This is a genomic window from Kribbella hippodromi (assembly GCF_039531045.1).
In the GTDB taxonomy this organism is placed as follows: domain Bacteria; phylum Actinomycetota; class Actinomycetes; order Propionibacteriales; family Kribbellaceae; genus Kribbella; species Kribbella hippodromi.
In genome coordinates this window covers 1-114080 of sequence record NZ_BAAAPH010000009.1, presented here as the reverse complement: position 1 = coordinate 114080, position 114080 = coordinate 1, and the positions used below count along the sequence as shown (strand labels likewise).

Annotated in this window: 103 protein-coding genes (1 of these 103 running past the window's edge); 59 read left to right on the top strand and 44 right to left on the bottom strand. The window is 68.2% G+C overall.

Going from position 1 to position 114080, the window contains the following annotated elements:
- The 5 genes in view from ABD260_RS15960 to ABD260_RS15940 are tightly spaced (at most 52 nt apart) and all read right to left on the bottom strand, a layout consistent with a single transcriptional unit that may run on beyond the window.
- A protein-coding gene (locus ABD260_RS15960) for an esterase-like activity of phytase family protein (RefSeq protein WP_344234309.1) crosses the window boundary here: on the bottom strand, positions 1 to 1001 show its 5' portion. The gene continues 112 nt to the left of window position 1, outside the view; 1001 of the gene's 1113 nt are visible here — the first part of the coding sequence; it begins with the start codon at positions 999 to 1001; its stop codon lies beyond the left edge, outside the window.
- 14 nt (positions 1002 to 1015) lie between these two features.
- Positions 1016 to 1840 carry a M55 family metallopeptidase gene (locus ABD260_RS15955; RefSeq protein ID WP_344234308.1) on the bottom strand — a complete coding sequence of 275 codons (825 nt, stop codon included), beginning with the start codon at positions 1838 to 1840 and terminating at the stop codon, positions 1016 to 1018.
- Positions 1841 to 3160: an enolase C-terminal domain-like protein gene (locus ABD260_RS15950; protein WP_344234307.1), complete on the bottom strand. Its 1320-nt coding sequence runs from the start codon at positions 3158 to 3160 to the stop codon at positions 1841 to 1843.
- Entirely contained in the window at positions 3157 to 4143 is a 987-nt protein-coding gene (gene kdgD, locus ABD260_RS15945; RefSeq protein WP_344234306.1) for a 5-dehydro-4-deoxyglucarate dehydratase, read from the bottom strand. Before kdgD ends, ABD260_RS15950 begins: the two co-directional genes overlap by 4 nt.
- A 52-nt stretch (positions 4144 to 4195) precedes the next feature.
- Complete coding sequence (locus ABD260_RS15940; protein WP_344234305.1) at positions 4196 to 5074, bottom strand: LysR family transcriptional regulator; 879 nt, start codon at positions 5072 to 5074, stop codon at positions 4196 to 4198.
- A gap of 120 nt (positions 5075 to 5194) precedes the next feature.
- Here ABD260_RS15940 and ABD260_RS15935 point away from each other — a divergent pair, with 120 nt between their 5' ends.
- The 4 genes from ABD260_RS15935 to ABD260_RS15920 are packed head-to-tail and all read left to right on the top strand — an operon-like array spanning position 5195 to position 9442.
- The gene (locus ABD260_RS15935) at positions 5195 to 6196 is read left to right on the top strand and encodes a Bug family tripartite tricarboxylate transporter substrate binding protein (protein WP_344234304.1); all 1002 of its coding nucleotides are present in this window, start codon (positions 5195 to 5197) and stop codon (positions 6194 to 6196) included.
- Positions 6193 to 6705: a tripartite tricarboxylate transporter TctB family protein gene (locus ABD260_RS15930; protein WP_344234303.1), complete on the top strand. Its 513-nt coding sequence runs from the start codon at positions 6193 to 6195 to the stop codon at positions 6703 to 6705. The genes ABD260_RS15935 and ABD260_RS15930 overlap by 4 nt, the downstream gene beginning before the upstream one ends.
- Positions 6705 to 8195: a tripartite tricarboxylate transporter permease gene (locus ABD260_RS15925; RefSeq protein ID WP_344234302.1), complete on the top strand. Its 1491-nt coding sequence runs from the start codon at positions 6705 to 6707 to the stop codon at positions 8193 to 8195. The genes ABD260_RS15930 and ABD260_RS15925 overlap by 1 nt, the downstream gene beginning before the upstream one ends.
- The gene (locus tag ABD260_RS15920; RefSeq protein ID WP_344234301.1) at positions 8192 to 9442 is read left to right on the top strand and encodes a glucarate dehydratase family protein; all 1251 of its coding nucleotides are present in this window, start codon (positions 8192 to 8194) and stop codon (positions 9440 to 9442) included. Before ABD260_RS15925 ends, ABD260_RS15920 begins: the two co-directional genes overlap by 4 nt.
- A gap of 9 nt (positions 9443 to 9451) precedes the next feature.
- On the opposite strand, the gene ABD260_RS15915 is transcribed toward ABD260_RS15920, so the two are convergent.
- Positions 9452 to 10126 carry a FadR/GntR family transcriptional regulator gene (locus ABD260_RS15915; protein WP_344234300.1) on the bottom strand — a complete coding sequence of 225 codons (675 nt, stop codon included), beginning with the start codon at positions 10124 to 10126 and terminating at the stop codon, positions 9452 to 9454.
- Positions 10123 to 11238: an L-talarate/galactarate dehydratase gene (locus tag ABD260_RS15910; RefSeq protein WP_344234299.1), complete on the bottom strand. Its 1116-nt coding sequence runs from the start codon at positions 11236 to 11238 to the stop codon at positions 10123 to 10125. Before ABD260_RS15910 ends, ABD260_RS15915 begins: the two co-directional genes overlap by 4 nt.
- Positions 11239 to 11372: 134 nt before the next feature.
- Here ABD260_RS15910 and glsA point away from each other — a divergent pair, with 134 nt between their 5' ends.
- Positions 11373 to 12863: a glutaminase A gene (gene glsA, locus ABD260_RS15905; RefSeq protein WP_344234298.1), complete on the top strand. Its 1491-nt coding sequence runs from the start codon at positions 11373 to 11375 to the stop codon at positions 12861 to 12863.
- A gap of 95 nt (positions 12864 to 12958) precedes the next feature.
- On the opposite strand, the gene glmS is transcribed toward glsA, so the two are convergent.
- From glmS to nucS, 3 genes are all read right to left on the bottom strand, one after another.
- Positions 12959 to 14779, bottom strand: a complete 1821-nt coding sequence (gene glmS / locus ABD260_RS15900; protein WP_344234297.1) for a glutamine--fructose-6-phosphate transaminase (isomerizing) — start codon at positions 14777 to 14779, stop codon at positions 12959 to 12961.
- A gap of 30 nt (positions 14780 to 14809) precedes the next feature.
- A complete protein-coding gene (locus ABD260_RS15895; RefSeq protein WP_425553346.1) occupies positions 14810 to 15094 on the bottom strand; it encodes a hypothetical protein in 285 nt (94 codons plus the stop codon).
- Between the two features lie 91 nt (positions 15095 to 15185).
- Positions 15186 to 15845 carry an endonuclease NucS gene (gene nucS / locus ABD260_RS15890; protein ID WP_344234296.1) on the bottom strand — a complete coding sequence of 220 codons (660 nt, stop codon included), beginning with the start codon at positions 15843 to 15845 and terminating at the stop codon, positions 15186 to 15188.
- Between the two features lie 133 nt (positions 15846 to 15978).
- Here nucS and ABD260_RS15885 point away from each other — a divergent pair, with 133 nt between their 5' ends.
- The 5 genes from ABD260_RS15885 (at position 15979) to ABD260_RS15865 (ending at position 20826) form a co-directional block, all read left to right on the top strand.
- Positions 15979 to 16869: a class I SAM-dependent methyltransferase gene (locus ABD260_RS15885; protein ID WP_344234295.1), complete on the top strand. Its 891-nt coding sequence runs from the start codon at positions 15979 to 15981 to the stop codon at positions 16867 to 16869.
- Between the two features lie 94 nt (positions 16870 to 16963).
- A complete protein-coding gene (locus ABD260_RS15880; protein WP_344234294.1) occupies positions 16964 to 18739 on the top strand; it encodes a 3-hydroxyacyl-CoA dehydrogenase family protein in 1776 nt (591 codons plus the stop codon).
- 40 nt (positions 18740 to 18779) lie between these two features.
- Positions 18780 to 19079, top strand: coding sequence for a hypothetical protein (locus ABD260_RS15875; RefSeq protein WP_344234293.1), 300 nt, complete (start codon positions 18780 to 18782; stop codon positions 19077 to 19079).
- Positions 19076 to 20128 (top strand): zeta toxin family protein, encoded by a 1053-nt coding sequence (locus ABD260_RS15870; RefSeq protein ID WP_344234292.1) that lies wholly within the window; start codon positions 19076 to 19078, stop codon positions 20126 to 20128. Before ABD260_RS15875 ends, ABD260_RS15870 begins: the two co-directional genes overlap by 4 nt.
- A complete protein-coding gene (locus ABD260_RS15865) occupies positions 20125 to 20826 on the top strand; it encodes an ROK family protein (RefSeq protein WP_344234291.1) in 702 nt (233 codons plus the stop codon). The genes ABD260_RS15870 and ABD260_RS15865 overlap by 4 nt, the downstream gene beginning before the upstream one ends.
- Here ABD260_RS15865 and ABD260_RS15860 read toward each other — a convergent pair.
- The gene (locus tag ABD260_RS15860; RefSeq protein ID WP_344234290.1) at positions 20805 to 21587 is read right to left on the bottom strand and encodes a phytanoyl-CoA dioxygenase family protein; all 783 of its coding nucleotides are present in this window, start codon (positions 21585 to 21587) and stop codon (positions 20805 to 20807) included. The two genes, ABD260_RS15865 and ABD260_RS15860, sit on opposite strands and share 22 nt — an antisense overlap.
- 49 nt (positions 21588 to 21636) lie before the next feature.
- On the opposite strand from ABD260_RS15860, the gene ABD260_RS15855 reads away from it, so the two are divergent.
- From ABD260_RS15855 to ABD260_RS15840, 4 genes are read left to right on the top strand one after another with little or no spacing between them, the layout of a single operon-like run.
- Positions 21637 to 22434, top strand: a complete 798-nt coding sequence (locus ABD260_RS15855; RefSeq protein WP_344234289.1) for a helix-turn-helix domain-containing protein — start codon at positions 21637 to 21639, stop codon at positions 22432 to 22434.
- A 10-nt stretch (positions 22435 to 22444) separates the two neighbouring features.
- Positions 22445 to 23302: an ABC transporter substrate-binding protein gene (locus ABD260_RS15850; RefSeq protein ID WP_344234288.1), complete on the top strand. Its 858-nt coding sequence runs from the start codon at positions 22445 to 22447 to the stop codon at positions 23300 to 23302.
- A complete protein-coding gene (locus ABD260_RS15845; protein ID WP_344234287.1) occupies positions 23299 to 24150 on the top strand; it encodes an amino acid ABC transporter permease in 852 nt (283 codons plus the stop codon). The genes ABD260_RS15850 and ABD260_RS15845 overlap by 4 nt, the downstream gene beginning before the upstream one ends.
- On the top strand, positions 24147 to 24905 hold the full coding sequence (locus ABD260_RS15840; protein WP_344234286.1) for an amino acid ABC transporter ATP-binding protein: 759 nt from the start codon (positions 24147 to 24149) through the stop codon (positions 24903 to 24905). Before ABD260_RS15845 ends, ABD260_RS15840 begins: the two co-directional genes overlap by 4 nt.
- Here ABD260_RS15840 and ABD260_RS15835 read toward each other — a convergent pair.
- Together ABD260_RS15835 and ABD260_RS15830 are read right to left on the bottom strand one after the other, a co-directional pair.
- Positions 24887 to 25534, bottom strand: a complete 648-nt coding sequence (locus ABD260_RS15835) for a LuxR C-terminal-related transcriptional regulator (RefSeq protein WP_344234285.1) — start codon at positions 25532 to 25534, stop codon at positions 24887 to 24889. The genes ABD260_RS15840 and ABD260_RS15835 overlap by 19 nt on opposite strands.
- Positions 25486 to 26784: a sensor histidine kinase gene (locus ABD260_RS15830; protein ID WP_344234284.1), complete on the bottom strand. Its 1299-nt coding sequence runs from the start codon at positions 26782 to 26784 to the stop codon at positions 25486 to 25488. The genes ABD260_RS15835 and ABD260_RS15830 overlap by 49 nt, the downstream gene beginning before the upstream one ends.
- 189 nt (positions 26785 to 26973) lie before the next feature.
- Here ABD260_RS15830 and ABD260_RS15825 point away from each other — a divergent pair, with 189 nt between their 5' ends.
- The 10 genes from ABD260_RS15825 to ABD260_RS15780 all read left to right on the top strand — a co-directional run bounded on the left by ABD260_RS15825 (position 26974) and on the right by ABD260_RS15780 (position 36731).
- A complete protein-coding gene (locus ABD260_RS15825; RefSeq protein WP_344234283.1) occupies positions 26974 to 27999 on the top strand; it encodes a fatty acid desaturase family protein in 1026 nt (341 codons plus the stop codon).
- Between the two features lie 109 nt (positions 28000 to 28108).
- Positions 28109 to 29503, top strand: a complete 1395-nt coding sequence (locus ABD260_RS15820; protein WP_344234282.1) for a M28 family peptidase — start codon at positions 28109 to 28111, stop codon at positions 29501 to 29503.
- A 30-nt stretch (positions 29504 to 29533) separates the two neighbouring features.
- Complete coding sequence (locus ABD260_RS15815) at positions 29534 to 29827, top strand: hypothetical protein (protein ID WP_344234280.1); 294 nt, start codon at positions 29534 to 29536, stop codon at positions 29825 to 29827.
- 58 nt (positions 29828 to 29885) lie between these two features.
- Positions 29886 to 30677 (top strand): alpha/beta fold hydrolase, encoded by a 792-nt coding sequence (locus tag ABD260_RS15810; protein ID WP_344234279.1) that lies wholly within the window; start codon positions 29886 to 29888, stop codon positions 30675 to 30677.
- A 107-nt stretch (positions 30678 to 30784) separates the two neighbouring features.
- Complete coding sequence (locus tag ABD260_RS15805) at positions 30785 to 31888, top strand: exo-beta-N-acetylmuramidase NamZ family protein (RefSeq protein ID WP_344234278.1); 1104 nt, start codon at positions 30785 to 30787, stop codon at positions 31886 to 31888.
- The gene (locus tag ABD260_RS15800) at positions 31888 to 32853 is read left to right on the top strand and encodes a GNAT family N-acetyltransferase (RefSeq protein WP_344234277.1); all 966 of its coding nucleotides are present in this window, start codon (positions 31888 to 31890) and stop codon (positions 32851 to 32853) included. The genes ABD260_RS15805 and ABD260_RS15800 overlap by 1 nt, the downstream gene beginning before the upstream one ends.
- Position 32854: 1 nt before the next feature.
- On the top strand, positions 32855 to 34141 hold the full coding sequence (locus tag ABD260_RS15795; RefSeq protein ID WP_344234276.1) for an ABC transporter substrate-binding protein: 1287 nt from the start codon (positions 32855 to 32857) through the stop codon (positions 34139 to 34141).
- Positions 34138 to 35085: a carbohydrate ABC transporter permease gene (locus ABD260_RS15790; RefSeq protein ID WP_344234275.1), complete on the top strand. Its 948-nt coding sequence runs from the start codon at positions 34138 to 34140 to the stop codon at positions 35083 to 35085. Before ABD260_RS15795 ends, ABD260_RS15790 begins: the two co-directional genes overlap by 4 nt.
- Positions 35082 to 35960: a carbohydrate ABC transporter permease gene (locus ABD260_RS15785; RefSeq protein WP_344234274.1), complete on the top strand. Its 879-nt coding sequence runs from the start codon at positions 35082 to 35084 to the stop codon at positions 35958 to 35960. Before ABD260_RS15790 ends, ABD260_RS15785 begins: the two co-directional genes overlap by 4 nt.
- Positions 35961 to 35984: 24 nt before the next feature.
- A complete protein-coding gene (locus tag ABD260_RS15780; protein ID WP_344234273.1) occupies positions 35985 to 36731 on the top strand; it encodes a PIG-L deacetylase family protein in 747 nt (248 codons plus the stop codon).
- Positions 36732 to 36965: 234 nt separating this feature from the next.
- Here the strand turns inward: ABD260_RS15780 and ABD260_RS15775 are convergent, their stop codons facing one another.
- Positions 36966 to 37580, bottom strand: coding sequence for a helix-turn-helix domain-containing protein (locus ABD260_RS15775; RefSeq protein WP_344234271.1), 615 nt, complete (start codon positions 37578 to 37580; stop codon positions 36966 to 36968).
- A gap of 80 nt (positions 37581 to 37660) precedes the next feature.
- On the opposite strand from ABD260_RS15775, the gene ABD260_RS15770 reads away from it, so the two are divergent.
- A complete protein-coding gene (locus tag ABD260_RS15770; protein ID WP_344234270.1) occupies positions 37661 to 38422 on the top strand; it encodes a phytanoyl-CoA dioxygenase family protein in 762 nt (253 codons plus the stop codon).
- Positions 38423 to 39553: 1131 nt separating this feature from the next.
- Here the strand turns inward: ABD260_RS15770 and ABD260_RS15765 are convergent.
- Positions 39554 to 41554, bottom strand: coding sequence for a DUF222 domain-containing protein (locus tag ABD260_RS15765; protein ID WP_344234269.1), 2001 nt, complete (start codon positions 41552 to 41554; stop codon positions 39554 to 39556).
- A gap of 210 nt (positions 41555 to 41764) precedes the next feature.
- Between ABD260_RS15765 and ABD260_RS15760 the strand changes: the two genes are divergently transcribed.
- Entirely contained in the window at positions 41765 to 42433 is a 669-nt protein-coding gene (locus tag ABD260_RS15760; RefSeq protein WP_344234268.1) for a hypothetical protein, read from the top strand.
- 178 nt (positions 42434 to 42611) lie between these two features.
- On the opposite strand, the gene ABD260_RS15755 is transcribed toward ABD260_RS15760, so the two are convergent.
- The 5 genes from ABD260_RS15755 to mce all read right to left on the bottom strand — a co-directional run bounded on the left by ABD260_RS15755 (position 42612) and on the right by mce (position 48971).
- A complete protein-coding gene (locus ABD260_RS15755) occupies positions 42612 to 44027 on the bottom strand; it encodes an AI-2E family transporter (protein ID WP_344234267.1) in 1416 nt (471 codons plus the stop codon).
- Complete coding sequence (locus ABD260_RS15750) at positions 44024 to 45994, bottom strand: coiled-coil domain-containing protein (protein ID WP_344234266.1); 1971 nt, start codon at positions 45992 to 45994, stop codon at positions 44024 to 44026. The genes ABD260_RS15755 and ABD260_RS15750 overlap by 4 nt, the downstream gene beginning before the upstream one ends.
- A 96-nt stretch (positions 45995 to 46090) precedes the next feature.
- Positions 46091 to 47422, bottom strand: a complete 1332-nt coding sequence (gene ccrA / locus ABD260_RS15745) for a crotonyl-CoA carboxylase/reductase (protein WP_344234265.1) — start codon at positions 47420 to 47422, stop codon at positions 46091 to 46093.
- 165 nt (positions 47423 to 47587) lie between these two features.
- Positions 47588 to 48487, bottom strand: coding sequence for an anti-sigma factor RsbA family regulatory protein (locus ABD260_RS15740; RefSeq protein WP_344234264.1), 900 nt, complete (start codon positions 48485 to 48487; stop codon positions 47588 to 47590).
- Between the two features lie 52 nt (positions 48488 to 48539).
- Positions 48540 to 48971, bottom strand: coding sequence for a methylmalonyl-CoA epimerase (gene mce, locus ABD260_RS15735; protein WP_344234263.1), 432 nt, complete (start codon positions 48969 to 48971; stop codon positions 48540 to 48542).
- 136 nt (positions 48972 to 49107) lie between these two features.
- Here mce and ABD260_RS15730 point away from each other — a divergent pair, with 136 nt between their 5' ends.
- From ABD260_RS15730 to ABD260_RS15715, 4 genes are all read left to right on the top strand, one after another.
- Complete coding sequence (locus tag ABD260_RS15730) at positions 49108 to 50310, top strand: acetyl-CoA C-acetyltransferase (RefSeq protein ID WP_344234262.1); 1203 nt, start codon at positions 49108 to 49110, stop codon at positions 50308 to 50310.
- A complete protein-coding gene (gene meaB, locus ABD260_RS15725; RefSeq protein WP_344234261.1) occupies positions 50310 to 51275 on the top strand; it encodes a methylmalonyl Co-A mutase-associated GTPase MeaB in 966 nt (321 codons plus the stop codon). Before ABD260_RS15730 ends, meaB begins: the two co-directional genes overlap by 1 nt.
- Positions 51276 to 51604: 329 nt before the next feature.
- Positions 51605 to 51763: a hypothetical protein gene (locus ABD260_RS15720; protein WP_344234260.1), complete on the top strand. Its 159-nt coding sequence runs from the start codon at positions 51605 to 51607 to the stop codon at positions 51761 to 51763.
- A gap of 86 nt (positions 51764 to 51849) precedes the next feature.
- Positions 51850 to 52563 carry a PH domain-containing protein gene (locus ABD260_RS15715; RefSeq protein WP_344234259.1) on the top strand — a complete coding sequence of 238 codons (714 nt, stop codon included), beginning with the start codon at positions 51850 to 51852 and terminating at the stop codon, positions 52561 to 52563.
- A 23-nt stretch (positions 52564 to 52586) separates the two neighbouring features.
- Here the strand turns inward: ABD260_RS15715 and ABD260_RS15710 are convergent, their stop codons facing one another.
- The 3 genes from ABD260_RS15710 to ABD260_RS15700 form a co-directional block, all read right to left on the bottom strand.
- Positions 52587 to 53894 carry an RNA polymerase sigma factor gene (locus ABD260_RS15710; RefSeq protein ID WP_344234258.1) on the bottom strand — a complete coding sequence of 436 codons (1308 nt, stop codon included), beginning with the start codon at positions 53892 to 53894 and terminating at the stop codon, positions 52587 to 52589.
- 7 nt (positions 53895 to 53901) lie between these two features.
- A complete protein-coding gene (locus tag ABD260_RS15705; RefSeq protein WP_184830517.1) occupies positions 53902 to 54249 on the bottom strand; it encodes a YciI family protein in 348 nt (115 codons plus the stop codon).
- A gap of 76 nt (positions 54250 to 54325) precedes the next feature.
- Positions 54326 to 55096, bottom strand: a complete 771-nt coding sequence (locus ABD260_RS15700; RefSeq protein WP_344234257.1) for a maleylpyruvate isomerase family mycothiol-dependent enzyme — start codon at positions 55094 to 55096, stop codon at positions 54326 to 54328.
- Positions 55097 to 55169: 73 nt separating this feature from the next.
- Between ABD260_RS15700 and ABD260_RS15695 the strand changes: the two genes are divergently transcribed.
- From ABD260_RS15695 to ABD260_RS15635, 13 genes are all read left to right on the top strand, one after another.
- Positions 55170 to 55673, top strand: coding sequence for a MarR family winged helix-turn-helix transcriptional regulator (locus ABD260_RS15695; protein WP_344234256.1), 504 nt, complete (start codon positions 55170 to 55172; stop codon positions 55671 to 55673).
- 176 nt (positions 55674 to 55849) lie between these two features.
- Entirely contained in the window at positions 55850 to 57436 is a 1587-nt protein-coding gene (locus ABD260_RS15690; protein WP_344234255.1) for a peptide ABC transporter substrate-binding protein, read from the top strand.
- Complete coding sequence (locus tag ABD260_RS15685; protein ID WP_344234253.1) at positions 57436 to 58815, top strand: M14 family zinc carboxypeptidase; 1380 nt, start codon at positions 57436 to 57438, stop codon at positions 58813 to 58815. Before ABD260_RS15690 ends, ABD260_RS15685 begins: the two co-directional genes overlap by 1 nt.
- Complete coding sequence (locus tag ABD260_RS15680; RefSeq protein WP_344234252.1) at positions 58815 to 59741, top strand: ABC transporter permease; 927 nt, start codon at positions 58815 to 58817, stop codon at positions 59739 to 59741. The genes ABD260_RS15685 and ABD260_RS15680 overlap by 1 nt, the downstream gene beginning before the upstream one ends.
- Positions 59734 to 60615, top strand: a complete 882-nt coding sequence (locus ABD260_RS15675) for an ABC transporter permease (protein WP_344234251.1) — start codon at positions 59734 to 59736, stop codon at positions 60613 to 60615. Before ABD260_RS15680 ends, ABD260_RS15675 begins: the two co-directional genes overlap by 8 nt.
- A 39-nt stretch (positions 60616 to 60654) precedes the next feature.
- Complete coding sequence (locus tag ABD260_RS15670; RefSeq protein WP_344234250.1) at positions 60655 to 62100, top strand: serine hydrolase domain-containing protein; 1446 nt, start codon at positions 60655 to 60657, stop codon at positions 62098 to 62100.
- Complete coding sequence (locus ABD260_RS15665; protein WP_344234248.1) at positions 62100 to 62618, top strand: GbsR/MarR family transcriptional regulator; 519 nt, start codon at positions 62100 to 62102, stop codon at positions 62616 to 62618. Before ABD260_RS15670 ends, ABD260_RS15665 begins: the two co-directional genes overlap by 1 nt.
- The gene (locus ABD260_RS15660) at positions 62615 to 64243 is read left to right on the top strand and encodes a dipeptide ABC transporter ATP-binding protein (RefSeq protein ID WP_344234247.1); all 1629 of its coding nucleotides are present in this window, start codon (positions 62615 to 62617) and stop codon (positions 64241 to 64243) included. Before ABD260_RS15665 ends, ABD260_RS15660 begins: the two co-directional genes overlap by 4 nt.
- A 58-nt stretch (positions 64244 to 64301) precedes the next feature.
- Positions 64302 to 65975 carry a coenzyme B12-dependent isobutyryl-CoA mutase large subunit gene (icmA, locus tag ABD260_RS15655; RefSeq protein WP_344234246.1) on the top strand — a complete coding sequence of 558 codons (1674 nt, stop codon included), beginning with the start codon at positions 64302 to 64304 and terminating at the stop codon, positions 65973 to 65975.
- Positions 65896 to 67674, top strand: a complete 1779-nt coding sequence (locus ABD260_RS15650) for an NAD-binding protein (protein WP_344234245.1) — start codon at positions 65896 to 65898, stop codon at positions 67672 to 67674. The genes icmA and ABD260_RS15650 overlap by 80 nt, the downstream gene beginning before the upstream one ends.
- A gap of 49 nt (positions 67675 to 67723) precedes the next feature.
- Positions 67724 to 68668 (top strand): tetratricopeptide repeat protein, encoded by a 945-nt coding sequence (locus ABD260_RS15645; RefSeq protein ID WP_344234243.1) that lies wholly within the window; start codon positions 67724 to 67726, stop codon positions 68666 to 68668.
- Positions 68669 to 68757: 89 nt separating this feature from the next.
- On the top strand, positions 68758 to 69639 hold the full coding sequence (locus ABD260_RS15640; protein WP_344234242.1) for a MurR/RpiR family transcriptional regulator: 882 nt from the start codon (positions 68758 to 68760) through the stop codon (positions 69637 to 69639).
- A 246-nt stretch (positions 69640 to 69885) separates the two neighbouring features.
- Positions 69886 to 71070: a hypothetical protein gene (locus ABD260_RS15635; RefSeq protein WP_344234241.1), complete on the top strand. Its 1185-nt coding sequence runs from the start codon at positions 69886 to 69888 to the stop codon at positions 71068 to 71070.
- Here ABD260_RS15635 and ABD260_RS15630 read toward each other — a convergent pair.
- On the bottom strand, positions 71051 to 72226 hold the full coding sequence (locus ABD260_RS15630) for a citrate synthase (RefSeq protein WP_344234239.1): 1176 nt from the start codon (positions 72224 to 72226) through the stop codon (positions 71051 to 71053). The genes ABD260_RS15635 and ABD260_RS15630 overlap by 20 nt on opposite strands.
- Positions 72227 to 72300: 74 nt before the next feature.
- Between ABD260_RS15630 and ABD260_RS15625 the strand changes: the two genes are divergently transcribed.
- On the top strand, positions 72301 to 73443 hold the full coding sequence (locus ABD260_RS15625) for a citrate/2-methylcitrate synthase (protein WP_344234238.1): 1143 nt from the start codon (positions 72301 to 72303) through the stop codon (positions 73441 to 73443).
- A gap of 82 nt (positions 73444 to 73525) precedes the next feature.
- On the opposite strand, the gene ABD260_RS15620 is transcribed toward ABD260_RS15625, so the two are convergent.
- Complete coding sequence (locus ABD260_RS15620; RefSeq protein WP_344234237.1) at positions 73526 to 74968, bottom strand: flavin-containing monooxygenase; 1443 nt, start codon at positions 74966 to 74968, stop codon at positions 73526 to 73528.
- A 103-nt stretch (positions 74969 to 75071) separates the two neighbouring features.
- On the opposite strand from ABD260_RS15620, the gene ABD260_RS15615 reads away from it, so the two are divergent.
- Positions 75072 to 75434: a YciI family protein gene (locus ABD260_RS15615; protein ID WP_344234236.1), complete on the top strand. Its 363-nt coding sequence runs from the start codon at positions 75072 to 75074 to the stop codon at positions 75432 to 75434.
- Positions 75418 to 76722, top strand: a complete 1305-nt coding sequence (locus ABD260_RS15610) for an RNA polymerase sigma factor (protein WP_344234235.1) — start codon at positions 75418 to 75420, stop codon at positions 76720 to 76722. Before ABD260_RS15615 ends, ABD260_RS15610 begins: the two co-directional genes overlap by 17 nt.
- Here the strand turns inward: ABD260_RS15610 and ABD260_RS15605 are convergent.
- Positions 76698 to 77114, bottom strand: a complete 417-nt coding sequence (locus ABD260_RS15605) for a MerR family transcriptional regulator (protein ID WP_344234234.1) — start codon at positions 77112 to 77114, stop codon at positions 76698 to 76700. The genes ABD260_RS15610 and ABD260_RS15605 overlap by 25 nt on opposite strands.
- Before the next feature lie 24 nt (positions 77115 to 77138).
- On the opposite strand from ABD260_RS15605, the gene ABD260_RS15600 reads away from it, so the two are divergent.
- Entirely contained in the window at positions 77139 to 78566 is a 1428-nt protein-coding gene (locus ABD260_RS15600; RefSeq protein WP_344234233.1) for an MFS transporter, read from the top strand.
- Here ABD260_RS15600 and ABD260_RS15595 read toward each other — a convergent pair.
- Both ABD260_RS15595 and ABD260_RS15590 read right to left on the bottom strand, forming a co-directional pair.
- Positions 78535 to 79482, bottom strand: coding sequence for an RNA polymerase subunit sigma-70 (locus ABD260_RS15595; RefSeq protein ID WP_344234232.1), 948 nt, complete (start codon positions 79480 to 79482; stop codon positions 78535 to 78537). The two genes, ABD260_RS15600 and ABD260_RS15595, sit on opposite strands and share 32 nt — an antisense overlap.
- The gene (locus tag ABD260_RS15590; RefSeq protein WP_344234231.1) at positions 79479 to 80375 is read right to left on the bottom strand and encodes an alpha/beta hydrolase; all 897 of its coding nucleotides are present in this window, start codon (positions 80373 to 80375) and stop codon (positions 79479 to 79481) included. The genes ABD260_RS15595 and ABD260_RS15590 overlap by 4 nt, the downstream gene beginning before the upstream one ends.
- A 65-nt stretch (positions 80376 to 80440) precedes the next feature.
- Here ABD260_RS15590 and ABD260_RS15585 point away from each other — a divergent pair, with 65 nt between their 5' ends.
- Together ABD260_RS15585 and ABD260_RS15580 are read left to right on the top strand one after the other, a co-directional pair.
- A complete protein-coding gene (locus tag ABD260_RS15585; protein ID WP_344234230.1) occupies positions 80441 to 80845 on the top strand; it encodes a DUF4870 domain-containing protein in 405 nt (134 codons plus the stop codon).
- 11 nt (positions 80846 to 80856) lie between these two features.
- Positions 80857 to 81672, top strand: a complete 816-nt coding sequence (locus tag ABD260_RS15580) for a phosphotransferase (protein ID WP_344234229.1) — start codon at positions 80857 to 80859, stop codon at positions 81670 to 81672.
- Here ABD260_RS15580 and ABD260_RS15575 read toward each other — a convergent pair.
- The 9 genes from ABD260_RS15575 to arfA form a co-directional block, all read right to left on the bottom strand.
- Positions 81662 to 82540 (bottom strand): NUDIX hydrolase, encoded by an 879-nt coding sequence (locus tag ABD260_RS15575; RefSeq protein ID WP_344234228.1) that lies wholly within the window; start codon positions 82538 to 82540, stop codon positions 81662 to 81664. The genes ABD260_RS15580 and ABD260_RS15575 overlap by 11 nt on opposite strands.
- 10 nt (positions 82541 to 82550) lie before the next feature.
- Positions 82551 to 84779: a 1,4-alpha-glucan branching protein GlgB gene (gene glgB / locus ABD260_RS15570; protein WP_344234227.1), complete on the bottom strand. Its 2229-nt coding sequence runs from the start codon at positions 84777 to 84779 to the stop codon at positions 82551 to 82553.
- Positions 84780 to 84793: 14 nt separating this feature from the next.
- Entirely contained in the window at positions 84794 to 86206 is a 1413-nt protein-coding gene (locus tag ABD260_RS15565) for a maltokinase N-terminal cap-like domain-containing protein (RefSeq protein WP_344234226.1), read from the bottom strand.
- Positions 86207 to 87928 carry a maltose alpha-D-glucosyltransferase gene (gene treS / locus ABD260_RS15560; protein WP_425553345.1) on the bottom strand — a complete coding sequence of 574 codons (1722 nt, stop codon included), beginning with the start codon at positions 87926 to 87928 and terminating at the stop codon, positions 86207 to 86209.
- A gap of 259 nt (positions 87929 to 88187) precedes the next feature.
- Entirely contained in the window at positions 88188 to 88433 is a 246-nt protein-coding gene (locus ABD260_RS15555) for a hypothetical protein (RefSeq protein ID WP_344234225.1), read from the bottom strand.
- 2 nt (positions 88434 to 88435) lie between these two features.
- Positions 88436 to 88645, bottom strand: a complete 210-nt coding sequence (locus ABD260_RS15550; RefSeq protein ID WP_344234224.1) for a hypothetical protein — start codon at positions 88643 to 88645, stop codon at positions 88436 to 88438.
- A gap of 90 nt (positions 88646 to 88735) precedes the next feature.
- Positions 88736 to 89269 (bottom strand): sunset domain-containing protein, encoded by a 534-nt coding sequence (locus ABD260_RS37585; RefSeq protein ID WP_425553344.1) that lies wholly within the window; start codon positions 89267 to 89269, stop codon positions 88736 to 88738.
- On the bottom strand, positions 89269 to 89391 hold the full coding sequence (locus ABD260_RS15540) for a hypothetical protein (protein ID WP_344234223.1): 123 nt from the start codon (positions 89389 to 89391) through the stop codon (positions 89269 to 89271). Before ABD260_RS15540 ends, ABD260_RS37585 begins: the two co-directional genes overlap by 1 nt.
- On the bottom strand, positions 89392 to 90486 hold the full coding sequence (gene arfA, locus ABD260_RS15535; protein ID WP_344234222.1) for a channel-forming protein ArfA/OmpATb: 1095 nt from the start codon (positions 90484 to 90486) through the stop codon (positions 89392 to 89394).
- A 263-nt stretch (positions 90487 to 90749) separates the two neighbouring features.
- Here arfA and ABD260_RS15530 point away from each other — a divergent pair, with 263 nt between their 5' ends.
- Entirely contained in the window at positions 90750 to 91289 is a 540-nt protein-coding gene (locus ABD260_RS15530; protein WP_344234221.1) for a winged helix-turn-helix domain-containing protein, read from the top strand.
- A 57-nt stretch (positions 91290 to 91346) separates the two neighbouring features.
- Here the strand turns inward: ABD260_RS15530 and ABD260_RS15525 are convergent, their stop codons facing one another.
- Entirely contained in the window at positions 91347 to 95759 is a 4413-nt protein-coding gene (locus ABD260_RS15525) for a S8 family serine peptidase (RefSeq protein WP_344234220.1), read from the bottom strand.
- A gap of 280 nt (positions 95760 to 96039) precedes the next feature.
- Between ABD260_RS15525 and ABD260_RS15520 the strand changes: the two genes are divergently transcribed.
- Positions 96040 to 96645 carry a winged helix-turn-helix domain-containing protein gene (locus ABD260_RS15520; protein ID WP_344234219.1) on the top strand — a complete coding sequence of 202 codons (606 nt, stop codon included), beginning with the start codon at positions 96040 to 96042 and terminating at the stop codon, positions 96643 to 96645.
- Between the two features lie 402 nt (positions 96646 to 97047).
- Here ABD260_RS15520 and ABD260_RS15515 read toward each other — a convergent pair whose 3' ends face one another.
- Positions 97048 to 99036: an alpha-1,4-glucan--maltose-1-phosphate maltosyltransferase gene (locus tag ABD260_RS15515; protein ID WP_344234218.1), complete on the bottom strand. Its 1989-nt coding sequence runs from the start codon at positions 99034 to 99036 to the stop codon at positions 97048 to 97050.
- A 194-nt stretch (positions 99037 to 99230) separates the two neighbouring features.
- On the opposite strand from ABD260_RS15515, the gene glgP reads away from it, so the two are divergent.
- Both glgP and ABD260_RS15505 read left to right on the top strand, forming a co-directional pair.
- Positions 99231 to 101822, top strand: a complete 2592-nt coding sequence (gene glgP, locus ABD260_RS15510; protein WP_344234217.1) for an alpha-glucan family phosphorylase — start codon at positions 99231 to 99233, stop codon at positions 101820 to 101822.
- A 91-nt stretch (positions 101823 to 101913) separates the two neighbouring features.
- Positions 101914 to 102555, top strand: coding sequence for a hypothetical protein (locus tag ABD260_RS15505; protein WP_344234216.1), 642 nt, complete (start codon positions 101914 to 101916; stop codon positions 102553 to 102555).
- Here the strand turns inward: ABD260_RS15505 and ABD260_RS15500 are convergent, their stop codons facing one another.
- The 4 genes from ABD260_RS15500 to glgX form a co-directional block, all read right to left on the bottom strand.
- Positions 102556 to 103446 (bottom strand): transglutaminase-like domain-containing protein, encoded by an 891-nt coding sequence (locus ABD260_RS15500; RefSeq protein ID WP_344234215.1) that lies wholly within the window; start codon positions 103444 to 103446, stop codon positions 102556 to 102558.
- A 3-nt stretch (positions 103447 to 103449) separates the two neighbouring features.
- Positions 103450 to 104274, bottom strand: coding sequence for a MerR family transcriptional regulator (locus ABD260_RS15495; protein WP_344234214.1), 825 nt, complete (start codon positions 104272 to 104274; stop codon positions 103450 to 103452).
- Positions 104275 to 104339: 65 nt separating this feature from the next.
- On the bottom strand, positions 104340 to 105080 hold the full coding sequence (locus ABD260_RS15490) for an SGNH/GDSL hydrolase family protein (RefSeq protein WP_344234213.1): 741 nt from the start codon (positions 105078 to 105080) through the stop codon (positions 104340 to 104342).
- Positions 105081 to 105155: 75 nt separating this feature from the next.
- Positions 105156 to 107216 carry a glycogen debranching protein GlgX gene (glgX, locus tag ABD260_RS15485; RefSeq protein ID WP_425553350.1) on the bottom strand — a complete coding sequence of 687 codons (2061 nt, stop codon included), beginning with the start codon at positions 107214 to 107216 and terminating at the stop codon, positions 105156 to 105158.
- A gap of 167 nt (positions 107217 to 107383) precedes the next feature.
- Between glgX and ABD260_RS15480 the strand changes: the two genes are divergently transcribed.
- The 6 genes from ABD260_RS15480 (at position 107384) to ABD260_RS15455 (ending at position 113174) form a co-directional block, all read left to right on the top strand.
- The gene (locus tag ABD260_RS15480) at positions 107384 to 108406 is read left to right on the top strand and encodes a Gfo/Idh/MocA family protein (protein WP_344234212.1); all 1023 of its coding nucleotides are present in this window, start codon (positions 107384 to 107386) and stop codon (positions 108404 to 108406) included.
- On the top strand, positions 108403 to 109446 hold the full coding sequence (locus ABD260_RS15475) for a Gfo/Idh/MocA family protein (protein ID WP_344234210.1): 1044 nt from the start codon (positions 108403 to 108405) through the stop codon (positions 109444 to 109446). The genes ABD260_RS15480 and ABD260_RS15475 overlap by 4 nt, the downstream gene beginning before the upstream one ends.
- Positions 109447 to 109570: 124 nt before the next feature.
- Positions 109571 to 110350, top strand: coding sequence for an enoyl-CoA hydratase/isomerase family protein (locus tag ABD260_RS15470; RefSeq protein WP_344234209.1), 780 nt, complete (start codon positions 109571 to 109573; stop codon positions 110348 to 110350).
- A 14-nt stretch (positions 110351 to 110364) separates the two neighbouring features.
- A complete protein-coding gene (locus ABD260_RS15465; RefSeq protein ID WP_344234208.1) occupies positions 110365 to 111318 on the top strand; it encodes a methyltransferase domain-containing protein in 954 nt (317 codons plus the stop codon).
- Between the two features lie 9 nt (positions 111319 to 111327).
- Positions 111328 to 112194, top strand: a complete 867-nt coding sequence (locus ABD260_RS15460) for an acyltransferase (RefSeq protein ID WP_344234207.1) — start codon at positions 111328 to 111330, stop codon at positions 112192 to 112194.
- On the top strand, positions 112191 to 113174 hold the full coding sequence (locus ABD260_RS15455) for a hypothetical protein (protein WP_344234206.1): 984 nt from the start codon (positions 112191 to 112193) through the stop codon (positions 113172 to 113174). The genes ABD260_RS15460 and ABD260_RS15455 overlap by 4 nt, the downstream gene beginning before the upstream one ends.
- On the opposite strand, the gene ABD260_RS15450 is transcribed toward ABD260_RS15455, so the two are convergent.
- The gene (locus ABD260_RS15450) at positions 113161 to 113895 is read right to left on the bottom strand and encodes a class I SAM-dependent methyltransferase (RefSeq protein ID WP_344234205.1); all 735 of its coding nucleotides are present in this window, start codon (positions 113893 to 113895) and stop codon (positions 113161 to 113163) included. The genes ABD260_RS15455 and ABD260_RS15450 overlap by 14 nt on opposite strands.
- Positions 113896 to 114080: the final 185 nt, after the last annotated feature.

The window sequence follows — 114080 nt, the reverse complement described above, 5'->3', positions numbered from 1 at the left end:
GCAAGGGCTTCGACGTTGTCGAGGAGGGGGTTCGGCTGGGGTTGCTTGGCGACGGCGCCGGATGGTGGGCAGTTGACGAGGTCGAACAGCAGTTGCTTCCGCAGGAAGACCTGCTCAGGTACGTCGGCCAGCGACCGCACTGTGCTCACGTCCTTCGCACGATGCAGCGAGACCGTGAACACGCGGATCGTGTTACCGACGCCCGGAGTGAACGTGCGCTCCATCGACACCAGCTGGGTCGGGCCGGCCCAAGCGAGCTCGACCAGCGCGAGACCAGGATCCGGCTTGTACGCGTACTGCGCGACCGGGCGGTAGTCACGCCCAGGCAGACCGAAATACCGGATGATGCGGTTCCGCGTACGGTTGCCGGCGTCCGTACCGTCCGAGGCGAGCGGACCTTCCATGCCGGCGTACAACGAGAGGCCGTCGTGGCTGACTGCCAATGACTCGAAGGTCGCGTTGTTGGACGCCTCGCCGGCCGGTGCGACTTGGAAGCGGGACGGTACTGGCAACTGGCCGATCTGCTTGCCGTCCGACAACCGGAAGCGGCGGATCGACGGCTCGCGTTCTGAGGTGGCGAGGATGGTGCGGTTGCCGCGCTCGACGACGAGGCCTTCGCCGTCGAAGTCGCCGCCGTTGAATGGAATACCATCCGGGCGGCGCAGGATCGTCATCCCGTCGACGCTGACCGAGGCCGGTTTGCCGGTCAGGCTCAGGTCGAAGACGCGCGCCGGGGTGGTGCCGACGTTGTCCACCAGGGCGATCGCGCTGTTCGGGCCGGTGAGGTTCAGCGCGGAGAGCCCGGCGACCGGCTGACCGGCGTACGTGGTCTTGTCGAGCGCATCGCTGAAGCCGAGGAAGGCCGCCTTCGGGGAGCAGGCACCGCCAGCGTTTGGTATACCACCCTTCGCAGCCCCGGTGGTGCCGGTCGCGGCGGCGGTCAGGGTGGTGGTGAGGGCGGTCAGGGCGACTGCTGTGGCGAGCGGTTTCTGCCAACGCATTCCAGGCTCCTCGGTTATTCGCTCACGCCGCGGCTCAGCAGTACCAGGGCGATGAAGGTTTGGTATACCACCAGCGGATCATCATTGCGCAGGGCAACGACCTTCTCTTCGCGGCGTTCGACCCCGCGGAGCGCGCAAGCCAGTTCGGCGTACGCGCCGTTGTGGAACCGGATCGTCAGCTCGGCCGGGAGCGCGATGCTCGGCAGCCGGATGTCGGTCAGCCGGCCCAGTGCGCGCCGGGCGGCGTCGTGGATCAGTTCGCGGGCGCGCTCCGGGTGTACGGCCAGTGCCGCGTTATGGGATACCGAATCTTTGATCACGACCGACTCGAGGTCCGGGCAGAACGCCTGCGCCTCGTCGATCGTGACGCGATCACCGGAGATCAGCGCGACCGGCACCTCGTACGCGAGCGCCGCCAACGCGTTGATGCCGGCCTCGCCGGTGATCGCGCCGTTCAGCCGCACCTCCGCGATCGCCCGCGGGTTGTACGTGTGGTGCAGCACCGACGACGTCGACCCGGCCGAACCGTGGTACGACACGAAGAACACCGCGTCGTACGAGGCGTCGAGGCCCTGCATCATGTACATCGGCTTGTGCTTGCCGGACAGGTAACTCGCGCGGCCGTGGAGTTCGTCCGGGCGCAGGTTCTGCATCGTCGAGTGCGAGTCGTTGACCAGGAACTCGGTCCCGCCGGCCGCGAGTGCGCCGTCGATCGCCGCGTTCACCTCGGCCTGCAGCTGACCGCGGTAGTACTCGTACTCGGCGCCCGGCCCGCGACATTGACTCCAGTCGACGACGCCCGCCGTACCTTCCATGTCGGTGGACAAGAAGACCTTCATTCACCGCACCATACAAGGCCGCTTCGGGTCGAACTCCCAGTCCTCGATCAGGTACCGCATCGCGATCGCGTCGTTCCGCGCGCCGAGCCCGTGCTCCAGATAGAGCTCGTGCGCCGCGGCCAGCGCGTCCCGGTCCAGCTCGATGCCGAGGCCGGGCCGGTCCGGTACGGCGATCGCACCGCCGGCGATCCGGAGCGGCTCCTTGGTCAGCGCCTGCCCGTCCTGCCAGATCCAATGTGTGTCGAGGGCAGTGATCTCACCCGGCGCGGCCGCGCCGACCTGCGTGAACATCGCCAGCGAGATGTCGAAGTGGTTGTTCGAATGCGAACCCCAGGTCAGCCCGAAGTCGTGGCACAACTGCGCGACCCGGACCGAACCGGCCATCGTCCAGAAATGCGGATCGGCGAGCGGAATGTCGACCGCGTTCGAACGGATCGCGTGCGCCAGCTCGCGCCAGTCGGTCGCGATCATGTTCGTCGCTGTCCGCAAGCCGGTATACCGTTTGAACTCGGCCATCGTCTCGCGCCCGGAGAAACCCGACTCGGCACCACACGGATCCTCGACGTACGCCAGTACATCGTCCAGGCCCGTGCAGACCGCGATGGCTTCCCGTACCAGCCAGGCGCCGTTCGGATCGACCGTGATGCGCGCGGACGGGAACCGCTCGTGCAAGGCCCGCACCGCGTCGATCTCCACGTGCGGGTCGAAAACGCCGCCCTTGAGCTTGAAATCCGCGAACCCGTACCGTTCCTGCGCCGCCTCGGCCAGCGCGACAACCGCCTCAGCGGTCAGCGCGGGTTTCCGCCGGAGCTGCGACCACCTGTTGTCGCCGGCATCCGTCGCGTACGGCAGGTCCGTCCGCGCCGGATCGCCCACATAGAAGAGATAACCGAGTACGGGAACCGCGGCCCGTTGTTGCCCTTCACCCAGCAACTCGGCGACTGGTATACCAAAGTGCTGGCCGAGCAGATCGAGCAGCGCCGACTCGAGTCCGGTGACGGCATGCACCGTCGTCCGCAGATCGAAAGTCTGCAGACCACGCCCACCGGCGTCCCGCCCTTCGAACCGGGTGGCGATCGCGCGGAGCAGACTTCGGTACCGGCTGAGCGGCTGACCGATGAGGAGCGGCGCGGCGTCGCGGATGGTCGCCGCGATCTTCTCGCCGCCAGGGACTTCGCCGAGGCCGGTATTGCCCGCGCTGTCGGTCACGATCACGACGTTGCGGGTGAAGAACGGCCCGTGCGCGCCGCTCAGGTTGAGCAGCATGCTGTCGTACCCGGCGACCGGCACGACCTCAACGGACTCGACGGTCGGCGTCACCGGACCATCCCGGCCTTCCCGGCTTCCCCGACCTGCCTGGCCTCCCCGACCTGCCCGGCCTTCTCGATCAGCCCGGCCTTCTCGATCAGTGCGGTGAGCTCGGCCCGCTCGTCGTCGGTGAGGTCCTGCAACGGCGGCCGTACCGGGCCGGCGTCGCGTCCGATCGCGGTCACCCCGGCCTTCACGATCGACACGGCATACCCCTTCACCCGGTCGCGAATGTCCAGGTACGGCAGCACGAACTCGTTCAGCTTTTGGTATACTACCGCCCGGTCCTGGGCGAGCACGTCCGCGTAGAACCCGAGCGCGAAGTCCGGAACGAAGTTGAAGATCGCCGACGAGTACGTGCTGTACCCGAGCTGCAGCAGCGGCAGCGCGAACGTCTCCGCGGTCGGCAGCCCGCCGATGTACGTGAGCCGGTCGCCGACCCGGGCGTACGTCCGGGTCATCATCTCGACGTTGCCGACACCGTCCTTGAGGCAGACCAGGTTCGGGTTCCGGTCGGCCACCTCGGCGACCGTCGTGTCGGTCAGGATCGCGTTCGCGCGGCTGTACACGGTCACGCCGAGGCTCGTGCTTTGGCATACCAACGAGATGTGCTCGGCCAGCCCGCGCTGGCCGGCCTCGGTCAGGTACGGCGGCAGCAGCAGGATTCCGTCCGCGCCGGCGGCCTCGGCCGCCTGCGCGCCGGCGATCGCCGAAGCGGTGCCGCCGGTGGCCGGCGCGATCACCGGGACGCGCCCGTTCACCTCGCCGACGGCCGCCCGGACCACGGTGTCGATCTCGGCCGGGGTGAGCGAGAACCCCTCGCCAGTACCGCCCGCCGCGAACAGGCCGGCCACGTCGTACTCACTGAGCCAGGACAGGTGCTCGCGGTACCCCGCCTCGTTGAAGCTGAGGTCCGGGTAGAAATGCGTGACGGGGAACGAGAGCAGTCCGGTCTTGAGGTGCGCGGCCAGCTCGGTGGGGGAGTAGTGGGTCACGCCGGTCAGCGTAAGAACGCCGGTGGATACCTGTCCAAGATCGTTTTTGGATCTAGTGATGCTCTGGGAGCATCGTGAGCACGCGCTGCAGGACTGGGCTGGTCGTGTCCCGGCGCCAGATCGCGTGCAGTTCGACCGGTTCGCCGGTGCCTGCGAGCTCGCAGTACGTCACACCGTCGACGCCGAAGCCGCGCGCCGACGCCGGCACCAAGGCGACGCCGCGGCCGGCCGCGACCAGCAGAATCACGGTCAGGATCTGCTGCACCCGTTGCTCGATCCGCGGATGCGCGTCGGCCAGGAACCGGACGGTCAACTCATGGAAGTACCGGGCCTGGGTGGGGGAGTAGCTGATCACCGGTTCGCCGGCGAAGTCGGACGCGCGCAGTGCGCGATCGAGGGTGCTGAGCCGATGGTTGCTGGGGACAACGGCACACAACGGCTCTTGGTATACCACTCGGGATTCGAGTGCGGTGGTGTCGAAGGGCGGCCGGCCAAGACCCAGATCCAGTTCGCCGCGGAGCAGTCCGTCGATCTGCGCTGGAGTGACGCGCTCGTGCAGGATCACGTCGACGTCGGGCAGTTCGGCGGCCAGTCGCTGGAGCAGTGGGCCGAGGGTGCGGATTGCCGAGGTCGCCGTGAAGCCGAGGCGCAGCGTGCCGGCGGCGCCTTGGTCGACCCGGCGGGCGAGATCGCCGGCGGTTTCGACCAGTGCGAGCAGGCGGCGCGCCTCGGTGAGGAAAGCCCGCCCGGCCTCGGTCAGCTCGACCTTGCGGTTGTCGCGGTCGAGCAGCCGCGCGCCGACGGCCCGTTCGAGCTTCTGCACTTGGCGGCTCAGCGGCGGCTGGGTCATGTTCAGCCGCTCGGCGGCGCGGCCGAAGTGCAGTTCCTCGGCGACCGCGACGAACGCGCTCAACTGATCGAGCGAAAACATGATTCCCGAAAGGTATCACTCAATGCCTTATCGGGCTTGGACAGGCATGATCACACCTCCCTACGCTCACGCAATCGAGCGGACCGAGCACTCCCAGCACTCCCCGCAAGGAGGATTCCGATGCTGTTCAGCAAGCTCAACCGCCGCGTCCTGGTGACGGCGGTCAGTGCTTCCGTCCTGCTGGCCGGATGCGGCGGGGTGAAGACGACTTCCACCGGCGGCAAGGGCGACTACCCGACCGGGAACATCCAGATGACCGTCGGCGCGTCACCCGGCGGCAGCACCGACCTGATCACCCGGGCGATCGCGCAGGGCGTCGGCAAGGAGCTCGGTGTCTCGCTGCCGGTGATCAACAAACCCGGTGCGAACGGGGCGCTGAACGCCAAGGAACTGCAGGCCGCCAAGCCCGACGGGTACAAGATCGCGGTCCAGAACGCGTCGCTGTTCACCATCACCCCGCTCGCGGTCCCGGCCGGCGAGGCGGTGCGGCTCGACGACTTCGACCTGCTCGGCGGCATCTCGCAGGACGACTACGTGCTGATCGCGCCGGTCGGCTCGGGATACAAGTCGATCGCGGATCTGAAGCAGGCCGGCAAGAACGTCAAGTACGGCACCACTGGAGTCGGGACCGGCGCGCAGCTCGCGTCCGCGCTGACCTTCAAGCAGGCTGGTATACCAGCGACCGATGTGCCGTTCGACGGTGGTGCGCCGGCGCTGACCGCGCTGCTGGGCAGTCAGGTCGACGTGGCAACGATCCAGGTCGGTGACGGGATCGAGCAGGTCAAGGCCAAGAAGGTGGTTCCGCTCGCGGTGTTCTCGGCCGAGCGGATCAAGTTCCTGCCCGGCGTACCGACCGCGAAGGAGCAGGGGTACGACGTCGTGGTCTCGCAGTACCGCTTCCTGACTGCGCCGAAAGGTATACCAAACGACGTGAAGACCAAGCTGGCCGACGCGGCGAAGAAGACGTACGCCACCGATGCGTACCAGAAGTTCAACGACGCGCATTGCCTGACGCCGATCGAGGTGTCGCCGGACGAGGTGCGGAAGATCCTCGACGGGTACGCGACGAAGTACAAGGCGCAGCTCGATCAGTACGGGATCTCGCTGGCGGCGAAGAAGTGAGTGCGGACCAGGAGGCCCTGCGGGCGGATCAGGAGGCCCTGCGCGCCGAGCAGGCCGAGGACCGGCCGCCGCACGCCGGGCCGTGGTCCCAGCTGGGCGCCGCGATCGTCGCCGGTCTGATCGGAGCCGGTGGGCTGGCCGGGTCGCTGGCCCTCGGGTTGGGGCAGTTGACCCAGCCGGGTCCGGGCCTGTGGCCGTTCGTCGTGAGCGTGGTCGTGACGGTGCTGTCGGTGGTGCTCGCGCTGACCGGACGCCACGGGACCGACACCGAGAAGTTCTCGCGCGCAAGCGTGCTGACCGCGGTCGCCGTCGTTTCGCTGGTGCTGTTTGCGGTGTTGCTGCCGGTCATCGGGTTCGAGATTCCGTCGCTGCTGCTGGCGTTCGTGTGGCTGCGGTTCCTCGGCAAGGAATCGTGGCTCTCGTCGGTCGTGATCAGCGTGGGTACGGTCGCCGCGTTCTACGCGCTGTTCGTCCTGCTGCTGCAGATCCCGTTGCCCAGGCTGATCTGATGGACCTGAGCCCGGTGATCGACGGTTTCGGCGTCGTACTCCAGCCGGCGAACCTGCTGTACTGCCTGATCGGCGTCGTGATCGGCATGCTCATCGGCGTGCTGCCCGGTCTCGGCCCGGCCGCGACGATCGCGATCCTGTTGCCGATCACGTACGGCGTCGAGCCGGTGTCCGCGATCATCATGCTGGCCGGCATCTTCTACGGCGCGCAGTACGGCGGGACGATCACGTCCGTGCTGTTGCGGCTGCCCGGCGAGGCGTCGTCGGTGGTGACGGTGTTCGACGGGTTCGCACTGGCCAGACAAGGACGAGCCGGTACGGCGCTCGGCGTCGCGGCGATCGGTTCGTTCATCGGCGGCACGGTGTCGATCATCGGCCTGACCTTGCTGGCACCACTGGTCGCCCGGGTCGCGCTGGACTTCGGTCCACCGGAGTACGCCGCGTTGTCACTGTTCGGCGTCCTGCTGGTGGCGACGGTGGGCAACGGCGGCCGGCTGAAGGCAGTCGTTGCCGCTGGCATCGGGTTGCTGTTGGCAACGGTTGGCCGGGATACCTTCACCGGTGCGAGCCGATTCACGTTCGACAGCCTGAACCTTGCCGACGGCATCGACTTCGTGCCGATCGCGATGGGACTGTTCGGGCTCGGCGAGATCCTCTACAACCTGGAGGAGCGGCACCACAAGCAGCAGCAACCGGTCGCGGTCACGAACGCCTGGCCGTCGCGGGCCGACCTGCGTCAGTCGAGCGGCGCGATCGGCCGCGGCTCGGTGATCGGATTCGTGCTCGGCGTGCTGCCAGGTGGCGGCGCGACGCTGTCATCGCTGGTCGCGTACGCGCTGGAGAAGCGGCGGGCCAAGCAGCCGGAGCGGTTCGGCCGTGGCGCGGTCGAGGGCGTGGCGGCACCGGAGACAGCGAACAACGCGGCCGCGACCTCGTCGTTCATCCCACTGCTCACGCTTGGTATACCAGCGAACGCGACGATGGCGCTGATGTTCGGAGCGCTGCTGATTCAAGGTATACCGCCCGGTCCGCAGCTCGTCTCGGAGCACCCGGAGCTGTTCTGGGGTGTGGTCAACTCGATGTACCTCGGCAACATCCTGCTGCTGATCATGAGCATCCCGCTGGTCGGGCTGTTCGTGAAGATCCTCAAGGTACGGCCGACGGTACTGGCGCCGATCACGGTACTGATCACGCTGCTCGGCGTGTACACCGTCGCGAACCAGGTGTTCGACATCTTCCTGGTGATCGTGTTCGGCGTCCTCGGCTACCTGATGAAGAAGTTCGGCTTCGAGCCGGGCCCGCTGGTGCTGGCGTTCGTCCTGGGCAGTGTGATGGAGACGGCGGTCCGGCAGTCGCTGCTGATCTTCGGCGGCAACCCGGCCGGGTTCTTCACCCGGCCGATCTCCGGGACGGTGCTCGCGGTGCTGATTGTCGTCCTCGCGCTGCCCGCGGTACGACTGATGACCCGGCGACGGAAGGAACTCGGATGACCAGGATCTCCCGCATCGAACTGACGCCGGTGGCGTTCGCGGATCCTCCACTGCTCAATGTGGTCGGTGTCCACGAACCGTTCGCGCTGCGCACGATCGTCCAGGTCCACACCGACGACGGGCTGGTCGGGCTGGGGGAGACGTACGCGGCCGACGATCACCTGGCGCGCTTGGCCGCGGTCGCGGAGGTGCTGCCCGGTCTGGACGTGTTCGATCTGAACGGCCTGCGTCGCCGGGTCCATGACGCGCTCGCTTCGGGTGGCGCGACACAGGTCGGTGGCATGCTCAACCTGCAAGATCCAGTCGACGTGGTGATGTCGCCGTACGAGGTTGCGTTGCTCGATCTTCAGGGCAAACAGCTCGATCGGCCGGTGGTCGACCTGCTCGGTGGGGCCGTACGCGACGAGGTGCCCTTCAGCGCGTACCTGTTCTACAAGTGGGCGGCGCATCCGGGAGGCGAACCGGGCGCGTGGGGTGCGGCGCTCGACCCGGACGGGATCGTGCGGCAGGCGCGGACGATGATCGACCAGTACGGCTTCACGGCGATCAAGTTGAAGGGCGGGGTGTTCGAGCCGGCGCAAGAGGTGGAGGTCGTACGCGCGCTCGCCGCCGCGTTCCCGGAGCACAAACTGCGGATCGATCCGAACTGCGCGTGGACCGTGGAGACGTCGGTACGGGTGGCGCGCGAGCTTGAAGGCGTCATCGAGTACCTGGAGGATCCGACGCCGGGGATCGAGGGGATGGCGGAGGTCGCGCGGTATACCAAAATCCCGTTGGCCACGAACATGTGCGTCATCGCGTTCGCCCAGCTGAAACCGGCCGTGCTCGCGGACGCCGTTCAGGTGGTGCTGTCGGACCATCACTACTGGGGTGGGCTCCGGCGGTCGCAGCTGCTGGGCGGGATCTGCGACACGTTCGGGATGGGGCTGTCGATGCACTCCAACTCGCATCTCGGGATCAGTCTGGCGGCGATGACACACCTGGCCGCGGCGACCCCGAATCTCACCTATGCCTGCGATACCCACTACCCGTGGAAGACCGAGGACGTGATCAAGCCTGGCGTGCTGCCATTCGAGCGCGGGAGCGTACGGGTGCCGCGCGGGCCCGGGCTCGGCGTGGAGCTCGACGAGGACGCACTGGGCAAGCTGCACGAGCAGTACCTGGCCGGTGGCATCCGGAAGCGCGACGACACGGGGTACATGCGCACGGTCGACCCGGAGTTCACGCCGAACACCGCGCGCTGGTAGCGGCGAGAGTCAGCCGTTGGTCAGGCGGCGGCGGGTGTTGGACAGGTGTACGCGGGTGGCCGCGCGGGCTGCTTCGGGGTCGGAGCGGGCGATGGCGGCGTGGATGTTCTCGTGTTCGTGGACGACGCGGGTGAGGTGGTCCGGGTCGTCCATTTGGTATACCGGGTTCAGCCGGGTCCGCGGCAGCATGATCATCATCGGGCCCAGGTCGTTGATCAGGTCACTGTAGAAACGGTTGCCCGAGGCAACGGCGACCTTGAGGTGGAAGCTGAAATCGGCCTCGACCGAACGTGCCGGATCGTCGCCGACCCGGCGGAAGTCGTCGAGCGCCCGCTCGATCCCCTTCAGTTGATGGGCGGTACGCCGGCTCGCGGCCAGGCCGGCCGCCTCGCTCTCCACACCGATCCGGAAGTCCATTAGCTCCAGTACGTCCCGATGCGAGCGCACTTCGCGCAGTCCGGACGTACGCTCCGGGAGCTCGAGGACGTACGAGCCACGGCCCTGGAACGTCTCCACCAGTCCGGCAGCCTGCAATTGGGATACCGCTTCGCGGACGACGGTCCGGCTGACCCCGAACTCCTCGACCAGGCTGTACTCGGTCGGCAGTTTTGCGCCCGGCGAGATCGCACCGCTGAGGATTCGTTGCTTCAGCTCCTCCACAATTTGGTATGCCAAACCGCTCATCGGAACTCGCAGCGGTCGACGGTCCACCGCGTGCACTGCTCGCTGGTGGTGAAGCCAAGGCCGGGGCGATCCGGCACGAGCATCCGCCCATCGACCGTTTCCAGTCGCTCGTTGAACAGCGGGTTCAGCCATTCGAAGTGCTCGACCCACGGCTCACGCGGGTACGCCGCGGCCAGGTGCAGGTGGATCTCCATCGCGAAGTGCGGTGCCAACTGCAGACCGTTGTGGTCGGCAAGCGTCGCCAGCTTCAAGAACGGCGTGATGCCGCCGATCCGCGGTGCGTCCGGCTGGATGATGTCGGCCGCTCGCGCGTCGATCAGCCGTACGTGCTCGCCGACGCTGGACAGCATCTCGCCAGTCGCGATCGGGGTGTCAAGCGCTGCTGCTAGTTGGGCATGGCCCTCGGCGTCGTACGCGTCCAGTGGTTCCTCGATCCAGACCAGGTCGAACTGTTCGAGCACTCGGCCGAAGCGGAGTGCGGTCGGTCGGTCCCATTGCTGGTTCGCGTCGACCATGAGGGGTACGTCGGGGCCGAGGTGGTCGCGGACGGCTTGTACGCGGGCCAGGTCGATGCGGGTGTCCGGCTGGCCGACCTTGATCTTGATGCCGCCGATGCCGGCCGCGAGGGACTTCGAGGCGCGTTCCTTGACCTCCTCGATCGGCGCGTGCAGGAACCCGCCGGAGGTGTTGTACGCGCGCACCGAATCGCGGTGTGCGCCGAGGAGTTTGGCCAAGGGGAGGCCGGCGCGTTTGGCCTTCAGGTCCCACAGGGCGATGTCGATCGCCGCGATCGCCTGGGTCGCGACACCGGAGCGGCCGACGGAGGCGCCGGCCCAGAGGAGCTTGTCGTAGAGCTTCGCGATGTCGGACGGGTCCGCGCCAAGAAGGTTCGCGGCGACTTCCTTCGCGTGCGCGTACTGCGCTGGTCCGCCGGCGCGCTTCGAATAGCTGAAGCCGATGCCGTGCTGATCCTGCGAGGTGTCGATCTCGGCGAACAGAAACACGATCTCGGTCATCGGCCGCTGCCGGCCGGTCAGCACTTTGGCATCGCTGATGGGCTGATCAAGCGGCAGAACCACAGAAGAAAGCTGCACACGGCGGATGCGATCCATGCCAGGTGATCGTACAAGTGGATGAGTTGTCTAACAATGGGCCCGGCGGTTGACGTTGACGTAACAAGGGGGAACGGGCGTGGAAACACGGGTCTGGGAAACTGCAGCCGCCAGATCTGGGGAAAGGGAAATCGTTGACGGAATTGGCGGAGTTGGCAGCAGCGCGGTTGCGGTTGTTCACGGAGTGGGACAAGGACGGTGATGGGCGAGTTTGGATGTGGGACGTGCTCAGCCGGCTGGGTCAGGCGGGGATCGATCCGCTCGAGCCACGGGTGCGTGCGGCGCTGGCCGGTGCCCGGGATGCCGACGGCCGGCCGTTGGAGGTGGGCATTGACAAGCAACCGGCACAGATCGACTTTCCAGAGTTCGCCAAGATCGCGGAGCACGGCGACGGGGTGATCGGGCGGGCATTGGGCGATGAGCTGGCGGTCTCACACGCTGAGTTCGCCGAGCTCAGGCAGAGCATGGAGAGGATCTACACCGATCTGCTGCCCAACGAGGAGGGCGCCGTCGCGGACTACATTCCGACGTTGCGGGATGCCGATCCGGACAAGTTCGGGATCGCGATCTGTACGGCCGACGGGCAGGTGTTCTCGATCGGGGACGCGGACGCCGGGTTCAGCGTGCAGTCGACGTCGAAGCCGTTCAGTTACGCGATGGCGCTCGAGCAGCACGGCGCCGAGGAGGTGCATCGGTGGGTCGGTCAGGAGCAGAGCGGCGGTACGTTCAACGACCCGCGGCTCTCGCTCGATCATGACGGCAAGCCGAAGAACCCGATGATCAACGCCGGCGCGATCGCAACGCTCGCGCTGGTTGAGCCGGGGCTGGCTGAGACAGCCCGGTTCACCGAGGTCAAGAAGACTTGGGAGCGGATGATGGGTGCGGAGCCGGGGTCCGACACCCCGACCTTTCTTGCTGAGCGGGACACCGGGCACGGGAACCGTGGGCTGGCCAATCTGATGGCCTCCCGGGACATGCTGCGGGTCGACCCGCGGGACCGCGATGCGCCGGACAAGGCGGCCGAGTTCTACTTCCAAGTGTGCTCGCTGCAGGTCGACGCGAAGCGGCTCGCTGCCGCCGGCGCGACGCTGGTGAACGGGGGCGTCGGGCCGTACTCCGGGGAGCGGGTGTTCTCGCAGGCGACGTCGGGGCAGGTGCTGGCGGTGATGGCGCACAGCGGGATGTACGACGGTTCTGGGCAGTTCTTCGGCCAGGTCGGGCTGCCCGCGAAGAGTGGCGTGTCCGGGAACGTGATGATGGTGGTGCCGTCGAAGCGGCTCGCTGTCGTGGTGTTCTCGCCGCGGCTGGACGAGGCCGGGAACTCGGTGCGCGGTGTGGAGGTGTGCCGGCGGCTGGTGAACGAGTTCGGCCTGCATCCGTACAAGGGCCTGGGAGCCGACCGCGGCCGCGGAACCAGCACGGCGAGCCGCCAGGTGGCAGGCCGGGGGACGGCGGATCGCAAGGCGGACACCGCGGGCGCGCTCCAGTACGCCCTCGACGGCGTGCGCGGCCCAGCGACCGGTTCCGCACCTACCGGGACGAGCACCGCTCCGGCCGCCGGCACTGCCGCGTCCACCGCCGCGGCCACCGAGCGCACCAGCCCGCGCCCGGGTCACCAGCTTTAGCAGCGGATCCGCAGGACATCACAATGGACCGAACCCCGCCGCGCTGAGCGTGGCGGGGTTCGGGCGTGGGGGATGGTGATGGCCTGGCGATCCGCCTATTCGACGGTGACCGACTTGGCCAGGTTGCGGGGCTTGTCGACGTCGTGGCCGAGGGCAACCGCCGCGTAGTACGCGATGATCTGCAGCGGGATGGTCAGCAGGATCGGGTCCAGCTCCGCCTCGTTCTTCGGGACCACGATCTTGGCGGCCACCCCGTCCGGGATGTCCACACCCGGGTGCGTGACCACGTACAGCGGGCCGGACCGCGCCCCGATCTCGTGCAGCGCGCCGATGTTGCGGTCCACCAGCTCGTCGTCCGGAACGATCGCCACGCTCGGTACGTCCGGCGAGATCAGCGCCAGCGGACCGTGCTTCAGCTCGGATGTCTGGTACGCCTCCGCGTGCCGGTACGAGATCTCCTTCAGCTTCTGCGCGCCCTCCCGCGCCACCGGGTACCCGCGGGTCCGGCCGACGAAGAACAGCGACTCGTGCTGCGCGAGCCGGCCCGCGATCTTGGCCAGCTCCTCTTCCTGGGCGACGATCGCGGCGATGTGCTCGGGCAGCTTCTTCAGGCCGTCGATCAGCCGCCGGCCGTCGGCGGGGGAGACGTCGCGGATCCGGCCGAGGTGGATGCCGAGCATCGCGAACCCGACCGCCATGTTGGTCAGCGCCTTCGTGGACGCGACCGAAACCTCCGGGCCGGCGTGCAGGTACACGCCGCCGTCGACCTCGCGCGCGATGCTGGAACCGACCGCGTTCACCAGGCCGATCACCCGGCCGCCCTTGCGCTTCAGCTCCTGCACCGCGACCAGCGTGTCCAGGGTTTCGCCGGACTGCGACACGGCCACGTACAGCGTGTCCCGCTCGACCACCGGGTTGCGGTACCGGAACTCGGACGCCGGCTCGGCGTCGGCCGGAATCCGCGCGACCTCTTCGATGAACTGCGCGCCCATCTGGCCGGCGTAGTACGCCGAGCCGCAGCCGAGGATCTTGACCCGCTTGATCTCGCGCGCCTCGCGGGCGTCCATGTTCAGGCCGCCGAGGTGCACGGTGTGGAAGCGCTCGTCCAGCCGGCCGCGGATGGCCCGGCCGACGGCGTCCGGCTGCTCGTGGATCTCCTTCATCATGAAGTGCTCGTGCAGGCCGCGCTCGTACTCGTCGGCTTCCCACTCGACCGTCTTCGCGGTCTTGGTGGTCGGCGAAGCGTCCTGGGTGAAAGTGCGGTACCCGTCGGCGCGTACGGTGGCCAGCTCGCCGTCGTCCAGGTACACCACCTGGCGGGTGTACCGGATCAGCGCGGCCGCGTCCGACGCGACGTGCATCTCGCCGTCGCCGATGCCGAGGATCAGCGGGCTGCCGTTGCGGGCGACGACGATCCGGTCCGGGAACTCCAGGTCGATCACCGCGATCCCGTACGTGCCGTCGATCCGGCGCAGGCTGGCCAGCACCTTCTCCTCGAGGGTGTCGCCGTCGGCCTGCTCGATCAGGTGTGCGAGCACCTCGGTGTCGGTGTCCGAGCGGAGCTTGACGCCGGACTCCTCGAGCTGCGAACGGAGCGCGCCGGCGTTGTCGAAGATGCCGTTGTGGACGACCGCGATCCGCTCGTTGCCGCTCATGTGCGGGTGCGCGTTGTCCTTGCTCGGACCGCCGTGGGTGGCCCACCGGGTGTGGCCGATGCCGAGCTTGCCGCCGAACCGCTTCGGCAGCGAGGCTTCCAGCTCACGGACCCGGCCGGCGTCCTTGTGCACCTTGAGCTCGCTGGCGCCGAGAACCGCGACGCCCGCCGAGTCGTAGCCCCGGTACTCGAGGCGGGCCAGTCCGTCCACCAGGATGGGCGCGGCCGGCTTGGGGCCGACGTACCCGACGATTCCGCACATGTAGTGGTGCCTTTCGGAAGGTTGTGGAGGTCAGCCGTAGACGATCCGTCGTAGCTGCCGGGCGGAGAGTTCGGGCGAGCGGACCGGCCAGTGCCGGAGCTCGGTGCCGAGCCGGGCGAAGATCTCGTCGTTGCGGGCGCCGTAGGTCTGCAGCTCACGGTGCCGGCGCCGGACGTACTCCTCGGTCGTCTCGGTGAAATAGGCAAGGACGTCGGCGACCACGCGTCGCGACACGTCCGCCGACAGGCCGGTCGTCCGGCTGACCTGCTCGGCCAGTTCGTCCACCGGCTCTACGGCCGCTGCCTCACTGATCACCCGTCAACTCTGCAGGTTCCGGCGGTCCAAGGCAAAGGATCTGCCCGAAATCGGGCAAATTCTCTGCTTTGTCAGGAGTTAGAGGGTCGTTTTAGAACAGCCGGAGGACGTCCGACTCCATCCCGCGGAGTGCGTCGTAGTCCACCGTCAGGCACTCCAGGCCACGATCCGTCGCCAGGAACTGGGCCTGCGGCTTGATCAGCTGCGCGGCGAAGATGCCGCGCACCGGGGCCAGCAGCGGGTCGCGGTTGAGCAGTTCCACGTACCGGGTCAGCTGCTCGACGCCGTCGATCTCGCCGCGACGCTTGATCTCCACCGCGACGTGCTTGCCGTCGGCATCACGCAGCAGCAGATCGACCGGCCCGATCGCGGTCGGGTACTCACGCCGTACCAGCGTCCAGCCGTCGCCGAAGGTGTGCACGTGCTCCGCGAGCAGCTCCTGCAGGTGCGCCTCGACCCCGTCCTTGATCAGCCCGGGGTCCGTACCCAGCTCGTACGCGGTGTCGCTGTGCACCTCCTGGAGGGTGATCCGGAGCTCCTCACCCGCCTTGTTGGTGACGCTCCAGACGCCGTCCTCCTCGGTGAGTTTGCACGGCGGCGACATCCAGTTCAGCGGTTTGTACGACCCGCCGTCGGCGTGGATCAGGACCGATCCGTCCGCCTTCACCATCAGCAGTCTCGGCGCCATCGGCAGATGAGCCGTCAGCCGCCCCGAATAGTCGACAGAACACGTAGCAATGACCAAGCGCACGAGAAAGCACCGTAGTGCACATCCTGGCCGGAACCTATGTCGCCCGGCCGGGGTGAGGTGGCAGGGTGGTGATCATGATGCCGAAGGTGAGCGAAGGGCAGTACGCGGAGGCCGCGCTGGAGTACGTGGCGCCATGAACCTCATGTGCCCCGCCCGGATCCTGCTGCTGCCCGGTGACATCCAGGACGCGACGATCGGCGAGCGGGTCGCACAGGTGTACGCCGGGCCGTTCGAGGCGGCGGCGGGATCGCGGCTGGCGGAGGTGCTTGGCGTCAAGCTGACCGTCGTCCCCGACCTGACTCAGCGGCCGGACGCCGAGCTGCAGGCGATCGCGGACCTGCACCGCGGCGAGACGGTCGTGGTGCTCGGGCTGGACCTGGGCCTCAAACTCCCCGCCACCGTCGAACACACCGGCGACGGCTGGAGCCGCGTACCGACCGACAACGAGCTGACGCTGGCCGCGTACGAACAGGCGGCGGCCAAGTTCCGCGACTCGATCCCGAAGCAGCCGAGCCCGGCGCTCGCGCACCTGATGGACGTGCTGGCCGAGCGGGCCGGTGCGGGCGCGCGGGTGCTCGAGCTCGGCAGCGGTACGGGTGCGGGCGCGCTCGAACTCGAACGGCGCGGCCTGCGGGTACGACGGACCGATGCCGCCATGTCCTTCGTGGAGATGATGCACGCCGACGGTCACCCGGCGGACCGGTTGGACGCGCTCACGGACGATTTCGGTGGACCGTACGCGGCCGTGTACGCGAGCGCGGTCTTCCTGCACTTCGATCGCGCGCAGCTGGCCGGCGTACTGAAGAAGGCAGTGCGGGCCGCGCCGATCCTGGCGTTCACGACCCGTGAGGGCAGCGGCGAGGAGTGGTCGAACCGCTTCCTGGATCTGCCGCGGCAATTCGTCCTGTGGCCCGAGGAGCCGCTGCGCGCGCTGCTGACCGAGACCGGCTGGCGCGTCGACCTCCTGACCCGGGAGGACAGCACCCGGGGCACCTGGCTCCAGGTCCTGGCCGTCCGCGGCTGAGCAGGCGCCGGATGATCGGTGCAAGTGTGAGGTTGACCTCGCCGGTGATACAGCTCATGGGCGGACCACCTCCCGGACTGGCATAGTGCGGAGCATGGCTCGGGAACTGACGACGGTGGGTGTGGTGGGTCTCGGCACGATGGGCGCCGGGATCGCCGAGGTGTTCGCGCGGCACGGGCTGACCGTGGTCGGCGTCGAGCGGGACGACGAAGCCGTGGCCCGCGGCCGTGGGCACATCCAGCACTCGACCGACCGGGCGGTGAAGCGCGGCAAGCTCTCGGTCGAGGACCAGGACGCGCTGTTCGGCCGGGTCACGTTCGCGACCTCGATGGAGGCGCTCGCGGACTGCGACCTGGTGATCGAGGCGGTGGTGGAGCGGCTCGAGCTGAAGCGCGAGATCTTCGGCGCGCTGGACAAGATCGTCCGCGAGGACGCGATCCTGGCCACGAACACGTCGTCGTTGTCGGTGACCGAGATCTCGGTCGCCACCCAGCGGCCGCGGCGCGTGGTCGGCATGCACTTCTTCAACCCGGCTCCGGTGCAGGAGTTCGTCGAGGTGATCAAGACCGTCGTCACCGAGCCGGACGTGGTCGACGACGTCCAGGCGCTGGCGCGCCGGCTCGACAAGGTGCCGGTGGTGGCCGCCGACCGGGCCGGTTTCATCGCGAACGCGCTGCTCTTCGGGTACCTGAACCATGCGGTGTCGATGGTCGAGTCCCGGTACGCCACCCGCGAGGACGTCGACGCGGCGATGCGGCTCGGCTGTGGGTACCCGATGGGTCCGTTGGCGCTGCTCGACCTGATCGGCCTGGACACGGCGTACGAGATCCTGGACACGATGTACAAGCAGGGCCGGAACCGGCTGCACGCGCCGGCGCCGATCCTCAAGCAGATGGTCACCGCCGGGCTGCTCGGCCGGAAGACCGGTCGCGGCTTCTACACGTACGAGGCGCCGGATTCGCCGGTCGTGGTGGACGACGAGAACACTCCGTCGGTACCGGCGGAAGCGCCCGCCGTACGCCCGGTCAAGCAGGTCGGGGTGGTCGGCTCCGGGACGATGGCGGTCGGCATCGTCGAGGTGTGCGCGAAGGCCGGGTACGACGTGCTTTATGTTGCCCGCGGCACCGAAAAGGTGGACCGGGTCCGAGCCACGCTGGAGCGCTCGCTGGAGAAGGGTGTACAGCGCGGCAAACTGTCCAGCGAGGAGCGGGACGCCGCGCTGCGCCGGGTGACCGGTACGGCGAAGCTGGACGATCTTGCCTCCGTCGACCTGGTGATCGAGGCCGTGGTCGAGGAACTGAGCGTCAAGCAGGCACTGTTCGAGAGCTTCGACGAAATCTGCAAACCGGGCGCGATTCTGGCCACGACCACTTCGTCGTTGCCGGTGATCGACCTGGCGATGGCGACGAAGCGGCCGGCCGACGTGATCGGGCTGCACTTCTTCAACCCGGCGCCGGTGATGCAGCTGGTCGAGGTGGTCAGTACGGTTGCCACCGCGCCGGATGTCGCGGACACGGCCGCTGCCGTAGCAGTTGCCGCGGGCAAGCATCCCGTACGCTGCGGGGACCGGGCCGGTTTCATCGTGAACGCGCTGCTGTTCCCGTACTTGAACGATGCCGTCCGGATGCTGGAGGCGCACTACGCCGGCGTGGACGACATCGACGCCGCGATGAAGCTCGGCTGCCGGTTGCCGATGGGGCCGTTCGCGCTGCTCGACGTGGTCGGGCTGGATGTGTCGCTGGCGATCCAGCGCACGCTGTACCTGGAGTTCCGCGAGCCCGGCTTCGCGCCCGCGCCGCTGCTGGAGCACCTGGTGACGGCCGGGTACCTGGGTCGCAAAACGAGCAGAGGCTTCCGCGACTACGCCTGATCCAGGTAGCTTTGCCCTTCCTTGAGAGGGCGGAGGCGCGGTGCCTGGCGATGAGATGGGGCGGCAGCACATCACGGCGGCGCTCGGCGGGCGTGCGATCGCGCCGCTGAGCCACGCGGAGCGGATCGAACGCGAGCAGGTTCACGACCTGATTCAAGCCGTTGTCTCGTGCTGCAACAGCCTGCTCAGCCGGGACGGTGGGACGCGTGCGGCGGAGCGGCTCGCGTTCTACGACGACGAGTTCCGGCGCCGGGACGCGATGAGTGCGTTCGAGCGAGCCGAGGTGATCCGCCGCTACCCGGACCTGCTGGCCGAACTCCGCGCCGAGCTCGACCGGTGAGCGTCGATCCGGCACTGACCGAGGCGGAGCAGGCGGCGGTGCGCAAGCGCCGCATCCTCCAGATCACGCCGCGGGTGGTCCCGGTCCGGCTCCCTGGTCAACGCCCGTTCCTGATCGTGATCGGCGGCCAGCCGGCGGCCGGCAAGTCGACGGTCCAGGCGCTGATCCAGGCCGCGCTTGGCGCCGAGCGGGTGGCGGTGTACGACCGCGACGACGACCCGCCGGCGCATCCACGCTTCGACGCGAACATGCGCGCGAACGGGCTCGACGGCAACCTGGTCATCGCGCGGAGTCTGCCGGAGGATCTGCGCGACCACGTGCTGAATCATCTGCGCACCCAGCAGTACGACGTGATCGCCAGCAGCCCGCTGGGGTCGGAAGTGGCCACCGATTTCTGGGTGAGCGGCTTCCGTCCGCATGGGTACCGGATGGCGGCCGTCTTCATCGCCACCAACGAGGCCAACAGCCTGCTCGGGATGGCGGACCGGTATCAGCGGTCGAAGGACTCGATCGGGTTCGGGAGGTGGCTGGAAAAGGAACTCCACGACGAAGCCGCCGCCGGCATGCCCGACGCGGCCCACGCTGCCGAGCTCCTTGCCCAGTTCGACGACATCTATGTGGTCGATCGCGACGGCAACGTCCTGTACGAGAACCATCGCGACGACCTCGGCTTGATGCCGGCACCGCACGGTGCCCGGCAGACGATCCTCGACGAACGCAACCGCCCACCCACACCCGCCGAACAGCAGTTCTTCCTCAGCACCGCCACGACGCTGCTCGATCGCACCGATCTGGAACCTCCGGTCCGGCACGTGGTCGAGACCGCGATAGACCTGCACAACGCCCGCCCAGCCCCACAACCCCTCACCCGAGGTACCGAGAACCGCCTCGACCTCCGCCTGATGGACCTCCACCGAATGACCAACTCGGGCCTGGTCGTCCCCACCACCATCCCCCTCAAGCAAGACCCGAACGGCCCCACCACCTCAGGCCGCGGCACCGGCCCACCCGGCTGGCGCACCGGCCCACGAGACTCTCCAAACCGATGAGGACCACCATGCTGACAATCGAGGTCGGCGGTTCGTCGAGTCAGGCCCTGCTGATCGACTCGGGTGCACCGGTGCGAGAGGTGCAGCCGGCCGAGTACCGGGATCTGCCCTGGCTGGTTGCCGCGCCGGGGCTGGTGGAAGGGGATCGGGTACGAGGTGCGCACCATCTCGGCTGGATGGACGTGCACATCAGCGACGAACTGGGGATGGCGTCGCCTCCGGTGCTTTCGATGAACGACGCAGAGGCCGCGGCGATCGGAGAGTGGCTACTGCTCGGCCGGCCCCCGGGGATCACGTTGTACGTCGGGATCGGCACCGGTGTCGGCGCGGTCGGGGTCCGCGACGGGGAAGCTGTACCGGTTGAGTTCGGCCATCTGACCTCGTTCGGCGACAAGGTCTGTGCTGGGTGTGGGCGGCTCGGCTGTCTGGATGCGCAGATTGGCGGGCATGCGCTCTCGACGCCGATGTCGGCGGAGGAACTCGAACTTGTGGCTCGCTGTCTGGTCGAGGCGATCGGGGTGCAAGAAGTGGACCGGGTTGTACTGGGTGGTGGTCTGCTTCGTGCGCACCCCGACATCGAGACCGCCGTGCGGGCCGGTGCGGGCGGTCTCGATGTGTTGGGGTCGGGGTGTTCGGGTGAGTACAAGTCGGCCGCGTACCTCGGCCTACTGCACCGTCACGGTTCCATCTCCGCGTAGTCGCCGCAGGGGCCGCCGCCGAGGGCTTCGGGGAGGATGGTTTGGCGGCGGTCGGGGCGGATGAGGGGGTTGTAGAAGGCGGCGATTTCGACGCTGTCTTCGGGGATGTAGTGGAAGATCAGGGCGCGGCGGAAGCGGTCCGGGGTGGTGTTCGGGCGGGAGCCGTGGACGACGCTGCCGTGGAAGAACAGGACGTCGCCGGCCTTCATCTTGGTCTGGACCTTGGTCAGGCCGGCCGGGACCGGGACCTCGGCGTTGGTGAAGGACTCGGTCAGGTCGGCCGGCTCGGGGCAGAGCAGGTCGGTGCGGTGCGAGCCGGGGACGACCGCGAGCCCGCCGTTGTCCGCGTCCACGTCATCGACCGCGATCCAGGCGGCCAGGCAGGTTTCGGGATCGGCGCGCAGGAATGTGTTGTCCTGGTGCAGCGCCTGCCCGCGGGCGCCCGGCGGCTTGAAGTAGAACATCGACTGGGCGCCGAGCGCGGGCCCGATCAGCGCCTGGACAACATCGAGGATCCGGCTGTCGAGCATCAGCTCCAGCGCGACCTTCCCCGCGTCGGTGTCGGTCCGCCGGTGCGGGTGCACGAACCGCGGGTACTTCGCCAGCGGATCGTCGTCCGGTACGCCGTCGTCGATCGCGAGCGAATGATCCACCGCGACCTGCTCCATGAACACTGTGCGGACCCGCTCGACCTCGGCCGGATCGAGCAACTGGGGGACCTGGACGATGCCGTCCTGCTGGTAAACGTCGACAACTGTCATGCCTTCAGGATGCGGCGCGGCACCCGGAGCGACGATAGTCTATCGAGCTGTGAACCTTCGATATCCTGCTGAGTCGCCGCACCCGGCCGTACGCCGGCTGGTGACCGGTGAGTTCGACGAAGGGCCTGAGTACGCGACCTATCGGCACCGCGGTACGACCGACTGGCTGCTCGTCCACACGCTCGCCGGCCAGGGACGATTCGGTCAGCTCCCCGCACTGCCCGGCAGCGTCACGCTGATCCGTCCGGGCGTCCTGCACGACTACGGCACCGTCGGCGACCGCTGGCAGTTCCTGTACGCGCATGTGAACCCGAAACCGGATTGGCTCCCGCTCCTCGACTGGCCGGAAGTTGCTCCCGGCATCGTTCAGCTCCATCCGGCCACGCCCACCTTCGACCGGATCACCGAGCATCTGCGCGACGCCGTACGCCACCAGCACAGTGTGCTTCCCCAGGCCGAGCAGCTGAGCGCGAACTCGCTCGAGGCCGCGCTGCTCTGGTGCGACACGCAGAACCCGAAGGCGGTCCAGATCGACGACCGGTTGCTGCGCGCGATCGAGCTGATCGACCAGGACCTGACCGCGACCCTGGACGTCCCGCGGCTGGCCCGCGCGGTCAACCTCTCGGTGTCCCGGTTCGCGCACCTGTTCCGCGAGCAGCTCGGCGTGGGTCCGCAGCAGTTCGTGGAACGCCGCCGCTTGGACGCCGCGGCCCGCCTGCTGGAACTCACCAGCCGCTCGGTCGCCTCGGTCGCCGCCGCCGTCGGGTACGCCGATCCGCTGTACTTCTCGACCCGCTTCCGTCTGCACACTGGATCAAGCCCCACCGCATACCGGCGGAGGACTTAGCATGCTCCGCATGAGAACGCGTGCAATGGCGGGCCTGGCGGTGCTGGCCCTGGTGGGGTTGGGTGCGTGCGCACCGGAGGACAATTCGTCCGGTGCGGCGGCGACGCCGTCGGGCGCGGAGGCCTGCGCCAAGGACAAGCTGGCGGTGAAGACCGCCGGCACGTTGACTGTCGGGACCGACAAACCGGCGTACGAGCCGTGGTTCAGCGGCAACGATCCGAGCAACGGCAAGGGGTACGAGTCGGCCGTCACCTACGCGGTGGCGAAGAAACTCGGGTTCGAGGCGACCGAGGTGAAGTGGCTGACGGTCCAGTTCAACACCGCGTTCGCGCCCGGCCCGAAGGCATTCGACCTGGATGTGAACCAGGTCTCGATCTCGGCGGACCGGAGCAAGGCGGTCGACTTCTCGTCCGGGTACTACGACGTCCGCCAGACCGTGATCACCACCGCCGGCAGCAAGATCGCGAACGCCAAGTCCGTGGCCGAGCTGGCGGACGCGAAACTCGGTGCTCAGGTGGGTACGACGAGTTACACCGATCTCCGTGACATCGTGAAGCCGAAGCAGACCCCGGCCGTGTTCGACACCAACGACCTGGCCGTGCAGGCGCTGAAGAACAAGCAGATCGACGGCATCGTGGTGGACCTGCCGACCGCGTTCTACATGACCGGGGCGCAGCTCGACAACGGCAAGATCGTCGGCCAGCTGCCGTCCAGCGGCAAGGCGGAGCAGTTCGGTTTCGTACTCGCCAAGGGTTCGAAGCTGACCGGCTGTGTCTCGCAGGCGGTCGACGCGCTCAAGTCGGACGGCACGCTCGCCAACCTGCAGAAGCAGTACTTGACCGAGTCCGGCGCTCCCGAGCTCTCGTGACGCACTGGGAACCGTCGGCGCTCCAGCGGGACCGGATCGCGTACCGCAGCCGGCAGGCCCGGCGATCGACTCTGATCGCCGCGGTCAGCTCGGTGATCCTGCTCGCGCTGGTCGTCGTGGGCGTCACCTCGACGCCCGGCTGGCCGCGGGTCCGGGAGACGTTCTTCGACGTCCATCGCGGCTGGGAAGCGCTCCCGATCGTTGCCCAGGGCCTCTGGCTGAACGTCCGGGTGATGCTGGTCTGCGCGGTCCTGATCGTGGTGATCGGGATGACGCTGGCCATCATGCGTACGCTGCGCGGGCCGATCTTCTTCCCGTTGCGGGTGTTCGCGGCGGCGTACACGGATGTGTTTCGTGGCCTGCCGCTCCTGCTGGTGATCTTCCTGCTCGGTTTCGGCGTACCCGCGTTGCAGTTGCGGGGACTGCCCAATCAGGCGGTGATCTGGGGCGGGGCGGCCCTCGTGCTGACGTACTCCTCGTACGTCGCCGAGGTCTTCCGCGCCGGGATCGAGTCGGTGCATCCGTCCCAACGGGCCGCGGCGCGTTCACTCGGACTGACCTACCGGCAGACGCTGCGCTTCGTCGTCTTGCCGCAGGCCGTACGCCGTGTGCTTCCGCCGCTGCTCAACGATTTCGTCAGCCTGCAAAAGGACTCCGGCCTGATCGCCGTACTGGGCGTGATCGACGCGATCCGGGCCGCCCAGCTCGAAACCGCGATCGACTTCAACTTCACACCGTACGTAGTGGCCGGACTGCTCTTCGTCGCGCTGACCATCCCGTTGACGCGACTGACCGATTACGTGGCCCGCAAACAAGGCTGGTACGGCGGGGGAGGTGGACCGGTATGACCAACTTGCTGAGCATCCGCGGCGTCCGGAAGGCGTACGGCGAGAACGTCGTTCTCGACGGTTTCGATCTGGAAGTCGCGGCGGGGGAGTGCGTGGTCCTGATCGGGGCGTCCGGCTCCGGGAAGTCGACGCTGTTGCGCTGCGTGAACCTGCTCGAGACCGTCGACGACGGTGTGGTCGAGCTGGATGGCGTCGACATCACCGATCCCCGCATCGACGCGGACGAGGTCCGGTCCGGGATCGGGATCGTCTTCCAGTCGTACAACCTGTTTCCGCATCTGAGCGTGCTGGACAACATCACGCTGGCCCCGATCCGGGTCCACAAGGTGCCGCGGGACGCCGCCCGGGCGCGCGCTTTGCAGATGCTGGAACGGGTCGGCCTCGCGGACAAGGCGGCGGCCCGGCCGGACGAACTCTCCGGTGGTCAGCAGCAGCGGGCCGCGATCGCGCGCGCGATGGTCAACTCACCGCAGCTGTTGCTGCTCGACGAGGTCACGTCGGCGCTCGACCCGGAGCTCGTCGGCGAGGTGCTCGACCTGCTCCGCGAGCTGAAGTCGGAGGGGATGACGATGCTCGTCTGCACCCACGAGATGGGCTTCGCCCGCGACGTCGCCGACCAGGTCTGCTTCCTGCACCGCGGCCGCCCGCTGGAGCTCGGCCCGCCCGCGCAGGTCCTGGAGAACCCCCGCGAGCCGCGCACCCGCGAGTTCCTGAGCCGAATCCGGACCGGGAGCTTTCAGCGCGACGACAGATAGGTCAGGACCGCCATCACGCGGCGGTTGTCGTCTTCCGACGGCGGCAGGTCGAGCTTGGCGAAGATGTTGTTGGTGTGCTTGCTGACCGCCTTCTCGGTGACGAACAGCGCGCCGGCGATGGCCGCGTTCGACCGGCCTTCGGCCATCAGGCCGAGCACCTCGGACTCGCGGGGCGTGAGCCGGCTGACCGGGGAGTCCTTGGTGTTCCGGGCGAGGAGCTGACCGATCACGTCCGGGTCCATCGCGGTGCCACCACCGGCGACGCGGCGGACGGCGTCCAGGAACTCGGCGACGTTCGAGACCCGGTCCTTGAGCAGGTACCCGACGCCGCCTCCGCCGCCAGTGAGCAGCTCCCGGGCGTACAGCTGCTCGACGTACTGGGACAGCACCAGGATCGGCAGGCCGGGGACCTGGCTGCGGGCGTCGATCGCGGCCCGCAGGCCCTCGTCGGTGAACGTCGGTGGCAGCCGGACGTCCACGACCGCGACGTCCGGCCGGTGCTCCACCAGCGCGGGTACCAGCCGGGGCCCGTTGTCGACCGCTTCCACGACCTCGAAGTCGTGCGCCTCCAGCAGGCGGATCAGGCCGTCCCGGAGGAGGGCGTGGTCTTCAGCGATGAGGACTCGCAAGGCAGCTCCATGATCACGGTGGTCGGCCCGGCGTTCGGGCTCACCACGGTCAACGTACCGTCGAAGGCGGCCAGCCGCCGTTCGATACCGTACAGACCGCCACCGGGCTTGATCGAGGCACCTCCCACGCCGTCGTCGCCGACGATCATGTGCAGCTTCTCTTCCTCGTGCGTGATCTGGATCCAGGCGTTCGTCGCGGCCGAGTACTTGACCGCGTTCGCGAGGCATTCGGCGACCGCGAAGTACGCCGCCGACTCGACCGGGGCGGCCGGCCGGCCGGGGACGTCGAAGGTGACGTCGACCTTGAACGGGCAGGTCAGCGCGAGCGCCTTGACCGCGCCCTCGAGGCCGCGGTCGGCGAGCACCGGCGGGTGGATGCCGCGGACCAGGTCACGCAGCTCGGACAGCGCCGTGCTGGCCGACTCGCGCGCCTCGGTCAGCAGCGCCGCCGCCTGGGCCGGGTCGCGGGCCACCATCTCCTCGGCCATCCCGAGGTTCATGCTCAGCGCGGCCAGCCGGGCCTGGGCGCCGTCGTGCAGGTCCCGCTCGATCCGGCGCAGCTCGGCCGCCTGGGTGTCGACCGTCTCCGCGCGGGACTCGGACAGCTCCTGGACCCGCATCGCCAGCTTGGCGCTCTCGGTCGGGCCGAGCAGCGAACGGGCCATGAACGCGTTCGCCTTCAGCAGCCGCTCACCGGCGCCTTGCCAGATCAGGAACGCGAGCAGCGCGACCGGCATCATCAGGAAGCTGGTGCCGAAGTTCACCGTGAACAGGCCGCCGAACGGCTCGGTGAAGACACCCTCCGGGGTGACTCCGACCAGCAGCGGGTAGACCAGGTAGAACAGCCCGGCGAGGAACAGCACCGCGCTCAGCAGGCAGAGCGTGAAGCCGAAGATCGCGTTCACCAGCAGCCAGATCAGGTCCCGCCAGGTCTGCGGGTCGGTCATGATCGTCCGGATTCGCATCAGCATGCCGGGCAGCGGCGGCTGCTTGTACGGCCGCGGAATGCGCTCGCCGAGGAAGCCGGCCAGCATCGTCCGGTGGCAGTTCGCGAACCAGCGGGTGGTCGGTACGACCACGAGGAGTAGCGGGATACCGACCCAGACCGCAATCAGCGGCACGGACACCACGCCGAGCACGAACAGCGCGATCCCGAGCTCGGCCACGATGGCGAGGAAGAGCGCGATCCAGGGCTGCGCGAGCCGCGGGTACCGCATCGGCGGTGCCTCGGTGAGGGCGACGGTTGTCATGCCTCCATCATGACCCAGCGTGGGATCTGGCTCAGGGGAGTTAACTCCACCAGGGCCCGGGCCTCAGCTCCCCGGTCACTCCGGGTAGTAGCACTCATGTTTTCCGCGGTTAGGGCGACAAGGATTGATGCCGTACGCTGGCCGCGGCTGTACGCCTAGGCCCCCCACCGAACCCGAGACGAGGACCTGATGGCTCAGCCACCTGTGTTAGCTCCCCCTGCCCGCGGAAGTGATTTCTCGCCGCTGCTGCGCGAGATCAAGTCGGCCGGTTTGCTGGAGCGGCGGACGGCCGCGTACGCGATGGCGATCGGGATCAACGTCGCCTTGATGGCGCTCACCTGGGCCGGGATCGCCGTCGTCGGCGCGTCCTGGTGGGTACTGCTGCTCGCGCTTCCGCTGGGGGTTCTGACCACCCGGGCGGCGTTCTTCGGGCACGATGCGGGGCACCAGCAGATCGCCAGCTCGCGCAAGCTGCACGACTGGGTCGGGATGCTGCACGGCAACCTGCTGCTGGGCATGAGCTACGCGTGGTGGAACGACAAGCACAACCGGCACCACGCCAACCCGAACCACACCGACAAGGACCCGGACGTCGGCGAGGGCGTACTGGTCTGGACCCTCGAGCAGGCGTCCGGCCGGAAGGGCCTGGAGGGCTGGCTGACCCGGAACCAGGCGCGGATCTTCTTCCCGCTGCTGACCCTGGAGGGTTTCAACCTCAAGGTGTCGAGCATCCGCTTTCTGCTCGCCCGCAAGCGCGAGCAGAAGGTCGAGCTCGGGCTGATGGCGGCGCACCTGATGCTGTACTTCACCGCGCTGTTCCTGATCATGTCGCCGGCCCAGGCGCTGGTGTTCGCGCTGGTCCACCACATGATCTTCGGCCTGCACCTCGGCAGCGTGTTCGCGCCGAACCACAAGGGCATGGAGATGCCGGAGGACGACACCAACTGGGGTCACCTGGAGAAGCAGGTGCTGACGTCGCGGAACGTGAACGGCGGTCTGGTGATCGACTGGATGATGGGCGGGCTCAACTACCAGATCGAGCACCACCTCTTCCCGAGCATGCCGCGGGCCAATCTGCGGTTCGCGCAGCCGATGGTCAAGGCGTACTGCGAGAAGATCGGAATGCCCTATCTTTCAACGGGTCTGATCGATTCGTACCGAATGGGGTTGCGCCACATGCACGAGGTCGGCGCCGAACTTCGCGCGCAGGCGTAACGATCCCGGGGGAACCCCTCGCATTCACGAGTAACCCCTAGGCGACTCAGTCGCACGTCGGTTACGGTCTGGGCTCTCGGGGCCGCCCACCTCTCGTGAGGAGACCTACATGACCGAACGATCCGGTCTGAGTCGCCGGGGACTGCTCGGCGCTGCCGCCGGCGTCACCGCCGCGACCGCACTGACCGCCGCCACGCCTGCCTGGGGTGTCGACGACCTTCGGCCCGGGGCGGTGAACAAGCCGAAGCTGGACCGGTACGACCGGGAGATCGTGTCCGGCCTGTCCTCGGACCGCGCGCTGCAGCACCTGCAGGTGCTGTCCGAGAAGATCGGCCCGCGGATCGGCGGCACGGCGAGCGAGAAGCGCGCTGCCGACTACATCGCCGGGCAGCTGGACAAGTTCGGGTACCGGACCCGGCTCGAGCCGTTCCCAGTGGCCGACAAGTTCCTGGCCCAGATCACCGACGTCCGCGGCATGCTGCCGGACGACATCTGCTGGCAGGCCGGTGCCGCGCCGGGCGGCAAGCTGGACGTGACCGTGGAGGGTCCGGTACGCGACGCCGGCGCGGCGACCGCTCCGGTCTGGCCGGCTGACGTACGCGGCGCGATCGTGATCGCCGACGACACCGCGGCCGCGCGGCCCGCGTTCGTCGCGGAGGCCGCCAGCCGTGGCGCGGTCGGCGTGATCCTGCTGCCGGCCGACCAGGTGTACCCGCGGCGTGCGTCGGCGTTCTCGCCGGCCGGGCTGACCGACGCGCCGATCCCGGTGATCGGCGTCGCGCAGGTGCAGAAGCGGCTGATCCGCGAGGCCCTTGCTGTTGTCACCTCATTGCCGTTGAAGATCAGTACCTCGGCACACCGCGGCCTGATCTCGAACAACGTGATCGGCGAGCGGCGCGGCAAGTCGGGTACGAACGGCCCGATCGTGATGGTGAGTGGTCACTACGACTCGGTGATCGGCGCACCGGGCGCGAACGACGACGGCTCCGGCACCGTGCTGACGATGGAGCTGGCCCGCGTGTTCAGCCGGATCCCGACGAACGCGACGCTGCGGTTCGCGCTCTGGGGCTCGGAGGAGCAGGGCCTGATCGGCTCCCGCTATCACGTGGCGCAGCTCGCCCAGGATCAGCGCGACCGGTACCAGGCCGTCTTCCAGAACGACATGGTCGCGACCAGTTGGGACCCCGCGGTGACGTACTGGCTGCTGTCCTTCACCGGGCTCGCCAACGCCGCGACGGACTCGGTCCGGGGCGCTGGGCAACGACTCGGGTACGACTCGCAACTGGTCGGCCCGGTTCAGCGTGGCGCCTCCGACCACCAGTCCTTCCAGGAGGTCGGGATCGCGTCCGCGAACTTCTCCTGGCGGGGCGAGATCGCACCGTCGTACCTGGAGCCGCCGTACCACTCGCCGGAGGACACGATCGCGAAGAACGTCAGCCTGGAGCGTCTCCAGGTGTCGATGGAGCTGATCGGTTGCGCCGCGTACGCGGTCGCGCGTCAGTGAACTAGCCGGTGCGGCTAGCCTTGAGGGGCTATGTCGCGCCGAAAGCCTTCCAAATGGCAGCGGCCGGTCAGTGACCGGCCGCTGCTTGGTGGTACCCAGAACCGGGAGCAGAAGGCCGGCGGTGAGTGGATCGTCCGGCGGGTCTCGGGGTCGGCGTCGGCGAAGTCGTACCGCTGCCCCGGGTGTGACCAGCAGATCCTGCCCGGGACGCCGCATGTGGTGGTGTGGCCGGAGAACCAGAGTCTGCTCGGCGCGATCTCCGGCGGTCAGTCGCTGGACGAGCGGCGGCACTGGCACTCGGCCTGCTGGCAGCGCAGCCACTGACAGCGCTGTCACCAGACCAAGCGCGGCCACTGAACAATCAGTACTGGAAGGTGTGTTGATGAAGCTCCCGGTGACTTCGTACGGTGAGTCGGGTACGCCGGTCGTGGTGATGCACGGCCTGTTCGGCTCCGGCCGGAACTGGATGACCGCCGCGCGCCGGCTCGCGGACCGGCACCGGGTGTACGCGTTCGACCTGCGCAATCACGGCGGCTCACCGCACGTACCGACGATGAGCTACCCGGAGATGGCTGACGATGTCCGCGAGACGATCGAGTCGCTCGGGACCGGACCGGTCGCACTGGTCGGGCATTCGATGGGCGGCAAGACAGCGATGTACACGGCGCTGCGGTACCCGGCCGTGGTCGAGCGCTTGATCGTCGTCGACGCGGCACCGATCACGTACCCGCCGGCGTTCGTCGAGTACGCGCGGGCGATGCGGGCGGCGGATCTGTCGTCGGTGACCCGGCGCGCCGATGTGGATGCGCAGCTGGTGGAGGCGGTGCCGACGCCTGGTACGCGGGCGTTCTTGCTGCAGAACCTGATCATGGATGCGGACGGGGCGCGCTGGCGGCCGAACCTGCCGGTGATCGAAGCAGCACTGCCTGCGATTTCCGGCTGGCCCAGCGAGGCGGCCGGGCTGACTTACGCCGAGCCGACGTTGTTCATCTACGGCGGCAAGTCGGACTACGTACAACCGGTGCATCGTGCAACGATCGCCGAGTACTTCCCGAACGTCGCGTACGTCGAGGTACCGGAGGCCGGCCACTGGGTGCACGCGGAGCGGCTGGACGACTTCTTGGCGGCTTTGAGACCCTTCCTTCCACGGAGTGGACAACACAGCATTCCATGACGTGGACCAAACCGTGACCGTAATCCATTGACCTTCTGCCGATCGCGTCGGTAAGTTTTCAACCTAGTTCCTGCACGATCCTTGAACTGGGTTGGTTGGTGGTAGCAATGATGGTCCGGACCGGCGCACAGCGTCTGGCCGAGGACCGGGGGCTGGTGCCCGACGGGCGCCTCGGACTGATCACGAACTTCACCGGCGTACTGCCGGATCTCACCCCGACGTCAGTGGCGTTGCGGGCGGCCGGTCTGCCGTTGACCGCGCTGTTCGGCCCCGAGCACGGTCTGCGCGGCACCGCGCAGGCGGGGGCGAGTGAAGCCGAAGGGATCGATCCCGACACCGGCCTCCCGGTGTTCGACACGTACTTGAAAGAAGGAGAGCAGCTCGACGAGCTGTTCGCGGACGTCGACGTGCTGCTGTTCGACATCCAGGACATCGGCGCGCGGTTCTACACCTACGTCTGGACGATGTACGACTGCCAGCAGGCGGCGGCCCGGCTGGGCAAGCCGTTCGTCGTACTGGACCGGCCGAACCCGCTCGGCGGTGTGAAGGTCGAAGGACCGATGCTGCAGCCCGGGTTCGAGAGCTTCGTCGGCCGGGCGCCGATCCCGCTCCGGCACGGGCTGACCGTCGGCGAGCTCGCCAAGCAGTTGGGCGAGGCAACAGTCGTCACCGTCGAAGGCTGGCAGCGGGACTCGACCGTCACCGGGTTGCCCTGGGTGCCGCCGTCGCCGAACATGCCGACGCCGGACACCGCGCTGGTCTATCCCGGGACGGGACTGTTCGAAGGCACGAACCTGAGCGAGGGACGCGGGACGACGCGGCCGTTCGAGACGATCGGCGCGCCGTACGTCGACGATCGCCTCGTTCCCGCGCTGCAAGCCTGCGACCTGCCGGGCGTGATCTTCCGGCGGACCTGGTTCGAGCCGGTGTTCAGCAAGCACGCCGGTCAACCGGTGTCAGGTGTTCAGTTGCACCTCGTCGATCGCGAGGCGTTCGAGCCGGTACGGACCGCGCTGGTGATGCTCCGGGTGCTGAAGGAGCTTTATCCGGATGACTTCGGCTTGCTGCCGTCGTTGGACAAGCTGTGGGGATCGGACTCGCTGACCAAGGCCCTCGAGGCCGGCGACGACCCGCTCGATCTCTTGCCTCCGGCAACCACTCCCGCGGACTGGGTCCGGCCGGGCGTACTGCTCTACGAAAGGACTGTGTGATGATCCGTTCGTTCCAGGTCGGTGACGGGCCGGCGCTGGCGGCAGCCTGGACGGCAGCGGCACCGGCCGACCCGATCGGCTACCAGCGGCTCCGCGACCTGTTCCTGCTGGACCGCAACTTCGATCCGGCCGGTCTTCAGGTTGCCGTGATCAATGATCAGATTGTCGGCGCGGCACTGGCGATCCGGCGGCTGATCGCGGTCGACGCCGACGACCTCGAACCGGCCTCGGGCTGGATTCCGTTCTTCTTCGTGCATCCGGACCATCAGGGCCAGGGGATCGGCCGGGAGTTGCTGACCGCGGCGACCGACTGGCTCCGGTCGCACGGGCGGACCGAGGTGTTCTTCTCCTCGTACACGCCGAACTACTTCCTCCCCGGCCTGGACGCCACGCGCTACCCGGCCGCGGCGAAACTGCTGGCCGGCCTCGGGTTCGCGAAGCAGTACGACGCGGTCGCGATGGACCGGAGCCTGGTCGGGTACGCGATTCCGGACGATGTACGCAAGCGCATCGACGCCCTGCTCGCGGACGGGTACACGTTCGGTACACCATCGGGTGACGAGCTGACCGAGCTGATCTCGATCGCCGGCAACGAGTTCAACCCGGACTGGTCGCGGGCGATCCGCGAAGGTGTCGTGTCCGGTCTGCCGCTGGAGCGGATCGTGGTGGCGCGCGAACCCGGCGGCCGGATTCTCGGCTGGGCGATGCACGGCACGTACGAGAGTGTGATCGACCGGTTCGGGCCGTTCGGGGTGCTGCCGGCCTCCCGCGGGACCGGGCTGGGCAAGGTGCTGCTGCACCTGACGCTGGAACGGATGGTTGCCGCGGGGGCACATTCCGCCTGGTTCCTGTGGACCGGCGAGAAGTCGGCGGCCGGACAGCTGTATCTGAAGACGGGGTTCGACATCACCCGCACGTTCACCATCCTCCGGGCGCAGCTGCTCCCGGCCGACGGGAAGGAATGAGATGCGCATCTCGAGAGGACTGAGTCTTGCCGTTGCAGCCGGTTTGCTGGCCACGGCGGCGGCTTGCGGCAGCGGCGGCTCCAGCGGCGGCGGCAGTGGGGACAAGGTCGAGCTGACCCTGCTCAGCCACTACAGCGACGGGCCGTCCAAGGAAGGCCTGGACAAGATGATCCAGGAGTGGAACAAGGACAACCCGAAGATCCAGGTGAAGGCACAGGTGGTCAAGTTCGACGACCTGCTCACCACGATGACGGTCCGGCAGACCGGCGGCCGGGGCGCGGACATCGTCAGCGCGTACGGGCTGTGGGGCGGCCAGCTGATGAAGGCGAACGTGGTCGCGAAGGTCCCGGACGACATCAGCAAGAAGATCAAGGCCGAGTACAGCCCGGCCGCGCTCGGTGCGGTCACCACCGGCGACACCCTGCTCGGGTACCCGACCGAGCTGAACACGTACGTGCTGTTCTACAACAAGAAGATCCTCGCCGCGGCCGGTATCACCAAGCCGCCGACGACCTGGGCCGAGCTCGCCGACGCGGCCAAGAAGACGGTCAAGCGTGATGCCAAGGGCAACATTCAGGTCGAGGGCCTGAGCCTGATCCAGGACGGCGACAACAAGTCCGTACACCCGTTCCTATCGCTGCTGAACTCGGCCGGCGGCAAGTTCCTCGGTCCGGACGGCTCGCCGCAGTTCGACAACGACCAGGGCAAGGCGGCGCTCAAGTTCGAGGCCGACCTGGCCGCCGCGAAGGCGACCAACCCGTCGATCTCGCCGACCAAGCAGTTCCGCAGCGGCGGCGTCGCGATGGCGATCCAGGCCGGCTGGTGGATCGGCAGCCTGAAGACCCAGATGAAGGACAAGTACGGCACCGACGTCGGTGTCGCCGCGATCCCGGGCCCGACGCCGGGCAGCAAGGGCTCGCTGGCGTACGGGTTCTTCATGGGCGTGAACGAGCGCAGCAAGCACGCCGCCGAGGCGTGGAAGTTCCTCACCTGGATGAACGAGCACAAGGCTGCCAGCGGGAACGTCACCGAGACCGGCAAGTGGCTCGCCGACCAGGGCCTGATCCCGCCGCGGACGGCGGACCAGGAGGAGTACAAGAAGTCGCTGGCCGACCCGAACATGGCGCCGATCTACGAGGCGGCCACGTACGCGATGGCCGAGCCGAACCAGCCCGGCGCGTACGAGGCGAAGACGGCACTGCACAACGCGATCATGGGCGTACTGACCAACGGTGCCAGCCCCGATGACGCGCTGGCGCAGGCGGCGAAGGCGGTCAAGCCGCAATGACGACCGCGGTCAGCAAGGCCGGCACCGACCACACCGTGGCGGCGCCGGTCTCGCGGCCCGGCAAGCTGCACCGGGAAGGGCGCGCGGCGTACCTGTTCCTGTCGCCGGCGCTGCTCTTCTTCTGCATCTTCCTGATCCTGCCGTTCATCTTCGCGATCGTGCTCGCGTTCTCGAACTGGGGCGGCTTCGACCTGGGCACGATGAAGTGGTCCGGGATCGCGAACTTCAAGGAAGTGCTCAGCTTCGACGGCACGTTCGTGAAGCCGATCCTGGTGAACACACTGCTGTTCGCGTTCGGCGCGGTGTTCATGGCGACCTTCGGCTCCGTACTGGTGGCCTACTGCATCGACCGGCTGTCCTTCCAGGGCTTCTGGCGGGTGCTGTACTTCCTGCCGGTGGTCGCCACGGTGGTTGCCATCGGCAATGTCTGGAAGATGATGTACCAGCCGGCCGGGCTGATCAACGCGGTGCTGAACAAGCTCGGCGTGAACAGCGTCGGCTTCCTGTCCGATGCCTCGTACGCGCTGCCGTCGGTGACCGTCGTGCACGCCTGGGCGTCGATCGGCGGCGCGGTACTGATCCTGACCGCCGGCCTGAAGGCGATCCCGGACATGTACTACGAGGCGGCCGAGATGGACGGCGCCAACGCGTGGCACATGTTCTGGTCGATCACGCTGCCGTTGCTGCGGCCGGCGCTGCTGTTCGTCCTGATCACGCAGTTCATCGGCGGGTTGCAGTCGTTCGCGCTGATCATCGTGATGACCGGTGACGGCGGCCCGGTGAACGCCACCAACGTGGCCGCGTTCGAGATGTACCAGCGCGCGTTCAAGTACGGCGCGTGGGGTACGGCGAGCGCGATGGCGATGGTGCTGTTCGTGATCATCCTGGCGATCACGCTGCTGCAGCTGTGGGTCGCCCGGCGGCGTGGAGAGGAGACCTCGTGAAACGGCGGCGCGGCAAGTTCCCGTGGTTCGCGTACCTGGTGGTGATCCTCGGCGCGGTGGCGATGGTGATGCCGTTCCTGGACATGGTGATGAGCTCGTTCAAGGGCGCGGGCGAGTACGGCGTGATCCCGTACAAGCTGCTGCCCGAGTCGTTCAACCTGGACAACTACAAGGAGGCGTTCTCCCAGCTGGAGCTGCCCCGGTTGTTCAAGAACAGTGTGATCGTCACGGTCAGCGTCACCGTCTCCGTACTGATCACGTCGTCGATGGCCGGGTACGCGCTGGCGAAGCTGCGGTTCCGCGGCCGGGCGGTGATCTTCCGGTTCATCCTGGCGACGATGATGCTGCCGCCGTTCCTGCTGCTGATCCCGACCTTCCTGATCATGCTGAACTGGCCGCTGGCCGGCGGCAACGACATCCTCGGCCGCGGCGGCGACGGCGGGCTGACCACCAGCCTGATCTCGCTGATCCTGCCGTTCACGGTGTCCGGGTTCGGGATCTTCCTGATGCGGCAGTTCATGGTGTCGCTGCCGGACGAGATGCTCGAGGCGGCCAAGATCGACGGCGCCAACCAGTGGCAGACCTGGCGGCTGATCGTGCTCCCGCAGACCAAGCCGGTGGCGATCACGCTCGGGCTGATCACCTTCATCGGCACCTGGAACGAGTACATCTGGACGCTGCTGATCTCGTCCTCCGACCCCGACCTGCAGACGCTGCCCGTCGGCATCCAGCTGCTGCAGAGCTTCCTCGACCCGGACCGGACGATGCCGATCGTGATGGCCGGCCTGGTGATCAGCACGCTGCCGGTGCTGGTCGTGTTCCTGATCTTCCAGAAGTACTACGTCCGCGGCGTCGTACTCAGTGGCCTGAAATGATGAGTTTCCAGTGAGGAGTTTCCTATGAGCAACAGCGTGCTCGCCATCGGCGGACACATTGGCGACATGGACCTGACCGCCGGACCGACGCTCGCCAAGCTGGTGCTGGAGGGCGCGTCGGCGACGATCGTGGCGCTCACCCCTGGCGAGCGCGGCCACCCGCGGCTGTCGCCGGCCGAGTACAAGAAGCAGAAGATCGCCGAGGGAACTGCGTTCGCGGAGGCGATCGGCGCCGACTTCCAGGTGCTGGACAACAGCGACGGCTTCCTGCCCGACACCGACGACGTGGCGCTGCAGCTGGCCCGGATCATCCGCGAGAAGCAGCCGGACACGATCATCACGCACTGGAAGCACTCGATTCACCGCGACCACGAGCACACCGCCGTACTCGCCGAACGGGCCCGCTTCCTGGCCGGGCTGCCGGTCGTACCCGAGGACGACTTCGCGGCGATGTCGCCCTATCCCGAGCTGGCCGCGAAGCTCGCCGAACTCCCGCGGCACGGCGTCCGCTCGTTCCTGCACGCCGAGAACTGGGAGGACATGGAGGGCTTCACCCCGTCGCTTTATGTCCCGATCCCCGAGGAGGCCTTCTACCGCTGGGTCTCCGCGATCCGTCACCAGGCCTTCGCCCGCGGCGAAACCTACGGGTTCCGCTACATCGACTACTACACCGCCCTGATGACCACCCGCGGCTGCCTTGCCTCGTACCCCCGGGCCTGCGCCTTCCATACCAACCAGTCCCCAGAGGTCACCAAACTCGCCGGCCCGTAATCTGTCCGCCATGCTCACCATAGGTCGGTTGGATGATTCTGATCGGGGTACCTGGCAGGAGTTGTTTGCCGGGTACAACGAGTTCTACGGGCGGACGATGCCGGACGAGTTCTTTGCCCGGGCCTGGGATCGCTTCGCGCGGGACGAGGAAGTGCATGCGTTGGGAGCACGGCTGGACGGACAGTTGGTCGGGAGCGCGCATTTCCTGACGCATGGTGGCGGAGAACCGGGGCTTCATCCTTTATGTGATTCCGCTGTAGCGCCTCGGAGAGCGCCTGGGGCGGTGCCGGTGGCTGCTTTGATGTGGCGGGAGAGGTGGCTGGCGGAGTTGTAGCCGGTCAGCGACGCGATGGCCTGGAGCGGCAGCGTCGAGTTGCGGATATGCGCCAGCGCGTGCCGGAGGCGTACGTCGAGCTCTTTCAGCAAGAGCTGGCTGAGTTCGTCGCTGTCGGGGGAGGGGTGGGTCGACTCGTGGACCAGGGCGTCGAACACCCGGCCGAGGGTGTGGCCGGCGTCGTCGTAGCAGAGTCGCGGCCAGGGGTGGTTGGATGCGGCATCGACCTGGAGGAAGCGGTTCGTGTAGCCGGTGCGGCTCTGTTCGGCGTGCCAGGTGCTTGGTGGGGTGAGTAGGACAGTGCCGGGCGTGGCTGCGTATGTCTTTGGCCCGACGGGGCAGGTGATGCGGCCGCTCACGTAGTACACGAGCTCCCATGAGGTGTGGGCGTGCAGGGGGTAGTCCTTGCCCGGTGCGGCCGTGTGGATGCCGGCGCCGAGGATCTTTGGCGATTTGTGCATCGGTGTCGTCGCCTTCTGCATTGTTTCGGCGGTGGTTGCGGTCGATGCTGTCATCGATTCGTGCATCGTATGACTTCGTGCATCGTGTGACTTCGTGCTTCGTGCTTCGTGCTTCGTGTGAAGGAGTGTTCTGGATGGATATGGCGACTGCATTACGCGACCTCGGCGTGACTGGCGACGTACTTACGCCGGCTGAGAAGTCTTTGCTGGACCGCGACGGTTTCCTCCCGCTGGCGGGGGTCCTGTCGGCTGACGAGGTAGCAGCGTTCAACCGGCGCCTGGCCGAGCTGACCGCAGCTGAAGGCGGCCGCGCCGGCACAGAGGTCCACCAGGAAGCGGGCACCGACCGGCTCGCGGACCTGGTGAACAAGGACCCGATGTTCACGGTGTGCTTCAGCCATCCGCGGGTGCTGGCCGCGATTCACCACGTCCTCGGTGATTTCAAGCTGTCTTCCCTGAACAGCCGCGCCGCCCTGCCCGGGCAGGGCCACCAGTCCCTGCACGCCGACTTCGGTCATCCCGTCGAGCCCGGCGCGTACCAGGTCTGCAACTCGATCTGGCTGCTGGACGACTTCACCCCCGAGAACGGCGCGACCCGCGTCGTACCCGGCTCCCACCGCCGCGGCACCCTCCCCGCCGACGAAATGCCCGACCCAGCCGCCACACACCCCGACCAGATCTCCCTGCTGGCCCCCGCCGGCACCGTCATCATCTTCAACAGCCACCTCTGGCACGGCGGCACCCAAAACCAAACCACCTCTCCCCGCCGAGCCATCCACTCGTACTTCACCACCCGCCCCCAACCCCAACAGCTGGACCAGCAGACGTACATCCGCGTAAACACCTACAACCACCTAACCCCCGCCCACCACCACCACCTCGACGTCCACGCCTAAACCCCCGCCCACCACCACCTCGACGTCCACGCCTAAACCCCCGCCCACCGCCTACCAACTCGGCAAGCACATCCGCGCCCCACGGTCGCCGCATGCCTCAGCCTTAGCCAGCTCACCCTGGCCATGAGCGATCGCCCCGAGCCCCAACAGCTGGCCCAGCCGACCTACCTCCGCGTACACACGTACAACCACCTGCCCCTGCCCATCACCACCTCCTTGAGGTACACGCCTAACCCCGCGCCCACCGCCTACCGACTCGGCAAGCACTTCCGCGCCCCACGGTCGCCGCATGCCTCAGCCTTGGCCAGCTCACCCTGGCCATGAGCGATCGCCCCGAGCCCCAACAGCTGGCCCAGCCGACCTACCTCCGCGTACACACGTACAACCACCTAACCCCCGCCCACCACCTCCTCGACACGTCCACGCCTAACACCTCGCCCACCGCCTGCTGCCCCGAGCAAGCCCTTCCGCCCCCACGGTTGGTGCACGAATCAGGCTTGGGCAGCTCTCGTGGTCGTGAGCGGTGGGGATGATTGTGGGTTCGGGCGGTTGGGCTGGTCGTGAGCGGTGATGGGGTATTGGCCGTGCCTGGGCGGCTCAGTTGTTGCGAAGGATGGCTGGCATGGGTGGGGCCTTGAACAGCTGGACCAACAGACCTGCGTCCGCGTAACGCGTACAACCAACTCGCCCCCACCGTCACCTCCTCGACGTACACGCCTGAGCCCCTCGCTCACCGATTCCCGACGAGCGAGAACGACCCTGCCCCGCGGTTGGCGCATGGGCCGTGCCTGGGCGGCTCAGCTGGTCGCGAATGTCGGCCGGCAGGGACAGGCCTTGGGCGGCTCAACTGGTCGCGAACGATGGTGGTGCTTCGGTGGTTGGGCTGGTCGTGAACGATGGCTGACGGCCGGGCTTAGGCGGTTGGGCTGGTCGCGGACGTCGGCCGGCATGGGCGTGCTTCGGCGGCCCAGATGGTTGCGGAGGATGGCGGGCCGGTTGTGGTCTCGGTGGGCGTGCGGTGGCCCCAGACGGCGAAGCGGGCTGCGGCGGTGGGGGGTTGCTTCGTCGGCCTTCCAGCGGCTCGTTCGCGTGGTCGCGAGCGGTGGCTGGCATGGGCGGGGCTTGGGCCGTTCAGATAGTTGCGAAGGATGGCGGGCCGGGTGCGGGCTCGGTGGGCGTGCGGTGGCCCCAGACGGCGAAGCGGGCTGCAGCGTTGAGGGTTGCCTCGTCGGCCTTCCAGCGGCTCGTTCGCGGGGCGGGCGGGTCCGCGTGAACCCACGGTTTGTGTGCCGGGGGCGGCGGGTCGGCGGTGCTGCCGGAGGATTCAGCGCAGGCAGGGTCATCAGCGCGGGCGGGGTAATCAGCGCGGGCGGGGTAATCAGGGCTGCCGGACTGATCAGGGCTGCCGGAGTGATAAGTGTCGACCGGGTGATCAGGGCTGCCGGAGTGATAGGTGCCGGCCGGGTGATCAGGGCAGGCGGGGGCGATGCCTGGAGGCACGGGTGGGGATTGGGTGGGACCGGTGGCTGTTTCGTCGGCCCAGGTGGGCCCGGTCGCGGTTGGGGTGGCGCAGGTAGGGCGGGTGGGTGTTGGGCTCGCCCAGGTGGGGCGGGTGGGTGTTGGGGTGGCCCAGGTGGGGCGGGCTACCTGGGGTATGCCGTTGGTGATGGTTACGTGCCAGCGGTTGGCGTGGAGGTCTACGTGGTGGCGGCGACAGAGCAACGCGAGGTTGTCGACTGTTGTCGCACCGCCGTCGAGCCAGGAGAGCAGGTGGTGGGCGTCGCACATGATTGGCGGGGCTGCACAGACGACGCAGCCGCGGTCGCGGGCGTTCAGGGCGCGACGGATGGCCTTCGTGACCAGCCGTTCACGGCGGCCTACGTCCAGCGGTTCCGAGTTGGAGCCGAGGACCAGCGGGATGACGTTCGCGTCGCAGGCGAGGCGGCGAATGGTTGCCGCGGACAGGTCGTCGCCGTAGACGGTCTGGCCGGTGGCGTTCGCGGTGGCGGACCTGAGCTCGTCCAGGTCGATCGTCACCGTGATGTTCGCCTTCGCCCCGTACCCAGGCGTCGGCGCACCGTGTGTTCCTGCCTGTCCCGGTGTCGGTGCACTGGGCGTTCCTGCGTGTCCTGGTGTCGGTGCACTGGGCGTTCCCCAGGGTCCCCGCGTCGGCGCACCGGGCGTTCCTCCGTTCCCCGGCATCGGTGCACCAGGGGTTCCTGCGTGTTCCGGCGTCGGTGCGCCGGGGGTCCGTACGCTGGCGGCTCCGGTGTCCCAGGCGTTGGCGGCGACTGTCAGGGCGGTGCTGAGGGCGTCGGCCTGACGTTTGTCGCGGGAGCGAGGGTCGAGCTCGCCGTCGGCGGTCTTGTGGGGGCGGGCGCCGGCGTGGATGACGGCGCGGAGGAGCTCGGCGTTCTCGTTGGCGAGGTAGCCCTTGAACTTGACGCCGTTCTCGGCTGTGGTCAGGGCTAGCGTCTCGCGATCGTACGCCTTCTGTTCTTGAGGTTCGGGGCCGTCGGCGTCCAGGAGGTTGCAGAGTTGTTTGGCGGCGGAGCGCAGCTCGCCCGGCGCCAGGTGGGCCGCGAGCGACACCAGTTGGGTCTCGGCGACATCGAGATCCTCCACCGGCACCCGCGTACGGACCCGCTCGAGCTCGGTGACGATCGCGACCGCATGGGCAGTCTGCATCGGCCGGAACACACCGCCGGCGCCGATCCCGCCAGACTCCGTCCCGCTGGAGTCCATGCCGGTGGAGTCGGTCCCGCTGGAGTCGGTCCCGGTGCAGTCGATCCCGTCGGAGTTGGCCTCGTTGGAGTCGACGCCGACGGAGTCTGACTCGGTGCAGTCGATGCCGTTGGTGAGGGCGTCGTCAACGGCTGCGTACCTGGGCAGCGCCCGGGCCAGCCGGACGTCCCGCCAGACCTCCGACCGGTCTCGGCGATGCCGGAATGCCAGCAGGTCGACCGTGTCGCGGGCACCGACCTCCTGGGCGTAGCCGCTGTCCTCGACGCGCGCGATGACCTGCAGGCGCAGTCCTTGCAGCCGGATGATCTCGGCATCCAAATCGTCGAGCGCAGGCAGCAGCTCATGGTTGCCCAACGCAACCACAGACCGCCCACCGAGAAGATCCATACCAACAACCCTAACCCGCCCCTCCGACACTTTCCCGCGAAATCCCCTTATTTTTCAGAAGATTTTCGAGCGTCCGACCACCGCAACCCTCCGACCAAGTGATGGCATGCTCTGGCCGTCTAGTTTATTTGCCTTGAAAGTGTCTAGCTGAGTAGCCTAGAATGCGTGGTGAGCCGCCAAGGTGCGTGCCGAGTGTGAAGGGGCGGGGCTGTGAAGACATATGGCGTGACGGTTAGCCGGGACGAGCGGTGGTGGATGGTTTCGATTCCGGAGATCGAGGGTTTGACGCAGGCACGGCGGCTGGACGAGGTCGAGCGAATGGCTCGGGAGTATGTTGCGGTCACTACCGACGTACCGCTTTCGGCCGTCGCAGTCGAGGTGTCGGGCATCGAGGCCGACGGGCAGGACCTGCTCGAGGCGAAGAAACTCGTCGACGGCCTCCGCCGCCGGGCCAAGGAACTCGACGCGCTTGTTGCCGAGCTCACCCGGGAAGTCGCCGCGGTGCTCACCGATGCGAGCGTTCCGGTGCGGGACGTGAGCAGCGTGCTCGGCGTTTCCCACCAGCGCGTTTCGCAGTTGGTGCAGGCCGCCGCCGGTGGTGCGGAGGCGCCTTCGGCGGAGGTGCTACGGCGAGCGCGCGAGGAGTTCGCACAGGATCTCGTCATCCATTTGGACGACGGACGATCACTGCAACTGGTCGAGGTTCCCCGCACGAAGGCACGCAAACGCCGGCGCAAACCACAAGACGAGCCGGAGCGTCAGGTGCAGCGAAGGTCGCCGGTCGAGGCGACAGACGGACGGTCTGCCCGCAAGACCGCACGTTCCCACGGCGCCAAGCGAGCCGACACCCGCGCCACCCCGAGAAAGCTGCCGGCCTAGTCGGCCCGAGTCGGCCCGGCAGGCGGGGCGGTCAGCCTGGTCGGTCTGGTGAGTTTGGCCAGCAGAGGCGGTCGGGCCGGTCAGTCTGGCTGGCAGAGGCTGCCGCCTGGTCGGTCTGGTCAGTCTGGCTGGCAGAGGCGGACGGTCTGGCCGGCAGGGGCGGGCGTGGGGTGGTGGGTCAGGAGGCGTCGGCTTTGCGGACCCAGACTTCTCGGATGATGAGGAGGATGGCGGCGGCGGAGGGGATGGCCAGGAGGGCGCCTACTACGCCTAGGAGGGCGCCGCCGAGGAGGGCGGCGATGACGGTGACGGCGCCGGGGATGTCCACGGCTCGGCGCATGATGCGCGGGGCGATGATGTAGTTCTCGATCTGCTGGTAGATGACGCCGTAGATCAGGCAGGCGACACCGGTCCAGAGGCCGCCGGTGAAGCCGATCAGGGACACCGCGACGACGCCGATCAGGCCGCCGACCATCGGGATGAAGCCGCAGAACATCACCACGATCGCCAGCGCCACCGCGTAGTCGCGGATGCCGACGATCTCCAGGAAGATGAACATCGAGGTACCGGCGCAGAGCGCGACCATGAACTGACCGCTGACGTATCCGCCGACCCGGCCGAGGACCTCGTCGCCGAGGATCGCGACGCGGCGCCGGCGGGTCTTCGGGACCAGGCTGTACGCGGCCCGCTTCACCGATGGCAGCGACGCCAGGAAGTACAGCGTCAGGATCATGATCGTGAACGTGTTGAACAGCGCGTTCGCGACCACCTTGCCGACGCCGAGGATGCCGCCGAAAGCGCGTTGCGCGAGCGCCGGATCCTGGATGTACTCCTGGGCCTTCTGGATGAAGTGGTACTTGTTGTTCAGGTTGGTCAGGGTCTTCGACTTCTCCAGCAGGTCGAGGTACCCCGGGGCGTTCTTGATCAGGCTGTCGATCTGGTCGGTGACGACCGGCACGATCGCGAACCCGACGCCGACGACCGCGAGGATCATCAGCAGGAACACCACGCCGACCGAGAGTCCGCGTTTCAGGCCGCGGCGCATGAACCATTCGACCAGCGGGTTCAGGCCGACCGCGATGAAGATCGAGACCAGGAGCAGGATCAGTACGGAGCGGGCCTGGCCGAGGGCGTTCCACAGTCCCCAGGCGAAAAGTACGCCGAGGGCCGCGAAGAAGCCGAAGGTGAACGGGTTGCCGCGGCGCAGCGGCGGGCCGGGCGCGCCCATTCCCTCGCTCGGGTGCCGCGCGTCCATCAGCAGCTCGCCGGCGATGTCCACATCCTCGTCCGCCGCCCGCGCAGCCGCCTCAGCTTCGGCGGCAGCTGCCTCCGCTTCGTCGGCTGAGCCCGCAGCCTCGTCGGCAGAGGTCCGCGCGGCGGCGGCCGACTTCTCGGACTGGGCGGCTGCGGTGCTTGCGGTGCCGGCCGAGCTTTTCGCGGTGCTGGCAGAGCTTTTCTCGGAGCCGGCCGAGCTTTTCGCGGAGCCGGCGGTGTCGGCTTGTTCGGCGCCGTCGGCGGGCTGGGTTTCGTCGGGCGCTTCGGGGCGGTCCGGGTCGGTGGTGGTTGTGGAGGTGTCGTCGCCGGCTGGCGTCACATCTTGTCCTTCGGGGATCGCGCAGTCGAGGAGGCCGCGTCGGCCACGTCGCCGGCGGACGACCGGTCGTCGGTCTGTACCCGAGTCTGCTCGGTCGTGAGGTCATTCAGCCGGAACTCGTCGACCATCGTCGAATCCTTCGGCGCATCCTCATCCGCACCCGCGTCCCGGCCGGTCGCGGACGTCCCGGCCGACGCACCCCCGGCCGCCGCCCCGCCGGAAGCCGCCCCGCCGGAAGCGGAGCCGGAGCCGCCGGTGGAGGAGGCGCTCGAACCGCCGGTGCTTGAGGCGGAGGCGCCGGTGGTCGCGCCGCCGAAGCCGGTGGTGCCGGAAGCGGAGGTGCCGGAAGCGGAGGTGCCGGTGGAGCTGCCGAAGCTGGAGGTGCTCGACGGGGAGGTCGAGGCGGAGCCGCCGGCGGTTTTGCTGGAGGTCTTGTACGGGGCCGGGTCGGGGGTCTTGCCGGCGAGAGTGCTGGTGTCCTTGGCGTCGACCCGGAGATTGGTGTCGATCCGGGTCTCGTCGACGCGGGCGTCACCCGCAGAAGAACCTACGAACGGGCTCGCGCCGGTGAACGGTCCGTCATCATCCCCGTACGAGCTGCCCTTCCCGCCCGCGGAACCGCCCGAAGCCGAGCCGCCAGCAGCAGAACCCCCGCCGGTAGACCCCGCACCCGTGGAGCCGACGCCGTTGGAGCCGCTGCCCGTGGAACCCGCGCCGGTCGACCCGATGCCGGTGGTGGAGGTGGTGCCGGTGGAGCCCGCGCCCGTGGTGCTGGTGGAGCTTGAGGAGGGGGTGGCGCCGGGGAAGGGGTTCTCGGCCGGCGCGGCGGTGGTTGGGAAGGGGGTTGCGGTGCTGACACCGGCGGTGGGGCTGGTGTCAGGTTTGGCGAAAGGGTTTGTGTACGGGCCCGCCGCTGTTTCGGAGTCGAGTTCGGCCGCTTGGCGGGCGATGTTGCTGGCGATTTCGTTCAGGCCGGCGATCTGGGTGAGGATGCCGTCGCGGCGCTTGGCCAGGCGTTCGGTTTCGCGGGCGACGACGGTGCGGGAGCGCTCGGCCTCGTCGGCGGAGTTGGCCAGCTCGGCCTCGGCCCGGGTGCGGGCGGTGGTGAGCAGCTGCTCGGCCTCGCGGCGGGCCCGGGACAGCGTCCGCTCGGCGGACTCTTCGGCCTCGGCGCGGATCTTGCGGGCCTGCTCGGTCGCCTCGGCCACCCGGCGCTCGGAGGCCTCGGCGGCCTCCTTCATCTGGGTGGTCAGACTTTCGGTGTCGGCGGCGATCTGCTGGTGCTTGTCGGCCAGCTCCTTGGCCTGCTGCTCGCGCTCGTCGGCGAGCCGGGCCCGGAGCGCCGCGGACTCACGCTGGATCGCGGTCCGGATCTTCTCCGCCTCGTGCAGTGCGCCGTTCTTCAGCGTGCTCGCCTGCGACTCGGCGGTCAGCTGCAGCTGCTCCGCCTTCCGCTGGGCGGCCTGCAGCACCTCGGCCGCCTCGGTGTCGGCGGTGCGGCGGATCTCGGCCGCGTCGCCTTCGGCGGTTCGGCGCATGCTGTCCGCCTCGTTCAGCGCGACGGTCCGGATGTCCTCGGCCTCGCGCTCGCCGGTGGCCCGCGCGGCGGCGGCCTCCTTGCGCGCGTTCGAGCGCAGCTCCTCGGCCTCGCGCTTGGCCTCCTCGAGCGCCTCGGACGCCTGGTCCTGGGCGAGCCGGAGGATCTGCGCGGCCCGGTCGCCGAGCCCGGCGTACGACGGGTTGGCGCTGGCCTCGAGCTGGCGCCGGGTCTCCTCCAGCTGGTGCTGCAGCGGCGCGACGCTCTGCTGCAGCTGCTCGGCGTGGTTGCGGGTCTCGGCAAGCTGCATCTCCAGCGCGCGGACGTAGTCGTCCACCGCCTGCTTGTCGTACCCACGACGACTGACCGGGAAGCCCCCGGCCGCAGTCGCCGTACGGTCGAAGAACGGCAGGCTCGACTCGTCAGGCATTACCGGATGTCCCTTCTGGCGGCTCAGCGGGTGAATTCCCCACGATAAGCCTGTCAGAACCCACACCAAACCGGCGAATCGGCCGGCTGTGGACAACTACCTGTCGCGGAAGCGGTTTATCGCGGACAAATGCCGCTCCCGCAGGGCGGTGTCGCGGACCCCGAGACCCTCGCTCGGCGCCAGTGTCAGCACACCGACCTTCCCCTGGTGCAGATTGCGGTGTACGTCGTAGGCCGCCTGCGCCGTCGCCTCCAGCGGGTACACCTTGCTGACCGTGGGATGCACCATGCCCTTCGCGATCAGCCGATTCGCCTCCCAGGCCTCGCGGTAGTTGGCGAAATGGGAGCCGATGATCCGTTTCAGGTTCATCCACAGGTACCGGTTGTCGTACTCATGCATGAATCCGGACGTCGACGCGCAGGTAACGATCGTCCCGCCCCGCCGCGCCACGTACACCGAGGCGCCGAACGTCTCCCGGCCCGGATGCTCGAACACGATGTCCGGGTCGTCGCCGCCGGTCAGTTCGCGAATTCGCGCCCCGAACCGCTTCCACTCCTTCTGGTCCTGAGTCACCGGGTCCTTCCAGAACCGGTACCCCTCGGCCGACCGGTCGATGATCAGCGAAGCGCCCATCGCCCGGCAGATCTCGGCCTTCTCCGGCGAGGACACCACGCAGACCGGAATCGCCCCGCCGTTCAGCGCGAACTGCGTCGCGTACGACCCGAGCCCGCCGGAGGCGCCCCACACCAGGACGACGTCGCCCTGTTTCATGTTCGCGCCGTTCGCCGACACGAGCTGCCGGTACGCCGTGCTGTTCACCAAGCCGGGCGAGGCCGCTTCCTCCCACGTGAGATGGGCGGGCTTGGGCATCAACTGGTTCGATTTCACCAGCGCCAGCTCGGCGAGGCCGCCGAAGTTCGTCTCGAAACCCCAGATCCGCTGTTCGGAGTCGAGCATCGTGTCGTTGTGGCCGTCCGGTGACTCCAGCTCGACCGACAGGCAGTGCGCGACCACCTCGTCGCCCGGTTTCCACGCGTTCACGCCGGGTCCCGTCCGCAGGACGACGCCGGCGAGGTCGGAGCCGACCACGTGGTACGGCAGGTCGTGCCGCGCGGTCAGCGGCGACAACTTCCCGTACCGCTTCAGGAACGAGAACGTCGACACCGGTTCGAAGATCGACGTCCAGACCGTGTTGTAGTTGATCGCGCTCGCCATCACCGCGACCAGCGCCTCGCCCGGCCCGAGCTCGGGCGTCGGTACGTCGTCCAGGTGCAGGCTCTTCCGTGGGTCCTTGTCCTTGCTGTCCAGCCCGTCGAACATCGTCGCTTCGTCGGCGTGCACGGTGATCCCGCGATAGTGCTCCGGTACGTCGAGCCCGCCGACGGCCGCGTTGTCGCCGGAGAGGATCGCTTCGAGGATCTGCTTCACGGAAGTACCTCCTGCAGAGGCGGTTCTGGGTGACCGGAACTTACCGCTGAGTATGCGCTCCTGGCTGTGCCTTGTGACACAGCGAGCGACGGTTGAGACGACCGTCACTCGGTCAGTCCACCGTTGTCAGTGGTCTTATCCGCGGAACGACCCCGCAGCCAGTGGTCAGCGCAGGCGGGTGTGCAGCCGTACCTGGGTGAAGTCGTCGCCGGACCGCAACTGGGCCAGGTCACACAGCTGGTTCGCCAGCCACACGCCCCGGCCGCCCAGTCCGTCCAGCGGCGGCAGCACGCGCCCGACCAGCAGGTTGTCGATCCGGCCGCGGTCGGTCACGTCGCAGATCAGCGCGCCGGCCGCGATCCAGACCGCGAGCGTACCGCTGCCGCCGCCGAACCGGATGCTGTTCGTGCAGATCTCGTGCAGTGCCAGCGACAGGTCCTCGAGCCGGTCCCGGGAAACGCCGTGCGACGAGGCCTGACCACTCAGCCACTGCCGGATCTGGGACAGCTCGCCCGGCCCGAACTCCCATCGCTCGGCGCGGTCCGGTACGTCGTCCAGCGCGGTCCGGAAGGCCTTCTCCGCAAGGGCTTCCGCGCCCGTGTGGGTGGCGGTCGGATCGATCCCGGCCGACGCCTCGTACACGCACTGCAGCCGGAACGACGGATCGGTTGCGAAAGCGATGCCGGACAGTGCCTCGTGCAGCTCGACCTCGGCGTACTCGGCGTCGCTCCGGCCCGCGTACACCGCCTCGCTGAGCGCACGGACCGGGCAGGTCGCCTGCTCCAGAACGGCACGCCAGAACGGGATCAGCCGCGCCGGGTTGCCCCCGGCAACGGTCATGTCGGCGTAGCGCACCCGGTCCTGGTCCGGACCAAGCGCGTCCCGCAGGTGCGTGATCCGCGCGGGTGACAGCACGGCCACGATCTCTTCCCCCGCCGCCAGACCCACCCGTACGAACGTCGCCGCGCGCCGCACGAACTCCTCGTCCGACCCGTGGACGAAGGCGTCGTGCTCGAACCCGGCCGGCGCTCCGTACAAGGAATCGGTGGCGCTGTCCTTCAGCACCCGAACAGAGTAGACCGCCGACAGGTGCTCCGCAGGGTCGTTTCGCGCGCCGTCACCCGGTGTGGGAAGCCGGTGGCTCCACGAGTTCGACCAGTACGCCGCCGGCCGACTTCGGGTGCATGAAGTTGACCCGGGAACCGGCGGTGCCGCGCTTCGGCTCGTCGTACAGCAGCCGGGCGCCGCGTTCGCGCAGGATGGCGCAGACGGCGTCCAGATCGCGTACGCGGTAGGCGAGCTGCTGGATGCCGGGACCGCGCTGATCCAGGAACTTGGCGATCGGCGACGCGTCCGACAGTGGCGCCAGCAACTGGATCGACGAACCCGAGTCGCCGACCGAGAGCATCGCCTCGCGGACGCCCTGCTCGGTGTTGATCTCCTCGTGCGCCACGGTCATGCCGAACATCTCGGCGTAGTACCGGACGGCTTCGTCGAAGTCGGCGACGGCGACGCCGACGTGGTCGATCGCGTCGAAGAGTTGATCCATCTCGCCAGCCTGACGCAGACCTCGCCGGCAGGCCATCGAAAGTGGCCCAGCCGACATGACGGCGGCACGATCCGTGTGACCGGTCTGACGTGGCTGACCAGCGGCGTACCAGTGTCCTCGCAGGTATCGTGACAGCATGGCTGACACGCGAAACCGAAGCGTCATCGTCGCCGGCGCGCGGACCCCGATCGGGCGGCTGCTGGGTGGCCTCAAGGGCTTCACCGGCGCGGACCTCGGCGGGTTCGCGATCCAGGGCGCACTGCGGAAGGCCGGCGTCGCGCCGGACCAGGTCGAGTACGTGATCATGGGTCAGGTGCTGCAGGCCGGCGGCGGTCAGATCACCGCCCGCCAGGCCGCGGTCAAGGGCGGCATCCCGATGGACGTGCCGGCGATCACGATCAACAAGGTCTGCCTGTCCGGGCTGAACGCGATCGCGCTCGCGGATCAGCTGATTCGCGCGGGTGAGTACGACCTCGTCGTGGCCGGCGGGATGGAGTCGATGACGAACGCGCCGCACCTGCTGCCGAAGTCCCGCGAGGGCTTCAAGTACGGCGATGTCTCGATGGTCGACTCGATGGCGTACGACGGCCTCTGGGACGCGTTCACCGACCAGGCGATGGGTGCGCTGACGGACCAGGCGAACAACACCGGGCTGAAGCTGACCCGCGAGGAGCAGGACGAGTTCAGTGCCCGGTCGCACCAGCGCGCCGCCGAGGCCTGGAAGAACGGCGTGTTCGCGGACGAGGTCGTACCGGTCGAGGTGCCGCAGCGCAAGGGCGATCCGATCGTGGTCGACACCGACGAAGGCGTACGGGGTGACACGTCGGTGGAGGCGCTTGCCAAGCTGCGGCCGGCGTTCGGGAAGGACGGGACGATCACCGCTGGGTCGGCGTCGCAGATTTCCGACGGTGGTTGCGCGGTTGTGGTGATGAGCCAGGCGAAGGCCGAAGAGCTCGGTCTCAGCTGGATCGCTGAGATCGGCGCGCACGGGTCGGTCGCCGGGCCGGACTCGACGCTGCAGAGCCAGCCGGCGAACGCGATCGTGAAGGCGTGTACGAAGGAAGGCATCGCGCCGGCCGAGCTCGATCTGGTCGAGATCAACGAGGCGTTCGCGGCGGTCGGGATCGCGTCCGCGCGGGAGCTGAAGGTCAGCGACGACAAGGTGAACGTGAACGGCGGCGCGATCGCGGTCGGCCACCCGATCGGCATGTCCGGTGCTCGCCTGGTCCTGCACCTCGCCCTGGAGCTCGGTCGCCGCGGCGGTGGCGTCGGCGCCGCCGCGCTCTGCGGCGGCGGTGGCCAGGGCGACGCTCTGATCGTCCGAGTCCCGAAGCGCTGATGCCGCCGGCTGGGCGTCGGACTGCGCCGGTTGGGGAGTTGGTCGAACGGGCCCGGGCGGGAGACTCGCGGGCGGTGGCCCGGTTGATTTCGCTGGTGGAGGACGAGTCGCCACTGCTGCGGGAGGTGATGGCGGCGTTGGCTCCGCATGCGGGGCACGCACACATCGTCGGCATCACCGGATCGCCGGGAGTCGGGAAATCGACCTCGACCTCGGCGCTGGTTTCCGCGTACCGGGAGACCGGCAAGCGCGTCGGCGTACTCGCGGTCGACCCGTCCTCACCGTTCTCCGGCGGCGCACTGCTCGGTGACCGGGTGCGGATGCAGGACCATGCGACCGACCGGGGCGTGTTCATCCGCTCGATGGCGTCCCGCGGGCATCTCGGCGGACTGTCCTGGTCGACCCCGCAAGCGCTTCGCGTACTGGACGCGGCCGGCTTCGACGTCGTATTGGTCGAGACGGTCGGCGTCGGGCAGTCCGAGGTGGAGATCGCCGGGATGGCGGACACCACCCTCGTGCTGCTCGCTCCCGGCATGGGCGACGGCATCCAGGCGGCCAAGGCCGGCATCCTCGAAGTCGGCGACATCTACGTGGTGAACAAGGCCGACCGGGACGGCGTCCAGACCGTCACCCGGGACCTGCGGGCGATGCTCGCGCTGGCCGACCGGGCCGAGGGCGCCTGGCTGCCGCCGATCCTGAAGACCGTCGCGTCCCGCGCCGAAGGGGTCGCCGAGGTGGTGCAGGCGATCGAGGACCGGCTGACCTGGATGCGCGGCAACGGCGTGCTCACCGAGCGCCGCCGGAGCCGCGCCCGGGACGAGATCGAGGCGATCGCGACCACCGCGCTGCGGGCCCGGTTCGCGCATCTGCACGGCGACGCCCGGCTGGACGTGCTCGCGGCCAAGGTCGCGGACGGCGGCACCGACCCGTACGCGGCCGCTGACGAACTCATTGCGGCCCTCTGAACCGGTTACTGAGCTTCGTTCGCCTTGTGATCTCGATCTCGCTGCTGGAACATTCGACCACGTAGTGTCACAGGACCTCTTCGCCTGGTATTCACCAAAAGTTGTTCCGGATTCGGGCAAACACCGCACAATTCAGCGTGTTCCGGGCGACGTGCGTCTCATGGCGGCGCGCCGGTGGGTGCCGTGCCCCCGAATCCGTTACAGAATGGGACTTGTAGCTGGTGAGCATTGTGCGGTGGGCTGTGTTCAGTCAGTGACAATTGGTGACGGTCCGTGATACAAACTCAAACACAGTCGACCGAGTGGGTTAGGAACAAGGGAGTGGCGACATGCCGAAAAAGCTGTTGATCTGGTCGCTTATCGCCTTTGCCGGCTTCTATCTGTTCACTCAGCCGGCACACGCCGCGAACGCCGTCGGAGGCGCGTTCTCCGCGGTCGGTGACGCGTTCGGAAGTGTTATCACCTTCCTGACCGCGCTGTTCAGCTGATCTGCCGCCGGGTGTCCCGCCGAGAGGCATCGTGCGGGACACTTGGACGTACGGGGTCACAACAGGCGTGACAGGGGAGTGAGTGGATGGCCGGCATTGGCCTGTTCCGGATCTTCGACCCGAAGGTCCGGCGGCATTTGATCTCGGACGAGGGCGAAGTCGTCATCGATGAGGTGCGGCACCACTGGATCGTGTTCGCGGTGCCGATGCTGGAGATCCTGCTGGCCACCGTGCTGCTGGTCGTGATGGTGCTGACCAAGCTCGGCGCGAACGTCGACCTGGTGCTGCTGGTGCTGGTCTTCGTGCTGCTCGCGCATGCGTTCTGGAAGTTCCTGACCGAGCACCGGGACCGGTTCGTGGTCACCAACATGCGGGTGATGCGGATCCGCGGCGTGTTCTCGCAGACCGTCGCGACCACCCCGATCGCGCGCATCCTGGACATCACGCTGGCCCGGCCGTGGCTCGGCCGGATCCTCGGGTACGGGCACTTCATCTTCGAGTCGGCCGCGCAGGACCAGGGCTTCCGCGAGATCAAGTTCGTCAGCCGCGCCGCCGACCGGGACCTGACCATTCAGCGCGTCATCCAGCGCACCGGCCTGCGGGCGTCCGCGAGCGTCGACGTGGTCCAGGGCGACGAGGACACCGACGACGACGGCACCGGCCCGATCGGGATGGACTCGGTCCAGGAGGTCACCACCTCGACCCCCGCGTCCTCCTCCGCTCCCGGCGCCCACCAGTCCCGCCCCGCGGCCTCCAAATCCATCTTCAACAGCGACCGCGCCAACTGGACCGACGACTGATCCCAGTTCCTCCGCCCAGCCGCTTAGCGTGGGTCAGCTCCATCGGGTCTGATGGGGTTTGTGGCGAGCTGTTGCAGGTGCGCCCGGCGGCGTTCCCGGTGCGGGCGTTCCGGGTGGGTGGCTGGGGCGGTTGCGAGGGCTGCGTCCAGCTCGGTGACGGCTTCGGCGTAGCGGGATTCGCGGGCGAGGAGCTCGGCGCGGATTGCGTGCCAGCGGGAGTTCTTCGGGATCTCGGTCAGAAGATTCAGCGCAACCTCGACCTGTCCGGTTTCGGCGACGGCTACCACGCGGGCCAGTTCGGCGGCCGGGTTGGGGGAGACCTCGAGCAGCAGGTCGTACAGCCGGACGATTTCGCGCCAATCCGTGGCGGGGTAGCTCGGGACGCGGGCGTGTTCGGCGGCGATCGCGGCCTGCAGCTGGTACGCGTCGGCCTGCCGGTTCGACCGTTCCAGTGAGTCGTTCAGCAGCGCCACACCCCGCGCGATCAGCCCCTGATCCCACAGCGAACGGTCCTGCAGATCGAGCGTCACCACCTCGCCCGCCGCGTCGACCCGCGCCGGCCGCCGCGCTTCAGTGAGCAGCAGCAGCGCGAGTACCGCGGTCGGCGTCGGCTGATCGGGCAGCAGCGCATGCAGAAGCTCCGCCAGCCGGATCGCCTCAGTACATAGATCGATGTCGTACGCCGCGACGCCCTCGGCCGGCGCATGCCCCGCCGTGTACAAACTGTGGATCACCGCGCACACCGCCGGCAACCGATCGGGCAGCTCGGCCTCGGAAGGCACCCGGTACGGGATTCGCGCGGCCGCGATCTTCTGCCGCGCCCGCACCAAGCGCTTGGTGGTGGCGACCTCGGTACTCAACAGGACCCCGGCGATCTGCGCGGACGTGAGCCCACACAACGTACGCAACGCGAGCGCGACGCGGGTCGGCGGTGACAGCGACGGATGGCAGCACGTGAAGATCAGCCGAAGCAGATCGTCCTGCACCACCTCGTCGGGCTCGAGCACGTCGAGCTCCGAGCGGTTGAGCCCCGGCCGGTTCAGCTCTGGCCGATTGAGCTCGAGCAGCTCGGAGCCGTCCCGTTCCTTGTCGGTGCGGCGCTGCTCGCGGCGGATGATGTCGATCGCCTTCCGCCGCGCGGTGACGGTCAGCCAGGCGCGCGGCTCCGGCGGTACGCCGGTGACAGGCCAGGCGCCGAGCGCCGCCAGCGCGGCCTCCTGAACGGCATCCTCGGCGAGCTGGACGTCGCCGACGGTCCGGATCAGGGTGGCGAGAATCCGCGTCCCCTCGACCCGGATCGTCTCGGCGATCACGCCGTACTGCTGGTCCACAGGCCTGCTACTTGGCCAGAATCACCGGACGCACCTCGACGGCACCGCCCCAGGCCGCCGGGATCTCGGCCGCGATCTTCACCGCCGCCTCCAGGTCGTCGGCCTCGATCAGGTAGTAACCGGTCAGTGCTTCCTTGGTCTCGGCGTACGGGCCGTCGGTGGTCACCACCGGCCCGCCGCGGGCGCCCTCCACCCGGACGACGGTCGCCGTCGCGGTCGGGTGCAGGACGGCGCTCGCCTTGACCTGCTCGGCGTACTCCACCCCGAACCGCCGGTACTCGGCGAGCTCGTCGGCTTGCTCGGGCGCCCACCAGTCGACGTCGGCGGTGTAGGTCAGTGCAAGGTACTGCGCCATCGGAATCCTCCTTCGCGATGAAACCACCTTGGTCTCTCGGAAAAGGAACGAACAGCCGGCCGCGCGGAGGACATCGTCACTGCGTCGCTTCCGAAACCCGCCCACGAAAGGCACGCAGCACGTCCAGGTCGCCGGTCACCTGAACCGCGTCGTCCCCGGCCCGCCCCCACAACCAGAGATAAACCTGCATCGGATCCCCCGAAACCTCCACAGCCGGCGCCTGCTCCCCGCTCGAAGCTGGGGTTCCGGCGTCCGCGGGTGCGTGGAGGCCGGCAGCGTCCTGGTGCACATCGACGGCGGTTGCATTGGCCTGGATGGTCCAGGAGCGACTCCCAGCGGCGATCCGGACGGTGGCGTCGACCGGGAACTTGGTGTCGCCCTCCTCCCACCACGGCCCGCCGACGGTCGGGTAGAGCACCTCGTCGATCCCGTCCAGCGCCAGCTCCAGGTCGATCGGCGTCACCGCGTCGAACGCCTGCTCGACATCGACCCGATGGATCACCGTCTCGTGCGCCATCCGCCGGTACCAGAACCCGGACGTGCTGTCGCGGGGGCTGAACGTCCACGTGATCCGCTCAGTCCCCGCCTCTTCGAGCGCCGCCACGATCGCCGCGCGCATCTCGTCGTACCACTCGAAGGTCTCCAAGCCGGAGAATTCCAGCGGCCACGGGTCGGGGAGCGCCCCGTGTTTCAGCACCTCGACCTTGTGTACGTAGACCTGCGCCACGTGCCGTACGGCGTCGTCCACCGTCCAGCCGGGACAACTGGGCACCGCCGCCTCCGGCCCGCGCCGCGCCACCGCACCCAGCCGCGCACCGTCGGCCCGCAGATGCTCCAGATAATCCATCTCCGCACCCTCGCAGATCCCACGGACAGTTTTCTCCCGCCCAGCGGATGGAGCAACGGCTAATGTTCCGCACATGGTGAGGAAGAGGGCGTTGCCGTTCGATCCGATCGACGAGGCGTCGCGGCAGTGGGGGCGGCGGTGGGGCGCGGTCGAGCAGATGCGGGCCGTGACGTCGCTGATGCGCGCGCAGCAGATCGTGATCAACGAGCTGGACGACATCCTCCGCAAGCACGGGCTGACGTTCGCGCGGTTCGAGGCGCTGGTGCTGCTGACGTTCTCCCGGCGCGGGTCGTTGCCGCTGGGAAAGATGGGCGAGCGGCTGCAGGTACACCCGACGTCGGTCACGTCGATCGTCCGCCGGCTGGAGGCGGCCGGCCTGGTCACGCGTACGCCGCACCCGGACGACGGCCGCGCCATCCTCTGCGAGATCACCCCCGACGGCCGCGACCTGGTCGAACGCGCCACCGCCGACCTGGTCGCCGCCGACTTCGCCCTCCGCGGCCTCACCGACGACCAGCTGGCCATGCTCTGGTCGGTCCTCGAACCCCTCCGCCACAACGCCGGCGACTTCACCTGACCACCCGCCGGCACCCGGCTACAGCCCGCGTTCCGCGTGTTACGCGCGTGCTAAAAGTTCATTTCCTACTGAAACTTCCCAAGTTTCGCTATTGACCTGCATCGGGGGCAGCCCGCAAGATCGGGGATCAACGCCGGCCCGCCCCCTGCTGGGCCGGGATTCAGTTGGAGGACCTCATGAAGCGTGCCGCGGCCGTTCTCCTCGCCGGTGCCATCGCGCTGACCGGCTGTTCCGGTGGTGGATCCGGGTCGTCGGGTGCCGGCGGGACGAAGTCGGTCTCGTTCGCCGTGTCCGATCCGGTGACCCTCAACCCGGGCCGCCAGACCGTGGCGTTCACGCAGGTCAAGGAGCTGTTCGCGAGCCTGACGTACGTCAAGGCCGACGGGTCCGTGACCTATCTGAACGCCGAGTCGGTGAAGTCCTCCGACGCCGTGCACTGGACCGTGAAGCTGCGCCCGGACTGGACCTTCCACAACGGCGAGAAGGTCACCGCCGAGAGCTACGTGAAGGCGTGGAACACGGTCGCGTACGGTCCGAACGCCTGGGAGAACAGCGGTCAGCTGGTGAACATCGCCGGGTACGACGCGCTGAACCCGGCGAAGGGCAAGCCCACGACCACGCAGCTGTCCGGCCTGAAGGTGGTCGACGACCTGACCTTCACGGTGACGCTGAAGAGCCCGGACGGTCAGTTCCCGGTGCAGTTGTCGCAGGCGCAGTCCGGGTTCTTCGCGCTGCCCGAGGTGGCGTACAAGGACTTCGACGCGTTCGCCAAGCAGCCGGTCGGCAACGGCCCGTTCGAGATGGTCGGCAGTTACACCGAGAACGAGCCGATGACGGTCAAGCGGTACGACGCGTACAAGGGCCCGAAGCCGGCCGTCGACGAGATCGTGTTCAAGCCGTACACCGACATGACCACGGCGTACACCGACGTCCAGGCCGGAAACACCGACATCTTGTTCGTGCCGGCGGCCCGGATGGCGCAGGTGAAGAAGGACTTCGGCGACCGCACCTACGTGTTCCAGGGCCTCGGGATGAACTATCTCGGTCTGCCGCTGTGGGACAAGCGCTACCAGGACGTCCGGGTCCGGCAGGCGATCTCGATGGCGATCGACCGGCAGGCCGTCAGCAACGTGATCTACGGCGGCATCTGGGAGCCCGCGACCGCGCTGACCCCGCCGGGTGAGCCGGGTACGCCGAAGGGCCTGTGCGGCGAGCTCTGCACGTTCGATCCCACCAAGGCGAAGCAGTTGCTGGCCGAGGCGGGCGGGTTCGACGGCAAGATGGAGATCCGGTACCCGGGTGGCTCCGGCCTGGACGATCTCTACAACGCGTACGCGAACCAGCTTCGGCAGAATCTCGGCATCAAGGACGTGACCGCGACGCCGACCACCGACTTCCCCGAGTTCCAGAAACTGCGCAACGAGCGGAAGCTGAGCGGCCCGTACTTCTCCCGCTGGGGCGCCCTGTACGCGAGCCAGCAGAACACGCTCCGCTCCTTCTACACGAAGGCCGGCGGCTGTGTGAACTGCATCCCGCACTACACGCCGCAGATCGACCAGCTGCTGGCGAAGGCGGACGCCCAGGTCGACCCGCAAAAGGCGATCGACGGCTACGTGGACGTGCAGAAGGCGATCATGAAGGACTTCCCGGCGCCGCCGATGTTCTTCGAGAAGTACGTCTACGCGACCTCGGACCGGGTCGCCAAGCTGATCGAAGGCGCCGGCGCCTTCGAACTCGAGAACACCGTCATGGCGGACAACTGATGGCTGTGGTTCCCAACGGCGCCCCGCTCCAGGTCATCCTGGAGCGGGCGCACCGCGTCCCCGACCTCGACCACTTCCCGGGCGTCGACGAGATCAATGCCCGCCTCGACGCGCTGGCCGGCAAGCACCCCGAGCTCGTCACCAGGCGACGGATCGGTACGTCCCGGCTGGGCGACCCGATCACGATGTACTCGATCGGCGACGGCCCCGACCAGGCGCTCGTGTACGCCGGGGTGCATCCGAACGAGCCGATCGGCTTTTGGACCGCGATCCACCTCGCGGAGGATCTCTGCGCCGACCCGGACCTGCGGAGCTCCTGCCGCTGGAACATCATCGGCTGCATCGACCCGGACGGCACCCGCCTGAACGAAGGCTGGTTCGACGGCCCGTTCAACCGCGTGCACTACGGCGCGAACTTCCATCGCCCGGCGCCCGCGGAGCAGGTCGAGTGGTCGTTCCCGTTCCAGTACAAGAACGCGTACTTCGACCAGGTGCTGCCGGAGACGCTCGCCCTGATGCGGGTGATCGACGAGCTGAAGCCGGCGATCGCGGTCTCCCTGCACAACACCGAGCTCGGCGGCGTGTACTACTACGTCACCGCCGAACTCGACGGCTTCGTCGAGGAACTGCATGCAATCGCCGCATCCTTCGACCTACCACTCGACCTAGGCGAGGCGGAGACCCCGGCCGTACGCGAGCTCGGCCCAGCCGTCTTCGAAATGATCTCGGCCCAGGCGACGTACGACTACGCCGAGCGCCTCGGCCTGCCGACCCCGAACCACTCGGGTGACTCATCAGCTGCGTACGCGGGACGGCACGGCACGATCAGCCTGGTCGCCGAGCTGCCGTACTGGACGCATCCGTCGGCGGACGATCAATCTGAGACGGACGCCTCGTACCGGCAGTTGCTGGCCGACGCGGCCGATGAGCTCGAGGCCAATCTCCAGGCAATGAACGAGATCTTCGAGCAAGCCCGGCCGTACCTTTCGGACGACTCTCAGCTGGTCCGCGGCATCGCCGCCTTCCTGCCGTACCTGCTCCGCCGCCCGGAGCGGGACCGGCGGCGAGCGGAGGATGTCGACCCGAGCCGCCGGGCCACCGTCGCGGAGGCGTTCGGCCTGCCCGACACGAACCGCATGTACCGGCTGCGGTTCGGTGGCATGCTGCTGCGCGCCATCGAGGGTGAAATCGCCCGCGGCAGCGCCTCGGCCGCGCTGCATCCGCCGGCCCAGCAGATGCGCGCGCTGTACCGCGAGTGGCAGAACGAGGCCGCCACGCTGGACGCCCAGTTGCGTACGATCCCGATCAAGGACCTGGTCGGAGTGCAGTACGCCGCGGCGCTCGCGCTGCTGGATGCTGTCCGGAGAAGGGCGGACTGATGCTGCGCTTCACCCTCCGGCGGCTGATCGAGCTCGTCCTGGTGTTCTTCGGGGTCACGTTCGCCATCTACGCGGCGGTGTTCGCGCTGCCCGGCGACCCGATCTCCAGTCTCGGCGGTGATCAGCCGCTGTCCCCGGCCGTGGTCGAACGGATCCGGGACCTGTACCACCTGAACGATCCGCTCTGGTCGCAGTACCTGCGCTATCTCGGCCATCTGGTCACCGGCGACCTCGGCGTCGACTTCCGCGGCCGGTCGGTGGCCGAGCGGCTGGCGAGCCGCTGGCCGGTGACGATCCGGCTGGCGCTGACGGCCTGGGTGATCCAGGTCGTGATCGGTGTCGGGCTCGGCCTGGTCGCCGGGCTGCGGAAGAACACCTGGATCGACCGAGGCGTGCTGATCCTGACCATCCTGATCGCGTCGGTGCCGATCTTCGTGATGGCGGTGACCGCCCAGCTGGTGTTCGGCGTGAAGCTGTCGATCCTGCCGATCGCGGGTGTCAGCGACGGCTGGCCGACGTCTTACTTGCTGCCGGCAACGGTTCTGGCGATCTACGGCCTGGCCGCGGTGGCCCGGCTGACCCGGGGGAGCGTGGTCGACACGATGAGCTCCGACTTCGTCCGCGCGCTCTGGGCCAAGGGCCTGTCCCGGCGGCAGGTGATCGGCGTACACGTCCTGCGGAACTCCTCGATCCCGGTGCTGACCTACCTCGCGATCGACCTGGGCGCGCTGCTCGGCGGCGCGGTGGTGACGGAAGGGATCTTCAACCTGCCCGGCGTCGGCCAGCTGCTGTTCGAGTCGATCCGGGTGCACGAAGGACCGACCGTGGTCGGCATCGCGACCGCGCTGATCCTGATCTTCCTGCTGACGAGTGTGGTCGTCGACCTGCTCAACTCCCTCCTCGACCCGAGGATTCGCCATGACTGACCAGGTGCTCGCGCAAACCGTCGAGGACGACGTACTCGCGCGCCGCGGCGTCTGGGCCACCGTGCGCCGGCGCGTACTGTTCTGGCTGCCGCTCGGCGTGCTCGCCGTCCTGGTCGTGATGGCCGTCTTTCCACAGCTGTTCACCAGCGTCGATCCACGCGCCTGCGACATCTCCGCCAGCGCGCGGTCGTCCTCGTCGGGTCATCCGTTCGGCCAGGATCTGCAGGGCTGCGACGTGTACTCGAGTGTTGTCCACGGCGCCCGCGCCTCGTTGTCCGTCGGCCTCGTCTGTACGTTGATCGCGCTCGTCATCGCGGTCCTGGTCGGCACCATCGCCGGGTACGTCGGCGGCTGGGCGGACTCCGTACTGGCCCGGTTGACCGATGTGTTTCTCGGATTCCCGTTCCTGCTCGGCGCGATCGTCGTACTGAACAGTCTCGGCGAACGTTCGGTGCTGTCGGTTTCCCTCGTACTGGCGGTGTTCTCCTGGCCGGCGCTGGCCCGGATGGTGCGTACGACGGTCCGCTCGACCCGCGACGCGGAGTACGTGCAGGCCGCGAAGGCGATGGGCTTCCCGACCACCCGCATCCTCACGCACTACGTCCTGCCGAACTCGATCGGTCCTGTCCTCGCCGTTGCCACGTTGACGGTCGGCGGCGTGATCGTGGCCGAGTCGACGCTGACCTTCCTCGGCCTCGGCCTGCGGGCGCCGTCGATCTCCTGGGGCCTGCAGCTCGCCACCGCGCAGTCACGCTTCCAGCAGGCGCCGCACACGCTGATCTACCCCGGTGCTTTCCTCGCCGCGACCGTACTGAGCCTGATCACCCTCGGCGACGTACTCCGCGACGCGGTGAACCCGAAGGGACGCTCCTGAATGACCACCCATGTCAGCCACAACAGATCGGATGCCGTCATGTCTCCCGCTACCCGCCCCGCCGCCCCGGCCGGGTTCGATGTCAGCACCGCCCTGGAAGCCGTTCCGGCGATCGAGCGCTGGCTGGAGTACCAGCGCCGCTATCTGCGGACGCCAGGGGTGCAGGTCGCGATCCGGGTGGGCGACGAGCTGGTCTGGTCGGCCGCGCTCGGGTACAGCGACGAGGTGGCCGGCACACCGCTGCGTACTGATCACCTGTTCCGGATCGCCTCGCACAGCAAGACGTTCACCGCGACGGCGATCATGCAGCTGGTCGAGCAGGGCAAGGTGCGGCTGGACGATCCGGTCGAGCAGTACGTGACTGAGCTGGCTGGGACCGCGCTGGGGCCGATCACCGTGCGGGAGCTGCTCGGTCACCAGGGTGGCGTGATCCGGGACGGCGTGGACAAGGACTACTGGCAGTTGATGGACCCGTTCCCGGACCGGGACGCGTTGATCGAGTTGTGCCGGTCGAACGGTCAGGTGTTCGAGCGCAACGAGTACTTCAAGTACACGAACATCGGGTACTCGCTGCTCGGCCTGGTGATCGAGTCAGCGAGCGGATCGTCGTACGGCGAGTACGTGGGAACGCACATCGTGGACCGGCTGGGGCTGAAGAAGACCGGTGCGGAGCTGGATGTACGGCGAGCCGATGAGTACGCGGGCGGTCACACCGGACTGCTCGACGGGAGCGACGTCCGCGAGCTGATCCCGCACGTCGACACCCGCGCGATGGCGGCCGCGACCGGCTTCTACTCGACCGCCGAAGAGCTGACCGTCTACGGCGCCGCGCACTTCTTCGGGGACGATCAGCTGGTGAGCGACGCCAGCAAGCGGTTGATGCAGCGCGACGAAAGCGTGATCACCACGCACGGGCGTGAGGCCGGCCGGTACGGGCTGGGCATGATCATCTCGAAGGTCGGCGACCGGCGGCTGGTCGGCCACAGCGGTGGGTACCCGGGGCACATCACGCGGACGTTCATCGACCCGGTGGATCAGTTGGTGGTGTCCGTACTGACCAACTGCGTCGGCGGGCCGGCCGAGTCGCTGGCGACCGGCGTGGTGAAGCTCCTGAACCTGGCCGCGGACGCTCCGGCGGACACGCAGGTGCCGAGCGACATCGACGCACAGCGGTTCTGCGGCAACTTCGCGAACCTGATGGGCGTACTGAGCATTTCGCTGCTCGGCGGGCGGCTGGTCGCGTACTTCCCGGGCGCGCCGGACCCGACCGACAGCTACGAGGAACTGCAGGTCATCGACGAGAACACCCTCGCGATCGTCCCCGCCGCCGGCTACGGATCAATCGGCGAAAAGGTGCAGTACACCTGGGACACCAACGGCCGGCCAACCCAAGTCCGCTACGGCGGCAGCTCCCGCTGGCCAGTAGAAACCTTCCGATCCCGCCGCACCCAACAGATCGCGAGTGCGGCCCAGGGGAGGCTCTGATGGCGGACGACAACCCGATCGACGACGACGCCTGGGAGGACGACCCGCGGCGGGTCGAGTTCGTCGAGCAGTTCGCCTTGATCCGTGAGCTGGCCGGCTCGGCCCGGATGGAAGGCCGGGTGCTCGGCTATCTGATGGTGTGCAACCGGCCGTACGTGTCGTCGGCTGAGCTGGCCCGGGCACTGTCCGCGAGTGCCGGGTCGATCTCCAGCACGACAAGGCGACTGATCGACCTCGGCTTCATCGCGCGCCACGCCGTACCCGGCGACCGCAATCACTACTTCAAGGTCGACGACGATGTCTGGGGCAGTTTCCTGGCCGGTGAGCGGCGTTCGCTCAACAAACAGCAGCAGATCTTCGAGCAGATGCTCGCGGAGCTTCCGGAAGGCATGCCAGGTCCGGCGAAGCGGCTCCGGAATGCGCGTAACTACTTCGAGTGGCTGGCGTCCTACCACCGGAAGATGCTGGCCGACTGGCAGGAGTACCGCGACAAGCTCGACAAGGAGGACGGCGAGTGAGCGATGAGGTTCTGCGGTTCGAAGAGCTGACCATCGACTTCTCGGTCGGCGGCAGCACCCAGCGCGCGGTGGACAAGGTCAGCTTCGCCGTCCGCGCCGGCGAAGTGCTCGCGGTCGTCGGCGAATCCGGCTCCGGCAAAAGCGTCACCGCCCTGGCCGCGCTCGGCCTCCTACCCGACAACGCCCGCCCCGGCGGCCGCATCATCTTCGGCGGTACGGACGTACTGTCCATGTCCCGCGCCGAGCTCACCGCCCTCCGCGGCCGCCGGATCGCGATGATCTTCCAGGACCCGTCCGGCGCCCTCGACCCGGTCTTCACCATCGGCGCCCAACTGGTCGAGATGATCCGCACGCACCGCCCGGAACTCTCCCGTGGCGCGGCCCGCGAACGCGCAGTCGAACTCCTCCGCATGGTCGAGCTCCCCGAAGGCCGCCTGAAGTACTACCCCCACCAACTCTCCGGCGGCCAATGCCAGCGCGTCATGATCGCGATCGCACTCGCCTGCGACCCAGAGCTCCTGATCGCCGACGAGCCGACGACCGCGCTCGACGTAACAGTCCAGCAGGAAGTCCTCGACGTACTGCTCGCGATCCGCACCCGGATCTCCGGCGCGATCATGATCATCACCCACGACATGGGCGTGGTCGCGGACGTGGCCGACCGCGTCGTCGTGATGCGCAAGGGCTCAGTGGTCGAGACAGCCGAAGTCCATGAGCTGTTCGACCATCCCACGCAGGAGTACACTAAGGCGCTGCTGAATGCGGTGCCGCGCGGCGGTCTGCGGGAGTCCGCGGAGATCCCGGCCGGTCCGGACGACGCGGCGTTGCGGATCGACGAGCTCGTCGTCGAGTACCGCGGCCGCCGGGGCCGGACGGTGCGTGCGGTCGACAACGTGAGCCTCGTCCTGCGGGCCGGCGAAATCACCGGCTTGGTCGGTGAATCCGGTTCCGGCAAGTCCACGATCGGCAAGGCCGTACTCGGTCTGGCACCGATCACGTCCGGCCAGGTACACGTCGCGGGGCAGGCGCTCACCAGCGCGTCGTCGTCGGTGCTCCGGCAGACCCGGTCGCGGATCGGCGTCGTGTTCCAGAACCCGGCCGGTTCGCTGAACCCGCGATCCACGATCGGCCAGTCCGTCGGTGAACCACTCGCGGTGCATCGGGGCGTACGCGGTGCCGAGTTGCGCCGGCGGGTCGAGGAACTGCTGGAGAGCGTCGAGCTTCCGCGGGCGTGGGCCGGCCGGTACCCGCACGAGCTGTCCGGCGGTCAGCGTCAGCGGGTGTCGATCGCGCGGGCGATCTCGCTCGATCCCGGGCTGCTGATCGCGGACGAGCCGACTTCGGCGCTGGACGTTTCGGTGCAGGCGACCGTACTCGAACTGCTCCGCGCACTGCAGGATCGCCTGCACTTCGCCTGTTTGTTCATCAGCCATGACCTCGCCGTGGTCGATCAGGTGTGCGACCGGGTCGCGGTGCTCAGCGGCGGCAAGCTGGTCGAGCACGGCGACCGCGAGTCGGTGTTGCGCAGCCCGCAGGACCCGTACACGATCCGCCTGCTCGCCGCCGCTCCCGTCCCCGACCCACGCGAGCAGTCGCGGCGCCGGGAGGTCCGGCTCGCTGGGTGACTTGGAATTTAGTTGGACGTCCTAGTACTTTGGGAGCAGTCCCGAGGAGGTCTGACTGATGGATGCCGAGCAGATCGCGGCCGGCCGGAGCCGGTGGCAGCAGCGCTACGACGCGGCCCGGAAGCGGGAGGCGGACTTCAGCACGCTGTCCGGCACCGAGGTCGCCCCGGTGTACGGGCCGCCGGACGGGGTGGACGACCCGCGGATGGAGCGGATCGGCTGGCCGGGCGAGTTCCCGTTCACCCGCGGGCTGTACGCGACCGGGTACCGCGGCCGGTCCTGGACGATCCGGCAGTTCGCCGGCTTCGGCAACGCCGAGCAGACCAACGAGCGGTACAAGATGATCCTGAACGGCGGTGGCGGCGGCCTGTCGGTCGCCTTCGACATGCCGACGCTGATGGGCCGCGACTCCGACGAACCGAAGTCGCTCGGCGAGGTCGGGCACTGCGGTGTCGCGATCGACTCGGCCGTCGACATGGACCGGCTGTTCAAGGACATCCCGCTCCAGGACGTCACCACCTCGATGACGATCTCCGGTCCCGCGGTGCCGGCGTTCTGCATGTACCTGGTCGCGGCCGAGCGGCAGGGCGCGGACATCTCCAAGCTCAACGGGACGCTGCAGACCGACATCTTCAAGGAGTACATCGCCCAGAAGGAGTGGCTGTTCCCGCCGGAGCCGCACCTGCGCCTGATCGGCGACCTGATGGAGTACTGCGCGGCGAAGATCCCCGCCTACAAGCCGCTCAGCGTGTCCGGGTACCACATCCGTGAGGCCGGATCGACGGCGGCGCAGGAGCTCGCGTACACACTCGCCGACGGATTCGGGTACGTGGAGCTCGGACTGTCCCGCGGCCTGGACGTCGACGTGTTCGCGCCCGGGCTGTCGTTCTTCTTCGACAGCCACCTGGACTTCTTCGAGGAGATCGCCAAGTTCCGCGCCGCGCGCCGGATCTGGGCCCGCTGGTTGCGCGATGTGTACGGGGCGAAGACCGAGAAGGCGCAGTGGCTGCGGTTCCACACCCAGACCGCCGGGGTTTCACTGACCGCGCAACAGCCGTACAACAACGTCGTACGCACCGCGGTCGAGGCGCTGGCCGCGATCCTCGGCGGGACGAACTCGCTGCACACGAACGCGCTCGACGAGACGCTCGCGCTGCCGAGTGAGGAGTCGGCCGAGATCGCGCTCCGGACCCAGTCGGTGCTGATGGAGGAGATCGGCGTCACCAACGTCGCCGACCCGCTCGGCGGCTCCTGGTACCTGGAGGCGCTGACCGACGAGCTCGAGGCGGAAGCCGAGCAGATCTTCGCGCGGATCAAGGAAATGAGCCCGGACGAGTCGATCACCGGCGGGATTCTGCGCGGTATCGAGGACGGCTGGTTCATGGCGGAGATCGCCGACGCCGCGTTCGAGTACCAGCAGAAACTGGAGAAGGGCGAGAAGAAGATCGTCGGGGTGAACACCCTCACCGACACGGTGTCCGGCGAGCTGGAGATCCTCCGGGTCTCGCACGAGGTCGAGGTCGAGCAGTGCCGGGTGCTCGCGGAACGCAAGGCGCACCGCGACGAGGACCTGGTCCGGCGTACGCTGTCGGCTCTGGTGGAGGCGGCCAGCGGCACTGGCAACCTGATCGAGCCCATGCTGGAGGCAGTGCGTGCGGAGGCCACGATGGGGGAAATCTGTCACGTTCTTCGGGAACAGTGGGGCGAGTACCGGGAGCCCGCCCGCTTCTGAGGAACTCGTACCGGCGGTAGCAGGCCCGGAGGCCGGGCGTCGCGTGGTGGTCTGTGGTTCGGACCGGACGATGCTGCGGGTGGTCACCGAGCTGGTGAGCTCCGGCGAGCGGGTGACCGCGATCGTGAACCCCGCCTCCCGGCACTACGACCGGATCGGCGAGCTGGGCGCGACCGTGATGGGTGCGCGGGTGATCAGCGAGTCGTTGCTGCGGCGCGCGGGCGTGGACGCGGACGACGACGGGAAGCCGTCGACCGCCCGGGCGCTGGTACTGCTGGACAACGACGACGTGCACAACGTGCACACCGCGCTGACCGCCCGCGACATGGACCCGGACCTGCGGATCATCGTGCAAATGGTGAACCCGCGGCTGGGCAAGCAGCTGAACAGCCTGCTCGGCGACTGCGTGGTGATCAACGGTCCCTGGCTGGCCGCGCCGGCGTTCGTGTCGGACGCGCTGGAGGACGACGAGCTGACCTGGCTCGATCTCGGTGGCCGGCGGTTGGTCGTCGGGCAGGCCGACCTGATCCGTGAGCCGCATCTGACCGTGCTCGCGGACACCACCTCGTCGGCGACACCCGAGTTGTTGCCGGTGACAAGCGCCGACCCCGAGGGCGACATCGTGCTCGGGACCGGCGTACGCACGCTGTGGCGGGCGCGGGACGTCCGGCCCGCCGGGTGGCTGATGGCGATGCGGGACATCTTCGACAGCCGCGTACGCAAGATCGCCGCTGTGATGGCGTTCCTGGTCGCGGCCGGTACGGGCGTGGTGCACTTCTTCGGGAACATCGAGTGGTGGCGCGCGCTGTACCTGGCGGCCGGTGTGGTGACGTCGGCGGGGATCGACGACGACAAGTTCAACGACGCCGCGCCGTGGGTGAAGGTCAGCGCGGTGCTGGTCCAGCTGACCGGGATCGTGCTGATGGCGCTGCTGACCGCGGTCGTGGTCGACTCGCTGATCGGTGCCCGGCTGTCCCGGATCATCGGCGGCGTTCGCGGGCGGCCGCGCAATCACGTCGTCGTCTGCGGTCTCGGTACGGTCGGTGCGCGGGTCCTGGAGATCCTGACCGAGCGTGGTGTCGCGGTGGTCGGGGTCGACCAGGACGAGGACGCGCCGGGCGTACAGGTCGCGCACCGGCTGAAGATCCCGGTCGTGATCGGGGACAGCAGCAACGAGGAGACGCTGCGCTCGGCCGGCGTCCAGCGGTGTCAGTCGGTGCTCGCGATCACCGACGGCGACATCACCAACCTGGAGTCGGCGATGGTGGCCGGGGACCTGAATCCGGAGGCCCGGATCACGATGCGGATGTTCGACCACGACCTGGCCCAGCGGGTCGAGCGGCGGCTCGGGCTCGGGCACAGCCGGTCGGTGTCGATGCTGGTCGCGCCGGCCATCGCCGCCGCGGTCGCGAACCGGCGCAGTCAGGTGACCGTACCGGCCGGTCGGCGGGTGCTGCTGCTGACCGAGGTGACCGTCGAGGACGGCTCGGTCGCGGTCGGCCGCCGGCTCGGCGAACTGGACGAGGCCGGCGGCCTGCGAGTGCTCGCCCGGCAGGACGTGGGCGGCACGTGGGACTGGACCCCGGCGTACGAGCGGCCGCTCCGCGCAGGGGACCGGCTGGCGGTCGCCGGCACCCGAAGCGGCCTGGCCCGGCTGCTGATGACGACCCGGCCGCAGCAGGCTCCGGCGGCGTCGTAGAAGATAGACCCGTGAACGTTCGTAGCGCGTACGGAATGCGAGGACAGTGGTGAGCCAGTCCAACTTCTCCCGTCCCGGGGCGATCGACTTGTCGTCCCTGCGCAAGCCCGCCGGTGCACCTGCCGGCGCGGGCGCGCCTGGTGCTGCCGCGCCCGGTGACCCCGCGGCCGCCGGTGCGTACGTGCTGAACGTGTCGGAGCCGACCTTCCAGAGCGACGTGATCGAGCGTTCGCTGCAGGTGCCGGTGGTGGTCGAGTTCTGGTCGCCGCGTTCGCAGGCGTCGGTCGCGCTCGGGCCGGTGCTGGCCAAGCTGTCCACCGAGTACGCCGGGAAGTTCTTGCTGGCCCGGATCGACATCGACGCGAACCCGCAGCTGGCGCAGGCCGTCGGCGTGCAGACCGTACCGCTGGTGATCGCGGTGCTGCGTGGTCAGGTGGTCCCGCTGTTCCAGGGCGCAGTCGGCGAGCCGGAGGCCAAGCAGTACCTGGACCAGCTGCTGACCGTCGCGGTCGCGAACGGCATCACCGGGCGGGCGGAGCCTGTCGGTGCGCCGGCGCCCGAGGAGGACGTCGAAGAGGACGCGCCGAACCCGCGGTACGAGAAGGCGGAGAACGCCGTCGGCGCGGGCGATCTGGACGGCGCGATCGCGGCGTACGAGGAACTGCTCAAGGAAACGCCGAACGATGCCGAGGCGAAGTCCGGGCTGGCACGGGTGCAGCTGGTGAAGCGTACGCAGGACGTGCCGGCGGACATCCGGACGCGGGCGGCGGACAACCCGGCCGACGTCGAGGCGCAGCTGCTGGTCGCCGATGTTGATCTGATGGGCGGGCACGTCGACGACGCGTTCGCGCGGCTGATCAGCACGGTGCAGACCACGGCTGGGGACGAGCGGAATGCGGTACGGCTGCATCTGCTGGAGCTCTTCGAGGTCGTCGGCGCGGATGACGACCGGGTGATCAAGGCCCGCCGGCGGTTGATGGCGGCCCTGTTCTGAGCTGCTCTGTGCTGGTGTGAAGGGCGTGACCGGATCCGGTCACTGTGAATTGTTGTAATTGATGGTGCTGCGCTCTGAGAATTTCTCACATGAGTGCTGCTGCCGAGACCCCGCCGCCGAGTCTGGAGGCGCGGATCCACGGTCTGCTGCCGGTGCTGAGCCCGGCACAGACCCGGATCGCCGCCGAGGTCCTGCGCGACCCGGCGGGGGTCGCGGGGTCGACGATCGGTCAGCTGGCGGTCCGGTGCGGCACGTCGCTGCCCAGCGTCACCCGGTTCTGTGTGGCGCTCGGGTTGTCCGGGTACGCCGAGCTGCGGCTGACGCTGGCGGCCGAGAGCGGGCGGCACAGTCCGGGGTGGGCGCGGGGGAGTGGCGCCTCGGTTCAGCCGGACGATTCGCTGGACGACATCCTGCAGACGTTGCTGCGGGCCGATTCGCTCGCGTTGGAGGATACGGTCGCGGCGCTCGACGTCCGTGCGCTGAGCCATGCGGTGCGGGCGATCTCGGACGCGCGGCGGATCGACCTGTACGCGGTCGCGGGCTCGGCGTCTGTCGCGGACGATCTGCGGTTGCGGCTGCACCGGATCGGGCGTGGAGCCAGTGCATGGAGCGACGTACACACCGCGCTGGCCAGCTCGGTGCTGCTCGGTGCCGGGGATGTCGCGGTGGGGATCTCGCACAGTGGTGAGACCGTCGAGGTGGTCGAGCCGCTGACCCGGGCCGGGCGGCAGGGCGCGACGACTGTTGCCGTCACCAACTATCCACGCTCGTCGCTGGCGGAGATCGCTGACGTCGTACTGGTGACCGCGGCGCGGGACATCACGTTCCGTACCGGCGGACTGTCCGGCCGGCACGCCCAACTGATCGTCCTCGATGCCCTGTACCTGGGAGTCGCCCAACGCGACTACACCCTCGCCGAACAATCCTTCGACGCCACCGCCGACGCCGTAGCCCACCACCGAACCCGCTGACTCTCACCCAGCCTCCATTCGCCCGCCCACCCGAAGGAGCAACCGATGGACTCCCCACACCAATCCCTCGCCCAGCCCAACTCCAGCCGCCCGAGCCGACGGAGTCTGTTGATTGGAGCTGGTGCCACCGCACTGACAGGTACCAGTGCTCTCACCACGGCAACTAGTGCGTCTGCCTCATCCGTAGTACCTGCTGCGGCGCCCTCTCCGGATCAACTGCCTTTGACTGGTGGGCCTGAGTTTCCGGTGGGGTTGTTTTGGCCGCCGCATCCGTATGCGAGTACGAAAGAGCGGTTCGCCGAGATCAAGAGTGCCGGGTTCGACTTCGTCATCTCCGGGAACTACGCCGGCGACGGCAACATCTTCAAGTACCAGCTCGGCCTCGCCCGCGACGCCGGCCTGAAACTGCTGATCTCCGACGACATCCAGATCCGCAACATGTCCCGCTGGTTCTCGATCTCCGATACCCCCACCGACTTCCTCAGCATCACCCCGGCCGAAGCCCGCGCCCTGTACACGCGCGCCCGCGACGCCTACGGCCCGTACTCCTCCCTGGCCGGATTCAACTTCTACGACGAACCGGGCGCCGGCTGGTTCACCACCCTCGCGAAGGCCCTGGCGATCTCTCGCGAACTGGCACCTCAGCTCCTCCCGTACGTCAACCTGCTCCCGTCCGACGACCCGGCGTACTACCGCAACTTCGTCGACCTCGTGAAGCCGTCGCTGATCTCCTTCGACCGCTACCCCTTGCTCTCCGAGGGGCGCGAGGACGCGAACTACTTCCACAACTGGGCGATCGTCCGCGACGCCGCCCTCCGCGGTGACATACCGGCTTGGGTGTTCATCCAGACGCTTGCCTACAACAACCATCGCGAACCGACCGAGGCCGAGTTGCTCTGGCAGATCAACCTCAGCCTCGCGTACGGCGCGAAGGGCATCCAGTACTTCACGTACTGGACGCCCGAAGCGGCCCGCGGCGAAGGCTTCGGCCCGGCGCTGATCACGGTCGACGGGCGGCGCACTTCGCGGTACTACGCCGCCCAGCAGATCAACAACGGCTGGCTGCACCCGGTCGGTCGCGAGCTGAAACCGCTGGTGTCGGAGAGCGTGGTGCACGCGAACGAAACCCCGCTGCCCAATGGTGCGGTCGGTTTCACGCCGACCGAGCTGGTGCAGGGGATCTCCGGGAGTCCGGTCGTGGTCGGTACGTTCCGCACTCGTGATGCGGCGTCGGGGGACCGGTGGGTGTTGATCGCCAATCGGTCGCACAGTGCGCCGGCGAAGGCGGTTCTCGCGGTCGATCAGCAGAAGGTGGGTTCGGTCGGGGTGTTCCAGGCGGCGCGGCAGACGTACGCACCGCAGCGTGTCGGGCCCGTGCGCGTCTCGCTGGCGCCGGGCGCGGCGACGCTGATCAAGCTTGGAGTGAAGTAGGGCCGGTGTAGACGCCGAGCGCACGGAAGCGAAGGGCCGGGGCCGCGTACTCCTCGAGGGCGTGCGCGGTCCAGCCGATCATCCGTGCCAGCGCGAACAGGGCGTCGCCCGCGTCGGGCCGGAAGTCGTACGCGTGCATGATCGCGGCGATGGCGAGATCGCTGTTCGGGAAAGTCGTGGTCCGGTCCGCGATCGCGGTGACCGTTTCCATGATCGGGTGATCGCCGAGCATTCCGAGCAGTACTTCGGCGCGTGGGTCGCGCTGCTGGTAGATCTTGTGGCCGAAGCCTGGGATGGGTTCGCCGGAGCGGAGTTGATCCGAGAGTGCTTTGAGTGGGTCCTGCTTGGCTCGGTCGAGAAACTCGTACGCGAGCGTCGGCGCCGCGCCGTGGTACTGACCGTCCAGTGCGCCGAGGCCTGCGGAGATCACCGCGTACAAGTTGGCGCGGGCGCTTGCCGCCACCCGCGCGGCAATCGTCGAAACCGCCAGCCCATGGTCGGCGAGCAAAATCAACGCCGCATCGAGCACCTCGGCGTCTGTGGGGCCCGGCTGGGATGACTGGTTGTTGGACAGCTTCGGCCAGAGCCGCCCGCCCAACGTGGTGTTGATGGCAATCGGCCCAGGCAGTGCCGCGATCAAGTTCCCGATCAACTGCCCAGCAGCCCCGGTCACCGACCCCGTCGACAAGTCGAACCGCAACGGATCAGCCGCGCCCAACACGGCCACCCCCACCCGCAACAAATCAGTCAACCGCCCCTCACCCACGACCCCCATCCCAACCCGAGCCAACTGCACACGCCCCCGATCCACCCCGAACTCGCGTACGGGCTCGGTGGACCACAGGAGGTGGGCGACCTGTTCGACTGTGCTGGTGGTGGCGAGGGTGCGGACGGGGTGGCCTCGGTAGTAGAGCTCGTCGTCTTCCAGCAGCGTGAGTTGGGACTCGATGCGTTCCACGACCCCGGAGTGCTCAACCGAGCGACCAGCCAGCCGTTCCACCTCGGCCGCGGCGAACAGGCTCCCGCGCCGCCCACGAGCGCGCACGCTGGTCAGCATCCCGCGGCTGACATACGCGTACACAGTGGCCGGCTTCACCTGCAACCGTCGCGCCACCTCCGCGGTGGTCAGGTAATTCTCGTCACCTTCGCCGGCCATCCCACGCTCCCCGCGCCGTTCATATTGACTGGATCAATATTGACAATAGTTGATTGCCTGTCAACTCTGAAGCTATGTCAACCACGATCAACGTTCCGCCCGGCCTCCGCAATGTCGTCGTCACCGAGACGACCCTCGGTGACGTCCGCGGCGACGAGGGGTTCTACCACTACCGCCAGTACTCGGCGATCGACCTCGCCAAGTCGAAGACGCTCGAAGACGTCTGGTACCTGATGTTCGAGGGCCACCTGCCAACCACGGCCGAGCGGGACCGCTTCATCGCCGAACTCGCGCCGCTGCGGGTGCTCCCGGACGAGGTCCGCGCGGTCCTGCCCGCGATCGCCACCGCCGGCGCGGCTTTCAACCCGCTCGCCGGTCTGCGTACCGCGCTGTCCTTGCTGGCCGCCGTCCGCGGCCTCCCGCCGCTGTGGGACGCCGACCCGGCCCGCCGCAAGGCCGACGCCATGCTCGTCTGCGCGGCGACCCCGACGATCCTGGCAGCCCTCTACCGGCTCCGTGAAGGCCAAGAACCGCTGGAACCGCGCGCCGACCTCTCCGCCGCCGCGAACTGGCTGTACCTGATCACGGGCGCCGAGCCCAGCGCCGTACACGCGACCGCGATCGAGCACTACCTGGTCTCGACCGTCGACCACGGCTTCAACGCATCGACGTTCGCCGCGCGGGTGATCGCCTCCACCGGCGCCGATGTCGTCTCGGCGGTCGCGGGCGCGATCGGCGCGTTCTCGGGCCCGTTGCACGGCGGCGCGCCCGACCGTGCACTCGCCAGCCTGGACGAGATCGGTACGCCGGACCGGATCGACGCCTGGGTCCGCGCGAAGGTGTCAGCCGGCGACCGGATCATGGGTTTCGGCCACGCGGTGTACCGGACCGAGGACCCGCGTTCGCTGCTGCTCCGCGACCTCGCCCGCGGCATCGGCGGCGACCTGGTCGACTTCGCGACGACGGTCGAGCAGCGCATCGTCGACGTCCTCGCCGAACTCAAACCCGGCCGCAACCTGTACGCGAATGTCGAGTTCTACGCCGGCGTGGTGATGGAACTCTGCGGCATCCCGCGCCCGATGTTCACCCCCACCTTCGCCGTCAGCCGCATCATCGGCTGGTCCGCCAACATCCTCGAACAATCCACCGACCCCAAACTCATCCGCCCCTCCGCACTGTACGTCGGTCCGCAGCCGCCGGCGCGGATCCCGAGCTGATCAGGTCGCATGCCTCGCCCCTGCCCTTTCCGCTTCAAGCCTATCGAGTTCCGGTTCAGCTGAGTCGAGTTATCCACAGGTGCTAGCTGAAGTGGAGGGCGCCGTCGTCGACCGGGCGGAAGCGGAGGCTGACGAGGTCCCGGGGGTAGTTTTGGCGGAGGCGCCAGGGGCCTTGGGTGCCTTGGCGGGGGAGGATGGCGGCGGCCCGGCGGATGTACCCGGAAGTGAGGTCCACCACCGGGCGGGGCGGCGCGTTGTATTCGGCGGGGTCGATCTCCGGGGTGCAGATCCGCGTACCGGTGGTGGCCAGGTGGTTGAGGATACGGGTCACGTACTGCGACGTGAGGTCGGAGCGCAGGGTCCAGGAATTGTTGGTGTAGCCGATGCACCAAGCCAGATTCGGTACGCCGCTGAGCATCATGCCCTTGTACACAAACGTCTCGTGCGGCTGGACGGAGCGCCCGTCGACCGTCAGCGCAATGTTGCCGAGCGCAACCATTCGCAAACCGGTCGCGGTGACGATCAGGTCGGCGTCCAGCTCGCGACCGGATCGTAGCCGCACTCCGGTCGGGGTGAAGCGGTCGATCTCATCGGTGACCACGGACGCCGACCCGTCGTGCAGTGCCTTGAACAAGTCGGCGTCCGGTACGAGGCAGAGCCGCTGGTCCCACGGCTTGTACCGCGGAGTGAAGTGCGGATCGACCGGGATCGACTCCGGGAGCTGCTTCGCCACAGTGCTGTTCAGCAACCACGCCGCATGCGCGGGCCACCGTCGGAACGCGCTGTAGATCGCAGTACTCGCAACCACGTTCTTCCCGCGGATCACCCGATGCGCAAGCCGCTCCGGCAGTACGGCACGCAACCGGTCCGACAGCGCGTCACGCGCCGGGCGAGACGCCACGTAGCTGGGCGACCGCTGCAGCATCGTCACATGAGCTGCCGCACCAGCCATGGCAGGTACCAGCGTCACGGCAGTCGCGCCACTGCCGACAACAACCACCCGCTGCCCCGTGTAGTCAAGATCGTCCGGCCAGTGCTGCGGATGCACGATCCGCCCGGTGAACTCGCTCTGCCCCGGGAAGTCGACCACGTACCCCGAGTCGTAGTCGTAGTACCCGCTGCAGACGTACAAGAACGAACAGGTGTACGAGGCGCCGGCCGTCTCAACAGTCCACACCGCATCCGCCGAGGACCATGACGCACTGGCGACCCGCTGCCCGTACCGGATGTGCTTGTCGATGCCGTACAGCGACGCTGTCTCCTGCAGGTACGAGAGGATCGCCGGCCCGTCCGCGATCGCCTTCGCCGCCTTCCACGGGTGGAACGGGAAGCCGAGCGTGAACATGTCCGAGTCGGAGCGCACGCCCGGGTACCGGAACAGGTCCCACGTGCCGCCGAGCGCGTCCCGCGACTCCAGGATGGCGTAGGTACGGTCCGGACACCGTGTCTGCAACCGGTACGCCGCACCGATGCCGGACAGGCCCGCACCGACGATCAGTACGTCCAAATGCTCCGCTCCGGCCATGTACTCAACAGTAATAAAGATTGCTTGTCGGTGTTGTCGATTCCGTGTGGCGGTGTTCGTCAGGAAGATGTTCAGAGAAGTACCCAAGCGAGGGAGCGTTGACATGGCGCAGTACCTGTTCCTGCTGTACGACACCGAAGACTGGTACGACAACCTGACACCGGAGTCGTTCGAGGCGGCAATGAAGTTGCACGGGGAGTTCTCGGCGGCGGTGGAGAAGGCCGGCGCGCGCATTCTCGGTGGCGAGGCGCTGGAGCGGACCACCACGGCCAGTACGGTCCGGCAGCGCGAGGGGTCCGAACCGATGGTCACCGACGGTCCGTTCATCGAGACCAAGGAGGCGCTGGGCGGGTACTACGTCATCGACGCCCGTGACCTGGACCAGGCGCTGGCGCTGGCCAAGCTGTGCCCGTCGGCCAACGTCGAGGTACGTCCGGTGATGTCCACGGATGCCCCGCCGGCCTGACATGTCCGACGACCAGCCGGGTGCTTCCGCGGACTCCTGTCCGCCGGAGCACCCGGCTGCGGCCGTGGAGGTCGCACGAGTAGTCGAACAGGCGCACCGGGAGAGCTGGTCGACGGTACTGGCTTCAGTTGTCCGTCTGACCCGGGACCTCGACCTGGCCGAGGACTGTACCCAGGACGCGTTCGTCCAGGCACTACGGACGTGGCCGGACGGCATACCGGCCAATCCGGGCGGCTGGCTGAGCACCGTGGCGCGGCGGGTGGCGCTGGACCGGTTGCGGCGCGAGACGACGCTACGGCGCAAGCTGCCGCTGCTGGTAGAGGAGCCGGGTGCACAAGAAGAGCAGCCGACTGACCTGCTGCGACTGGTGTTCACCTGCTGCCACCCGGCGCTTGCACGGGACTCACAGGTCGCGCTGACGCTGCGGCTGATCTGTGGGCTGACCACGCGGGAGGTGGCTGCGGTCTTGTTGGTCAGTGAGCCGACAGCGGCTGCACGGATCACCAGGGCCAAGAAGAAGATCGCAGCGGCCGGCATCCCGTACCGCATCCCGGCTGACCACGAGCTGGCTGCGCGACTGGACGCGGTGCTGACCGTAGTACATCTGGCGTACACAGCTGGGCACGTCGCAGCCGGTACGGAACTGACGCGCGCCGACCTGACCGGACGGGCCGTGCAGCTCGCCCGGATGCTGGTACGACTGATGCCCCGCGAGCCGGAGCCACAGGCGCTGCTCGGACTGCTGCTGATGACAGAGGCACGTGGTGACGCGCGAGTGAGTGCGGACGGCGAGCTGGTGCTGCTGGCCGATCAAGACCGATCACGGTGGAACTCGCAGCTGCTGGAGGAGGGCGTCTCACGAGCGACGGTGGCGCTGGAGCACGGCCAGGGCCGATTTGCGCTACAAGCGGCAGTGGCTGGGCTGCACATGACTGCACCGTCGTGGGAGAAGACCAGCTGGGTCCAGGTCGTCCGGATGTACGACGCGATGCTGATCAGCTGGCCAACCCCGATCGTCGCGCTGAACCGCGCAGCGGCCCACAGCCTCGTACCGGGCGCCGACCTGGCCGCCGTACTCGACGAACTGGATGCCCTGAGCAATGAACCCGCACTGACCAGCTACGCGTACCTACCGGCCACCCGCGCCGACGTACTGACCCGGATGAGCCGCCACGACGAAGCGGCCGAGGCGTACGAGCAGGCGATCGCGCTGACCGCGAACGAGACCGAGCGGCGCTTCCTGAGCAACCGGCTGGCGGAGCTTCAGGCCCGCGGTGCCCAGAGCTGATCCGCGTCTCCAGCTTCGAGCCGTCCCCGGTACACGTCGATCTTGTGGTCGATCAGCTCCAAGCTCTCCTGCAGCTCGGCGAGCTGGGTGAGCACGTCGGACCGGTGTGACTCGAGCAGCTCCAGCCGGTCCTTCTCGTTGCCGCGCCCGGCGCGCACCAGCTCGGCGTACTTGCGGATCGTCCGGATCGGCATCCCGGTGGCCCGGAACCGCGTACAGATCCGGATCCAGTCCAGGTCGAGCTGCTGGTACCGGCGGCGGCCGCCCGCGGTCCGGTCGACGGTGGTGACGACGAGCCCGGCGCGTTCGTAGTAGCGCAGCGTGTGGACGCTGACGCCGGTGCGTTCGGCGGCTTCGGCGATGCTGATCCCGCGATTGTTGACTTCGAGCACGCTCTAAATCCTAACGTCGTCGATATGACCCTCACAACGACTGAGGCCACTGGTCAGACCAGTACCCGGAGGTACCTGGTCCTCGCGATCTGCTGCGCCAGCATCCTGATCTCGGTGATGGACATCTCGATCGTGAACATGGCGCTGCCCGCGATCCGGGACGACCTGGGCGCGTCGACGGCCGGCCTGCAATGGACAGTCGACGCGTACACGCTGGTGCTGGCGAGCTTCCTGCTGCTGGCCGGGTCGACCGCCGACCGGTTCGGGCGGAAGCGGATGTTCCGGCTCGGGCTGATCGTGTTCGGCCTCGGCTCGCTGTTCTGCAGCCTGGCGCCGGGGATCGGCTGGCTGATCGCGGCACGCGCGGTGCAGGCGGTCGGCGGCACAATGCTGAACCCGGTGGCGATGGCGATCGTGGTGACGGTGTTCCCGGATCGCGCCGAGCGGGCGCGGGCGATCGGCCTCTTCGGCGCCACCGCCGGGTTGTCGCTGGTGCTCGGTCCGATCCTTGGCGGCGCGCTCGTCGACGGTCTCGGCTGGCGATCGATCTTCTGGGTGAACCTGCCGATCGTCGTCCTCGCGGTCGTCTTCACCAGCATGTACGTACCGGAGTCCCGCGCCGCGCGGGGCCGCCGGTTCGACCCGGTCGGTCAGCTGCTGGTCATCCTCGTACTCGGTGGCGTCGTGTCGGCGATCATCGAGTCCGCGAAGCACGGTTGGCGTACGCCGCTGGTCCTTGGCCTGCTCGTCCTCGCCGCGGTCGCCGGCGGCGCACTGGTCGCGTACGAACGACGCCGCCGCGAACCGCTCCTCGAGCTTCGGCTGTTCCGCAGTGTGCCGTTCAGTTCGGCGGTGCTGATCGCGATGTTCGCGTACACCGGATTCGGCGCGTTCCTGTTCGTCACCACGCTGTACTTGCAAAGCGTGCGCAACTTGTCCGCGCTCGACGCCGGCCTGTGCCTGTTGCCGGTCGGCCTGCTGATCTGCGTCCTGTCGCCGCTCACCGGCCGCGCAGTCGGCTCGCGCGGCCCACGGCTCCCGCTGGTGATCGCCGGCACGGCCCTCACGCTCGGTGCGGCGGCGTCGACCACGATCAAGGCGACCACGTCGTTGCCGGTCGTACTGGCGATCTTCCTGCTCTTCGGCGTGTTCCTCGGCACGATCAACCCACCGATCGCGAACTCGGCGGTCGCCGGCATGCCCGCGTCGATGGCCGGCCTGGCCGCCTCGATCGCGTCCGTCGGCCGGCAGACGGGTACGTCGCTCGGCGTCGCCGTCGCCGGCTCGATCGTCGGCGCCACCGCAACGACCGACCCGGACCGCTTCATCCGCGCCGAACACCTGGTCTGGTGGCCGACCGTCGCGATGGGACTCGTCGTCCTCGCACTCGCCCTGGTGAGTACGAGCCGCCGGGCGCGACTCACAGCGCAGGAGGTAGACCGAAGCGCGTGACCAGCTCGGGCGTACTGAACACGTGGATGTGGGTGAGTCCAGCGGCCGTCGGCGTGAGGACAGCGACGCCGTACGGTTCGCCTTTCAGGTACGCGCCGACGGCGGGCTGACCGTTCGCGACGATCGGGATCATCGCCCAGTCACCCGGCGCACCGACAGCGGACGCGAGCAGCTCCATGCACCGCACCCGGCCGTTGAACCAGGTGGTCGTGCCGACCATCTCGATCGCCGCATCCGTACGCAGCGCCCGTTCCAGCGCGGCCGTGTCCGCGTTCTGGAAGCCGGTGATGTACTCCGCCAGCAACGCCTGTGCCCGCGGGTCCTCGGGCTCGAGCAACTCGTCCTGAGCAGGCGTGCTCTCGTCGAGCCGGGCGCGCGCCCGCTGCAACGTGCTCTTCACGGCGGCGACGGACGTGTCGAGCATCGTCGCGACCTCCGCGGCCGGGAAGGCGAGCACCTCGCGCAGGATCAGTACTGCGCGTTGCTTGGGCGGCAGGTACTGCAAGGCCGCGATCAACGCCAGCCGCAGGCTCTCCCGCTGGGTGACGACCGACGCCGGGTCGGGGGTGGTCAGCGATTCCGCAAGCGGTTCGATCCAGCCGATCCCCGCAGGCGCTGGTGGGGGAGTCGCGGTCAGGCCGGCACTCGGCTCGGCGACGCCGGACGGCAGGGCTCGCCGCCCGCGCTGCTCCACCGCGGTCAGGCAGACGTTCGTAGCGATCCGGTACAGCCAGACCCGCACCGAGGAGCGACCTTCGAAACCGTCCCACCCGCGCCACGCCCGCAGGTACGTCTCCTGCACCGCGTCCTCGGCCTCGTGGACCGACGCGAGCATCCGGTAGCAGTGCGCCAGCAGTTCCTTCCGGAACACCTCGGTCTGCCCGGCGAAGTCCGTCATCACCGCCCCTTCGATCATCGGAGCCTCAGTACGGGACGTGCCCAGCGTGCCATCCGCTGGATCGCATCGTCCGCTTCCGGCGCGCGACCCGCGGCCATCTGGAACGTGTGCTGCATCTCCGGAAACACATCCAGCGTCGCCGCGACCCCGGCCTTCTCCGCCGCCTCCGCGAGCTGCCGCGCGTCATCCAGCAGTACCTCGTCGCCGCCGGTCTGGATGTACATCGGCCCAAGCCCGGTGAGATCGCCGTACAACGGATTCACGTACGGGTCCCGCGGCGAGTTGTCCCGCCCCAAGAACATGAACGCGAGACCACGGACCAGGTCGCGATGGAAGAACTCGTCCCGGTCACGATTGGTCTCGTACGAAGCACCGGTCGCCTCGAAATCGACCCATGGCGAGAACGGCATCGCCCCGGCCGGCAGCGGCAGCCCGTCCGTACGAGCGCGCAACTGCGTCGTGATGCTCATTCCGCCGCCGGCCGAGTCACCCGTGAACAGAATGTGCTCGGCAGCGATGCCCTGATCGAGCAGCCAGTGGTACGTGTCGACCGCGTCGTCGAGCTGCGCCGGATAGACGTGCGCGGGCGCCAGTGGATAGTCGAAGAGCAGCGCCCGGGCGCCTACGGCACGAGCGAGGTGCGCGTACAGCTTGCGGTGCGAGTAGCGCGATCCGCCGACGAAACCGCCGCCGTGCAGGCAGAACAGCACGCGGTCCTGAGCGGCGTTGTGCGGCGCGATCCACAGCGCCGGGCGGCCAGGGACGCGCAGGTAGTCCACATTGTCCGGTTCAGTCGTCAGCTCGGCCCAGCGGTGGTCCGCGAGCTCCTGGTCGCTTGTCTCACCTGCTTCCATCGCAGCGCGGGCAGCCACCCAGTGCCGCCGTACCGCTTCCGACTCCTTGCTAGCCATGGTCTTTCCTCTCGTAACTGGTCGGTCAGCGGTATTGACCGGTGGGGTCACGAAAAGGAATCGGCGTGCTTGACTGGAGTATGGCTAGCTCGGAATCCGGTTCCGGGGTGCCGTTGTCGGCCTCGGAGGAGCGTACGTGGGCGATGGTCGCGCACGTGGGGGTGTTCATCGCGGCCTGGTTCGCGATGGGCTTCCTGTGTCCGTTGATCGTCTGGCTGGTGTTCCGCGGGCGCTCGGAGTACGTCCGCCGGCACGCGATCGAGTCGCTGAACTTCCAGCTCTCGCTACTGATCTACACCGCGGTCGCGGTGCTGCTGATCTTCATCACCTTCGGTCTCGGGGTGCTGGTGGTGGTGCCGCTGATCCTGATCGGCGCGGTCGCCGCGGTGGTGGTGATCGTCCTCGCGACGGTCGCCGCGTCCGATGGCCGGGAGTACCTCTATCCCTTGACGATCCGGTTGGTGCACTAGGGTCAGGCCGCGTGGAGCTGATCGGGCAGGGGATGGAAGGCGCCGTCTACGACCTCGGCGACGGCACGGTACGGAAGATCTGGTTCGACCGGCGGCCGGAGGATGTCCGTCCGCTGAAGGAGTTCCTCGATGAGCTCCCGGGCCTGCCGTTCCGGACGCCGCGGATCCGTTCGATCAGCGCGGGCGAGAACGGTCTCGCCGTCAGCGTGGAGGACAAGCTGACCGGCGTACCACTGCACGAGGCCGGACTACCCGAAGAACAGGCTCTGGATGCGTTCGTAGCAGTAGTCGAAGCGCTCCGAACCGCACGGCCCGGTGCAGCGAGCAAGGCGCTCCCAGTGGTCGGTCAGCCGTTCTGGGACGGCTCCTGGGGCAAGAGCCTGGCCAGTCTGGTACGGCAGCGTGCTGCGGCCTCGAAGGTGCATTTCGAGCGCGACGTACCTGCCTTCGCCGAGCTACTCGACCACGTAGTCAGTCAGCTCACTGCATTACCAACAGACGACCTCAGTGTGGTGCACGGCGACGTGTGCCCGCCCAACGTCCTGATGGACGGCCCTCAGGTCTCTGCCGTACTGGACTGGGGATTCCTGTCCACAGCCGGCGACAACACCTTCGAAGCATCCCTGGCAGCAGGCTTCTTCGACATGTACGGGCCGGACGCCCGGCGGCTGGACGACCTGTTGCTCGACCGCTTCGTCCAGCTGGGCCACGACCGCGAGCGCATGCGCCTCTACCGGCAGGCGTACGCGATCATCACCGCCACCATCTACGACGAGAACGCCGGCGACGGGCACTACACCTGGTGCGTCCACCAGCTCACGAGGTGATCGGTGAACCGTTACTGAGGTTGTGCAGCTGATCCGGCGCGGCCAGAAGCATCGGCAACCGACGAGCGTTCAGCGGCGACACCAGTGCGGCCAGCTCGTCCGGTGCATGCCAACGGATGTCCTTGATCTCGAAGCCATCCGGTCGCAGCTGGTCGATCAGGGACGGGTCATGCACGCCGCCGTCGTACAGGATCTCGACTGCGTCGCCCCAGCCCTCCCAGCGGGGCAGCCAGTCGATCGCTAGTACGCCCAGCAGTGGCAGCGCCGTACCGAGCTCCTCTTCCATCTCCCGGGTCGCACCGGCTGCCGGGTCCTCATCCGGTTCGACTACGCCGCCTGGTAGCTCCAGCTCCTTCTTGTAGCTCACCTGGCAGAGCAGTACGCGGCCGGTGGTGTCGCGCACCACCACATGGGCGATCACGCGCTTCTTCGGCAGCACCGAGTCCATCAGCGCGGTCCAGCCGGTCACTGTGTCCGGGCGCGGGTCGTCGGGGCGCATCCCGTACACCGCCACGTCGCGGCGCTCGCCCTCCACCAGCGCGGCGCCGCGCAGTACGCCCTCACGGCGGAAGCCGGACCGGATCGCCACGCGGGCGGACGAGTGCAGCTCCGGGTCCACCTCTACCTGCAACCGCTCCAGCCCGAGCTGACCGAACGCATAGTCCGCTACCAGCCGCAGCGCTTGCTGGGCGACCCCAGGACCGCCTTCCAGCGCCCAGGTGACCAGTCCGGCACCAGGCGACGTCTGTCGCACCTCAACTGTGCCGAGTGGACCGTCGTGATCGACATCGAACCTCGTCACCTGTCCGTTCGGCTGCGAGGGTTGCAGCGTCAGTTCACCATCTGACAGCGGTTGTGCGGCGGTCACGCCGTGAACGCTACCCGGTGAAGCGCAGGTACACCGTCGCCAGGGGTGGCACGGACAGCTCGGCACTGGTCTCCATGCCGTGCCACGCCGGTCCGTCAGCCTCCACAGCACCGTAGTTGCCCACGCCGGAGCCGCCGTACGAGTCGGCGTCGGTGTTGACCGCCTCCTCCCAGCGCCCCGCGTACGGCAGACCGAGCCGGTAGCCGTGGTGGGGGAGTGCGGAGAAGTTCGTGATGCAGGCGATGGCCGGTGCGCCGTCGTCGCCGTACCGGACGAACGAGAACACGTTGTTGCCGGCGTCGTTCGCGTCGATCCAGCTGAACTTGTCCGCCGCGTGGTCCGTACGCCAGAACGCCGGATTGTCCTTGTAGACCCGGTTCAGGTCGCGGACCAGCTGCTGCAGCCCGACGTGGTCGCTGTGCTCCAGCAGCCACCAGTCCAGCTCGCCCTTCTCCGACCACTCCGACTCCTGGCCGAACTCACAGCCCATGAACAGCAGCTGCTTGCCCGGATGCGCCCACATCATCGCCAGGTACGCCCGCAGGTTCGCCAGCTGCTGCCAGCGATCACCCGGCATTTTGCGCAGCAGCGAGCCCTTGCCGTGCACCACCTCGTCGTGCGACAGCGGCAGGACGAAGTTCTCCGAGTAGGCGTACATCATCGAGAACGTCAGCTCGTGGTGGTGGTACTGCCGATGCACCGGCTCGTGCTCCAGGTAGCGGAGCGAGTCGTTCATCCAGCCCATGTTCCACTTGAAGCCGAAGCCGAGACCGCCGAGATGCGTGGCCCGGGTGACACCCGGCCAGGACGTCGACTCCTCGGCCACCGTGATCACGCCCGGCACGCGCTTGTAGAGGGTCGCGTTCATCTCCTGCAGGAACGAAACGGCCTCCAGGTTCTCCCGGCCGCCGTACTGGTTCGGCACCCACTGGCCGTCCTGGCGGGAGTAGTCCAGGTACAGCATCGAGGCGACCGCGTCGACGCGCAGACCGTCGATGTGGAACTCCTCGGCCCAGTAGATCGCGTTCGCAACCAGGAAGTTCCGCACTTGTGGACGGCCGAAGTCGAACACCAGCGTGCCCCAGTCGGGCTGCTCGCCGCGGCGCGGGTCCGGGTGCTCGTACAGCGGCGTCCCGTCGAAGCGGGCCAGCGCCCAGGCGTCCTTCGGGAAGTGCGCCGGCACCCAGTCCACGATCACGCCGATCCCGGCCTGGTGCAGCCGGTCGACCAGGTACCGGAAGTCGTCCGGGTCGCCGAACCGGGACGTCGGCGCGAAGTACGACGTCACCTGGTACCCCCAGGAGCCGCCGAACGGGTGCTCCATCACCGGCATCAGCTCGACGTGCGTAAAGCCAAGATCGTTGACGTAGGCAACGAGTTCCTCGGCCAGCTGGCGATAGGACCGGCCCTTCCGCCAGGACCCGAGGTGCACTTCGTACACGCTCATCGGCTCGGCGTACGCCTGCGCCTCGGCCCGGTGCCGCAGCCAGGCGGCGTCGTCCCACGCGTACGCGGACTCGTGCACGACCGACGCGTTCGCCGGCGGAGTCTCGGCCAGGTTGGCCATCGGGTCGGCCTTCTGCCGCCAGACGCCGTCCCGGCCGCAGATGTCGAACTTGTACCGGGTGCCCGGCCCGACGCCGGGGACGAACAGCTCCCACACGCCGGAACCGCCCAGCGAACGCATCGGATGCGCGCGGCCGTCCCAGAAGTTGAAGTCGGCGGTCAGCCGGATGCCCTGCGCGTTCGGCGCCCAGACCGCGAACGACGTGCCGGTGACCTGGCCGGCCGGGCCGTCGTAGCGGCGGACGTGCGCGCCCAGCACGGTCCACAGCCGCTCGTGCCGGCCCTCGCCGATCAGGTGCAGATCGACCTCACCGAGGGACGGGAGATAGCGGTACGGGTCGTCGAGCTCGGCCGCCGGCCCGTCGGTGTACGTCACCTCGAGGCGATAGTCCGGCACCTTGTCGATGTCGAGTACGCCGACCCAGACGCCCTCGTACTCGTGCCGGAGGTCCAGCCGCTGCCCGTCGTACAGCACCGTGACCGACTTCGCGAACGGCCGCAGCACCCGCACCGTGACGCCGTGCTCGCCGAGATGCGGTCCGAGCACCTGGTGCGGATCGTGGAACGTGCCGGCCACCAGTCGCTCCAGCGCCGTCCGGTCCACCGGGACCGCGGTCACCACCGGCTCGTCGGCGGGCGCCGGCGGCGCCTCGAAAGCTTCGCGCTCACCCATCGAAAGACCTCCTGCTACTGCTCGGCCAGCTGTGCGGCGGCGGACAGGGGGATCGGCAGCCAACTGGGCCGGTTGCGGGCCTCGTACAGCACCTCGTAGATCACCTTGTCGGCGAGGAACGCGTTCATCAGTACGTGCTGCTGCCGCGGGTCGGTGCCCGCGACCTCGGCGTACCCGTCCAGGAACGCCCGCTGGTTGCGGGCCGCCCACTCGGTGGCACGGTACGCGATCTGCTGATCGCCCCGGTGGTCCTCCAGCAGCGAGCGGGCCGCGTAGTCGAAGGACCGGAGCATGCCGGCCAGGTCCTTCACCGGGGTGTCCAGCGCGCGCCGCTCGATCAGCGACTTGGCCGGCTCACCCTCGAAGTCGATCAGCTTCCAGCCCTCGATGGTGCGCAGCACCTGACCGAGGTGGAAGTCACCGTGAATCCGCTGCACCGTCACCGGCTGCCCGTACTCGGCGAGTGCGTCGAACGCCCGGGCCAGACCGGCCGCGTACGGACCGAGCTCCGGGATCGCGGCCGACGCGGCGTCGAGCCGGCGGCGCATCGCGTTCGCGTGCTCGACCAGCTTGGCCGGCTCCCAGACGTCGGTCCCGAGCGCCTTCGCCAGCTCGGAGTGCACCTGCGCGGTGCTCGCGCCCAGCCGGTGCGACTCGGCGGCGAAGTCACCGCCGACCTCCTCGGCGTGCAGATCCGCCTCGGCGTACAGGTCACGGACCGAAGAGGTGGCGAACGACCAGCCGTCGGTCGCGTTCCGCTGGAACGCGGTCAGCATCGCGAGCTCGCCCTGGTCGGTGCCACCGCCCGCGCGCGGCCACCTGCCGCGCGCGGAACCCAGCACCTCCGGGACCAGCTCGGACCCGGCTTCGGTGAGCGCCGACTCGATCTCGACCCCCGGGTTGCTCCCGGGCTCGAGCCGGCGGAACACCTTGAGCAGCGCCACGTCGCCGAACACCAGCGAGGTGTTGCTCTGCTCGACCGTCAGCACCAGGGACTGCGCGTCCGCCGGCACCTCGACGGAAGGCTCCGGCGCCTGGACCGGCTGGAACTCCAGCCCGTCCAGCTGCCGGCCGTGCGTGATCGCGTCCAGCCAGTACGGCGTCGCTTCCTTGTCGTGCAGCGCGTCGTACACCCAGACCTCGGTGTCGCCGAGGTCCGGCTCGATCCACTCACCCACCAGCGCGTGGCCGAGGTTCTCGACCGGCGCGCGGTGGTAGCTGAGCGGCAGTTGGTACACCCGGATCGGGGTGTCCATCCCGGGTGGACCCGAACAGTAGACGAACCCGATCCGGACCGCCGGCCAGGCGTCCGCGTCCGACAGCCACACCGAGGTGGCCAGCGCTTCGACGTGGACGTCGTGTCCCTTCTCCCCGAACCACCTCTGGCTCGCGCAGAAGGACTGGACCTGGTCCAGATGGGAAGTCACTTAAATGCTCTCCTCGTGGTCTTCCGGCTTCGCCACCGGGAGCCGGAACCAGTAGAAACCGTGGGCGCCGAGGGTCAGAAGGTAGGGCAACTCACCGATGGTGGGGAAGTGCACGCCGCCGAGCAGTTCGATCGGCTCGACCCCTTGCCACTGCCGCAGGTCCAGCTCGATCGGCTGCGGGAAGCGGGACAGGTTGTTCACGCACAGCACCACGTCGTCGCCGAACTCACGGACGTAGGACAGCACGCTCGGGTTGGAGCCGCCCAGGTCGGTGAAGGTGCCCATCCCGAAGCAGGGGTGCTGCTTGCGGGTCTGGATCATCCGCCGGGTCCAGTGCAGCAGCGACGAGGCGTTCTCCATCTCTGCCTCGACGTTCACCGCCTGGAAGCCGTAGACGGGGTCCATGATGACCGGCAGGGCGAGTTTGCCCGGGGTCGCGGTGGAGAACGACGCGTTCCGGTCCGGCGACCACTGCATCGGGGTCCGGACACCGTCCCGGTCGCCGAGCCAGATGTTGTCGCCCATGCCGATCTCGTCGCCGTAGTACAGGATCGGGGAGCCGGGCAGGCTGAGCAGCAGCGCCGTGAACAGCTCCATCTTGTTCACGTCGTTGTCCAGCAGCGGTGCCAGCCGGCGGCGGATGCCGATGTTCGCCTTCATCCGCGGGTCCTGCGCGTACTCGCCCCACATGTAGTCGCGGTCCTCGTCGCTGACCATCTCGAGCGTGAGCTCGTCGTGGTTGCGCAGGAAGATGCCCCACTGACAGGTGTCCGGGATCGCCGGGGTCTGGGCCAGGATCTCCGAGATCGGGAACCGGGACTCCCGGCGGACGCCCATGAAGATGCGCGGCATCACCGGGAAGTGGAACGCCATCTGGCACTCGTCCCCACCGGAGTCGCGGTCGCCGAAGTACTCGACCACGTCGGCCGGCCACTGGTTCGCCTCGCAGAGCAGGACGCGGTCCTCGTAGTTCGCGTCCACCTCCTTGCGGACCCGCTTCAGGAACTCGTGCGTCCGCGGCAGGTTCTCGCAGTTCGTGCCGTCGGTCTCGAACAGGTACGGGACCGCGTCCAGCCGGAAACCGTCCACGCCGAGATCCAGCCAGAACTTCAGCGCCTCGACGATCGCGTCGCCGACCGCCGGGTTCTCGAAGTTCAGGTCCGGCTGGTTGGAGTAGAACCGGTGCCAGAAGTACTGACCGCGAACCGGATCCCAGGTCCAGTTCGAGGCCTCGGTGTCGACGAAGATGATTCGCGCGTCGGTGTACTTGTCGTCGGTGTCGGACCAGACGTAGAAGTCGCCGTACGGTCCTTCCGGGTCTTCGCGGGACGCCTGGAACCAGGGGTGCTGGTCGGACGTGTGGTTCATCACGAAGTCGACGATGATCCGGATACCGCGCGCGTGCGCGGCTTCCATCAGCGCGGCGAAGTCGGCGATCGTGCCGACCTCGGTCATCACGCCGGTGTAGTCGGAGATGTCGTAGCCGCCGTCACGCAGCGGTGACGGCTGGAACGGCGGTAACCAGAGGCAGTCAACGCCCAGCCACTCGAGATAGTCGAGTTTCTCCGTCAGGCCTTGCAGGTCGCCGATGCCGTCGGCGTTCGAGTCCTTGAAGGACCGCACGAGGACCTCGTAGAAGACGGCCCGCTTGAACCACAGCGGGTCACTCTTCGTCAGTCCGTGGTGCTGCTCCGGCAGCATGTCGGTCACGCTCACCTCCATCGGTGTCTCCAAACCTAGCGGTACTGCGGCTTGTTCACGGCTCGCCGCCACACGACGTGACGACGGGTGGGTGGACCCGCCAGGCCCCTGCGGCTTCAGGTACCCCGTTCCGGCGTACTCAAAAGAAGCCCGGGCCGGCCCGATCGGCTCCGGTACGTTGATGACGCCGTGCGATGGACGGACCGCGGGGGCGTTCGGATCAGTGTGACGGGACTTCACCAGTACAAGCAAATAGGGGCCGGATCGCCCTATTACAGGGCTATTTCCGTTCGCCGCGGGCGCCTTTTTCCTTGGTTGTGGACGAACTTCCGGCGCGTCTACCGGCGCGTCGGCTGGCGGCCCGCCAGCCAGGCGCTTTCCTGGCCGGCGTCTGCCCCTCGATCACCTTTCGGTAGGTGACCTCCTCGGGCACCTGGTCCTTCGGGATGACCCGGTCCGGCACGAGGGGTGCCGAGTCAGCGCGCTCTCCGTCGGCCGGGGTGCCGGCGGATTCGTCGGTGGCCATGGTTACGGGACCTCGACGGTGACCACGAGTTGTTCCGGCGCGCCCACCTCCGCGGCGAGGGTGACGATCGCGGCGCGCAGATCCTCGAGCGCGGCCTCGCGGGTCTCGCCCTCGCCGTTGGCGAAGGCGTCCGGGGTGAGGGCCGCCTCGGCGGTCCAGACGCCGTCCTCGTCCTGCTCGACGAGGAAGGGAACATGAATCTCGCGTCGCACTCCGCCTCCGGGTGTTTGCGTCGGTGCCGCGATCGTAGATCCCCGGCTGGGTCACCGCGGTGACCCAGCCGGCGGGTGGACCGGGGCGAATCAGTCGCGCGGGTTCGCGGACTTCCGCGGGCGGCGGGTGTACTTGGTGAAACCGGCGCGTTCGGCGTCGGCCTCGGTGCGGAACCAGACCTCGGGTTTGGTCCGGCCGTAGTACGGCGAGTCGGGCGTGTGGAAGAGCATCGACTGGGCGTTGCCCTTGATCGTGAACCCGTCCGGCGGTCCCTGGTGCGGTACCGCGTCGGCCGAGCCCTCACCGTACCGTCCGGGCGGCACCGCGGCAGGTACCTCCGCCGGTGTCGCGTCCCCGTCGTACTCGAACAACGTCGGCTCGACCGCATCCGTCCGGACGTCCATCACCCGCGAGAACACCGGGCCAGCTTCCTCCGGGTGTTCCTGGTGTTGTTCGGTAGTGCCGGCGGCCACCAGTACTGGCTCGCGTGCTTCTTCTTCGTGCACTACCGGTGCTGGAGCTGGTGTGGCGCGGCGGCGGTCCAGCAAGAACCAGGTGATCGCTGCGCCGAGGACGAAGGCGAGCAAGGACCACGGCCAGTTGTTTCGCAGCAGCCAGCTCATCAGCGCGCACCTCCCGCGGTCCGGACGAGTCGGTGTACAAGCCACACCAGCCACGCGGCCGCACTGCCCAGCACGAACGCGGCGAGCAGCAGAATCCAGGTCTGGGCGATCAACCAGCTCATTCAGTTCCCCTGCACTACTCGGAGCTCGGCGCGGCGGTTGGCGATCCGCCCGGCGCCGGTGTCGTTGGTTGCGATCGGGAAGGACTCGCCGTACCCGTGTGGGATCAGCCGGTCCGCGCCGATTCCCAGCCGGACCAGCTCCGCCTTCACGGCGGCGGCCCGGCGCTCGGACAGCGGCAGACTGGTGGACGGCGAACCGAGGTCATCGGTGTGACCGGCGATCTCGACTCGTACCGTCTTGCACGACTGCAGGAGCGCGGCGGCTTTCACCACCGTCGGTTTCGACGCGTCGTTCACGATCGACGTGCCGGACAGGAAGTTGATCTTGTACTCCCGGCCGAACGCGGCCAGCCGGGTCTGGAACGTGCGGCACGGCTCGCTGACTGCTGTCTTGACCGGGGCGGGCAGTCGCAGCTCGTCCGCGACGACAGCGCCGGGCACCGCCTTCGCCGCGGCCCGGCCGACGGTCGCCTTGGTGGCCTGATCGGGTACCTGACCCGACAACGTCAGTGTGTCGCCGTCGTAGCGCACCGAGGCGTCGCCGCCGCCGATCGCCAGCGCCCGCAGCAGCGCGGACAGCGTGGTCGCGTCGGAAAGACCGTTCGCCGGGTCGATGGTGGTCCGGTCGTCGTACTCGCGGTCCGAACCGAGTACGCCGTCGACCTCCGCGGCGAGTGCGTCCTTGACCGCCTGACTCCGCACCGGCGCCTGCACCCGGATCGCCCGATCGGTCCGGCCGACCTCGAATCCAGGAACGCCCTCGGCAGGTCCGGTGCTCGGCTCGGCGGTTGGCGTGGGGCTGGGCGTGCCGCCACCGTCGACCCGCACCGATCGAACGCCGTCCACGCCGGCGACGACGGACCGGACAATTCCTTCGTCCACACCAGCCTGGACGACAATTCTTGCGTCCCGGCCGTCGAAGTCGATCCGGCTGGTCTCGATGCCCCGGGCCTTCAACGCGGCCGTGGTGCGGTCCCGCAGGTCGTCCTCGGTGGTGCCCGCGCGCGCCGGAATCAGCACAGCGGTCAGCAGTACTGGCACCGCGACGACCGCGAGCAGCCAGACGACGAGCGGCCGCCGTACGAGACCGGGCACTGTTCCTCCGTGGATGCGGGCCAGAGGTATCCGGCCAGAGTGACCGTGCGCGAGGAGACTACTCCGCTTCGCACGCGGAGCGCACGCCGGTCGGGGGAGCGTCGCCGGGTTCGGGCGGGTTTTCCTGCCTGCAAACGCTGTCCGGTCTCGGACAGGACGCATATGTGCCAGCCCGGTGCGCCTGGAATCCCTTGACTTAGTACGGGCCGTGAACCGTACTTGTGGCTGGCCGGTTCAACTGGGAGGGGCTTGCCGTGAGGTCGATGGAGAGGTTGTCCGACTCGTCGCTGATCATCGGCGTGGCCGCGTCCGCCGCTGAACGAGTACAGCTCGCGCGGCTGCTCGGTACCGCGGACGCGCTGCTGCTGGTGTCCAGTGCTGATCAAGCCCGCGCGTTTCTGGAAGTCACGGGCGTCCCTTCGTCGTCGGTCGCCGTACCGAAGGTCGCTCCGTCCGTACGCGTCGTACCGGCTGCTGCCCAGATTGCCGCGGTGCCGCAGCAGGCACCTGCGCCAGTGGCTGGTCTGCAGCTGGACGTCGATCGCCGCGTGGTGCGCTGGAAGGACCGTGAGCTGCCGCTGACCCGGCTGGAACACGACTTCCTGCACTGCCTGGTGGAGGAGCCCGGTCGGGTCTGGACGTACCAGCGGCTGCACCACGCCGTCTGGGGCAACGAGCACCTCGGCCACGGCTCGCACATCCACTCAGTGGTGAAACGCCTCCGCCAGAAGCTCGCCAACCTCGGGGCCAGCGTCACCATCCAAGCGGTCCGCGGCGTCGGCTTCCACCTGTTGCCCAACTAGCTGACAAGGGCTCGGCCCCGGACCAGTGCGGTCCGGGGCCGAGCTTCTAGTACCTGACTACTTGATCGACTTCAGTGCGAAGTCCTCGGTGACCGGCGTGCCGGCGACCAGCTTGGTGGTACGGGCCTGTGGTTTGTAGCCGTCCTTGGCGGCGATCAGGGTCAACGGGTTGTTCCGGCGGTCCAGCCAATACGCGTACTGGCCGGACTGGTCGGTGATGAAGGTGTACGACTGTGCCCACGAGTCCACCTGGACGATGGCACCCGGCAGCGGAGCGGACGCACCGGACGAACTGACGCCCGTGACCGTGCCCATCAGCTTGCTCCAGGTGGTCGGCGGGGTGACGTTCATCGTCACCGCGACCGGAGCCACCGTGTACGGGGTGTTCTCGCCGATCGTCACGGCACCGCTGAAGGTACCGGGCTGGTCGACACTCGCGGTGAGCGTGACCTTGACCGTCGCCGACTCGCCCGGGGCCAAGGTGGCCTCGGTCTTGTCCAGGGACAGCCAGCTGACGTCCGCCGACGACTCGGTGCAGTCGCCGAGACCGGGCAGGGACTCGCTGTCGGCAGTCGCGTTGAAGCCACCGGACGAGCCACCGACCTTGTAGAAGCCGCAGGCCGCTCCACCGCGGTACCGCGGCAGGTTGGCGTTCGGCAGTGCCGACCAGGCCTCGGTGGCCGGGTCGTACGCGAAGCCGGCGTTGGTGACCGCACCGGCCTGGACACCGCCGACGACCAGCAGCTTGCCACCGGCGACGGCGTAGGACGCCGCCCAGTGGTCGGCCGGAGCGTCCGCGATCGCGGTCCAGGAGTCAGCTCCCGGGTCGTACACGTACGCCTTCTTCAGTGAGTTCGTGCCGTCGTTGCCACCGGCGCAGTAGAGCTTGCCGTCGATGGCACCGCAGGACGCGAACGCGACCGACTGCGGGTAGTTCGCCAGCGTCTGCCAGCTGTTCGCGCCGGCGTCGTAGCGCACCACGGTGTTGCTCATCGGGGTGCAGTTGGCGGTGGTGCAGCCACCCACGGCGTACAGCTTGCCGTCCAGTACGGCCTGACCGGCCGCGGCCCGGGGCGCCGGGTTGGCAGCGACCGCGGTCCAGGCGTTGGTAGCCGGGTCGTACGACCAGGTGTCCGCCGCCGGGCCGGACGATCCCCAGCCGGAGCTGGCGATGATCTTGCCGCTGGTGACACCCACGGTGATGGCGTTGCGGGCGCCCGGTAGCGGGGCGATCGCGGTCCAGGCGAGGGTCGCCGGGTCGTACACGTAGCTGTTCGCGGTGGACGCGCTGCCGTCACCACCGCCGATCGAGTACGTCTTGCCCTCCAGGCTGACCACCCGGTTGTCCATCACCGTCGACGGGTAGTCGGCGATGTCGGTCCACGGCGCCGCCTGCGGCTTCGCGGCCACCGGCGCCACGTCGTTCTTACCGGACAGCATCCGGGCGAACGAGGTGCTGACGGCGATCCGCTGCAGCGGGGCGCCGGCGCTGTTCTCCACCTGTGCCTTGGTGGTCTTGGTGCCGTTCGCGTTCTGCAGGACGAAGCCACCGTCCTTCTCACCGAACTTCACGTCGACCGGCGCACCACCGGTGTTCTTGACGGTGAACGACTTGGTCACCTTGCCGGTCGGCAGCTTCAGGTTGCCGGTGATCGCACCCGGCGTGACGGACAGCTGCCCGGCCTTCAGGGTGTAGTCGGCCGTGGTGGCCCAGTCGGCCTCGACCGGTACGGTCGCGGTCGCGCTGACGTAGTTGCCGGCCTTGGCGGTGAAGCCCTGGTCGCCGTCGGCCGAGGAGTACAGCCAGTAGAAGCCGTCGTTCAGGCCGGTGTCCTCGGGCGTCGCCACCGTCGTACCGGACTCGCTGCTGCCGTCACGGGTGACGACCGCGCCGTTCACGAACCCGTTGGTGTTGGCGTCCTTGACGTTGCCGGTGACAATGCCGCCGCCGGTCGGCTGACAGGTGACCTGGCTGCCGATCAGGACGTTGTCGACCTGCCACCACCAGGCGTACTTCGCCTCGTAGTAGTGGAACCGCACCTGCACATTGGCCTTGCCGGCCGCCTGCGGGATCGCGATCTCCTTCAGGCCGCTGACGGTGGCCGTCTGCTGCAGCACGTTGGTCCAGGTGGCGCCGCCGTCGACGGACAGGTCCACGTCGGCCTTGTCACCCAGCCGCTTGTAGTTCTGGTTGAACCGGATCACCGGAGCGGTGACCGAGCTCAGGTCCACAACCGGACTGACCAGTGCGGTGTTCTGCGTACCGCCACTGCCGTACTTGTCGCTGTCGACGACCGCGAACTTGCCGGTGCCGCCGGTCTGGTTGCCACGGTTGCCCGGGTCGTCGAACTTCCACACCTGGCCGTTGCCGTTGTTGTCGACCACGGTCCACCCGTTCGGCACGGCACCGTTGTCGAACGTCTCGTACACGCCGTCGGAGCCCCACGTGTAACCAGGAGCAGTCGCGCAGCTGTCCGTACGCACCGGAACCGCCACGTTCTTGGTCAGGTTGCCGCTGCCGACTGTGATCGGCTGGCTGACCGTCTGGTAGCCCGGGTACTGCGACTCGATCTTCAGCGAGTACGCGGCACCGGCCGGGACCTTCAGGCTGTAGCGGCCGTTGCTGGGCGTGGTGTAGTCGAACACTCCACCCGGCCCCTCGACGGTTACCTTCGCGTACAGCGGCCAGCCGTGACCGGAGCCGTCCGAGATGGTGCCGCCCACACTCACCTGCGGTGAGCTGACCAGAGCGAAGTCCTTGGTGGTCGTCTGGCCGGTGGTGATGTCAGCGGTGGCGGTCTGCGTCTTGTACCCGAAGGACGCCACGGTGAGGCTGTAGCTTCCAGCAGGCAGGACAGACGAGTACGTGCCGTTGCTGCCGGTGGTCAGTACCTTGTCCGGCGTACCGTCCTGGTGCACGGTGACGCTCGCACCAGCCAGCGCGGCACCACCGGTAGCGGCGGTGACCTTGCCGGACAGCGTGCCGGTGTCACCGATCGGTGCGGCGGCTACCAGCGCCAGCGCGTCCAAGCGGCCCTGACCGAACACGTTGTTGTTGTCAGCAGTGCCACCGCATTGGCTGTCCGGCGTGTCGATCGCGGTCTGGTTCAGCAGCGCGCGGGTAGCGGCCACATCGCCCTTCAGCGCCGGCGAGGCGGCCCACAGCAGAGCGATAGCGGCCGTCAGGTGCGGTGTCGCCATCGATGTGCCGTTGTACGAGCCGTACGTGTTGCCGGGCAGGCTGGACCGTACGTTGACACCCGGAGCCGAGATGTTCGGCTTGATGGTGCCGTTCTGGCCGGCGCCACGACCGGAGAAGGACGCCGGGTTGTTGTTGATGTCGTACGCGCCTGATGAGTAGTTGCTGGTCAGGCTGCCCGGGGAGCCGCTGCTGTTGCAGCCCAGGTCGCCGCTGTTGCCGTTGGCGAACGTGCCGAAGATCCCGGACGCGGTCCAGGCCAGGCTGATGTCCTCCATGAACGGGTCGTTCGACGGCAGCGTCGAGCCCCACGAGTTGTTGATCACGTTCGGCCGCTTGCTCGCGTCCGGGTTCTGCCCGGCGAGGTCGGTCGGCTCCAGCAGCCACTGGCCGGAGGAGATCAGCGCCTCGTCACTCGGGCAGCAGCCGTTCGCGGCGATCCACTTCACGCCCGGTGCGACACCGATCTGGTTGCCGGCGCCGTCGTCGCCGACCATGGTGCCCATCGTGTGGGTGCCGTGGCCGTTGCCGTCGGACGGCTTGGTCGGCGAAGTGCCGGCCGCGTCGAACCAGTTGTAGTTGTGGTTGAAGGTGCCGTCACCGTTGTTGCCCCGGTACTGCTTCACCAGCGCCGGGTGGTCGTACTGCACGCCGGTGTCGATGCTGGCGACGACGATGCCCTCACCCTTGTCGCCGTACTGCGACCAGACCTGGTTCGCCTTGATGTTCGCGATACCCCACTCGACCGCCTGCACCTCTTTCTCGGCCTGGCCGGCGGTGACCTTCGGTACCTCGACCTGGACCGGTGCGTACAGGCCCTGGACCTCCGCGTACGCGGCCAGGTTCTGCGCGAGGGTGAGGGAGCCGTTCTCGATCCGGATCGCGTTCGTACCCCAGAACGACTTGTACTTCACGTGCTGCGCGTCCAGGTCGGCGCGGACCTTCGCCTGGCTGTCCGCGGCGGCCTTCTTCAGCGCGGCGGCCACGGCCGTACCGCGCTCGTTCCAGTTGGTGATCTTGCTCGCGGCGGACAGGTCGGCCTTCGTGCCGAACCGGACCCAGTAGTCCGTCGCGGCCTTGGCGTCCTTGCCGTCCAGCTTCGCCAGCAGTTCCGGCTTGATCTTGGCGGCGGGCGATGGCGTAGCCTCCGGTTTCGTCGGCGCGGACGCTTGGGCCTGGCCGGCGGCGGCCATCCCGGTCGCGACGACGGCCAGCGCCGCCAAGGTACTGACCAGTGATCTGGCCAGCCCCCTTCGTGGTTGATCTGACATCTGTGCAGCCCCTCACTTGGAACGACCCCGAGTCGACTCCCCCGAGTCATCTGCTGCTGTGGAGGCCCGAACACTCTGCGTGCCCCCTGGGCTGCGGCATGTGACACCGCGAGCTTGACGTGGACCTTATGTGTCAGAACAACGTGGTAACAAGCACACTTCGTAAGCAAGATGTGACTAGCGGTCGCGCCGATCAAGGCAGCCCTGGGCAATCTGAGCAATCTGGGCAAACGTTGGCATTCCGTTGACGATCCAAGGCAGCTGTTGACATCGTGATCAAATGGTCACCGCCCGTGTCCCCGCCCCGATGGACGTCGACCTGACCAGCACCGAACCCGAGCCGTTCCCGCTCCTGATCGCGGTCGCGGCCTCACCCGAACAACGGGTCCGGCTGGCAGAACTCGTCGACGACGTCGCACCGCTCCTGCTCGTCTCCAGCCTCGACGAACTGCGCAAGCTGCTCGTCCCCGCCCAGCAGCCACCACCGTCCGTACCCGAAAACCCCGAACCCCCCGAGCCCGACGCCGCCTACACCCCTGGCCCGCCCGACTCGGCCGATGAACGTGACGACGTCCTCACCATCGACCGCACCCGCGCCGTCGCCCGCTGGCGCGGCCGCGAAATCCAGCTCACCGAACTCGAACGCGACCTGCTCACCCAGCTGATGTCCTCGCCGCTGCGCGTCTGGTCGTACGAGTCGCTCCACCAAACCGTCTGGCGAGCCCGCAACGTCCGCGGCACCGCCGACGTCCACTCGGTCGTCAAACGCCTCCGCCGAAAACTCGACGACCTCGGCACAACGGTCACCATCGACGCCGTCCGCGGAATCGGCTTCCGCCTCACCGACCACCAACGCCCCACCATCACCGACCTCCGCGCCGGCTGAACTGCTTGTGTGCTGGTGATCCACCCCACGCCGCGCTCCGCGCGGCCAGCCCGCGCCGACCCCCCCAACAACCTGACCTTGAGAACCCACCACGCATTTCCCGACCGCGAAAACACACGGTGGCTTCTCAAGGTGGTGGCCGGGGGTGGGGCGGCCGGCGGACTGATACAGGCCTGCCGGCCGCGCGGTTGGATCGCCGGTAGGCGACGGCGAAATCTCAGCTGTCGTTCGTCGACCGGGTCGGCTTGTTGCCTAAGGCCACAGCCAGTCGGTACGTCGGTCGGTTGGTGCCGTTGCGCGCAGCCGCGCTCAAATCGCCGCGGGCGGGGTGTAGCACGGCGACGGAGGAGTCGTGCGTAGCGCCGCGTGGGCTGAACCACCCCCGCCTACAGATACTGCGTACTAGGCCTGGCCTCGGCGTACCGCGAGGATGTGGGCGGGTTCGCCGTTGGGGTCCAGTTTGATGTAGTTCTGCTGGCCCCAGCGCCAGGTCGCGCCGCTGATTTCGTCGTAGACGGTGAAGGTGTCTTCGGGGCGCATGCCCAGGGCGGCCATGTCCAGGTGGACCATGGATTCGCGGACCGAATGCGGGTCCGTGTTCACCACCACGATCACCGTGTCGCTGTGGCCGTCCGGTGCGGTCGAGCGTTTCGAGAAGCACATGATGGCTTCGTCGTCGACCGAATGCAGCGACAGGTTGCGGAGTTGCTGCAGCGACGGGTGCCGCCGCCGGATGTTGTTGAGGAGCGTCAGGTACGGCGCCAGCGACCGCCCTTCAGCCTCAGCGGTCGCCCAATCGCGTGGCCGCAGCTGGAACTTCTCGGTGTCGAGGTACTCCTCGGACCCAGGCCGCAACGCGACATGCTCGAACAACTCGTACCCGGCGTACACGCCCCAGGCCGGCGACGACGTGGCCGCGATCGCCGCGCGGATCTTGAACGCGCCCGGCCCGCCGTACTGCAGATAAGCGGTCAAAATGTCCGGCGTGTTCACAAAGAAGTTCGGCCGCAGGAAATGCCCGGTCTCCGTGGTCAGCTCGGTCAGGTACTCCTCCAGCTCCCACTTCTCGTTCCGCCAGGTGAAGTACGTGTACGACTGGTGGAAACCGACCTTCGCCAGCTCCTGCATCATCGGCCGCCGCGTGAACGCCTCCGACAGGAACACCACATCGGGATCGGTCTTCCGGATCTCGCCGAGCAGGTACTCCCAGAAGTTGACCGGCTTCGTGTGCGGGTTGTCGACCCGGAACACGGTCACGCCCTTGGAGATCCACAGCCGCACGATCCGCAGTACTTCGGCGTAGATGCCTTCGGGGTCGTTGTCGAAGTTGATCGGGTAGATGTCCTGGTACTTCTTCGGCGGGTTCTCCGCGTACGCGATGGAGCCGTCGGCGCGGATCGAGAACCACTTCGGGTGTTCTTTCACCCACGGGTGGTCCGGCGAGGCCTGCAGGGCAAGGTCGATCGCGACTTCGAGGCCGACCTCGCGGGCGCGGCCGACGAAGTACTCGAAGTCTTCGAAGGTGCCGAGCTCGGGGTGGATCGCGTCGTGGCCGCCGTCCTCGGAGCCGATCGCCCAGGGCGAACCGGGGTCGCCGGGCTTCGGGTCGAGCGTGTTGTTCGGGCCTTTGCGGAACGAGTGGCCGATCGGGTGGATCGGCGGCACGTACAGGATGTCGAAGCCCATTTTGGCGACCGCTTCGAGGCGGCGCGCGGCGGTGCGGAACGTACCCGACTTCCACGTCTCGGTCGCCTCGTCGTACGTCGCGCCTTCGGAGCGCGGGAAGAACTCGTACCAGCTGCCGTACAAAGCACGCGCCCGGTCCACCCACACCGGGTACGTCTCCGAGGACGTGATCAGTTCACGCACGGGATACCGGCCGAGGGCGGCGCGTACTTGCGGGGAGGTGCCGGCCGCGAGCCGTGCTTCCGGCGGCAATGCCCCGTTCGCCAGCGCGTGCGCGGCATCGCTCAGCGTGCCGCGATCCGCACGAACCGCCGGGGGTACACCGGCCGCGGCGCGGTCGAAGAAGGCGGCGCCCTCCGCGAACATCAGGTCGACGTCGAGCCCGGCGGGGACCTTGATCTCGGCGTTGTGCCGCCAGGTCCCGTACGGGTCGCTCCAGCCTTCGACCGCGAACGTCCACGCCCCCTGCTCCTGCAGCGTCACGTCGACGGACCAGCGGTCGCTGCCCTGGCCGGCCGGCGTCATCAGCATCCGTCTGGTCTGTCCCGACGGCGAGGTCAGGACGACGTTCGCGTTCACCGCGTCGTGGCCTTCGCGGAAGACCGTGGCCGCGATGGTGAAGGTCTCACCGACCGATGACTTCGCCGGATAGGCTCCGGCGTCGACGGTCGGGGTGACATCGGTGATCGGGATGCGCCCAGTCATGGCGTAGACGAACCTGCCCTCTCTGAATTCCGGCTCGGTGGACGGTCGGCGGATGGGACGTAATAGCTGCAACACTGACCGTATCGGTTCCCAGTACCCACCGGTGACACGCGGACCTGCAAAATCTTGCTCGCGTTGCAAGATCGATGCATCCCGAGGGTGTTCTCCGCCCCTTTGGCCGGTACGGTGTCCCGGTGCGAGCGATACGACGATTCTCCGTCCGCCCTGTCCTGCCCGAGCCGCTGACCGGCCTGGGCACCCTGGTGAACAACCTCCGCTGGGCCTGGCACCCGGAGACGCAGGACGTCTTCGAGGCCGTCGACCCGCAGTTGTGGCGGAGCACCGGCGGTGACCCGGTCAAACTGCTCGGTGAGGTACCGGCGGCCCGGCTCGACGAGCTGGCCAACGACCACGCTTTCCTGCGCCGGCTGGAACTGGCAGTCACCGACCTGGACAGCTACGTAACCGACGACCGGTGGTTCCAGACCTCCGGGCAGCCGCTCAGCGCGGTCGCCTACTTCTCGCCGGAGTTCGGCATCACGCACGTGCTGCCGCAGTACTCCGGCGGTCTCGGCATCCTCGCCGGTGACCACCTGAAGGCGGCCAGCGACCTGGGCGTACCGCTGATCGGGGTCGGCCTGCTGTACCGGCACGGTTACTTCGCGCAGTCGCTGAACCGTGAGGGCTGGCAGCAGGAGCGGTACCCGCTGGTCGACCCGGACGGGCTGCCGATCAGCCTGCTCCGCGACGGCGACGCGCCGGCCACGATCACCCTGACCCTGCCCGGCAACCGCGAGCTGCACGCGCAGATCTGGGTCGCCCAGGTCGGCCGGGTGCCGCTGCTGATGCTCGACTCCGACATCGAGGAGAACGAGCCGTCCGAGCGCGAGGTGACCGACCGGCTGTACGGCGGTTCCACCGAGCACCGGTTGCTGCAGGAGCTGCTGCTCGGCGTCGGCGGCGTCCGCGCGGTGCGGACGTACTGCCGGATCACCGGGCACGCGGCGCCGGAGGTGTTCCACACCAACGAGGGCCACGCCGGGTTCCTCGGCATCGAGCGGATCCGCGAGCTGGCCACCGAGAAGGACCTGGACTTCGACACCGCGCTCGAGGTCAACCGCGGCGGCACCGTGTTCACCACCCACACGCCGGTCCCGGCCGGTATCGACCGGTTCCCGGTCGAGCTGATCCAGCAGCACTTCTCCGCCGACGTGTTCGGCCCGGAGGTCCCGATCGAGCGCATCCTCGAGCTCGGTGCCGAGGACTTCGAGGGCGGCGACCCGGCGCTGTTCAACATGGCGATCATGGGGCTCCGGCTGGCGCAGCGCGCGAACGGCGTGTCCAAGCTGCACGGTGTGGTCAGCCGGGGGATGTTCTCCGGGCTGTGGCCGAGCTTCGACCCGGTCGACGTGCCGATCACCTCGATCACCAACGGCGTGCACGCCCCGACCTGGGTGGCGCGCGAAGTACACGACCTGACCTACGCGACGTACACGGCCGAGGGTGACTCGGTGTTCGAGGGACTGGACAAGTCCACCGACGCGCAGATCTGGGAGACCAAGCGGCTGCTCCGGCAGCGCTTCATCGACGACACCCGCGCGCGGGTCCGGCAGTCCTGGCTGAACCGTGGCGCCAGCGACGCCGAGCTCGGCTGGGTCGACTCGATCCTGGACCCGGACGTGCTGACGATGGGCTTCGCGCGGCGGGTGCCGTCGTACAAGCGGCTGACGCTGATGCTGCGGGACCCGGAGCGGCTGAAGTCGATGCTGCTGCACCCGGAGCGCCCGGTGCAGATCGTCATCGCCGGCAAGGCGCACCCGCACGACGAGGGTGGCAAGAAGCTGATCCAGGAGATGGTGCGCTTCGCCGACGACCCGGAGGTACGGCACCGGATCGTGTTCGTGCCGGACTACGACATCGCGCTCGCGCAGCCGATGTACCCGGGGTGTGACGTCTGGCTGAACAACCCGCTCCGCCCGTACGAGGCGTGTGGCACGTCCGGGATGAAGGCGGCGCTGAACGGTGCGCTCAACCTGTCCATCCGGGACGGCTGGTGGGACGAGTGGTACGACGACGAGTTCGGCTGGGCGATCCCGTCCGCCGAAGGGATCGAGGACACCGACCGGCGCGACGACCTCGAGGCGCACGCGCTGTACGACCTGATCGAGAAGCAGGTCGCGCCGCGGTTCTACGACGGCGAGGTGCCGGGCCGCTGGATCGAGATGCTCCGGCACACGATCAAGGAGCTCGGCCCGAAGGTGCTCGCCACCCGGATGGTGCGCGACTACGTCGAGCAGCTGTACGTACCGGCGGCGCGGTCCTCGCGCTCGCTGAACTCGACGTACGACGGTGCCCGCGAGCTGGCCGGCTGGAAGCAGAAGGTCCGCGCCGCGTGGCCGTCGATCCGCGTCGACCACGTGGAGCTGCAGGGCCTCGGCGACGTACCGCAGCTGGGGACCACGGTCGGTATCCGTGCCTTCGCCGCGATCGGTGACCTGACTCCGTCGGACATCTGTGTTGAGGTCCTGCACGGTCGCGTCGACGCCAACGACGAGATCACCGACCCGGTCCGGGCGGTGCTGTCGCTGGCGGAGACGTACGAGGGCAACCGGCACCGCTACGAGGGCGAGCTGAAACTGGACCGCACCGGTCCGTTCGGCTACACCGTCCGCGTGGTCCCGAACCACACCGGCCTGGCCAGCGTCGCCGAGCTCGGCCTGGCCGCCGGCCCGTCCGACCCCGAGGACCCGGAAACCCCCGACCTCCCCGCCGGCTCGGAATTCTGAGCCACCCCCCACAAAAGACACGACCCCGCCTGCCTCACCAGGCGGGGTCGTTTTGGTCCTCCAGAACCTCCGGCCCCGCTAGCCTGACCGCATGCGCAGGATCTGGGGGATCGCCGTACTCACCGTCGTCGCTGTGACCGGTTGCGGTACGGAGGTGGCATCGACCGACGGGGCCGGCCGGGGGCCGATGGGCACTCCGGTGCTTGCCTCACCGGCTACTCCGAACACTCCGATGGTGCCGATGCAGCGGACCCTGGTTCCACCAGAAGTGTTCGAGCAACTGCCGGCGCTGATCCGGTCCAAGTCCCCGGACCAAGCACTGCCGCCGTCTGGAGCTACGCAGGCGCAGGTGATCTTGTCCTGTGCCTACGAGCCGAACAGTCCTCAGGACACGACCAGTGGAGCCAATCGGCAGAACCCGCCTGGCGAACATCGCGGGCCGAACCGCGGCGACCTTCTTGCGCCCGGGACGTTCGCCAACACCGCGAAGTACTTCACCCACGACCGGACACTGGTCGCGGCGCTCGACTTCGGCGCGGAGAGCTATACCGACGACGCCTGGCCGGTGCGGCAGGTGCGGACGATCTTCCGAGTGCCCAAGGAGCGGGTCACGCGGCAAGACCTGATCAGCGCCCGCAATCAGTACGCCAAAGGCTGCTCGGGGTTGAACGGGTGGTTCGACCCGCGCGTGGTGAAGGTCAGCGTGTACGCGCCGTGGAACTTGGGGTTCTGATCATTCGAGGTCGATCAGCCGGAACGGTCCGCCGGCGGGGGAGGTGATGAAGGAGCGGCCGGCGAAGGTCAGCGACGGGTTGGTGCGGTAGAGGTTGTTGACCTGCTTGGTGGCCGCGGCGTCACCGTTGCCGGAGGCAAGTAACAGGCGGGCTACCTCGTCGGTGAGCGCCAGGTCGGCGCCTTCGAGAGTGTCGGACATGTCACCCCAGTTGTCCCAGAGCAGCAGCTCGTCGCCGTTCAGGTGGGCGAGTTCGTAGTGCACGTAGTTGCGGACGAACCAGCCGCCGCCGATCGGCTGACCGGGACCGATGCCGTACAGGTCCGGGTCGAGGTCGCCGGCGCGGATACCCAGCCAGACCTCGGCAGCCGACGGGAACGGTCCGGCCGGCATGTCCTGCACGTCGAACGGACGGTCGCCCGGCTCCAGTTCGGCGTCGATCATCACCCAGCGATCACCGTTCCAGTACTCGGCGACGACGTGATCGTGGTTGTACCCGGAGGTGAAGTAGTCGGCGAAACCGATCCGGCTGCGGGCCGGGATGCCCTGGTGCCGCAGCATCGAGACGAACAGCAGCGTGTAGTCGCGGCAGCAGCCGACGATCCGGTCGAACGGTTCGCGCGGCTCGGCCAGCGGGCGCCCGTTGCGCTTCTGGTCGGTGCCGAGCATCGCCGACACCCACCGGTGGTCGATCTCGGCCAGCCGCTCGCCGGTGAATTCGATCCCGCCGCCGCGGTAGTGGATCAGCAGATTGCGGACCACGGCCGCGATTCCGGGTACGCCGGCCGGCAGGTCGTCGTACAGCCCGGCGTGGACGCCGGGGTCGCTGAACCGGGTCTGGATCGCGTAGTCCGCGGGGGACAGGTAGGTCGGCGCGTCGCTGTTGTGCATGGGTCAAGGCTTTCTGTTGTGAACGGGCAGAGCGATGTCGACGGCCGGTTCGTCCCGGGGGATCGACTGGCAGTTCGCGAAGTACACCTCGCGCGGCGGTCCCGCGTCGGGGAGGCCGTTGGCCCGGACCCAGTCGAAGACGAGGTCGTACGCGAGCATGATCCGCGGGTACGCGCACTCGTCCATCGTGATCGTGCAGTACGCCTCGTGGTGCGCCGGTTCGACCCGGATACCGATCCGGCCGTCCGGGTCCACCAGCCCGCCGAACGGTACGCACACCTCGACGGTCGCCTGCGCGTCCGGGGTCACCGCGCCGTGGTAGATCACCCACGACCCGTCGGTCCCGGTCGCGCCCGCCGTGTGCAGGTACGACATGATCTCGTCGGTGCACGACACGATCACCCCGATCAGCTGCTGCTGGTCGGTTTCGGCCCGGATCGACGCGATCTTGGTCGCGGGCACGTCCCTTGTGCGTACTGGGCGTGGTGCCAGTCCGGGCGTACCGGTGCGGGCGAGTCGGTCCCGCAGGTACTGCAGCGTCGCTCGGCGCGCGGCCGTGGTCGCCTCCTCGGCGGCCCACCACCGGTCCAGCCGGATCAGTGCCTCCTCGTCGGTCCCCGCCAGTACTTCGGTGATCGTCGCAAGCGGCATGTCCAGCTGCCGCAACACACTGATCCGCCGGGCGCGCTCCAGCTGCTCCTCGGTGTACCAGCGGTACCCGTTGGCCGGATCCACCTGCGCCGGAGTGAGCAGCCCGGACACGTCGTACAGCCGCAACGCCTTGTGCGACAGCCCGGTGCGCCGCCCGAACTCACTGATCGTCAACACACAACCATCAAACCCTCTGCCCCAGGGGCAAGGTAAACCCTCACACCGACAATGCTCGCAGCTGTTCAGGCGGTGCGCACGTGGGCTGGTAGGGCGGCGAGTAGGGCGTCGGCGTGGCGGCGGTAGCCGAGGTTGTTGGGGTGGAAGGCGTCGGGGGCGAGCATGCCGCGCCAGGGTGGGCGGGCGTGGCGGGAGACCTCGGCGACCGGGAGGCCGCGGGAGCCGGCGGTGCTGCTGATCCACTGGTTGATGCCGGAGACGTACGGGCTGACTGCTCCGCCGACGCGCCACAAGCGGTCCGGGACGGTCAGGTCCATCACGACGGACGACGAGGGCAGGCGATCGATCACCTGCCGGAGGTGGTCGCGGAAGCGTTTTGGTGGCGTAGCGAGGATGTCGTTGTTGCCGATGCCGCAGGTGACCAGTGCGGGGGTGAGTCCGTCCAGCAAGGGCAGTTGGTCTTCCAGCACGTGCCTGGTCTGCGCCCCGGACCTGGACAGGTTCAGTACGCGCCACGGAGTGCCCTTGCGGCGTAGTGCGTTCAGTACTTGGCCCACGTACCCGTGCAGTGGTGACGACGCGCCCAGTCCTTGTGCGGTCGAGTCGCCCAGTACGACCCAGAGCGGACCGTTGGCGGTTAGTACATCCGCGTTCTGCTTGGTCCAGTAGTCCGCGTACGTACGCGCCTGCACGTCGACGTACGCCACGCCGTCCACCCACCGCTGGATGGCCAGCCGCGAGCTGGTCCGCTCCGCCTCGCCCCAACGCATGATGGCTTGGTGCAGCGCGCCGATCGGTGTGGTCAACGTCGGTCCCCCCAGAGATGAACAGCAGGTGACCGATGAATGTACAGGCGGAAGGTTAACGACCCATCCGACTGCTCAGAGCGCGCGGAGCAGCACCAGACAGCGCGGTGCGAGCGGCACGGTCGCACCGGCTTCCACCTCGGTCACCATGCTGTTGCTGGTGTCGAGGACAACCTCGTACGCAGGGGCCCAGGACGCGTCGGGGACGACGACGTTCTGCGTTTCCGGTGTCGCGTTGAGAGCCAGCAGGAACGAGCTGTCGGTCAGCGCGTTGCCCTCCGCATCGGTAGCGCGCAACGCGTCACCCGCCAAGAACATCCCGATGGTCCGCAGGTTGCCGTCCGACCAGTCCGCGTCCGTCATCTCACCGCCGTGCGGTGCGATCCAGGACAGGTCCTTGCGCCCACCGGAAACAACCGGTTGCCCGGAGAAGTAGTGCCACTGCCGCAGCGCGGGGTGTGCGGCGCGCAGGGCCAACAGCTTCTTGGTCAGTGCGAGGTGCTCGGACCAGCTCTCCGGCAGTGACCAGTCGAACCAGGAGATCTCGCTGTCCTGGCAGTACGCGTTGTTGTTGCCGTGCTGCGTCCGGCCGCACTCGTCCCCGGCGGTAATCATCGGTACGCCGGTGGACAAGATCAGCGTCGCCATCAGGTTCGCCATCTGGCGTTTGCGCAGCACGGTCACACGCCAGTCGTCGGTCTCGCCTTCGACACCGCAGTTCCAGGAGCGGTTGTCGTCGGTACCGTCGCGGTTGTCCTCGTGGTTCGCCTCGTTGTGCTTCTGTTCGTAGCTGACCAGGTCGCGCAGCGTGAACCCGTCATGCGCGGTGACGAAGTTGATCGACGCGTACGGGTAGCGGCCGTCGTCACCGTACAGGTCGCTGGAGCCGGACAACCGGTACGCCAGGTCCTTCACGCCATCGGAGGTGTTCCGCCAGACGTCCCGGAGGCTGTCGCGGAACTTGCCGTTCCACTCCGACCACGGCGGCCCGAAGTTGCCGACCTGGTACCCGAACGGGCCGACGTCCCACGGCTCGGCGATCAGCTTCACCCGGCCGAGCACCGGATCGGCCGCGACCTCGGCCAGGAACGGGTGATCGGGGATGTCGACCTCATGCCGCTCGTTGCGGACCAGTGTCACGGCCAGGTCGAACCGGAAGCCGTCGACGCCCATCTCCTCGACCCAGTAGCGCAGTGAGTCCATCACGAGGCGCCGCACCTGCGGGTGTGACGTGTCGACCGAGTTGCCGGTGCCGGTCACGTCGTACATCGCCGCGCCTTGGCCGAGCCGGTAGTACGCCCGGTTGTCGATGCCGCGGAAGCTCAGCGTCGGCCCGTCGAAACCACCTTCGGCGGTGTGGTTGTAGACCACGTCCAGGATCACTTCGATGCCGGCGGCATGGAACGCGGCGACCATCGCCTTGAACTCGGCGACCTGCTCACCGCGCGATCCGGACGACGAGTACGGCGCGTGTGGCGCGAAGAAGCCGAGGGTGTTGTAGCCCCAGTAGTTCGGCAGGCCGCGGGCGGCGATCGACGGCTCGGTGAGGAAGTGGTGGATCGGCAGCAGCTCGACCGAGGTCACGCCAAGATCGGTCAAGTACTGAATCACGGACGGATGCGCCAACCCGGCGTACGTGCCGCGCTGATGCTCCGGGACCTCGGGATGCAGTTTGGTGAAGCCGTGCGTGTGCAGCTCGTAGATGACCGTCTCGCCCCAGTGCACCGGCTTGCTGATCGGTGGCGGCGGAGCGGAATCGGCGACCACGACACCAACCGGAACATGTCCGGCCGAGTCGCCCTCGGAGGAGTCGTAGATCTGCGGGCTGTCGTAGTCGAGCTCGCCGTCGACGGCCCGCGCGTACGGGTCGAGGAGCAGCTTCGACGGATCGAACCGCAGTCCATGTGACGGGTCGAACGGGCCGTGCACGCGGTACCCGTACCGCTGGCCGGCGCCGACGCCCGGTACGAAACCGGTCCAGAACTCACCGGTATGGGCCAGATCGAGATTCCGCTGGCTGCCGTCGGCCTCGATCAGGGCCAGCTCGACCCGCTCGGCGGCCGGCGCCCAGAGCGTGAAGGTGGTGCCATCGGTCTGGACCACTGCGCCCGGACGCGGTCCGGTGCCGACGGACAGGCCGGGAGCACTCGGGGCATCGGTCGCTTCTTTCACCGGCACATTCTGCACAAGCCGCCCGACATTCACGATAGTGAGGTGGTTGTGTTCGTGAGACGGTAGTTGCGGACGGCTCTGCGCAGTGATACGCAAGGACCGTTATTAATTCACCCACCCCAGGGGAACACATGTCGGAAGAGCTTGCCGGTCTGACCGTGGGTCTGATCGGCGCGGGCAACATCGCCCACATCCACGCCCAATCGTGGCAGGGCCTCGGGGCCCGTGTCCTGGTGTACTCCGTCGAAGGCGCGCAGGAGCTGGCGGAGAAGTACGGGCTGGAGGTCGCGCCGTCGCTGGACGGTCTGCTGGCCGAAGTCGAGTTCGTCGACATCGTCACGCCGTCGGCGACGCACAAGGAGATCACGCTGGCCGCGATCAAGGCCGGCAAGGACGTGATCTGCGAGAAGCCGCTGACGCTCACCGCGGCCGGCTCGCACGAGGTGATCGACGCGGCCCAGGCGGCGGGCGTCCGGCTGTACCCGGCGCACGTGGTCCGGTACTTCCCGGCGTACAAGGCGGCGTACGACGCGATCCAGGCCGGGCGGATCGGTGATGTCGCGGTAGCGCGGTTCTACCGGCAGGCGTCCTCGCCGGCCGGCGCCGGCTGGTACCGGGACGTGGCCCGGTCCGGCGGCGTGATCATGGATCTGATGGTGCACGACCTGGACCAGGCCCGCTGGCTGTGCGGCGAGGTCAGCACCGTGTACGCGGTGCAGAACCCGCCGACTGTCGACGGAGTCAGTCCGGTCAACGTGGCGGCGCATGTCACCCTCACGCACGAGAGCGGCGCGATCAGCCACTGCCGCGCGACCTGGGGCGCTACCGGTACGACGTTCCAGACCGGGTTCCAGGTGGCGGGTTCGGCCGGCGTACTGAAGTTCAGCTCGGACGGCGACACCGGGTACAAGGAGGAGCTGCAGGACGGTACGTCCGGCGGCGACCTGCTGATTCCCGCGTCGTTGCTGGGGGAGAGCCCGTACCTGGCGCAGCTGCGGGAGCTGGCGATCGCCCTGCGCGGCGGACCGGAGCCGCGGGTGCTCGCCTCCGACGGTGCAGCCGCGGTGTACCTGGCCGAGGCGGCGCGTGCGTCGATGGAGTCCGGCCAGCCGATCGACATGAAGACCTTCGTTTCGACGGGAGCAGTGGCATGACGCTGAAAGTTGCGATTGCTTCGTTCGCGCACGTCCACGCCGGTGGGTACGCGCATCTGCTGGCGTCCATGCCGGGCATCGAGGTACTGGCCGCTGACCCGGATGGCGCGGCGGCTCCGGATGCCGGTCCGCGCGGTGCCGAGTTCGCGGGGCAGTTCGGGATCGGGTACGTGGACACGTACGACGAACTGTTCGCCTGGGGACCGGATGCTGTCGTCGTGACCTCGGAGAACGCCGGTCACCGCGCACTGGTCGAGCGGGCCGCCGCGGTGGGCGCGCATGTGCTGTGCGAGAAGCCGCTGGCCACCGAGGTGGCAGATGGCGAGGCCATGCTGGCTGCTTGTGAGGCGGCCGGGACGATTCTGATGGTCGCGTACCCGGTGCGGTTCGCGCCGTCGTACGCGCGGCTGCGGGCGAACGTCGAGGCGGGGCGGCTCGGCGAGGTGTTCGCGATCCTGGGGACCAACAACGGGAAGATCCCGTACGACGCGCGCCAGTGGTTCACCGACGCCAAGCTGGCCGGTGGGGGAGCGCTGGTCGACCACACCGTGCACTGCGCGGACCTGATCGACGGCCTGACCGGTGGGGCGAACGCCACCCGGGTGTACGCCGCGTCGAACCGGATTCTGCACCAGGACAAGGATGTCGAGGTCGAGACCGGCGGTCTGGTCACGATCAACTACGACAACGGGCTACTGGCCACGATCGACTGCTCGTGGAGCGTGCCGGACAACGCCGCCACTTGGGGCGGGGTGTCGCTGCAGGTCACCGGTACCAACGGTTCGGTGGAGATCGAGCCGTTCCTGCCGCACGTCGGTGGCACGGACCCGTCCGGCGAGGTCTTCCTGGGCATCGGCGGCAACCTGGACGCAGCCCTGCTCGACACCTTCCTGGACGCGGTCCGCACCACCGGCCCGGCCAAACCAGGCACACCACCGGCGGTAGTCCCCCAACCCGACGGCGCCGTAGGCCTCCGCACCCTCCGCATCGTCGACGCCGCCCGCCGCTCCGCCGCATCCGGCCAAGCAGTAGACGTCTGACCAGCCTGTATCCCGCCGCCTCCACTGCTGCTGGGCAGTGGAGGCGGCGTGCGTTTGGTTGGTGGGGTCCGGTACGGTTCCGGGAGATGTGACCGGCGGGTAGGACAGGTAAGGAGCTTCGGGTATGGGCGAGTTCGTGAACCTGACGGTGAGCGACGGGGTCGGCACGATTCGGCTGGATCGGCCGAAGATGAACGCGCTGAACGTCCAGGTCCAGGAGGAGATCCGGACCGCCGCCCTGGAGGCGTCCGCGAACGACGACGTCCGCGCGGTGGTCATCTACGGCGGCGAACGCGTCTTCGCCGCCGGCGCGGACATCAAGGAAATGGCCGACATGTCGTACGCCGACATGGTGAAACGCTCCGGCCCGCTGCAGTCCTCCCTGTCCGCGGTCGCCGCCATCCCGAAACCGACAGTCGCCGCCATCACCGGGTACGCGCTCGGTGGCGGGTGTGAACTCGCGCTCTGCGCCGACTACCGGATCGCCGCCGATGACGCCAAGCTCGGCCAGCCGGAGATCCTGCTCGGCATCATCCCCGGCGCCGGCGGTACGCAGCGGCTGTCCCGCCTGATCGGCCCGTCCAAGGCCAAGGACCTGATCTACACCGGCCGTTTCGTCGACGCCGCCGAGTCCCTCGCGATCGGCCTGGTCGACAAGGTCGTACCGGCCGCCGAGGTGTACGACGCCGCGGTCGCCTGGGCGTCGCAGTTCTCCCGCGGCGCGGCGATGGCCCTGCGCGCGGCGAAGGAATCGATCGACTCCGGTCTCGGCGTCGACCTGGCCACCGGACTGGAGATCGAGCGGCAGCAGTTTGCCGCCCTGTTCGCCACCGAGGACCGCACGACCGGGATGCAGTCCTTCGTCGAGAACGGCCCCGGCAAAGCCACGTTCGCCGGCAAATAGTTCAAGGGAAAGTGATGTCCGCAACCGAGAAGCCGGCCGCCACCGCCGAAGAGGTCGAGGCGGCCTGGAACGACAACAAGCTCGCCCAGGTCCTGTACCACGACTGGGAAGCGTCCACGTACGACGAGAAGTGGTCGATCTCGTACGACGAACGCTGTGTCGACTACGCCCGCGATCGTTTCACCGCGGTCGCCGGAACGGACGGCTGGCCGTACGGCAAGAGCCTGGAGATCGGCGCCGGCACCGGTTTCTTCACGCTGAACCTCAAGCTGGCCGGCGTCCTCGACGAAGCCCATGTCACGGACTTGTCGCCGGGCATGGTCGAGGCCGCGAAGAAGAACGCGAAGACGCTCGGTTTCGCGGTCGAGGGCAAGGTCGCGGACGCGGAGAAGCTGCCGTACGAGGACGACACGTTCGACCTGGTGATCGGGCACGCGGTCATCCATCACATCCCGGACGTCGAGCTGGCGTTCCGCGAGATGCTCCGCGTCCTCAAGCCCGGCGGCCGGTTCGTGATCTGCGGCGAGCCGACCCGGTACGGCGACTTCGTGGCGCGGCGGCTGTCCCGGCTCACCTGGTGGGCGACCACGAACGTGACCAAGCTGCCGGCGCTCACGCACTGGCGGCGCCCGCAGGAGGAGCTGGACGAGTCCTCCCGCGCGGCGGCTCTGGAAGCGGTCGTGGACCTGCACACGTTCGACCCGGACACGCTGGCGCGGATGGCGTCGCGGGCCGGTGCCGTCGAGGTCAGCACGGTCACCGAAGAGCTGCTCGCGGCGTGGCTCGGGTGGCCGATCCGTACGTTCGAGGCGGCCGTACCGGAGCAGAAGCTCGGTTTCGGCTGGCGGATGTTCGCGTACAAGTCGTGGCTGCAGCTGTCCAAGGTGGACAAGGTCCTGTCGTCGATCGTCCCGGACGAGTTGTACTACAACGTCTCGATCACGGGTCAGGCTCCCCGCCGGCAGTAAGGTGTGCTGATGCGGTTGCTGTCCGTGCCGAATCTGCGCTGGGTGGTGCGCCATCGGGCGTGGTCGCCGTACTACCTCAAGCGGTACTGGCGGTTCGCCTGGTTCAAGCTGCGCCACCCGCAGGTGATCACCGAGGGTTTCGTCTTCCTCGGCAAGCACCTGGAGATCGTGGCGCGGCCCGGGCACGGCCGGATCGTCCTCGGCAAGTGGGTGCATCTCGGTGACGAGACCCGGCTGCGCGCGCACGAAGGCACGCTGCGGATCGGCGACAAGGTGGTGTTCGCCCGCGACGTCACGGTGAACTGCTACCTGGACATCGAGATCGGCGCGTCGACCCTGATCGCGGACTGGACCTACATCTGCGACTTCGACCACAAGACCGAGGATCTGGACCTGCCGATCAAGGACCAGGGCCTGGTGAAATCACCGGTCCGGATCGGCCCGGACTGCTGGCTGGCCACGAAAGTCACGGTCACTCGCGGTACCGACATCGGCCGCGGTGCGGTGATCGGCGCCAACAGTGTTGCCCGCGGCAACATCCCCGCGTACGCGATCGCGGTCGGCGTCCCCGCCAAGGTGGTTGCGGACCGGGCCACCCGGTACGAGGCGAATTCCGAACGCCGCAAGTACCTGTCCGATCTGGCCGCAGCGAACGACCAGACGACCACCCTCCTGCACACCGGCGCCACGCCTACGCCGGCCGAAATCCCGGTGCCGGTGGTGGAAGCCGCGGGCGCCCGGAGCGTGGTGCCGACGGATGCGGCTGGTGATGGGGTAGAAGCAGATGGTGAAAAAGAGAACCCTGAGGGGTTCTCAAGTTACTCACCAGTCGGGCACTATGGCCCCCAGAAACGAACGAATCAGACTTGGGCGTGAACACGAGCGTGAACCCAGACACCGCGAACCCAGAGACGGCGCCGGAAGCACAGGCCGCGAGTAGCACCTTGGACGCCGTACCGGCGGCCGGCGGGACGGACAGCAGTGCGGCTCCGGTGGCGGGTGCGCGGCGCCGGCTGTCGCCGCGGCCGGTTCCGGTCAGCCGGCGGCGGAAGGCTCCGGCCGAGCAGGCGCAGCTGACCGACGCGGCCACGGACGAGGAACGGACCCCGGCTGAGGAGATGGACGACGTGGGTACGCAGGACGACAAGACGCCGGCCGCCGAAGCCGCCGGCACCACCCCGAACACCCAGCCGGCCGCTGGCGCCGGAGCCAGTGCTTCTGCTGGAGCCGGCGCTTCGGCTGGTGCCGGCGCTGGTGCGACGACGAAGGCTGGGCGGCCGAAGACGGCGGCTGAGATTGTTGCCGAGCAGCGCGCCCGGGAACAGGCCGCGGAGAACGCGGCGTCAGGTGCGGCCGACTCGGAGGAGGCCGCACCCGCTCCCACCCCAAACGATGCCACCGGCAACAATCCGCCTGCTGCCGACACCAACACTCCCACCGCTGCCACGGCAAAGGTTGGCGCTGTCGGTCGTGCGAAAGCGGCTGGCGGGAGTGGCGCCTCGGGGAGCAGGCCCGCGGTGTCGCGAGGTGGAAGCGGCAAGGGCAAGCAGGCGCTGGGCTCGGTTGGCTCCGGGGTTCGCAAGGTGCGGAACCTGATCGCCTCGCTGGTGTGGCTGATCGCCGTGCTCGCGGCAGCCGTGCTTGCGCTCGGTGCCCTGTTCACCGCGCTCGATCAGACCAACCAGAGCAACGAGATCGTGCGCTGGATTCTGGAGCGCGGGCACGATCTGGTCGGCCCGTTCAAGGACCTGTTCCGGCTGCAGACCGCGAAGAACACCCTGCTGGTGAACTGGGGGATCGCCGCGCTGGTCTACCTGATCGCCGGCAAGATCGTCGAGCGCATCATCCGCCCGTAGGCGTCGCCACCAGCAGCAGATCGAGAGATCCGTCCAGGTCGCCTGGGCGGATCTCGAAGTCCGTGGACGTCGTACCGCGCACCAGTTCGGCCAGCTCGTCATCCCATTCGGCGTACTCGGTCGCCAACTGCGCATCCACGCACGACCCGTACCGTTCCTCCCACGACGTCAGCCGTACGCCGTGATGCAGCCCGAGCGTGTGCGTGATCTCGAAATGTGGTTCGAGCAGTTCGATGAACTCAGGCCCGGTCAGTTCGCGGGTGTGGTACCAGTTCCCGCTCGGGAAGGTCAGCCGGTTGGGCGTACTCACCGCGAGTGTCCCGCCCGGCCGGAGGATCCGCGCGCACTCGGCGACGAAGCGCGGCTGCTCCCACAGGTGCTCGATCGTCTGCAGGGACGTGACCATCGTGAAGGCGGCGTCGGCGAACGGCGTCTGGACCAGATTGCCGCGGACGGTATTGGTCTGTGGATAAACCCGGCGGACGTGCCGCAACGTCGTATCTTCATAGTCGAGACCGGTCACGGAGCTCGCCCCCGCCAGGCGCAGCAGCTCCGCGCCGTACCCCTCGCCGCAGCCGGCGTCGAGGATCCGGCCGGTCCGTTCGATCGGCAGATGGGCCGTGATCCAGCGGTAGGCAGCCTCGTGGCGCGCGAACCAGTATTGCTCGTGCCAGATCCCGGGCGCGGTCCTCTCGCCGGTCAGCGGTAACGTCTCGGTCACCTGAGTCAGACTAGGTCAGACCTGTGGTGCCCGGGACTGTGATGGGGCTCGCACCTGGCTCATGTTTCTCGCGAGTAACATCCGTGGCAGGCTTGGAGTGACCGTTAACCAGAAGGGGTCTCACACGCTATGAAGATCGTCGTCTGCGCGAAGTTCGTGCCGGATGCCACCGCGGACCGCCGCTT

What these genes read in the sequence shown, in the direction of transcription:
- ABD260_RS15955 (WP_344234308.1), bottom strand. Translation starts at nt 1,840, where the DNA reads ATGAAGGTCTTCTTGTCCACCGACATGGAAGGTACGGCGGGCGTCGTC.
- ABD260_RS15940 (WP_344234305.1), bottom strand. Translation starts at nt 5,074, where the DNA reads ATGTTTTCGCTCGATCAGTTGAGCGCGTTCGTCGCGGTCGCCGAGGAA.
- ABD260_RS15935 (WP_344234304.1), top strand. Translation starts at nt 5,195, where the DNA reads ATGCTGTTCAGCAAGCTCAACCGCCGCGTCCTGGTGACGGCGGTCAGT.
- ABD260_RS15925 (WP_344234302.1), top strand. Translation starts at nt 6,705, where the DNA reads ATGGACCTGAGCCCGGTGATCGACGGTTTCGGCGTCGTACTCCAGCCG.
- ABD260_RS15920 (WP_344234301.1), top strand. Translation starts at nt 8,192, where the DNA reads ATGACCAGGATCTCCCGCATCGAACTGACGCCGGTGGCGTTCGCGGAT.
- ABD260_RS15915 (WP_344234300.1), bottom strand. Translation starts at nt 10,126, where the DNA reads ATGAGCGGTTTGGCATACCAAATTGTGGAGGAGCTGAAGCAACGAATC.
- ABD260_RS15910 (WP_344234299.1), bottom strand. Translation starts at nt 11,238, where the DNA reads ATGGATCGCATCCGCCGTGTGCAGCTTTCTTCTGTGGTTCTGCCGCTT.
- glmS (WP_344234297.1), bottom strand. Translation starts at nt 14,779, where the DNA reads ATGTGCGGAATCGTCGGGTACGTCGGCCCCAAGCCGGCCGCGCCCATC.
- ABD260_RS15885 (WP_344234295.1), top strand. Translation starts at nt 15,979, where the DNA reads ATGAACCTCATGTGCCCCGCCCGGATCCTGCTGCTGCCCGGTGACATC.
- ABD260_RS15880 (WP_344234294.1), top strand. Translation starts at nt 16,964, where the DNA reads ATGGCTCGGGAACTGACGACGGTGGGTGTGGTGGGTCTCGGCACGATG.
- ABD260_RS15865 (WP_344234291.1), top strand. Translation starts at nt 20,125, where the DNA reads ATGAGGACCACCATGCTGACAATCGAGGTCGGCGGTTCGTCGAGTCAG.
- ABD260_RS15860 (WP_344234290.1), bottom strand. Translation starts at nt 21,587, where the DNA reads ATGACAGTTGTCGACGTTTACCAGCAGGACGGCATCGTCCAGGTCCCC.
- ABD260_RS15850 (WP_344234288.1), top strand. Translation starts at nt 22,445, where the DNA reads ATGAGAACGCGTGCAATGGCGGGCCTGGCGGTGCTGGCCCTGGTGGGG.
- ABD260_RS15840 (WP_344234286.1), top strand. Translation starts at nt 24,147, where the DNA reads ATGACCAACTTGCTGAGCATCCGCGGCGTCCGGAAGGCGTACGGCGAG.
- ABD260_RS15830 (WP_344234284.1), bottom strand. Translation starts at nt 26,784, where the DNA reads ATGACAACCGTCGCCCTCACCGAGGCACCGCCGATGCGGTACCCGCGG.
- ABD260_RS15825 (WP_344234283.1), top strand. Translation starts at nt 26,974, where the DNA reads ATGGCTCAGCCACCTGTGTTAGCTCCCCCTGCCCGCGGAAGTGATTTC.
- ABD260_RS15820 (WP_344234282.1), top strand. Translation starts at nt 28,109, where the DNA reads ATGACCGAACGATCCGGTCTGAGTCGCCGGGGACTGCTCGGCGCTGCC.
- ABD260_RS15815 (WP_344234280.1), top strand. Translation starts at nt 29,534, where the DNA reads ATGTCGCGCCGAAAGCCTTCCAAATGGCAGCGGCCGGTCAGTGACCGG.
- ABD260_RS15810 (WP_344234279.1), top strand. Translation starts at nt 29,886, where the DNA reads ATGAAGCTCCCGGTGACTTCGTACGGTGAGTCGGGTACGCCGGTCGTG.
- ABD260_RS15805 (WP_344234278.1), top strand. Translation starts at nt 30,785, where the DNA reads ATGATGGTCCGGACCGGCGCACAGCGTCTGGCCGAGGACCGGGGGCTG.
- ABD260_RS15800 (WP_344234277.1), top strand. Translation starts at nt 31,888, where the DNA reads ATGATCCGTTCGTTCCAGGTCGGTGACGGGCCGGCGCTGGCGGCAGCC.
- ABD260_RS15795 (WP_344234276.1), top strand. Translation starts at nt 32,855, where the DNA reads ATGCGCATCTCGAGAGGACTGAGTCTTGCCGTTGCAGCCGGTTTGCTG.
- ABD260_RS15790 (WP_344234275.1), top strand. Translation starts at nt 34,138, where the DNA reads ATGACGACCGCGGTCAGCAAGGCCGGCACCGACCACACCGTGGCGGCG.
- ABD260_RS15780 (WP_344234273.1), top strand. Translation starts at nt 35,985, where the DNA reads ATGAGCAACAGCGTGCTCGCCATCGGCGGACACATTGGCGACATGGAC.
- ABD260_RS15775 (WP_344234271.1), bottom strand. Translation starts at nt 37,580, where the DNA reads ATGACAGCATCGACCGCAACCACCGCCGAAACAATGCAGAAGGCGACG.
- ABD260_RS15770 (WP_344234270.1), top strand. Translation starts at nt 37,661, where the DNA reads ATGGATATGGCGACTGCATTACGCGACCTCGGCGTGACTGGCGACGTA.
- ABD260_RS15765 (WP_344234269.1), bottom strand. Translation starts at nt 41,554, where the DNA reads ATGGATCTTCTCGGTGGGCGGTCTGTGGTTGCGTTGGGCAACCATGAG.
- ABD260_RS15750 (WP_344234266.1), bottom strand. Translation starts at nt 45,994, where the DNA reads ATGCCTGACGAGTCGAGCCTGCCGTTCTTCGACCGTACGGCGACTGCG.
- mce (WP_344234263.1), bottom strand. Translation starts at nt 48,971, where the DNA reads ATGGATCAACTCTTCGACGCGATCGACCACGTCGGCGTCGCCGTCGCC.
- ABD260_RS15730 (WP_344234262.1), top strand. Translation starts at nt 49,108, where the DNA reads ATGGCTGACACGCGAAACCGAAGCGTCATCGTCGCCGGCGCGCGGACC.
- meaB (WP_344234261.1), top strand. Translation starts at nt 50,310, where the DNA reads ATGCCGCCGGCTGGGCGTCGGACTGCGCCGGTTGGGGAGTTGGTCGAA.
- ABD260_RS15720 (WP_344234260.1), top strand. Translation starts at nt 51,605, where the DNA reads ATGCCGAAAAAGCTGTTGATCTGGTCGCTTATCGCCTTTGCCGGCTTC.
- ABD260_RS15715 (WP_344234259.1), top strand. Translation starts at nt 51,850, where the DNA reads ATGGCCGGCATTGGCCTGTTCCGGATCTTCGACCCGAAGGTCCGGCGG.
- ABD260_RS15705 (WP_184830517.1), bottom strand. Translation starts at nt 54,249, where the DNA reads ATGGCGCAGTACCTTGCACTGACCTACACCGCCGACGTCGACTGGTGG.
- ABD260_RS15700 (WP_344234257.1), bottom strand. Translation starts at nt 55,096, where the DNA reads ATGGATTATCTGGAGCATCTGCGGGCCGACGGTGCGCGGCTGGGTGCG.
- ABD260_RS15695 (WP_344234256.1), top strand. Translation starts at nt 55,170, where the DNA reads ATGGTGAGGAAGAGGGCGTTGCCGTTCGATCCGATCGACGAGGCGTCG.
- ABD260_RS15690 (WP_344234255.1), top strand. Translation starts at nt 55,850, where the DNA reads ATGAAGCGTGCCGCGGCCGTTCTCCTCGCCGGTGCCATCGCGCTGACC.
- ABD260_RS15685 (WP_344234253.1), top strand. Translation starts at nt 57,436, where the DNA reads ATGGCTGTGGTTCCCAACGGCGCCCCGCTCCAGGTCATCCTGGAGCGG.
- ABD260_RS15680 (WP_344234252.1), top strand. Translation starts at nt 58,815, where the DNA reads ATGCTGCGCTTCACCCTCCGGCGGCTGATCGAGCTCGTCCTGGTGTTC.
- ABD260_RS15675 (WP_344234251.1), top strand. Translation starts at nt 59,734, where the DNA reads ATGACTGACCAGGTGCTCGCGCAAACCGTCGAGGACGACGTACTCGCG.
- ABD260_RS15670 (WP_344234250.1), top strand. Translation starts at nt 60,655, where the DNA reads ATGTCTCCCGCTACCCGCCCCGCCGCCCCGGCCGGGTTCGATGTCAGC.
- ABD260_RS15665 (WP_344234248.1), top strand. Translation starts at nt 62,100, where the DNA reads ATGGCGGACGACAACCCGATCGACGACGACGCCTGGGAGGACGACCCG.
- icmA (WP_344234246.1), top strand. Translation starts at nt 64,302, where the DNA reads ATGGATGCCGAGCAGATCGCGGCCGGCCGGAGCCGGTGGCAGCAGCGC.
- ABD260_RS15640 (WP_344234242.1), top strand. Translation starts at nt 68,758, where the DNA reads ATGAGTGCTGCTGCCGAGACCCCGCCGCCGAGTCTGGAGGCGCGGATC.
- ABD260_RS15630 (WP_344234239.1), bottom strand. Translation starts at nt 72,226, where the DNA reads ATGGCCGGCGAAGGTGACGAGAATTACCTGACCACCGCGGAGGTGGCG.
- ABD260_RS15625 (WP_344234238.1), top strand. Translation starts at nt 72,301, where the DNA reads ATGTCAACCACGATCAACGTTCCGCCCGGCCTCCGCAATGTCGTCGTC.
- ABD260_RS15620 (WP_344234237.1), bottom strand. Translation starts at nt 74,968, where the DNA reads ATGGCCGGAGCGGAGCATTTGGACGTACTGATCGTCGGTGCGGGCCTG.
- ABD260_RS15615 (WP_344234236.1), top strand. Translation starts at nt 75,072, where the DNA reads ATGGCGCAGTACCTGTTCCTGCTGTACGACACCGAAGACTGGTACGAC.
- ABD260_RS15610 (WP_344234235.1), top strand. Translation starts at nt 75,418, where the DNA reads ATGCCCCGCCGGCCTGACATGTCCGACGACCAGCCGGGTGCTTCCGCG.
- ABD260_RS15600 (WP_344234233.1), top strand. Translation starts at nt 77,139, where the DNA reads ATGACCCTCACAACGACTGAGGCCACTGGTCAGACCAGTACCCGGAGG.
- ABD260_RS15595 (WP_344234232.1), bottom strand. Translation starts at nt 79,482, where the DNA reads ATGATCGAAGGGGCGGTGATGACGGACTTCGCCGGGCAGACCGAGGTG.
- ABD260_RS15590 (WP_344234231.1), bottom strand. Translation starts at nt 80,375, where the DNA reads ATGGCTAGCAAGGAGTCGGAAGCGGTACGGCGGCACTGGGTGGCTGCC.
- glgB (WP_344234227.1), bottom strand. Translation starts at nt 84,779, where the DNA reads ATGGGTGAGCGCGAAGCTTTCGAGGCGCCGCCGGCGCCCGCCGACGAG.
- treS (WP_425553345.1), bottom strand. Translation starts at nt 87,928, where the DNA reads ATGGAGGTGAGCGTGACCGACATGCTGCCGGAGCAGCACCACGGACTG.
- ABD260_RS15555 (WP_344234225.1), bottom strand. Translation starts at nt 88,433, where the DNA reads ATGGCCACCGACGAATCCGCCGGCACCCCGGCCGACGGAGAGCGCGCT.
- ABD260_RS37585 (WP_425553344.1), bottom strand. Translation starts at nt 89,269, where the DNA reads ATGAGCTGGCTGCTGCGAAACAACTGGCCGTGGTCCTTGCTCGCCTTC.
- ABD260_RS15540 (WP_344234223.1), bottom strand. Translation starts at nt 89,391, where the DNA reads ATGAGCTGGTTGATCGCCCAGACCTGGATTCTGCTGCTCGCCGCGTTC.
- ABD260_RS15530 (WP_344234221.1), top strand. Translation starts at nt 90,750, where the DNA reads ATGGAGAGGTTGTCCGACTCGTCGCTGATCATCGGCGTGGCCGCGTCC.
- ABD260_RS15525 (WP_344234220.1), bottom strand. Translation starts at nt 95,759, where the DNA reads ATGTCAGATCAACCACGAAGGGGGCTGGCCAGATCACTGGTCAGTACC.
- ABD260_RS15520 (WP_344234219.1), top strand. Translation starts at nt 96,040, where the DNA reads ATGGTCACCGCCCGTGTCCCCGCCCCGATGGACGTCGACCTGACCAGC.
- ABD260_RS15515 (WP_344234218.1), bottom strand. Translation starts at nt 99,036, where the DNA reads ATGACTGGGCGCATCCCGATCACCGATGTCACCCCGACCGTCGACGCC.
- ABD260_RS15505 (WP_344234216.1), top strand. Translation starts at nt 101,914, where the DNA reads ATGCGCAGGATCTGGGGGATCGCCGTACTCACCGTCGTCGCTGTGACC.
- ABD260_RS15500 (WP_344234215.1), bottom strand. Translation starts at nt 103,446, where the DNA reads ATGCACAACAGCGACGCGCCGACCTACCTGTCCCCCGCGGACTACGCG.
- ABD260_RS15480 (WP_344234212.1), top strand. Translation starts at nt 107,384, where the DNA reads ATGTCGGAAGAGCTTGCCGGTCTGACCGTGGGTCTGATCGGCGCGGGC.
- ABD260_RS15475 (WP_344234210.1), top strand. Translation starts at nt 108,403, where the DNA reads ATGACGCTGAAAGTTGCGATTGCTTCGTTCGCGCACGTCCACGCCGGT.
- ABD260_RS15470 (WP_344234209.1), top strand. Translation starts at nt 109,571, where the DNA reads ATGGGCGAGTTCGTGAACCTGACGGTGAGCGACGGGGTCGGCACGATT.
- ABD260_RS15465 (WP_344234208.1), top strand. Translation starts at nt 110,365, where the DNA reads ATGTCCGCAACCGAGAAGCCGGCCGCCACCGCCGAAGAGGTCGAGGCG.
- ABD260_RS15460 (WP_344234207.1), top strand. Translation starts at nt 111,328, where the DNA reads ATGCGGTTGCTGTCCGTGCCGAATCTGCGCTGGGTGGTGCGCCATCGG.